General features: G+C 59.5%; 100 protein-coding genes, 2 tRNA genes and 2 pseudogenes (1 of these 104 only partly in view). 56 read left to right on the top strand and 48 right to left on the bottom strand.

Annotation, left to right across the window (positions count from 1 at the left end; translation table 11 throughout):
* The first annotated feature begins 162 nt into the window (after positions 1–162).
* Positions 163–1164: an exonuclease domain-containing protein gene (locus ACIOWL_RS01990; RefSeq protein WP_400381029.1), complete on the top strand. Its 1002-nt coding sequence runs from the start codon at positions 163–165 to the stop codon at positions 1162–1164.
* Here the strand turns inward: ACIOWL_RS01990 and ACIOWL_RS01985 are convergent.
* On the bottom strand, positions 1161–1652 hold the full coding sequence (locus ACIOWL_RS01985; protein WP_400381026.1) for a hypothetical protein: 492 nt from the start codon (positions 1650–1652) through the stop codon (positions 1161–1163). The genes ACIOWL_RS01990 and ACIOWL_RS01985 overlap by 4 nt on opposite strands.
* A 57-nt stretch (positions 1653–1709) precedes the next feature.
* Positions 1710–2648 carry an ADP-ribosylglycohydrolase family protein gene (locus ACIOWL_RS01980; RefSeq protein WP_400381024.1) on the bottom strand — a complete coding sequence of 313 codons (939 nt, stop codon included), beginning with the start codon at positions 2646–2648 and terminating at the stop codon, positions 1710–1712.
* 52 nt (positions 2649–2700) lie between these two features.
* Here ACIOWL_RS01980 and ACIOWL_RS01975 point away from each other — a divergent pair, with 52 nt between their 5' ends.
* The 3 genes from ACIOWL_RS01975 (at position 2701) to ACIOWL_RS01965 (ending at position 8315) form a co-directional block, all read left to right on the top strand.
* Positions 2701–3864 carry an exonuclease SbcCD subunit D gene (locus ACIOWL_RS01975; RefSeq protein WP_400381022.1) on the top strand — a complete coding sequence of 388 codons (1164 nt, stop codon included), beginning with the start codon at positions 2701–2703 and terminating at the stop codon, positions 3862–3864.
* On the top strand, positions 3865–6927 hold the full coding sequence (locus ACIOWL_RS01970) for an AAA family ATPase (protein WP_400381020.1): 3063 nt from the start codon (positions 3865–3867) through the stop codon (positions 6925–6927).
* A 158-nt stretch (positions 6928–7085) separates the two neighbouring features.
* Positions 7086–8315 (top strand): MFS transporter, encoded by a 1230-nt coding sequence (locus ACIOWL_RS01965; RefSeq protein WP_400381017.1) that lies wholly within the window; start codon positions 7086–7088, stop codon positions 8313–8315.
* A gap of 78 nt (positions 8316–8393) precedes the next feature.
* On the opposite strand, the gene ACIOWL_RS01960 is transcribed toward ACIOWL_RS01965, so the two are convergent.
* Positions 8394–9089 (bottom strand): IclR family transcriptional regulator, encoded by a 696-nt coding sequence (locus tag ACIOWL_RS01960; protein ID WP_400381014.1) that lies wholly within the window; start codon positions 9087–9089, stop codon positions 8394–8396.
* A 278-nt stretch (positions 9090–9367) separates the two neighbouring features.
* On the opposite strand from ACIOWL_RS01960, the gene ACIOWL_RS01955 reads away from it, so the two are divergent.
* Positions 9368–10723: an MFS transporter gene (locus ACIOWL_RS01955; protein ID WP_400381011.1), complete on the top strand. Its 1356-nt coding sequence runs from the start codon at positions 9368–9370 to the stop codon at positions 10721–10723.
* Between the two features lie 95 nt (positions 10724–10818).
* Here the strand turns inward: ACIOWL_RS01955 and ACIOWL_RS01950 are convergent, their stop codons facing one another.
* Together ACIOWL_RS01950 and ACIOWL_RS01945 are read right to left on the bottom strand one after the other, a co-directional pair.
* On the bottom strand, positions 10819–11832 hold the full coding sequence (locus ACIOWL_RS01950) for a LacI family DNA-binding transcriptional regulator (protein WP_400381009.1): 1014 nt from the start codon (positions 11830–11832) through the stop codon (positions 10819–10821).
* Positions 11833–11944: 112 nt separating this feature from the next.
* Positions 11945–13624, bottom strand: coding sequence for a glycoside hydrolase family 13 protein (locus ACIOWL_RS01945; RefSeq protein WP_400381006.1), 1680 nt, complete (start codon positions 13622–13624; stop codon positions 11945–11947).
* Between the two features lie 269 nt (positions 13625–13893).
* On the opposite strand from ACIOWL_RS01945, the gene ACIOWL_RS01940 reads away from it, so the two are divergent.
* From ACIOWL_RS01940 to ACIOWL_RS01910, 7 genes are all read left to right on the top strand, one after another.
* Positions 13894–15156, top strand: a complete 1263-nt coding sequence (locus tag ACIOWL_RS01940; protein ID WP_400381004.1) for an extracellular solute-binding protein — start codon at positions 13894–13896, stop codon at positions 15154–15156.
* Positions 15157–15299: 143 nt separating this feature from the next.
* Positions 15300–16895 (top strand): ABC transporter permease subunit, encoded by a 1596-nt coding sequence (locus ACIOWL_RS01935; protein ID WP_400381001.1) that lies wholly within the window; start codon positions 15300–15302, stop codon positions 16893–16895.
* On the top strand, positions 16895–17788 hold the full coding sequence (locus ACIOWL_RS01930; protein WP_400380998.1) for a sugar ABC transporter permease: 894 nt from the start codon (positions 16895–16897) through the stop codon (positions 17786–17788). Before ACIOWL_RS01935 ends, ACIOWL_RS01930 begins: the two co-directional genes overlap by 1 nt.
* Before the next feature lie 76 nt (positions 17789–17864).
* Complete coding sequence (locus tag ACIOWL_RS01925) at positions 17865–18854, top strand: HAAS signaling domain-containing protein (RefSeq protein ID WP_400380996.1); 990 nt, start codon at positions 17865–17867, stop codon at positions 18852–18854.
* 50 nt (positions 18855–18904) lie between these two features.
* Positions 18905–19648 carry a TetR/AcrR family transcriptional regulator gene (locus ACIOWL_RS01920; RefSeq protein ID WP_400380993.1) on the top strand — a complete coding sequence of 248 codons (744 nt, stop codon included), beginning with the start codon at positions 18905–18907 and terminating at the stop codon, positions 19646–19648.
* Between the two features lie 137 nt (positions 19649–19785).
* On the top strand, positions 19786–21270 hold the full coding sequence (locus ACIOWL_RS01915; RefSeq protein WP_400380990.1) for an MFS transporter: 1485 nt from the start codon (positions 19786–19788) through the stop codon (positions 21268–21270).
* Positions 21271–21335: 65 nt separating this feature from the next.
* Positions 21336–21704 carry an META domain-containing protein gene (locus ACIOWL_RS01910; protein WP_400380987.1) on the top strand — a complete coding sequence of 123 codons (369 nt, stop codon included), beginning with the start codon at positions 21336–21338 and terminating at the stop codon, positions 21702–21704.
* Positions 21705–21736: 32 nt separating this feature from the next.
* Here ACIOWL_RS01910 and ACIOWL_RS01905 read toward each other — a convergent pair whose 3' ends face one another.
* Both ACIOWL_RS01905 and ACIOWL_RS01900 read right to left on the bottom strand, forming a co-directional pair.
* On the bottom strand, positions 21737–22834 hold the full coding sequence (locus tag ACIOWL_RS01905) for a fatty acid desaturase family protein (RefSeq protein WP_400380984.1): 1098 nt from the start codon (positions 22832–22834) through the stop codon (positions 21737–21739).
* Positions 22835–22957: 123 nt separating this feature from the next.
* A complete protein-coding gene (locus ACIOWL_RS01900; RefSeq protein ID WP_400380982.1) occupies positions 22958–24598 on the bottom strand; it encodes an ABC-F family ATP-binding cassette domain-containing protein in 1641 nt (546 codons plus the stop codon).
* 325 nt (positions 24599–24923) lie between these two features.
* Between ACIOWL_RS01900 and ACIOWL_RS01895 the strand changes: the two genes are divergently transcribed.
* From ACIOWL_RS01895 to ACIOWL_RS01885, 3 genes are all read left to right on the top strand, one after another.
* Positions 24924–26162 carry a CaiB/BaiF CoA transferase family protein gene (locus ACIOWL_RS01895; RefSeq protein WP_400380979.1) on the top strand — a complete coding sequence of 413 codons (1239 nt, stop codon included), beginning with the start codon at positions 24924–24926 and terminating at the stop codon, positions 26160–26162.
* Positions 26159–27037, top strand: a complete 879-nt coding sequence (locus ACIOWL_RS01890) for a hydroxymethylglutaryl-CoA lyase (protein ID WP_400380976.1) — start codon at positions 26159–26161, stop codon at positions 27035–27037. The genes ACIOWL_RS01895 and ACIOWL_RS01890 overlap by 4 nt, the downstream gene beginning before the upstream one ends.
* 92 nt (positions 27038–27129) lie before the next feature.
* A complete protein-coding gene (locus ACIOWL_RS01885) occupies positions 27130–28539 on the top strand; it encodes a 2-hydroxycarboxylate transporter family protein (protein ID WP_400380974.1) in 1410 nt (469 codons plus the stop codon).
* Positions 28540–28634: 95 nt separating this feature from the next.
* Here ACIOWL_RS01885 and ACIOWL_RS01880 read toward each other — a convergent pair whose 3' ends face one another.
* The gene (locus tag ACIOWL_RS01880; protein WP_400380971.1) at positions 28635–29279 is read right to left on the bottom strand and encodes an IclR family transcriptional regulator; all 645 of its coding nucleotides are present in this window, start codon (positions 29277–29279) and stop codon (positions 28635–28637) included.
* A gap of 215 nt (positions 29280–29494) precedes the next feature.
* On the opposite strand from ACIOWL_RS01880, the gene ACIOWL_RS01875 reads away from it, so the two are divergent.
* Both ACIOWL_RS01875 and ACIOWL_RS01870 read left to right on the top strand, forming a co-directional pair.
* Complete coding sequence (locus tag ACIOWL_RS01875) at positions 29495–30583, top strand: isocitrate/isopropylmalate dehydrogenase family protein (protein ID WP_400380969.1); 1089 nt, start codon at positions 29495–29497, stop codon at positions 30581–30583.
* Positions 30584–30595: 12 nt separating this feature from the next.
* Positions 30596–31588, top strand: a complete 993-nt coding sequence (locus ACIOWL_RS01870; protein ID WP_400380966.1) for an NAD(P)-dependent oxidoreductase — start codon at positions 30596–30598, stop codon at positions 31586–31588.
* Positions 31589–31913: 325 nt separating this feature from the next.
* Here ACIOWL_RS01870 and ACIOWL_RS01865 read toward each other — a convergent pair whose 3' ends face one another.
* Positions 31914–32810 carry a LysR family transcriptional regulator gene (locus tag ACIOWL_RS01865; protein ID WP_400380963.1) on the bottom strand — a complete coding sequence of 299 codons (897 nt, stop codon included), beginning with the start codon at positions 32808–32810 and terminating at the stop codon, positions 31914–31916.
* Between the two features lie 127 nt (positions 32811–32937).
* Here ACIOWL_RS01865 and ACIOWL_RS01860 point away from each other — a divergent pair, with 127 nt between their 5' ends.
* Positions 32938–34359 (top strand): M20 family metallopeptidase, encoded by a 1422-nt coding sequence (locus tag ACIOWL_RS01860; RefSeq protein ID WP_400380961.1) that lies wholly within the window; start codon positions 32938–32940, stop codon positions 34357–34359.
* Positions 34356–35675: an MFS transporter gene (locus ACIOWL_RS01855; RefSeq protein WP_400380958.1), complete on the top strand. Its 1320-nt coding sequence runs from the start codon at positions 34356–34358 to the stop codon at positions 35673–35675. Before ACIOWL_RS01860 ends, ACIOWL_RS01855 begins: the two co-directional genes overlap by 4 nt.
* A 120-nt stretch (positions 35676–35795) precedes the next feature.
* Here ACIOWL_RS01855 and ACIOWL_RS01850 read toward each other — a convergent pair whose 3' ends face one another.
* Positions 35796–36266: an HD domain-containing protein gene (locus ACIOWL_RS01850; RefSeq protein ID WP_400380956.1), complete on the bottom strand. Its 471-nt coding sequence runs from the start codon at positions 36264–36266 to the stop codon at positions 35796–35798.
* A gap of 110 nt (positions 36267–36376) precedes the next feature.
* Here ACIOWL_RS01850 and ACIOWL_RS01845 point away from each other — a divergent pair, with 110 nt between their 5' ends.
* Positions 36377–36670: an META domain-containing protein gene (locus tag ACIOWL_RS01845; RefSeq protein WP_400380954.1), complete on the top strand. Its 294-nt coding sequence runs from the start codon at positions 36377–36379 to the stop codon at positions 36668–36670.
* Between the two features lie 111 nt (positions 36671–36781).
* On the opposite strand, the gene hpaD is transcribed toward ACIOWL_RS01845, so the two are convergent.
* The 4 genes from hpaD to ACIOWL_RS01825 all read right to left on the bottom strand — a co-directional run bounded on the left by hpaD (position 36782) and on the right by ACIOWL_RS01825 (position 41649).
* Positions 36782–37879, bottom strand: coding sequence for a 3,4-dihydroxyphenylacetate 2,3-dioxygenase (gene hpaD / locus ACIOWL_RS01840; RefSeq protein WP_400380952.1), 1098 nt, complete (start codon positions 37877–37879; stop codon positions 36782–36784).
* Positions 37880–37912: 33 nt separating this feature from the next.
* Positions 37913–39418: a 5-carboxymethyl-2-hydroxymuconate semialdehyde dehydrogenase gene (gene hpaE / locus ACIOWL_RS01835; protein WP_400380949.1), complete on the bottom strand. Its 1506-nt coding sequence runs from the start codon at positions 39416–39418 to the stop codon at positions 37913–37915.
* 69 nt (positions 39419–39487) lie between these two features.
* Positions 39488–40159 carry a GntR family transcriptional regulator gene (locus ACIOWL_RS01830; RefSeq protein ID WP_400380946.1) on the bottom strand — a complete coding sequence of 224 codons (672 nt, stop codon included), beginning with the start codon at positions 40157–40159 and terminating at the stop codon, positions 39488–39490.
* Complete coding sequence (locus ACIOWL_RS01825; protein ID WP_400380943.1) at positions 40147–41649, bottom strand: fumarylacetoacetate hydrolase family protein; 1503 nt, start codon at positions 41647–41649, stop codon at positions 40147–40149. The genes ACIOWL_RS01830 and ACIOWL_RS01825 overlap by 13 nt, the downstream gene beginning before the upstream one ends.
* A gap of 557 nt (positions 41650–42206) precedes the next feature.
* Here ACIOWL_RS01825 and ACIOWL_RS01820 point away from each other — a divergent pair.
* The 3 genes from ACIOWL_RS01820 to ACIOWL_RS01810 all read left to right on the top strand — a co-directional run bounded on the left by ACIOWL_RS01820 (position 42207) and on the right by ACIOWL_RS01810 (position 44062).
* Positions 42207–42443: a hypothetical protein gene (locus ACIOWL_RS01820; protein WP_400380940.1), complete on the top strand. Its 237-nt coding sequence runs from the start codon at positions 42207–42209 to the stop codon at positions 42441–42443.
* The gene (locus ACIOWL_RS01815) at positions 42433–42618 is read left to right on the top strand and encodes a hypothetical protein (RefSeq protein WP_400380937.1); all 186 of its coding nucleotides are present in this window, start codon (positions 42433–42435) and stop codon (positions 42616–42618) included. The genes ACIOWL_RS01820 and ACIOWL_RS01815 overlap by 11 nt, the downstream gene beginning before the upstream one ends.
* A 631-nt stretch (positions 42619–43249) precedes the next feature.
* Complete coding sequence (locus ACIOWL_RS01810; RefSeq protein WP_400380934.1) at positions 43250–44062, top strand: alpha/beta fold hydrolase; 813 nt, start codon at positions 43250–43252, stop codon at positions 44060–44062.
* Between the two features lie 173 nt (positions 44063–44235).
* Here the strand turns inward: ACIOWL_RS01810 and ACIOWL_RS01805 are convergent, their stop codons facing one another.
* Complete coding sequence (locus tag ACIOWL_RS01805) at positions 44236–44940, bottom strand: TetR/AcrR family transcriptional regulator (RefSeq protein ID WP_400380931.1); 705 nt, start codon at positions 44938–44940, stop codon at positions 44236–44238.
* Between the two features lie 99 nt (positions 44941–45039).
* Here ACIOWL_RS01805 and ACIOWL_RS01800 point away from each other — a divergent pair, with 99 nt between their 5' ends.
* Together ACIOWL_RS01800 and ACIOWL_RS01795 are read left to right on the top strand one after the other, a co-directional pair.
* Positions 45040–46254, top strand: a complete 1215-nt coding sequence (locus ACIOWL_RS01800) for a glycosyltransferase (protein ID WP_400380928.1) — start codon at positions 45040–45042, stop codon at positions 46252–46254.
* Between the two features lie 385 nt (positions 46255–46639).
* Positions 46640–47137, top strand: coding sequence for a GNAT family N-acetyltransferase (locus ACIOWL_RS01795; protein ID WP_400380926.1), 498 nt, complete (start codon positions 46640–46642; stop codon positions 47135–47137).
* Positions 47138–47449: 312 nt separating this feature from the next.
* Here the strand turns inward: ACIOWL_RS01795 and ACIOWL_RS01790 are convergent, their stop codons facing one another.
* Both ACIOWL_RS01790 and ACIOWL_RS01785 read right to left on the bottom strand, forming a co-directional pair.
* Entirely contained in the window at positions 47450–49231 is a 1782-nt protein-coding gene (locus tag ACIOWL_RS01790) for an ABC transporter ATP-binding protein (RefSeq protein WP_400380923.1), read from the bottom strand.
* Positions 49228–50976 (bottom strand): ABC transporter transmembrane domain-containing protein, encoded by a 1749-nt coding sequence (locus ACIOWL_RS01785; protein ID WP_400380921.1) that lies wholly within the window; start codon positions 50974–50976, stop codon positions 49228–49230. Before ACIOWL_RS01785 ends, ACIOWL_RS01790 begins: the two co-directional genes overlap by 4 nt.
* 134 nt (positions 50977–51110) lie before the next feature.
* Between ACIOWL_RS01785 and ACIOWL_RS01780 the strand changes: the two genes are divergently transcribed.
* From ACIOWL_RS01780 to ACIOWL_RS01760, 5 genes are all read left to right on the top strand, one after another.
* Entirely contained in the window at positions 51111–52100 is a 990-nt protein-coding gene (locus tag ACIOWL_RS01780) for an ABC transporter substrate-binding protein (RefSeq protein WP_400380918.1), read from the top strand.
* Between the two features lie 148 nt (positions 52101–52248).
* A complete protein-coding gene (locus ACIOWL_RS01775; protein WP_400380916.1) occupies positions 52249–53124 on the top strand; it encodes a siderophore-interacting protein in 876 nt (291 codons plus the stop codon).
* Between the two features lie 5 nt (positions 53125–53129).
* Positions 53130–54248: a FecCD family ABC transporter permease gene (locus ACIOWL_RS01770; RefSeq protein ID WP_400380913.1), complete on the top strand. Its 1119-nt coding sequence runs from the start codon at positions 53130–53132 to the stop codon at positions 54246–54248.
* Positions 54245–55345 carry a FecCD family ABC transporter permease gene (locus ACIOWL_RS01765; RefSeq protein ID WP_400380911.1) on the top strand — a complete coding sequence of 367 codons (1101 nt, stop codon included), beginning with the start codon at positions 54245–54247 and terminating at the stop codon, positions 55343–55345. The genes ACIOWL_RS01770 and ACIOWL_RS01765 overlap by 4 nt, the downstream gene beginning before the upstream one ends.
* Positions 55342–56244, top strand: coding sequence for an ABC transporter ATP-binding protein (locus tag ACIOWL_RS01760; protein ID WP_400380908.1), 903 nt, complete (start codon positions 55342–55344; stop codon positions 56242–56244). The genes ACIOWL_RS01765 and ACIOWL_RS01760 overlap by 4 nt, the downstream gene beginning before the upstream one ends.
* 340 nt (positions 56245–56584) lie before the next feature.
* Here the strand turns inward: ACIOWL_RS01760 and ACIOWL_RS01755 are convergent, their stop codons facing one another.
* The 3 genes from ACIOWL_RS01755 to ACIOWL_RS01745 form a co-directional block, all read right to left on the bottom strand.
* A complete protein-coding gene (locus tag ACIOWL_RS01755) occupies positions 56585–56941 on the bottom strand; it encodes a hypothetical protein (RefSeq protein WP_400380906.1) in 357 nt (118 codons plus the stop codon).
* Between the two features lie 145 nt (positions 56942–57086).
* The gene (locus ACIOWL_RS01750) at positions 57087–57773 is read right to left on the bottom strand and encodes a response regulator (RefSeq protein ID WP_400380903.1); all 687 of its coding nucleotides are present in this window, start codon (positions 57771–57773) and stop codon (positions 57087–57089) included.
* Positions 57770–59194, bottom strand: a complete 1425-nt coding sequence (locus ACIOWL_RS01745) for a sensor histidine kinase (protein WP_400380900.1) — start codon at positions 59192–59194, stop codon at positions 57770–57772. Before ACIOWL_RS01745 ends, ACIOWL_RS01750 begins: the two co-directional genes overlap by 4 nt.
* A 111-nt stretch (positions 59195–59305) precedes the next feature.
* Between ACIOWL_RS01745 and ACIOWL_RS01740 the strand changes: the two genes are divergently transcribed.
* Both ACIOWL_RS01740 and ACIOWL_RS01735 read left to right on the top strand, forming a co-directional pair.
* Positions 59306–60283 carry an ATP-binding cassette domain-containing protein gene (locus tag ACIOWL_RS01740; protein ID WP_400380898.1) on the top strand — a complete coding sequence of 326 codons (978 nt, stop codon included), beginning with the start codon at positions 59306–59308 and terminating at the stop codon, positions 60281–60283.
* Positions 60280–61065, top strand: a complete 786-nt coding sequence (locus ACIOWL_RS01735) for a hypothetical protein (RefSeq protein ID WP_400380895.1) — start codon at positions 60280–60282, stop codon at positions 61063–61065. The genes ACIOWL_RS01740 and ACIOWL_RS01735 overlap by 4 nt, the downstream gene beginning before the upstream one ends.
* A 308-nt stretch (positions 61066–61373) precedes the next feature.
* Here ACIOWL_RS01735 and ACIOWL_RS01730 read toward each other — a convergent pair whose 3' ends face one another.
* From ACIOWL_RS01730 to ACIOWL_RS01695, 8 genes and pseudogenes are all read right to left on the bottom strand, one after another.
* A complete protein-coding gene (locus tag ACIOWL_RS01730) occupies positions 61374–61817 on the bottom strand; it encodes a transcriptional regulator (RefSeq protein ID WP_400381545.1) in 444 nt (147 codons plus the stop codon).
* 6 nt (positions 61818–61823) lie between these two features.
* A pseudogene (locus ACIOWL_RS01725) lies at positions 61824–61970 on the bottom strand (helix-turn-helix transcriptional regulator); the annotation flags it as partial.
* 250 nt (positions 61971–62220) lie between these two features.
* On the bottom strand, positions 62221–63573 hold the full coding sequence (locus ACIOWL_RS01720) for an LLM class flavin-dependent oxidoreductase (RefSeq protein WP_400380892.1): 1353 nt from the start codon (positions 63571–63573) through the stop codon (positions 62221–62223).
* A 7-nt stretch (positions 63574–63580) separates the two neighbouring features.
* Positions 63581–64693: a flavin reductase gene (locus ACIOWL_RS01715; protein ID WP_400380890.1), complete on the bottom strand. Its 1113-nt coding sequence runs from the start codon at positions 64691–64693 to the stop codon at positions 63581–63583.
* Positions 64690–65610, bottom strand: coding sequence for an ABC transporter substrate-binding protein (locus ACIOWL_RS01710; protein WP_400380888.1), 921 nt, complete (start codon positions 65608–65610; stop codon positions 64690–64692). Before ACIOWL_RS01710 ends, ACIOWL_RS01715 begins: the two co-directional genes overlap by 4 nt.
* Positions 65611–65627: 17 nt before the next feature.
* On the bottom strand, positions 65628–66326 hold the full coding sequence (locus ACIOWL_RS01705; RefSeq protein WP_400380886.1) for an ABC transporter permease: 699 nt from the start codon (positions 66324–66326) through the stop codon (positions 65628–65630).
* On the bottom strand, positions 66326–66967 hold the full coding sequence (locus tag ACIOWL_RS01700) for an ABC transporter permease (RefSeq protein ID WP_400380883.1): 642 nt from the start codon (positions 66965–66967) through the stop codon (positions 66326–66328). Before ACIOWL_RS01700 ends, ACIOWL_RS01705 begins: the two co-directional genes overlap by 1 nt.
* Complete coding sequence (locus ACIOWL_RS01695) at positions 66954–68078, bottom strand: ABC transporter ATP-binding protein (RefSeq protein ID WP_400380880.1); 1125 nt, start codon at positions 68076–68078, stop codon at positions 66954–66956. Before ACIOWL_RS01695 ends, ACIOWL_RS01700 begins: the two co-directional genes overlap by 14 nt.
* A 145-nt stretch (positions 68079–68223) precedes the next feature.
* Between ACIOWL_RS01695 and ACIOWL_RS01690 the strand changes: the two genes are divergently transcribed.
* Positions 68224–68991: an IclR family transcriptional regulator gene (locus ACIOWL_RS01690; protein ID WP_400380877.1), complete on the top strand. Its 768-nt coding sequence runs from the start codon at positions 68224–68226 to the stop codon at positions 68989–68991.
* A 389-nt stretch (positions 68992–69380) separates the two neighbouring features.
* On the opposite strand, the gene ilvD is transcribed toward ACIOWL_RS01690, so the two are convergent.
* Positions 69381–71303, bottom strand: coding sequence for a dihydroxy-acid dehydratase (gene ilvD, locus ACIOWL_RS01685; protein WP_400380874.1), 1923 nt, complete (start codon positions 71301–71303; stop codon positions 69381–69383).
* A gap of 84 nt (positions 71304–71387) precedes the next feature.
* Here ilvD and ACIOWL_RS01680 point away from each other — a divergent pair, with 84 nt between their 5' ends.
* Positions 71388–72167 (top strand): helix-turn-helix transcriptional regulator, encoded by a 780-nt coding sequence (locus ACIOWL_RS01680; RefSeq protein WP_400380873.1) that lies wholly within the window; start codon positions 71388–71390, stop codon positions 72165–72167.
* A gap of 22 nt (positions 72168–72189) precedes the next feature.
* Here ACIOWL_RS01680 and ACIOWL_RS01675 read toward each other — a convergent pair whose 3' ends face one another.
* Together ACIOWL_RS01675 and ACIOWL_RS01670 are read right to left on the bottom strand one after the other, a co-directional pair.
* Positions 72190–72447, bottom strand: coding sequence for a hypothetical protein (locus tag ACIOWL_RS01675; protein WP_400380870.1), 258 nt, complete (start codon positions 72445–72447; stop codon positions 72190–72192).
* A gap of 478 nt (positions 72448–72925) precedes the next feature.
* Positions 72926–73855, bottom strand: a complete 930-nt coding sequence (locus tag ACIOWL_RS01670) for a LysR family transcriptional regulator (RefSeq protein ID WP_400380867.1) — start codon at positions 73853–73855, stop codon at positions 72926–72928.
* A gap of 106 nt (positions 73856–73961) precedes the next feature.
* Between ACIOWL_RS01670 and ACIOWL_RS01665 the strand changes: the two genes are divergently transcribed.
* The 3 genes from ACIOWL_RS01665 (at position 73962) to ACIOWL_RS01655 (ending at position 77988) form a co-directional block, all read left to right on the top strand.
* Positions 73962–74897: an NAD(P)-dependent oxidoreductase gene (locus ACIOWL_RS01665; protein WP_400380864.1), complete on the top strand. Its 936-nt coding sequence runs from the start codon at positions 73962–73964 to the stop codon at positions 74895–74897.
* A gap of 34 nt (positions 74898–74931) precedes the next feature.
* Entirely contained in the window at positions 74932–76407 is a 1476-nt protein-coding gene (locus ACIOWL_RS01660) for an aldehyde dehydrogenase family protein (protein WP_400380861.1), read from the top strand.
* A gap of 165 nt (positions 76408–76572) precedes the next feature.
* Positions 76573–77988: an MFS transporter gene (locus ACIOWL_RS01655; protein ID WP_400380858.1), complete on the top strand. Its 1416-nt coding sequence runs from the start codon at positions 76573–76575 to the stop codon at positions 77986–77988.
* Positions 77989–78179: 191 nt separating this feature from the next.
* Here the strand turns inward: ACIOWL_RS01655 and map are convergent, their stop codons facing one another.
* Positions 78180–78950 (bottom strand): type I methionyl aminopeptidase, encoded by a 771-nt coding sequence (map, locus tag ACIOWL_RS01650; RefSeq protein WP_400380855.1) that lies wholly within the window; start codon positions 78948–78950, stop codon positions 78180–78182.
* 71 nt (positions 78951–79021) lie between these two features.
* Between map and ACIOWL_RS01645 the strand changes: the two genes are divergently transcribed.
* Positions 79022–79312 (top strand): helix-turn-helix domain-containing protein, encoded by a 291-nt coding sequence (locus ACIOWL_RS01645; protein ID WP_400380852.1) that lies wholly within the window; start codon positions 79022–79024, stop codon positions 79310–79312.
* Between the two features lie 454 nt (positions 79313–79766).
* On the opposite strand, the gene ACIOWL_RS01640 is transcribed toward ACIOWL_RS01645, so the two are convergent.
* Positions 79767–80471, bottom strand: a complete 705-nt coding sequence (locus tag ACIOWL_RS01640) for an alpha/beta fold hydrolase (protein ID WP_400380849.1) — start codon at positions 80469–80471, stop codon at positions 79767–79769.
* Between the two features lie 832 nt (positions 80472–81303).
* On the bottom strand, positions 81304–81777 hold the full coding sequence (locus tag ACIOWL_RS01635; RefSeq protein ID WP_400380846.1) for a hypothetical protein: 474 nt from the start codon (positions 81775–81777) through the stop codon (positions 81304–81306).
* Between the two features lie 719 nt (positions 81778–82496).
* Here ACIOWL_RS01635 and ACIOWL_RS01630 point away from each other — a divergent pair.
* Both ACIOWL_RS01630 and ACIOWL_RS01625 read left to right on the top strand, forming a co-directional pair.
* Entirely contained in the window at positions 82497–82715 is a 219-nt protein-coding gene (locus ACIOWL_RS01630) for a hypothetical protein (protein WP_400380844.1), read from the top strand.
* Positions 82716–82718: 3 nt separating this feature from the next.
* Positions 82719–83660 carry an IS110 family transposase gene (locus ACIOWL_RS01625; RefSeq protein ID WP_400380841.1) on the top strand — a complete coding sequence of 314 codons (942 nt, stop codon included), beginning with the start codon at positions 82719–82721 and terminating at the stop codon, positions 83658–83660.
* Between the two features lie 378 nt (positions 83661–84038).
* On the opposite strand, the gene ACIOWL_RS01620 is transcribed toward ACIOWL_RS01625, so the two are convergent.
* Positions 84039–84290, bottom strand: a complete 252-nt coding sequence (locus tag ACIOWL_RS01620; RefSeq protein ID WP_400380838.1) for a hypothetical protein — start codon at positions 84288–84290, stop codon at positions 84039–84041.
* 178 nt (positions 84291–84468) lie between these two features.
* Here ACIOWL_RS01620 and ACIOWL_RS01615 point away from each other — a divergent pair, with 178 nt between their 5' ends.
* Together ACIOWL_RS01615 and ACIOWL_RS01610 are read left to right on the top strand one after the other, a co-directional pair.
* Positions 84469–84672 carry a hypothetical protein gene (locus tag ACIOWL_RS01615; protein ID WP_400380836.1) on the top strand — a complete coding sequence of 68 codons (204 nt, stop codon included), beginning with the start codon at positions 84469–84471 and terminating at the stop codon, positions 84670–84672.
* A gap of 494 nt (positions 84673–85166) precedes the next feature.
* Positions 85167–86045 (top strand): hypothetical protein, encoded by an 879-nt coding sequence (locus ACIOWL_RS01610; RefSeq protein ID WP_400380834.1) that lies wholly within the window; start codon positions 85167–85169, stop codon positions 86043–86045.
* Positions 86046–86093: 48 nt separating this feature from the next.
* Here the strand turns inward: ACIOWL_RS01610 and ACIOWL_RS01605 are convergent.
* Together ACIOWL_RS01605 and ACIOWL_RS01600 are read right to left on the bottom strand one after the other, a co-directional pair.
* A pseudogene (locus tag ACIOWL_RS01605) lies at positions 86094–86934 on the bottom strand (IS630 family transposase); the annotation flags it as partial.
* A gap of 262 nt (positions 86935–87196) precedes the next feature.
* On the bottom strand, positions 87197–88201 hold the full coding sequence (locus ACIOWL_RS01600; protein ID WP_400380831.1) for an HNH endonuclease: 1005 nt from the start codon (positions 88199–88201) through the stop codon (positions 87197–87199).
* A gap of 309 nt (positions 88202–88510) precedes the next feature.
* Between ACIOWL_RS01600 and ACIOWL_RS01595 the strand changes: the two genes are divergently transcribed.
* The 5 genes from ACIOWL_RS01595 to ACIOWL_RS01575 all read left to right on the top strand — a co-directional run bounded on the left by ACIOWL_RS01595 (position 88511) and on the right by ACIOWL_RS01575 (position 94413).
* Positions 88511–89314 carry an NUDIX hydrolase gene (locus ACIOWL_RS01595; protein ID WP_400380828.1) on the top strand — a complete coding sequence of 268 codons (804 nt, stop codon included), beginning with the start codon at positions 88511–88513 and terminating at the stop codon, positions 89312–89314.
* Between the two features lie 77 nt (positions 89315–89391).
* Positions 89392–90687 carry a quinolinate synthase NadA gene (gene nadA / locus ACIOWL_RS01590; protein ID WP_400380825.1) on the top strand — a complete coding sequence of 432 codons (1296 nt, stop codon included), beginning with the start codon at positions 89392–89394 and terminating at the stop codon, positions 90685–90687.
* A complete protein-coding gene (gene nadB, locus ACIOWL_RS01585) occupies positions 90684–92372 on the top strand; it encodes an L-aspartate oxidase (protein WP_400380823.1) in 1689 nt (562 codons plus the stop codon). Before nadA ends, nadB begins: the two co-directional genes overlap by 4 nt.
* Complete coding sequence (gene nadC / locus ACIOWL_RS01580; protein WP_400380820.1) at positions 92369–93274, top strand: carboxylating nicotinate-nucleotide diphosphorylase; 906 nt, start codon at positions 92369–92371, stop codon at positions 93272–93274. The genes nadB and nadC overlap by 4 nt, the downstream gene beginning before the upstream one ends.
* On the top strand, positions 93271–94413 hold the full coding sequence (locus ACIOWL_RS01575) for a cysteine desulfurase family protein (RefSeq protein ID WP_400380817.1): 1143 nt from the start codon (positions 93271–93273) through the stop codon (positions 94411–94413). Before nadC ends, ACIOWL_RS01575 begins: the two co-directional genes overlap by 4 nt.
* Here the strand turns inward: ACIOWL_RS01575 and ACIOWL_RS01570 are convergent.
* Positions 94410–94997, bottom strand: a complete 588-nt coding sequence (locus ACIOWL_RS01570) for a TetR/AcrR family transcriptional regulator (RefSeq protein ID WP_400380814.1) — start codon at positions 94995–94997, stop codon at positions 94410–94412. The genes ACIOWL_RS01575 and ACIOWL_RS01570 overlap by 4 nt on opposite strands.
* Positions 94984–96513, bottom strand: a complete 1530-nt coding sequence (locus tag ACIOWL_RS01565; RefSeq protein ID WP_400380811.1) for an MFS transporter — start codon at positions 96511–96513, stop codon at positions 94984–94986. Before ACIOWL_RS01565 ends, ACIOWL_RS01570 begins: the two co-directional genes overlap by 14 nt.
* Positions 96514–96724: 211 nt before the next feature.
* Between ACIOWL_RS01565 and ACIOWL_RS01560 the strand changes: the two genes are divergently transcribed.
* Positions 96725–97084: a hypothetical protein gene (locus ACIOWL_RS01560; RefSeq protein ID WP_400380809.1), complete on the top strand. Its 360-nt coding sequence runs from the start codon at positions 96725–96727 to the stop codon at positions 97082–97084.
* An 86-nt stretch (positions 97085–97170) separates the two neighbouring features.
* The gene (locus ACIOWL_RS01555; protein WP_400380807.1) at positions 97171–98370 is read left to right on the top strand and encodes a DUF726 domain-containing protein; all 1200 of its coding nucleotides are present in this window, start codon (positions 97171–97173) and stop codon (positions 98368–98370) included.
* A gap of 90 nt (positions 98371–98460) precedes the next feature.
* On the opposite strand, the gene ACIOWL_RS01550 is transcribed toward ACIOWL_RS01555, so the two are convergent.
* Positions 98461–99663, bottom strand: coding sequence for a D-alanyl-D-alanine carboxypeptidase family protein (locus ACIOWL_RS01550; RefSeq protein WP_400380805.1), 1203 nt, complete (start codon positions 99661–99663; stop codon positions 98461–98463).
* A 208-nt stretch (positions 99664–99871) separates the two neighbouring features.
* On the opposite strand from ACIOWL_RS01550, the gene ACIOWL_RS01545 reads away from it, so the two are divergent.
* Together ACIOWL_RS01545 and ACIOWL_RS01540 are read left to right on the top strand one after the other, a co-directional pair.
* Entirely contained in the window at positions 99872–100381 is a 510-nt protein-coding gene (locus ACIOWL_RS01545) for a GNAT family N-acetyltransferase (protein WP_400380802.1), read from the top strand.
* Between the two features lie 110 nt (positions 100382–100491).
* Complete coding sequence (locus tag ACIOWL_RS01540; RefSeq protein ID WP_400380799.1) at positions 100492–100968, top strand: SRPBCC domain-containing protein; 477 nt, start codon at positions 100492–100494, stop codon at positions 100966–100968.
* A 293-nt stretch (positions 100969–101261) separates the two neighbouring features.
* Here the strand turns inward: ACIOWL_RS01540 and ACIOWL_RS01535 are convergent, their stop codons facing one another.
* Positions 101262–101720 carry a MarR family winged helix-turn-helix transcriptional regulator gene (locus tag ACIOWL_RS01535; RefSeq protein ID WP_400380797.1) on the bottom strand — a complete coding sequence of 153 codons (459 nt, stop codon included), beginning with the start codon at positions 101718–101720 and terminating at the stop codon, positions 101262–101264.
* Positions 101704–102837, bottom strand: coding sequence for an LLM class flavin-dependent oxidoreductase (locus tag ACIOWL_RS01530; RefSeq protein ID WP_400380795.1), 1134 nt, complete (start codon positions 102835–102837; stop codon positions 101704–101706). Before ACIOWL_RS01530 ends, ACIOWL_RS01535 begins: the two co-directional genes overlap by 17 nt.
* A 379-nt stretch (positions 102838–103216) precedes the next feature.
* On the opposite strand from ACIOWL_RS01530, the gene ACIOWL_RS01525 reads away from it, so the two are divergent.
* On the top strand, positions 103217–103972 hold the full coding sequence (locus tag ACIOWL_RS01525; protein ID WP_400380792.1) for a TVP38/TMEM64 family protein: 756 nt from the start codon (positions 103217–103219) through the stop codon (positions 103970–103972).
* Between the two features lie 313 nt (positions 103973–104285).
* Here the strand turns inward: ACIOWL_RS01525 and ACIOWL_RS01520 are convergent, their stop codons facing one another.
* The 4 genes from ACIOWL_RS01520 to ACIOWL_RS01505 form a co-directional block, all read right to left on the bottom strand.
* Entirely contained in the window at positions 104286–107726 is a 3441-nt protein-coding gene (locus tag ACIOWL_RS01520) for an efflux RND transporter permease subunit (RefSeq protein WP_400380790.1), read from the bottom strand.
* Positions 107727–107977: 251 nt separating this feature from the next.
* Positions 107978–109483, bottom strand: coding sequence for a malate:quinone oxidoreductase (locus ACIOWL_RS01515; RefSeq protein WP_400380787.1), 1506 nt, complete (start codon positions 109481–109483; stop codon positions 107978–107980).
* An 87-nt stretch (positions 109484–109570) separates the two neighbouring features.
* Positions 109571–111427, bottom strand: a complete 1857-nt coding sequence (locus ACIOWL_RS01510) for an ABC transporter substrate-binding protein (RefSeq protein ID WP_400380784.1) — start codon at positions 111425–111427, stop codon at positions 109571–109573.
* Positions 111428–111602: 175 nt separating this feature from the next.
* Positions 111603–112535, bottom strand: coding sequence for a 2-hydroxyacid dehydrogenase (locus ACIOWL_RS01505; RefSeq protein WP_400380782.1), 933 nt, complete (start codon positions 112533–112535; stop codon positions 111603–111605).
* 173 nt (positions 112536–112708) lie between these two features.
* Here ACIOWL_RS01505 and ACIOWL_RS01500 point away from each other — a divergent pair.
* A tRNA-Lys gene (locus ACIOWL_RS01500) sits at positions 112709–112781 on the top strand.
* Between the two features lie 48 nt (positions 112782–112829).
* A tRNA-Lys gene (locus ACIOWL_RS01495) sits at positions 112830–112902 on the top strand.
* 100 nt (positions 112903–113002) lie between these two features.
* Here ACIOWL_RS01495 and ACIOWL_RS01490 read toward each other — a convergent pair.
* Positions 113003–113419: a riboflavin kinase gene (locus ACIOWL_RS01490; RefSeq protein WP_400380779.1), complete on the bottom strand. Its 417-nt coding sequence runs from the start codon at positions 113417–113419 to the stop codon at positions 113003–113005.
* A 447-nt stretch (positions 113420–113866) separates the two neighbouring features.
* Here ACIOWL_RS01490 and ACIOWL_RS01485 point away from each other — a divergent pair, with 447 nt between their 5' ends.
* The gene (locus tag ACIOWL_RS01485; RefSeq protein ID WP_400380776.1) at positions 113867–114109 is read left to right on the top strand and encodes a hypothetical protein; all 243 of its coding nucleotides are present in this window, start codon (positions 113867–113869) and stop codon (positions 114107–114109) included.
* Between the two features lie 88 nt (positions 114110–114197).
* On the top strand, positions 114198–114962 hold the full coding sequence (locus ACIOWL_RS01480) for an HNH endonuclease family protein (RefSeq protein ID WP_400380775.1): 765 nt from the start codon (positions 114198–114200) through the stop codon (positions 114960–114962).
* 348 nt (positions 114963–115310) lie between these two features.
* Here the strand turns inward: ACIOWL_RS01480 and ACIOWL_RS01475 are convergent, their stop codons facing one another.
* On the bottom strand, positions 115311–115343 hold the final stretch of the coding sequence (locus tag ACIOWL_RS01475; protein ID WP_400380772.1) for a PucR family transcriptional regulator. The gene runs 1371 nt beyond the window's last position; the window shows 33 of its 1404 coding nt (coding positions 1372–1404); its start codon lies off the right edge, out of view — the gene reads right to left on this strand; it ends in the stop codon at positions 115311–115313.

The raw sequence follows: 115343 nt of genomic DNA, 5'->3' as shown, positions 1-115343 counted from the left end.
GTTACCAGAGCGCACTGGTCAGCTCTTGAATCAACCTCGGGGCATAGCGACTGGTGCTCGCGTTCCTACCCCTGCGGCCATAGGGGGATAGGTTCGGCTTTCGCCGGTGTGCAGAGGTGTTCTGCGCAACCGGCAACGGCAAAGCAGAGTACACTGTTTGGCGTGGCATTGGACTTCACAGCAGTAGATTTTGAGACAGCAAACGGATTTATCGGCTCGGCCTGTTCGGTCGGCCTGGTCAAGGTACGCTCCGGGCGAATTGTTGAGACCGAGCAGTGGCTGATGAAGCCCCCGGCCGGGTTTGACCATTTCGACCCGCGTAACGTCTCCATCCATCACATCACCCCGGACATGGTGCAGGATGCCCCGCGGGTGGATGAGAAGCTTGCCGACCTGCTGGAATTCATCGGCTCAGATGTGATGATTGCCCACAACTCCGCTTTTGATTCCGGGGTGATCCGGGCGGCTTCCGAGGCCAGTGAACTGTTTGTGCCGCAGATCGCTCACCTGTGCACCGTCAAGCTTTCTCGCAAAGCCTATGACCTGCCCAGCTACTCGCTGCCATTCGTCGCCGAGGAAGCCGGGCACCCCATCGAAAATCACCACGAGGCGCTCGCCGACTCCGTGGCCTGTGCCTGGGCCATGATCGATATCGCCCAGCGCAGCGGTTCTACCTCCGTGTTGCAGACCGCTGATCACTACCGGGTGGGAATGGGGCTGACCCAGGAATGGAAACCTGGTGACGAGCTGTCGCGGGCCACACGTGACGCGCAAGGCTGGCTCGCTTCCGGTAATCCATTGCCGCCGCAGGACGCATTCAACAGCTGGCCGCAGGAGGGACTGAACCCTGTACCGAATCTGGACTCCGATCCCAGCCATCCGCTGTACGGGCAAGTGATTGTGTTTACCGGCAATCTGAGCCTGCCACGCCCGCAGGCCAAGGAGATGGCCGCCCAATACGGTGCCCAATCAGCGTCTCGAGTCACCCGTGCCACCACCGCCCTGGTGATAGGCGACGGGTTCGTCCCGCAAGACCTGGCCACCGGGCGCCTGACGAACAAGGCCAAACATGTGTTGCGCCTGCGTGAAAAGGGGCAACGGGTTTCAATCATTTCAGAAGGAGAATTCCTGCAAATGGTTGGCGGATTCGGGCTGTCCGCCTAGTAAATTAATTCTTCTCGAACATGGCTGGGGTCATCGTCAGCGCGTGTTGAAGCTGATAGGTTGGCAGCAACGTATCCCTTTGACGAATCGTCGTGCATGATTGATTTTTTATCCCAACCACCGGCGTCTCTGATTCTGTTGCTGGCCGGATTGCTGTTCGTTGCGTGTTTGCTGATCTGGTTAACTCGACGAGCCCGGATGGCCCGGTGCGGGGTTTGCATCGGCGCGGCAGCGGTGTTGTTCAGCGCCGCCGCCGTGGTGGCTTTACTGCTCCCGCTCTCCTTCCAAGGCGCCGCGTGCGGCATCTCCGCTGGAGCGTTTGGTCTCAATTCGCCGGGAGGCGAGTGCGGGAACGTCCTGAAATCCGTTTTTGACACTGCCCTCTGGTTGGCAATGGCCGGGGCCGCGGCCGCATTTCTCAGTTTTGCCCCGGGGCTGCGCACCGCGCCATCGACCACCACCAGTAGATAACCCAGCGGCAGAACCACAAAAATCAGGCGCTACGCACCCCGGTGCGTAGCGCCTGATTCGGTGGATTGAGCGGGTTAGACGAGTAGTGCCATCCAGCGGTCGTGCAGTTCGGAGATGATGTCATCCAGCGCGCTGGCCGGACGCTCGCCCACCGCATCCGAGCCGTGGATGGCGGTCAGCAGCGCCACCGCGTAGGCATCAACCTCCGGATCGCGGATCACCTCGACCTCGGCGGCGGCCGGAGCCGCGACAATATCCGATTCCTCTGAAGTTTCTTCCTCGTTGTCTTCTGCGAAGTACGCATCGTAGGCGGCCGTTGGAGACAATCCGATGCCTGCGGCGATCCGCGAGACGATCTCACGCAAGGCATCGGCCGCGACGCCCTCTAGGGGTTCAAGAAGCTCGGGCCATTCGCTGGCTGATTCTTCTCCGAGTTCCATGGCAGAACGGATGATTTTCGCCGCGGCAATACACGTTTCGGCGGCCTGCTTGTCATGCGTGAGGAAAGCGGCCGAGCGGGCCAACGTTGCGGTGGTGCTCACCGGAACCCGGCCCAGCAGGGCGGCGATCGCGGCGCGCGGAAGCACACCGGTTGAATCCGCGCCAACACCGGTCGGACGCCCGGCCTGTCCCATATCCACGGAGTTCAGCCCGGACAGGTTAAGCGGGTCGCCCTGATGGATGGTTTCGAAGATTTCCACTCGGGTGAATTCCTCGTCGATCCAGCGGTTCAGCGGCTGAGGGGAATTCTCCGGGAAGGATCCGGTCAGCTTGTTGTAGCTGCGCAGTGCTGCGAGCCACATGCAGGCCGCTTCGTCGCTGGCGACACCGTCATTGGCCCATTCAAGGGCTTCAAGAAGTCCGTCCGCCAGATAGAGCGGGAGGATCTCGGTGGCCCCGGGATCAATGTCGTCGCGGGCGTGGGTTGCGCCGTCGGCCAGGCCGAGCAGGATGGCGAACACCTTGTCTGAGTAGTTCTCTGGCAGGAGTGCAATTTCACCGGTTTCATTCACATCTCCAAGTCTAATGTCCTTTGTGTCGGTGTGATTGCATAAGGTGGTCACTATGCGATTGCTTCACACCTCAGACTGGCATTTGGGCCGCACCTTCCACGGTGCTTCGCTGCTGGAATCTCAACGCACGGTGCTTCAAGAAATCATCGATATCACCCGTGAGCAGGAAATCGACGCAGTGCTGATCGCCGGGGACATCTACGACAGGGCCTTGCCCCACGTGGATGCGGTGAAGCTGTGCAACTGGGCGTTGCGCGAGCTGGCTGCGACGCGTGCTCGAATCATCATGACCAGCGGCAACCACGACTCGGCCTCCCGGCTGAACTTCGGTGCGGACCTGCTTGATGCGGCAGGGGTTCATATTTTCGCGGACCTTGAACGGATGCTGCAGCCGGCGGTGCTCGAAGGGCCGGATCACCAGGTGCTCATCTACGGCATCCCGTATCTGGAACCGCGGATGGTGATGGACCAGCTAGGTGTTGAGAAGGCTAGCCATCAGGCGGTGGTAGAAGCGGCCATCAATCGTATCGACGAGCATCTGGAGCAGCGGCGTGCCGAAGGAACAGCGGTGGTTTCGGTGGCCATGGCCCATCTGTTTGCCGCCGGGGGAGTCGGCAGCGACTCGGAACGCGAGCTAAGCACTGGCAACCTCGACGTGGTTCCCGTGGAGCTTTTTGAGCACTTTGACTACGCGGCCCTGGGCCATCTTCATGGCCGCCAGCAGGTTCGTGAGAACGTGCGCTACTCGGGCTCGCCGCTGGCATATTCATTCTCCGAGGTGAAGCAGACCAAGGGTGTGTGGATCCTTGAGACCACCGCACAGGGGGTGGTCAACATCGATGAGGTGCGACTGAGCGTACCCAAACGATTGGTGATCTTGCGTGGTGAACTGCAGCAATTGCTGGATGACCCCGAGCTTGAATACGCGGTTGACGCGTGGTGCCAGGTGACACTGACCGACCCGGAACGCCCGGCCGAGGCAATGCAGTCGATCCGGGCACGTTTCCCTGACACCGTGGTCCTGAACTTTGATCCGCAAGGTGCCCAGGCCAAGGAAAAACCCCAGAGTTACGCAGAACGGCTAGCGAAGGCAACCAGCACCGAAGAGGTCGTGGGGGACTTCATCGAACATGTGCGTGAACGCGCAGCCGATGAAGCCGAACGGACGGTGCTTCTGTCGGTCATCCAACGAACGCGAGAGGCCCAGGTGCTCTAAATGAGAATCCATAAACTGCAGATCCAGGCCTTTGGCCCCTTTGCACAGAGCGAAGCCATTAATTTCGATGAACTGGCCGATGCCGGATTGTTTTTGCTCGACGGTCCCACGGGCGCCGGAAAATCTAGCATCTTGGACGCCATTTGTTATGCGCTGTATGGTTCACTGCCCGGAAACCGTGCCGGCAGCCGCCAGATTCGTTCGGACCATGCGGCACCCGGGCTTGAACCGCAGGTGATTTGCGAACTGACCATTGGCAACCGGCGTTTCGAGGTGACGCGTTCCCCGGCCTGGATGAGACCAAGCAAACGCGGCAAAAATCAGCTCACCGAGCAAAAAGCGGCGAGCCTGCTCCGTGAATTCACCGGTGGCACCTGGGAACAACTATCTACCCGTAATGACGAAGTGGGGCAGGTACTGGGCGGGCTGCTAGGCCTGGACCGCGACCAGTTCACCAAGGTGGTGATGCTGCCCCAGGGTGGATTCGCCGACTTCCTGCGGGCTAAGGCCAAAGATCGTGAGGAGCTGCTGGCGAATCTTTTCGATACCAGCGACTACGCCGCGATTGAAGAGGAATTCTCTACCCGGCTGGCCGAGGAACGCCGTAAGAGCGAAGCCTTGGAGTCCTCGCTGGCGGCCAGCGAAAACGCCATTCGCTCCGAAGCCACCGGTTTCTTGGCCGCCCACGAGATTCCCGGAGATGAAGCCGCGGATACTGAGGATCCGCAGACCGAGCCCGTAGACGTTGCGAACGAATTCGAGTCCTATCAGCAACGAATTGCCCGTACTCATCGTGCGCTCGCAGACACCGCGGGGCAGTTGCGCACCGCACTGAAAACTGCCCGCGAGCATTCACAAGGACTAGGCGAGCAGGTCCGGGTGTTCGCCCGCCTGCAGGAGCTGGAGCAGTTGAAGGACAGCTACACCCAGCAGCATCCGGCCGCGGTGAGTGCCGGTCAAAAGCTGGAACACGATTCCAAGGCCATTGCGGTTAAGGCATACAAGGTGCAGGCAGACGAGGCGGTGCAAAAGCAACGCACCACCTCGGCGGCCTGGCAGAAGAGCCAGATAGAACTTGCCAAGGACTGGGATTTCGCTGGGTCGGCCGATGCTGAGACCCAAGAGAAACTCGCCGAGCTGGTTCGGCAGAAACAATCCGAGTTGACCCTGGCCAAAGACGCGGCGGCTGACGAAGCCGGTCGCGAGGCACTGGTGGCCAAACACGAGGGGCTGAAGTCCCAGAGCACAGTTCAGCAAAAGGCCAAAGACACCGCCGAGCAGCTGGTGGCGAAGCTGCGCGCCGAACGCGGTGAGCTCGAACTTGAGGAACTGGATCAGGAAGCGGTTGCCCAGCTCGTCCAGCAACTTCGTGAATCAACCCAGGCTCTTGGTGTCCAGTTGGAGCACGCAAGAACCCGCGACAAACTGGAAAAAACCGTGGCCGCTGCCGAATCAGCGTTTGCCGCGCAGAGCCTGGAAGTTGCTGATGCCCAGAAGGCGCTCGTTGATTTGCAACGGGAGCAGCTAGGGCAAAGCGCCCTGCGCCTGGCCGCAGCGCTGAAAGACGGGGAGGGGTGCTTGGTCTGCGGTGCCACCGAGCATCCGCATCCTGCGCAGGCCGATGCCGGGGCCCAGCTGGTTGATGATGAGCAGATCCAGCAACTCGATGACGTCGTGGCGGCCCAGCGTGCCAAGTTGGCCACCGCCACCACCAAACGAGACGTGGCGGTCACCAAATTCACCGCCGCAAGCGAGGCCGCTGCAGGGCAGACTGTTGCGGAATTGACCGAGCAACTGGCGACCGAAACGACGCAGCTGGAAACCGCGACACAGGAACAAACCCGGATCGCGGCAGTGATCAAAAAAATTGATCAGCTGCGCACCCGGATTGAAACCGAAACCGGCCGTGCTTCCCAAGCCGCCCTGGAACACACCGCGGCGCTTAAAGCGGCCGAGGCACTAGCCGAGAAAATTGCGGATCTGGACGCCAAACTTGATCGCGTCCGTCAAGGAGAAGGAAACCTGGAGCAGCTGGTCGCGAGGTTGCAACGCGCAGTCGCCGACTACAACCGCGGATACAACGCGCTGTACCGATATCGCGAAGCTGATGCCGCGGCGTTGAAGGCCGAAAATACCTGGCACAAGGAACGAAAGGCCGCCGGTTTCCCTGATCCCCTCGCCCACCAGGCCGCGCTGTTGCCGGACGCCGAACGCGCCGAGCTGCGTGATCTGGTCACCGCGGATGCCGATCGGGCCAGCGCGATCTCCACCTTGAAGGCTTCCGCAGACTACCTGCGCGCCGTCGAACTCAACACCGAAGGCATCAAGCCGCCAACCGAAGAGGATCTTGAACTGGCGGCCGCGGCCGTGACCCAGGCGGATGCCGGCTACGAGCAGGCACGTGAGCTTGAAGTTTTGGCCCACGGTACGGCATCCCGCCATGCCCAGTCGGTGCAGGACTTGCAGGCGTTGCGTGCCGATTCCGGGCCGGTGATCGAAGCCTACCGCCGATTGCGTGGGCTGGCAGAAGTCATTCGCGGCGGGGGAGAGAACCTCTACAAGATGACGCTGAGTACCTATGTGTTGGCCGCGCGGTTGGAAGAGGTAGCCATTGCCGCCTCCCAGCGACTTGATGTGATGTCCGGCGGCCGCTATTCACTGCACCACGATGACTCCAAGCAAGGAAATTCGAAGTCCGGGCTCGGGCTGCGGGTGTTGGATGCCTGGACCGGCAAACACCGTGAAACTCAAACCTTGTCTGGGGGAGAGACCTTTATGGCTTCCCTCGCGTTGGCCTTGGGGTTGGCGGATGTCATTTCACATCATTCCGGCGCCGTGGACATGCAGACCTTGTTCGTGGATGAAGGATTTGGCTCGTTGGATGCCGAGACCTTGGAACAGGTGATGAGCGCCTTGGAAAACCTCCGGGCAGGGGGACGGACCATCGGTTTGGTCTCCCATGTGGCGGAGATGAAACAACGCATCACCAATCGGGTCACGGTGGTGAAAACACAGCACGGTTCGCGCATCGAGCGCGAGATGCAGGCGCTGGTCTCCATCTGAAACTGGACATGAGCGCTGGGGCTAGCTATGTTGTTGGTAGTGCCAATCGGCATATTTGGGCAGATTGTGCGTCGGGGGGTGTGGGACGACGCACGCTTCGTCATGGAGTTGTGTTGTCTCAACATATCTTGTCGTACGAAAAAGCTGAGGATTCGGCTATGAAATCCGGGTATTCAGCCCTGATCCCCATGGTGGGACTGCCCTATATTCCGCTTTCGTTCCTGGCTCGCCTGCCGCTGGCAATGCTGACCATTGGGTCGATGACCTTGGTCACCGCCCAGACCGGTTCCTATGGACTGGGTGGCCTGGCCGCCGCCATGGTCGGGCTGGGTTCCGCCGTTGGCGGCCCGAGCATCGGTTATCTGGCCGATCGTCGCGGACAGCGCCCGATCCTGCTGACCGCTGCGGTGCTGCACACCATCTTGCTGATTAGCTTCACACTTTTCGCCAGCTCCTCATCCGAGCTGTCGGTGGGGATCCTTGTCGCCCTGTGTTTGCTCACCGGTGCCACCGGTCCGCAGGTTGGGCCGATGTCGAGGGTGCGCTGGATCGCCCTGTCGCGTACGGGAAAACAGAAACCCAAAACCCTGACCGCTGCACTGAGCCTGGAGTCCATGCTTGATGAGCTGGGTTTTGTGTTCGGTCCGGTCGCGGTGGGCCTGCTGGCCTCGCTGATTTCTCCGGTGCTTCCCCTGTACCTGGCCGCTGCCCTGACCGTGGTTCTCGTTCCGTTGTTTGCGCTGCATCGAACTGCCCGGGTGTTGCAGGCCGGGGCAAACAGCCACAACACGGACAAGGTGAAGATCGGCTCGGCCCAGCTGGCAGCAATCGCTTCGCTGGTATTGAGCATGATCGCCCTAGGTACCGTTTTTGGCTCCACCGCGGCCGGCACGCTGGCCTTTGCCGGTGCACAAGGCGATTCGAATCAGGGTGGCCTGCTTTACGGGGCGATGGGTGTTTCCAGCGCCATTGCCGCCATTTCGGTTGCGGCGTGGCCGCAAGGTTTCAGCCAGATCGCACGGTGGATCACCTGTGGCGCGGCGCTGAGCATTCTCAGTTTTGCCTTGCACCTGGCTGATTCAACCCCCTGGATGCTTGTGGCGTTGTTTGTTGCTGGTATTGCCGTGGGCCCGGTCATTGTCACGGTGATGACGCTCGGTGGTGAGGTCGCCCCGCCGCAACGGCTGTCAACCGTGATGACGATGCTTTCGGCGGGCATCGTGGTCGGCACCGCGATTGGCAATGGCTTGGCTGGCCTGCTTGCCGATTCGATGGGATATCTCGGTGCCTTCTGGGTGGCGACCGGCGGAGCGTTGGTGATCCTGCTCTCCGGGATCCTGATGAAGGTATTGGCCACCCGTTCAGCGGCACTCAAACGTATCCGTTAGGCCACGCAAGTAATCAAACTAGCAAACCCGCCCTCATTTCCGGGGGCGGTTTTGTTGTCGAACTGGCGGCAGGGTTGGCTACTTATCCAACGCGTCGGCGATGTTCAGCGCCGCTTCCTTGAGCGCGCGAATGATGCTCTCCCGTTCGGTGACGGTGCTCGTCGCGTAGACCACGGCCAGGGAAGCCGGGGTAATGTGCGGACTGGGGATGGGCACCGCGATGGAGGTGACCCCCTGGATCACCTCGTTCTCGCTGGTGGCGTAGCCGTTGATGCGTGCTTCGCGCGCCTGCGGCCGATAGTCGATCTCGGTATCCAACCCCTGCCATTGTTCCTTGGTGTACATCGACTGAATCGCGATGCCGGCGGCTCCGACATCCATCCCGTGCACGGAACCCGGTCGGTGGACGATGGCGCTGTGCGAATGCAGCGGTTCAACGGATTGCAGCGTGGTGCACAAATCGTGTTCCCAGACGGCAAGGAAAGCGGTCATGGACAGTGTGTTGGCCAGGGTTGTCAGCTCCGGCGCGGCCGAGGCCTGGAGATCTCGCTGCACCGAGCGGGCCAGTACGGCAAGTCCAGAGGCCGGGCGGATCAGGCCGGCCTCATCCCGACTGAGCAGGCGATGGCTTTCAAGGGTGCGAATAATCCGGTAGGCGATGGAGCGGTGCACCTCGAGTTCCGCGGCGACTTCGGCGATAGACAGGTGAGTTGGCGAGGCGGCGACGATTTCAAGTACTCGAATGCCTCGGGAAAGTGTCTGCGAAGTTGGCATGGCGTTAGTCATTCTGGCGCGAGGCGGACCAGAAATGAAACCGGGCACCGAAGGTCTGAGTGAATGGGGAAACTGGTCCTCGTGTTCACTATTAGAACAGATTGCCTTCGGTGGATGCTAATTGCAGATCTAACTAGGCACTTTGATGGTGACGCGGGACTCGGTGCAAGGAAACTGAGATCACCCTATGTTGTGAGGTGATTCACTCTCGTTTATAGTGTTGTCTATGTAACTGTCCGAACGGTCGGTAACTTAATTCGCATCAAGGGATCATCACTATGTCTCAAACCGTTTCTCGCACCCAAGAGGAGCGCCGCGTCCTTGCCGGCACCCTGGTGGGCACCACGATCGAGTGGTACGACTTCTTCATTTTTGCCCAACTGACAGCAACGCTGCTGACTCCGTTGTTCCTCGCTCCGCTGGGTGAATCCAACCCGGGCCTGGCTCAGATTCTGTCCTTCGCCATGATCGGGATTTCCTTCTTCTTCCGCCCGTTGGGTGCGATTGTTGCCGGTCACCTGGGCGACCGTTATGGTCGCAAGCGCATTCTGGTGCTGACCTTGATCTTGATGGGTGCGGCCACCGCACTGATCGGTGTGCTGCCAACCTATGCGGCGGTGGGTATTGCGGCGCCAATCATGCTGGTTGCCTTGCGTATCATCCAGGGTTTCTCGGCCGGCGGCGAATGGGGAGGTGCTGCCCTGATGGCCGTCGAGCACGCTCCGGACTCGCGCCGTGGCTACTTCGGCGCGTTCCCGCAGATCGGTGTGCCGATCGGCATGATCCTGGCTACCGGCCTGCTGTACATCCTGCGGGTTTCGATGACCCCGGAGCAGTTCCAAGAATGGGGCTGGCGTATTCCGTTCCTGCTCTCGGTCTTGCTGATTGTTGTCGGCTACATGATCCGTCGTGCGGTCGAGGAGTCGCCAATCTTCAAGCAGATGGCGCTGCGCAAGGCCTCGGAGCACACCCCGCTGAAGGAGCTCATGCAGAGCAACTTCAAGCAGGTAATCCAGGCCGCCCTGATCTTCATCTCCAACAATGCCGCTGGCTACCTGGTGATTGCGTTTTTCATCTCCTACACCACCGCGGTACTCAAGATGCCGGTGGCCCCGGTCCTGCTGGCCACCACCATTGGTTCCTTCGGTTGGCTGATCTTCACCTTGGTCGGCGGTTGGCTCTCTGACATCATCGGGCGTAAAAACACCTTTGTGATTGGTTACGCGCTGGTATTTGTGTGGATGATTCCAATGTTCATGCTGGTCGACACCGGCAACATCTTCCTTTACGGCCTGGCGGTGTTCGTGCTGACCATCGGTTTGGGTCTGTCCTACGGTCCGCAGTCGGCCATGTACGCCGAGATGTTCCCGGCGCACATTCGTTACTCGGGCATCTCGATTGGCTATGCACTGGGTGCAATCCTCGGTGGCGCTTTCGCCGCAACCGTGGCGCAGATCCTGCTTGAATCAACCGGCAACTCGATCTCGATTGCTATCTACATCATGGTGCTGACCGTGATCTCCGTAGCTGCCGTGTTCTGGGTCGGTGAGACCCGTGGGCGCAGCCTGCACATGGAGGAGGTAGAGGCCGACATGGCCGCCGAAGCTTCAGACGTGGAGCACAAGCACCAGTAATTCTCTGGTGAACCGCCCGTTGCGGGTGGTGAAAGCAATGGCCAGGAGGTCCGCTGAAAAGCGGGCCACCTGGCCATTGGCATCAGCGGAAGTGACTAGGTTGCAGTCGGGGGCCGGCTGGTTGAGCTGCGCACAATCAGCTGGTGATCCAGGGTGTGGGCCCGCGCCGGTGCTTCTTTGCGGATGGCGCGCAATAACATGGCGACGGCTAGCTCGCCTTGCTCGTGCGGGGCCTGGCGGATAGTGGTCAACCCGAAGAGCTGGGCGAGTTCGTGATCGTCCACCCCAACTACCGAAAGATCCGTGGGCAGATTCAGCCCGAGGTCTCGGGCGGCCAGGATGGCTCCGATAGCCATCTCATCGCTGGCCGCCAAGATCGCGGTGGGCCTGGTCGCGGGATTTCCCAGCAGTTGCTTGGCCACCGTGTAGCCCTGGGCCATGGTGAAGTCCGCGCCGACACAGAGGCTTTCATCCGGGGTGATTCCCGCGGCGGTTAGCGCCCGCTCATAGCCGGTGCGCCGGCGGCTGGGGATGCGGAAGTCCACATCGGTTTCCAGCGAACCGCCGATAAAACCCACCCGGGTATGCCCCAGGGACAGCAGGTGCGAGGTCCCCAGGGCAGAGACCGCTTCGTCGTCCACCTGCAGGGTCGGCACACCCGGAAGGGGGCCGCCCACACCCACCAGGGGTTTGTCCAAGGCATGCAGAGCCACCAGCTCGGTCTCGCTGAGTTCCACGTTCACCGCAATCACCGCGTCGACGCGTTGACGCTGCAGGAAATCGGAGAAGATCTGATGGCGCTGCGTGGTGTCCTTGGTCAGCTGGTAGAGCGTGGTGTCGTAGCCCTCGCGCATCAGCGCGGTGCAGATTCCTTCCAGCACACTGGCGTAAAACCAATGGTTGATGACCGGAACGAGCACCCCGATATTCCGGGTGCGCCCGGAGGCCAGCCCTGAGGCGCTGGAAGAAACCACATAACCCAGCTCGTTGGCGGCGCGTTGGACCGCGGCCAGCGCGCTGGCTGACACATTTCCCCGCCCGGACAGCGCGCGTGAAACGGTCGCCACGGAGACTCCCGCGGCTTGGGCTACGTCTTTGATGCCGGCCACGTATTTCCTTCCGTCGCAATGGTGAACATAACAGTAAATAGGGGCGTGACAGGGCGCGACGATTCACGTGAGAATCGTCGCGCCCTGTGCACCAGATTACCCGGTGTGGTGATTAGGAACCGAACCACAGGGTGGATTCCGCGGCGATCCGACGTCCCGAAGGCTGCGGACCGCTTGAGGCGATCGTAGCCAGGCCGGTGGTCTGCGTAGGAAGCTCACGTTCGGTCTCCGCGAAGTTGGAAACCACGACAACCTTGCCATTGCTGAAGGCCAGCACGTCCGGGTCGCCGGTTTCCAGCCAGGTGACGGATCCCTCGCCCAGCTGATGGGTGCTGCGCAAACGCAGCAGCGTGCTGTAGAGGTTCAGCGTGGAGTTTGCATCGGCGCGCTGCACGTCGCGTGCGTACTGGCCCCAGCCCTGCGGTTGGGGCAACCAGCTTTCTCCGGTGGGGGAGAATCCGCTGGCCGGGGCGCCGGCCTCCCACGGAATGGGCACCCGGCAGCCGTCGCGGCCGTACCGTTCGCCATTGGTGCGGAACCAAGTGGGATCCTGGCGCGCGTCATCTGGCAGGTCGATGGCTTCGGGCAGGCCGAGCTCTTCGCCCTGGTAGAGATAGGCACCACCGGGCAGTGCCAGCATGAGGGCGGTAGCGGAGCGGGCGCGGCGCAACCCCACCACAGGGTCCGGCAGATTCGGGGTCAGCGGGCCAAGACCCTCACCCTGCGGGTTGTCCTCGGTCAGCGCGAGGCGCGTGGCATGGCGCACCACATCATGGTTGGACAGCACCCAGGTGCTGGGGGCGCCCACGGCGGAGAATTCTTTCAGCGATTCATCGATCGTGGCGCGGATCTGGGCTGCATCGTAATCACAGGACAGATAGGGGAAGTTGAATGCCTGGTGCATTTCATCCGGGCGTACCCACTTGGCCATCAGGGACAGCGGGCTGACCCAGGCTTCGGCGCACAGCACCCGATCACCCTCGTACTCGTCCAAGACAGTGCGCCAGTCGCGGTAGATTTCGTGCACACCATCCTGGCCCCACCACGGGGCAAGGTCTTCGGTGCCACCCATGGACGCGGCGGTTGGATCCACCACGTAGTCCGGCAACCCGTCGGTTTTGATCAAGCCGTGGGCCACGTCAACCCGGAATCCGTCGGTGCCGCGGTCCAACCAGAAACGCAGCACGTTGCGGAACATTTCCCGAACCTGCTCATTGTGCCAGTTGAAATCGGGTTGTGTGGAGTCGAAAATGTGCAGGTAGTACTGGCCCGGCGTACCATCCTCGTTGGTGGTTTGAGTCCACATGGGACCGCCGAAAACCGACTCCCAGTTATTCGGAAGTCCTTCATCCGGGGCATCATAGAACATGAACCGATCACGTTCTTCGGAGCCGGGTGCCGCGGCAAGAGCCTGCTGGAACCACGGGTGCTGATCCGAACAATGGTTTGGAACCAGATCCACAATCACCCGCAAGCCCAGTTCATGGGCTCGGGCTACCATGGCGTCGTAGTCTTCCAGGGTGCCGAACAGCGGATCTACATCGCAGTAGTCCGAGACGTCGTAGCCGGCATCTTTTTGCGGCGACGTGAAGAAGGGGGATAACCAGATGGCGTCGACCCCAAGGTCTGCCAGTGACTGCAAACGTGCGGTGATGCCGGGCAGATCTCCCATGCCGTCACCGTTCGCGTCGGCGAAGGAACGTGGATAAATCTGGTAGATCACCGAGGAACGCCACCATTGTGCTTTTTCCTCGGTCGCAGTGGTCTCTGCAAAGGAGCGGATTTGAGTCATGACGGTAACCCTAAACGAATTTCCCCCGTATGTAAACGCTTACAGTTCTAGCGATTCTCCGTGTGGGCGTTTTGGGACCGAGTGAAGGTTCTGCATTGACTCAAGACTGATTTATCGGAAGTTCTTGTCAATTTCCATGATCTGTGCCACTCTGGAAACGCTTACATTCGAGTTGTCACTTGCTCCTCGAACGAATCGACCGGGCCACACCGCGGGCAATCGCAGCCAATCCGGTCCCTTGGACAAAGTTGTCATGAAAGGACACCTCTATGATGGTGAACAAGCGCTCCCTGCTTTTGGGCGGGGCGGTGACCGCAATTGCGGCGCTATCCCTGACCGCCTGCGGAGGTTCGAATACTTCGACTCCGCAGCCTTCGGAAACCACTGCGCAGTCATCGCCAGCGGCCGCCGAGGCCGGATCGTTGACCGTTTGGGTCGATGCAAACCGTGAACCAGTGCTGAAGGAAGCCGCCGCCGACTTCCAAGCGAAGTCCGGGGTCAAGGTTGATCTGGTGATCAAGGATTTCTCCAAGATCCAGGAAGACTTCCTCAAGCAGGTACCCACGGGCAAGGGGCCGGATATCACCATTGGCGCCCATGATTGGTTGGGCAACTTTGTCAACAACGGTGTAGTCCAGCCGGTAGAACTCGGCGACAAGAGCGCTGACTTCCAGGACGTTGCAGTCAACGCAATGAGCTACGAGGGTAATACCTACGGGGTTCCCTACGCCACCGAAAACCTTGCGTTTCTGCGCAACGCCGACCTGGTCGACAAGGCTCCTGCCACCTTTGACGAGATGATCGACGAGGGTGAGAAGGCCGGTACCGAATTCCCCTTCCTGGTCCAGGTCACCGAGGTTGGCGACCCGTTCCACGCATACCCGTTCCAGACCTCCTTCGGGGCCCCGGTCTTCGGCACCGATGAAGACGGCGCCTATGATGCCAGCGACCTGCAGATCGGCAATGAGGGCGGCCTAGAATTCGCTCAGTGGCTCGCCGACCAGGGTGAGGCTGGAACCCTGAAAACCTCCGTGGACGCGGACATCGCCAAGGAAAAGTTCATTTCCGGTGACTCGCCGTTCCTGCTGACCGGTCCGTGGAACGTTGATGCGGTCCAGGACGCGAACATCGACCTGGCCATCGACCCGATCCCAAGCGCCGGTGGCGAAGAAGCTCAGCCGTTTGTGGCCGTCCAAGGCTTTTTTGTGTCCTCAAAGACCGAGAATTTGCTGGCCGCTACCGAGTTCCTGACAAACTACATTGGTACGGCTGAAGTCCAGACCGAACTGTACGAGGTAGGCAAGCGTCCGCCAGCGAACAAGGAAGCCTTCGAAGCAGCCAAATCAGATGAGACCATCTCCGCCTTCGGCGCCGTCGCGGAAAACGGTGTGCCAATGCCGAACATTCCTGAAATGGCAGCCGTGTGGGAATTCTGGGGTGTGGCCGAAGCTGAGATCATTTCAGGTAAGGCCGACCCAGCCAAGCGCTGGACGCAGATGACCGAAGATATCGAAAAGGCCATCTCCAAGTAAGACCGCTGGCTGCCACGCAGCCTGAATCAATCCGGTGGCACCTGAGGGGCAGTGACCAACTGCCCCAGGTGCCACCCGAAACCACCGCCGGGCGCGAAAAGCACAAGTACCTCGCCGACCTCCGACCCAGGAATTAGCCACAGATGTCATTGACCCACCAGAAGCCGCCACACAGCGGCGAGACGGAACAGCCGTCAACGCTGTCGCCGACAGCGAAGCGACTAGCCGCAGCATCCTCTACCTCAACCGGCATGATGCTGGCCAAGATCGGGCTGATTGGCCTCGTGGATGCCACCGCAATTTTTGCGTTGTTCACCGCGATCGGCCGCGAAGCGTGGGTTATTGCCGCGGTGATCGCTGTGATCACCTTGGCTATCAACGTCGTGTATTTCAAACGCGGCTGGCTCCCGGCCAAGTACCTGTTGCCCGGCACCATCTTTTTGCTGATTTTCCAGGTGTTTGTGATCGGTTACACCGGTTATATTGCCTTCACCAACTATGGCTCGGGACACAACTCGGACAAGGACGACGCCGTGATGGCCTTGCTGCAGTCCAACCAGAGCCGCGTCCCGGATTCGCCGGGATTCCCGATCACGGTGTTGGACGACGGGAGTGAACTCTCGCTGTTGGTCGAACGTGATGGGGTGCAACTGGCCGGAACCGCCGAGCAACCATTGGCCCCGGTCACGGCCGAAGAAATTGCCGGTTTCACCGAGCTGAGTTTTGCCGATCTTCTTGGCCGCCAGCAGGAAGTCACCTCATTGGCGGTGCCGATGAGCGAGGACCCAGCCCAGGGATCGCTGCGCACCTCCGATGGGCGCACCGCCTACCAGTACACCTCCAACCTGGTGTACGACGAAGCAGCGGGAACCATGACCGACTCCACCACCAAAGTGGTCTACAGCGATACCGGCGTTGGTGCATTCACGGCCCCGGACGGCACCCAGCTGATGCCCGGATGGTCCATCAACGTCGGTTTTGACAACTTCGTCAAGGCATTTAGCGATTCCTCGATTCGTAGCGCCTTGGGCTCGGTCACCCTGTGGACCTTTGCCTTCGCCTTGCTTTCCGTGGCTTCCACGTTTTTCTTGGGACTGTTCCTGGCTCTGGTGTTCAACGACCTTCGAATGAAGGGCCGCAAAATCTACCGGGTCATCTCCATCCTTCCCTACGCTTTCCCGGCGTTTTTGGGTGGCCTTGTGTGGGCCGGCATGCTGAACAAGGACTTCGGTTTCGTCAACCAGGTGCTCTTCGGCGGGGCGCAGATCCCGTGGCTGACCGATCCCTGGCTGGCCAAGTTCTCCGTGCTGTGGGTAAATCTCTGGCTCGGTTTCCCCTACATGTTTTTGGTATGCACCGGTGCGCTCCAGTCAATTCCAGACGAACTGGCTGAGGCCGCGAAAATTGACGGGGCCAAACCTTTCCAGATTTTCCGCCTGATCAAGCTTCCCTTGCTGCTGGTGTCCGTCGCTCCGCTGCTGATCAGCTCGTTTGCCTTCAACTTCAACAACTTCAACGTGATCTACATGCTCACCGAAGGCGGACCGCGCCTTGAAGGCACCGGCCTGAACGTGGGATCAACGGACATTTTGATTTCGATGGTTTACAAGGTGGCCTTCGTTGGGTCGCAGCGCGACTACGGTTTGGCCAGCGCATTCTCCATCATCATTTTTGTACTGGTCTCCATCATCGCGGTGATCAGCTTCAAGCAGACCAAGGCTCTGGAGGAGCTGAACTAATGACGACGCAAACTCCCATCCAGCAGCCGGTAGCCCGCCGCAGTTTTGGCAAGTGGTTCGCCACCACCGGCTGGCGCCACCTGATTGGTGTGGCCCTGTGCATCTACGCGGCATTCCCGCTGCTCTACGTGCTTTCAGCCTCGCTGAATCCCAACGGAACACTGCTTTCATCCAACGGCCTGTTTACCCAGCTTGGGCTCCAGAGCTACATCGATTTGTTCCAGAATGAACAGCGGCCCTTCGCTGCCTGGTTCGGCAACACCTTGTTTATCGGGCTCACCACGGCCGCCGCTTCGGTGTTCCTGGGCGCGCTGGCCGCCTATAGCTTTTCGCGAATGCGTTTTGCCGGCAGGCGTTTTGGACTGGTGAGCTTGCTCGTGGTCCAAATTTTCCCTCAGTTGCTGGCCGTCGTGGCGATATTTATCCTGCTGACCTCGTTGGGCGATGTGTACCCGGCGCTGGGAATTGACAACCAGATTGCCCTGATCATGGTGTACCTTGGTGGTGCCCTCGGGGTGAACACCTACCTTATGTACGGATTCTTTAACACCATTCCGGTGGAAATCGATGAAGCTGCCAAGATCGACGGGGCCGGTCATGCACGGATTTTCTTCACCATGATCCTCCGGCTGGTCGCACCAATCCTGGCTGTGGTGGGATTGTTGTCCTTCATTTCGAGCACCTCGGACTTCGTGATTGCCTCGGTAGTCCTGGTGTCCCCGGAAAACCAGACCCTGGCGGTGGGTCTGTACTCCTACGTTTCCGAAGAATTCACCTCCAACTGGTCTGTTTTCGCCGCGGGTGCCGTTTTGGCTGCCTTGCCGGTCATGGCATTGTTCCTCTTTTTGCAGAAATACATTGTGGGCGGGCTTACCGCTGGCGCCGGAAAATAATCAGCCCACGAGTAATCAGGTCCGCCTGCCTGCCTGTCTGCCAGAATCCTTCCGCACGGACACGTAAGCTGGAAAGATGCAACCTCATCGGCCTCGGGCGGCGCGCAACTATCTTGAACAGCTTCGTCGGGAACTGAGTTTTCTCTCCGACGCAGAGCGCTCCGAGATCATTGCGCATACCGCGGAACAGATTGCCGGGCTGCCCGGCAAGGGGCGACGAAAATCTGAACTGCTCAAAAGCCTGGGTGAACCGGCGGCACTTGCCGCCGGTTTTACCCGTACCGAGCCTACGGAGCTCAAAGTCAACAGCGGGCGACAGTTCCTGTCTCGCATTTTGGCATGGCCAATCTTTGCATTATCGGTACTAACCGCAGGATTGCTGGTGATCGGTTCGCAAGCGGTGGTACTCGTTGAGCCAGTGAGTTTCGGTTACGTCGAAGGATCGATCTTCGGGATGTGGGCCGAACTGGAACTGCACATGGGATCCGCGGTGATGCTGCTGGTGTTTATCCCGGTGCTTTTCAGCCTGTTGCCCCTGATCACCCATGGCACATTCGGGCTGGTACTTCAGGTCATCGGGGCAGTGGCCACCACCATTGCCTGTGTGCTGGGTCTGATCAGTTTGGGGGCGTTCCTCATCCCATTGGTATTGCTGCTGTGGGCGCAGGTGTTCACCCCGCTGCTGATGATGCGCGGCTCCATGGCCAGCCCCGGGCCCACCTGGCTGATCTGCGCGGCCGTGGTCTTGCTGTGCGCCATTGGCTACACCACCTACCGCGGTGTCCACAATTTCAGCGGAAATGTGTGGCTGATCCTGATCCCCGCGTTGGTGTTGGCTGTTTTCGCGTTATTGCTGCCGCTGCGTCGCCGCTGGGCGCATATCTCGCTCATCGTTGCTGGCCTGGCGGTGATGGTGGCGGGTTACGTGGCCGCCTTGCCTTCAACATTTGCCACGCCACTGATCTGGCCATGGCTTGCCGGCACGGTGTCATTCGCTATCGGACATCTGGCATTGGCCGCCGGGATGTGGCATAAACGGGCCCAGAACCTGTTGGCGCTCCTCTAGTCCTCTCCGTCCCCGCCTTCCCCCTATACCCTTTGTGAAAGTCTGGCTGCATGAACGAGATTGAACTTCCCGAGCAGAATACCTCCATCAAGCGCGGACGTGGGCGCCCACGCAAGGATGAATCGCAGTTGCCGCTCACTCGGGATTCAATTGCCGTTGAAGCACTGAAAATTATTGGCTCCGAGGGGTTCGCGGCACTGAGCATGAGCCGTTTGGCCGCCGCTTTTGGTGCCACGCCTCGGGCGCTGTACAACTACGTGAATGACCGGCAAGAGGTGATGAACTTAGCCGTCGCCAAGTTCTTGGAGAGCACCCCGATGCTGCGGTTTGACGTGGGGAACTGGCAGGAGACCGTTCGGGTGTTCTATCAGGCCAGTCGTGCCCTCTACCGGGAATATCCGTGGATTGCGGTGGTGCCGGTGACCGAACGAGTGGTGGTGGACGGCGGGCCGCGGTATGTGGAGATGATGGAACGGCTGCTGCAGTTCTATACAGATCTGGGACTTAGTCTGCCCCAGGCGTTGTCCTTGGTGCGGGCATTCATCCGGGAAATCAAGGCCTTCGCCTTGCAGGACGACTACTACAAAGACCGTGTGCCCGACGGGCAGATTCCCGTTATTTCACAACTCGTGCCCGAATACTGGTTGGATGAGGCTGCGGCGCAGAACTCACCGCTGGTGCGACAGACCTTGGATTTCCCGATCCAAGGAAATGACGCGCTTTTCGAAGAGTTGCTTGAAATGCGGATTTTCACCATTCAAGCGATGCTCGACGAGCTGCCAGAAGCAGACTGACAAGTGCAAAGTTTGGTCATAAGAAGACTTTAGGGAATATCTTCACGGTACCCAACGCTGTACTCTGAGTGCGCCCCGAACCATGATTTTCGTGTGGCGCTGATATTGCCTTAGTTGGAAGCTCTTCGAAAGTTGCCATGCCTGCCACCGAGCACCCCCAGAATTCGTCCGTCGCCGCACCCCAGGCCCAAACGCCTTCCAGGGGTTCGAAACCAGAGGTGCTAACACCGGGCGGACGATGGAAACTGCTCGGAGTGCTGCTCGCGGTCATGTTCATGTCGCTGGTTTCGGTCAGCATCGTCAACGTGGTGTTGCCTTCCATCGAATCGACGCTGCATGCCACGGAGGCAGATATGCAGTGGGTCCTAGCTGGCTACGCCCTGACCTTCGGGGTGGTGCTGGTGGCCGCCGGACGTGCCGGAGACCTCCTGGGCCGTGGCATCATGTTTATTGCCGGCGTGGTGATTTTTACGCTTGCCTCGGTACTGGCTGGGCTGGCTGGCGACCCGCTGATGCTGAACATCGCCCGATTTATCATGGGTATCGGCTCCGGGCTGCTCAATCCTCAGGTGATGGGCCTCATTCAGCAGCATTTCACCGGTGCCGAACGAGGCCGCGCCTACGGACTGCTCGGGACCGTGATTGGGTTCTCAGTGGCCATTGGCCCGGTTATGGGCGGCGCGTTGATCAACTGGTTGGGAGCCGATGCAGGCTGGCGGGCGACCTTCTTGGTCAATGTGCCCATTGGTGTCATTGCGATGATCTTGGCCATCATGTGGTTGCCCCGTCCGCTGTCCACCAAACCGAAAGACAAGGTAGACCTTGACCCGGTGGGTGGGGTCCTGCTTGCGGCGGCGATTTTTGCCTTCCTTTTACCCTTTGTCCAAGGACGGGAAAACCCCTGGTTATGGGTGCTGCTCCCGCTGGCCCTGCTCTGCTTTGGTCTCTGGGCCGGCTGGGAAAAACGTTATAAAGCCCGCGGCTCATCCCCAATGGTTGAGTTGGCTTTGTTCAAGGTCCGCAGTTTCACCAACGGTACGGTCATTGCAGGCCTGTACTTCATGGGTGTTTCCAGCGTATGGGTGCTGGTAGCCGTGTACACGCAGCAGGCCCTCGGGTTCAGTGCGCTCGAAGCGGGGCTGATCGCCTTGCCCGCGGCCTTGCTCTCCGCCGTCAGTTCCAACATTGCCGGTCGCTACGTGATGACTGCCGGCCGCGGGTTGGTCATCGGTGGCATCCTCAGCGCGTTGTTCGGGCTGATCGCGACGGTGTTTGTGGTGGAACTGCAATCTCGCGGTCTGGTGAGCATCTGGTGGATGTTGTTGTCCTTGGCGTTTATCGGCGCGGCCCAAGGCTTTATTATTTCTCCTAATCAGGCGTTGACCTTGATGGAAGTTCCGGTTGAGAATTCTGGTTCCGCCGGCGGGTTGATGCAAACCTCCCAGCGTGTTGGCACGGCGGTGGGTATCGCGGTGATTACCGCGGTCTTTTATGGGATGAACCATGTTTTCGGTTATGCACTAGCGCTCATCCTGGCTTTGACCGCAACGGGAATCTTGGTGCTGGCAACGTTGTGGGTCGCCGTCGCTGACTGGCGGTACAGTCGTCGGCTCGGCCAATGACCCAGTACGGCGGATCCTGGCGATTGCGCTGGTCAGAGCGCTGAGGGTGGCCTAGTCTGGAAGACATGAAACGATCTGCAGGATGGATGGCAGCTAGCGTGTTGGCACTGTGCCTCACCGCGTGTGGATCCAGCGATAGCCCGGCAGCCTCGCCGCCGGAAGGTGTCTGGGGCACCGAATCCGAAGGGCAGCCTTGGATTGATCTGGGGACCGATGGATCATTGAGCGGCAGCGATGGCTGCAATAATCTCATTGGCCAGTGGACTGAAGCGAACGGGGTGGTGGACTTCGGGGCGATGGGAAGCACCCAGATGTTTTGCGAAGGGGTGGATTCTTGGTTGAGCGCCGCTGCGACCGCCACCATTTCGGGGGACAAAATGACCTTCACCGATGCCAGAGGAGACCAGATCGGTGTGCTGACCCGGAGCAAATAATCCGGGGCAGCACCACCGTACTTCGAGTTGCCCTAGTTGGTTCGGTATCCGGAAATCATCGGGCATTCAAAGGGGTCGCGGGCCGAGAGTCCGACCTTGTTCAGATAGGTGATGACCTGAGCATAGGATTCGCGCACGCTGGCCACGGTGTAGGGAATGTGATGCTCGGTGCAATAGTCCCGGACAATATTCGACACCCCTGCCAGGTTGGCGCGGGGCATGGAGGGGAACAGGTGGTGCTCCACCTGATAATTCAGGCCGCCGTAGACATGGGAGAGCACCCGGTTGCCGAAGCTGGATCGGGCCATGACATTGCGTCCGGTCAGTACCTGGCGAGAAAAGAAATCGATCCGGGCATCCTCGGGCACCATGGGCATGCCCTTGTGGTTCGGGGCGAAGGAAGCACCCATGTAAATACCGAAAACCGCCAGTTGCACTCCGAGGAAGGCGAATGCCATCCCTACCGGCAGGACAAAAAATACCGCGCCCAGGTAGAGGGCCAGCCGGACAAAAATCGAGACAAGTTCGCGGCGACGATGTTTCACCCGCTGGCCGACAAAGAGGTACTTGATTGACTGTGCGTGGAGGTTGAGGCCTTCCAGCGTCAGCAGCGGGAAAAAGAGATATCCCTGTCGTTGGGTGATCCATTTAAGCAGTCCGCGCTGGCGTTTGGCATCGGCCGGCTGGAAGGAAATGGTGTCCCATTCGATGTCTGGGTCCTTGCCGATGGTGTTCGGTGTGGCATGGTGTTTGCTGTGTTTGTTCATCCACCACTGGTAGCTGATGCCCACCACAAAGTTGGCCAAAAACCGGCCTAGTTTGTCATTGGTTTTGCCCGAGGCAAGAATCTGGCGGTGAGCGGCTTCATGGGCCAAAAATGCGAACTGCGTCAGCAGCAGACCCAGGGCTCCAGCCATGAGAAGCTGAAACCAGCTTTCGCCCAACAGCACCACACCGGTGACCGTTCCCGCGAGCAGCAGCGTCAGGACGATGCTGATGCCCAGGTAGTGACCGGGTCGACGCCGGATCAGGCCGGCCTCGCTGACCAGTTTCTTAACGTGGAAGAAGCTTTTGGGGTCACCGGGGCGCACCGAGGGTGCAGGCGATGACAAAACGGGAGTGCTACTCAAGTCGTATCCTTGGCTATGGCAGCTGGCGACGTTTCAGTCGAAAAGAACTGAAAGTCTCGGCTCCTCTGCGCTCAACTGTACGGCAGGTTGCTGGTAGTTCTCCGGTTGATGACCTCAGGGAACCTAGTAGCCTGCGGTAAGTTGCCCCTCGTGCAGCTCCCAGCGGGCGTCAAGGCGTACGTTGTCAATCATCCGCCGGTCGTGGGTCACCAGCAGCAGCGCGCCCTGATAGGACTCAAGTGCCTCTTCAAGTTGTTCGATGGCTGGCAGATCGAGATGGTTGGTGGGTTCATCAAGTACCAAAAGGTTCACCCCGCGCGCCTGGAGCAGCGCCATGGAGGCACGGGTGCGCTCGCCGGGGGAGAGCTTGGCCACCGGTGAAGCGCTTTGCTCCGCCTTCAACCCGAATTTGGCTAGCAAGGTGCGCGCCTCGGCCGAGGAATATTCCGGGAGCGCAGCTTCGAAGGCTTCACCCAATGGTGCGTCTGCGGGCAGCTGGCTGCGCGCCTGATCAATTTCTCCGACCATCACCGAGGTGCCTCGTGTCGCGGTGCCGGCATCCGGGCTGATCCGACCGAGGAGCAGCTTCAGCAGCGTGGATTTGCCAGCACCGTTTGGACCGGTAATCCCAATACGATCCCCGGCATTCACTTGTACGCTGGCCGGTCCGAACCGAAAGCCTCCCAGGTCTAGTTCAGCCTGATTCAGGGTGCACAGCACCGAGGAACCGCGGGGAGCTTCGGCAATGGAAAATTGCAGCACCCATTCCTTGCGGGGTTCGATGACCTCATCCATCCGGGCAATCCGCGATTCCATCTGACGGACCTTGGCGGCCTGTTTTTCAGAGGATTCGCTATTGGCCCGGCGCCGCACCTTGTCATTGTCCGGTGCTTTGCGCATGGCATTGCGGACACCCTGTGATGACCATTCTCGTTGGGTCCGGGCCCGAGCAACCAGATCAGCTTTCTTCCCGGCGTACTCGTCATAGGCGTCACGTGCATGTTTGCGGTTAATTGCGCGTTCTTCCAAATAGGAATCGTAGCCGCCTTCATAGACGGCGACCTGTTGCTGGGCCAGGTCCAATTCGATGATGCCGGTGGTGCACCGGGCCAGAAACTCTCGATCGTGCGAGACCATCACCACCGGGGCGCGAAGCTGCCCGATAAATTGCTCCAAGCGTTCCAGCCCTGCCAGATCCAGATCATTGGTCGGTTCGTCCAGGAGCACCACATCAAAGCGAGAGAGCAGCAGCGCCGCCAGGGCAACGCGCGCCATCTGTCCTCCGGAGAGCGAGGCCGTGGGGGTATCCAGCGAAAGGGTGAAACCCAACTCGGCCAGTGTCTGGGGGATTCGATCGTCCAAGTCCATGGCGCCGGAGGCCATCCAATGATCAAAAGCAGCCGAGTATGCGTCATCGGCGCCGGGCTTGGATTCGGCAAGGTCCTGGGCCGTTGACTCCATGACGATACTGGCCTGGGCGCACCCGGTGCGTCGAGCTAAATAGGCTGAGATGTCTTCACCCTGAAGCCGTTCGTGCTCCTGGGGAAGCCAGCCGACAAATGCGCCATCCGGGGCGGTGGATACCGAGCCGCCTTGGGGCGAGTCCACCCCGGCCAAGAGGCGCAGCAGTGTACTTTTGCCCGCGCCGTTCACCCCGACCACGCCATACACATCACCGGGAGCGGCGGTGAAATTCAGGTGTGAAAAAAGAGTCCGGTGGGCGTGGCCGCCGGTGAGGTCGGTGGCGACGAGTGTTGCAGTCATACAAACAAGTTTAGGTGTGCGGCGTACCGCGAAGAGACCTGCCCCCAGCGCAACGCACAGTGCCTTGATCTTCGCTCCAAGGCCTGCGCCTGCAGATGTGGATTGGCAGGCTCGGGGATACACGCCGCCTGCTCGCTGGGAAAGCCTGGGGAAGCACAGCAGGCAGCAGGTGTTTGGCCTCGGGCGGGGAATTCGCAAAAATTTCAGTGCCACCTCTTGATGTGCCTTGGATCACTTGCTACAGTCTTACCGCTCAAAGGGAATCAATTCCCACTGGGTAGGAATTTTAGTGTTGGTCAGCATGATACGAAAAGGGGTCGCCTCCATGGTCAATGAACTGAACATCGGCGAGAACAATCTCCCACTGGCGGGAATCCGAGTCCTGGAACTGGGCAATTTTGTCGCCGCTCCATTCGCGGCCCGGATTTTTGGGGACTTTGGCGCGGAGGTGATCAAGATTGAGCGCCCGGGTATCGGTGATGAGCTGCGTGATTGGCGTAAATCTCGAGGGAAAACCTCAATGCTCTTTCGAACGATCGGACGAAACAAGAAATCTGTTGAACTCGACCTGCGCACCGAACTGGGTGCCCAAGCGATCAGGAATATCATCCAAAGCACCGACGTGCTCATTGAGAACTTCCGGCCGGGAACCTTGGAAAAGTGGGGGCTTGGACCCCAGGACCTCACAGCGCTCAACCCCGAGCTCGTGATCGTCCGCATCTCGGGCTACGGACAAAGCGGGCCCTACAAGGATCGCGCAGGGTTCGGCAGCTCGGCAGAATCTTTCGCGGGTCTTCGATATGTGACCGGCGAACCGGATCGGCCGGCCGGGCGGGCCGCGGCTTCCATGGGAGACACCGTGGCAGGTCTCTACGGAGTCATTGGTGCCTTAATGCTGATGTTCAACAAGGCGCGCGGCGGCAAGAATCAAGAGCAGAACGTTGTGGATATTGCCCTCTATGAGGGGGTGTTCTCATTGCTGGAATCGTTGGTCCCGGATTACGACGCCTATGGGTTGGTGCGAAAACGGACCGGTGGACGACTTCCCGGGGTGGTTCCCACGGGTTCCTACATCTGCCAAGACGACTTGGAAGTTGTGATCGGTGGAAATTCCAACTCGGTATTTACCCGACTGATGAGTGCCATTGGGCGTGAAGATCTGGCCGGCGACGAATCGTTGCTCACCACATCCGGCCGTGGCGCCCGGGAGGAAGAACTCAACGGAGTGATTGAATCCTTCACCCGCTCCATGCCGTTGGTTCAGGTACTGGACGCACTCGATGCAGCCGGCGTTCCCGCGGCCCCGGTATACGACGCGCCATCTATTGCCCAGGACGAACACTATATTGCCCGCGGAATGATTCAGACCCATGAGGTTGTTGTCGAGAATGAACCCGAGCTGATTCGTTTTCCCGGGGTTGTTCCGAAGATTCCGGGGCATCAGGGGGAGGTCAAGTGGATTGGCCCGGATCTGGGTGCACACACCGTTGAAGTCCTGAGCAACCTCGCAGGGTTCACCGGCGAGCAAATTGACCAGCTGCTCACTCTGGGCGTGAAGTCATGAAAATCGAGATTACCGACGTCTTTCTGCGTGATGGATTGCAGGATGAACCGGTCGTTGTGGCTACCCCTGACAAGCTGAAGATTGCGCAGGCCAGCGCCGCGGCGGGGATCCAACGCCTGGAGATCGCGTCGTTCGTCAACCCCAAGCGTGTGCCGCAAATGGCAGACGCCGCAGCGGTGGTCGAGGGCACCTCGTCGCTGGCCGGTGTGCGGCGTACGGCGCTGGCGCTCAACGGCCAAGGGATCTCACGGGCGGTCGCCGCCGGAGTGCCAGAAGTCCAGATAGTCGCATCGGCAAGCCAGGCGCACAGCAACGCCAATGCCGGGTCAACAATCCAGAACATCTTGGCCTCGCTTGCAACCGACGTTGCCCGTCATCCTGACACGCAATTCATGGCCGGGATTTCCACTGCCTTTACGTGCCCGTTCGAAGGGGAAATTGCCCGCGAACAATTGCTGCTTTTGGTCAGATCCTTCAAAGCCATTGGTATTCGGGACATCGGGCTGGCCGACACCCTTGGGACGACGTCGCCTGAGCGGGTGATGAACAGTGTCGCATTCATCCAAGACGCGGAACCCGAACTGACCTATTACCTTCACCTGCACAATGCCCAAGGCCAAGCACTGGATACCGTCAAACTGGCCATCGAAGCCGGCATCACACGATTCGACGCGGCCTTGGGCGGACTGGGTGGGTGCCCGTTTGCTCCGGGCGCCGCTGGAAACCTGTCAACCGGCGACCTGGTTGAGTTTTTGCACCGTGAAGGTCACGAAACCGGTATCGATCCGGAGGCTCTATCCCAGGCGACCTCGATGGCGCTGGACGTCGTGAACAGCTCGCCAGCCATCCAGACCAATGCACTACCCATTCACTAAGCACGAAGACCTATATTCGTAAGAGGTCCTATAAGTGCTGTCCGGCAAAGACGCCGATAGCAGCATGGGGCACCAAACATCGGGAGAATACGATGTCGAAATCAAGTCAAGCAGTTCAGCTGCCGGACAATGCCAGCGATGACGGGCGCGAGACCCTTGACCGGCTCACCCAAAAAGCGCATCTGCCCAAGGGGGCGCACCATTCCACGCCACGGCACCTGAGTATTGCGGGGATGCCCATCTGGCTCTTTGCGATCATGGCGGCCGTGGTGCTCCTGGCAGCCCTGACCGGCAACTTGCCCAGCGGCATGTTGCCCGGATTCGCTGTCTCAATGCTGTTGGGCGGTTTACTCATCTGGTTGGGCAACCTTTTCCCGATCGTACGAGACTTCGGTCTGCCGACCGTTCTGTGCACCTTCGTGCCGGCCGTGCTGATCTTCTATGGCGTCATGCCCGAGGCGATTATCACGGTGGTCACCGATTTCATCACCACCCACGGATTCCTTGATTTCTTTGTCGCGGCAGTCATCGCCGGCTCGATTCTCGGCGCGCCCCGAGCCTTGTTGCTCAAAGCGGGACCACGTTTTGCGGTCCCTTTGATTTCCTGCATCGTGATCACCTTCGGAGTTATCGGTTTGATCGGCGCCGTCGCGGGATTCGGATTTTGGAACTCCATGTTGACGGTGGCCGCACCGATCATGGCCGGAGGCCTGGGACTTGGCGCGGTGCCCATGAGCGAAATGTACGGCGCCCAAACGGGACAAGACTCCTCGGCTTTCATGGGGGATCTGATGTCGGCGGTGGTTGTGGCGAACATTTTTTGTATTCTTTTTGCCGGAATCCTTAACGGTATGGGCAAACGCAAGCAGCTATTTGTGGGTTTCAGCGGCAATGGTGACCTGATGCGAGTCAAGGCACGCGGCAAGGAACTGGCTAATCCGCCCAAGCGAACAGTTGCCAGTTTTATGACCCTCGGCAAGGGGCTGGCCTTGACGGCTGTCCTTTATGTATTAGGTGAGCTGCTGGGTGCCTACCTTGAATTCCTGCATCCTTACGCCTGGATGATCATCGCCGTGGCAGCGCTAAAAATCTTCGGGCTGCTTCCACAAGACTTGGAGGAAGCCACCACCGACTGGGGTGAATTGATCACCTCTGTAATGGTGCCGGCCTTGCTGGTGGGCGTGAGCATTTCCTACATCAGTATCGATGAAGTCCTGGTCTCGCTAGGCAACCCAATGTTTATCGTCTTGGTGGTGATTACCGTGATGGTCGCTGGATTGAGCTCAGGAGCCGTTGGCTGGCTTATGAAATTCAATTTCGTGGAGGCCGCCATTACACCGGGGCTAGTGATGGCTGATACCGGCGGATCGGGTGACGTCTCGGTGCTCAGCGCCTCTGAGCGCATGCATCTGATGCCCTTTGCCGCACTGACCAACCGAATCGGCGGAGCCTTTGTCTTGTTTTTGACAACGTTGCTGGTGCCCTTGATGTCTGTGTCATAGTTCGTTGAACTGAACCAAAGCAAGCGGTTGGCCTCACGAAGTGAATTCGTGAGGCCAACCGCTTGGTTGTGTTAAAACTGGCGTGTCGTGGGAGGCTAGCGCTGGTCTGAAAAGGCGGCGGAAATCTGAGCAGCGGTATTTGCCACCAGCTGACCATGATCAGCTCCGGGGGATACCTCACATCGCGAAAGCGGCATCGCCAGGCAGATCGCCGCGACGATATGGTCCTTCTGCGTGATCGGTGCGCTGACAGATCCTAGCCCTGGGGTGCGAAGCCCCACCGATTCCACCCATCCAGTCGATTCGATGGCCGCTATGGCGTCGGGGTCGAATGCCAGAAGCCGTCCGCTGGATCCTTGGGGCAAGGTGAGTGTCGCACCGACGGGAAGTGTTGCCTTGAGCTCATGCCGCGAGTCCACAGAGGCAACGCAGACCCGCGAGTCGCCCCTACGGATCCACAATTGCGAGGTTTCGCCGGTCGTATCGCGTAATTCAGTGAGGTAGCTCAGGCCAATGATTTCTAACCGGCTGCGCACAAAACGCCGGCCTAGGCTGTAATTTCCCGAGCTTTCGCGCCGAAGGAAGTCGTAGTCCACCAAGCTCAGCGCCAGCCGGTGGGCCGTTGAGGTGGACAACCCGGTTCGCCGTGCCAGTTCGCTGGCTGTTGCATCGCCAAATTCTAGGGCGTCGAGTATCAGGCTGATGCGTTCAAGCTGACGATTCGAGCTGGTTTCAGACATGTTGTGGAGCCTTTGACTTGAGGAAGCCCCTTGATGATGTCAAGAGGCTATTGCCACCGAAGGATAATCATTTCCTACTGTATGGGATTGTTTGCGAAAAAGCTAAGGCGGAAAAGTGCACTCAGGGGTGGTGCTAGCCGCGTGGCACTGGTAACCTATTCCCACTAAATAGCAAGCAATTCCCATTGAGTGGGATAATGAGAAGGTGGGAAAACATGACGCAGTATGAAATTGCCGTGATTCCAGGCGATGGCATCGGCCCTGAGGTTATCGAATCCGCGCTCGCCGTTTTGCGGTCGAGTCAGCGCCATTTCGAGTTTGATTTGAAGTTCACAAGTTACGATTTTTCGGCCGAGCTCTATCGCCGCACGGGACGCAAGATTACCGCCGCTGACATGGATGAAATTGGCACGCGTGATGCCGTGCTGTTCGGGGCCATGGGCCTGCCCGATGTCCGCGACGAAGAGGGTCTTGAGCTCGGAGCCCAAGTGGAAATGCGAGCGCACTACAAGTTGTTTGCCAGTCTTCGGCCGGTTCGGCTTTTTGCCGGTGTCCCCAATGCGGTCCGCGCTGAGCAGATTGACATGCTCGTGATCCGCGAAACCTCCGAGGGGATGTTTGCCGGCCTTCATGACCATCATGAACCCAGCGATGATCAAGCCACTGACCGGATGACAATCACCCGGGCAACGTGCCAGACACTGTTCCGCGAGGCCTTTGCGCAGGCGCGCGCACGGCGCCAGCGTGGCACCGTTGGCCGCGTCACCCTGTTGCATAAGTCGAACGCGCTGCGCAGCAATGTGTTGATGGAGAAGGTGTTTGATGAAATTGCCGCCGAGAACTTAGACATTGAAAGCTCGAAGTACTACATCGATGCAGGCAGCATGTACATGATCACCGACCCGGGGCGTTTTGACGTGATCGTGAGTGAAAACATCTTTGGCGACATCACCTCGGAAATCGCCGCCGGTCTGGTGGGCGGACTTGGGGTTGCACCATCCGCCGACGTGAGCTCGACCCACGGGGTGTTCCAGCCGTCCCACGGCAGCGCGCCGGACATCGCCGGGACGGGAACGGCAAATCCCGTCGCCATGATCCTTTCGGCATCCATGATGCTTGCCTGGTTGGGTGACAAACGAGGGGACCAAACGCTTAATGACGCGGCGCAAAGTATCAACGACGCGGTGCAGCAAGTACTCGCCACGGGCCCGCGGCCCAAGGACTTAGGCGGCGAAGCGACGACCGCAGAAATGACCAACGCTGTGCTCGAAGCACTGCAAGCAAACCTCGCATCCCACGTATAAAGGAGAAGAATCATGAGCTGGAAAGTACTGTTTATCAACCCATTGAAGGACTACATCGAGGGACTGAAGTCTTCGACACCTGATGGTTATGAGCTCGTGGTGTTGCCGGCCGGAACCGGTGTAGATGAGCAGATCGCGCAGGCCGCGGATGCCGATTTTATTGTGTCGGGTATCGAAATTCCTGAAGCGGTATTCCGGGCGGCAACCCGCGCGAAGTTTATCCAATACATGAGTTCGGGGTATGGGCAATTGTCCCTGGAAGTGCTCAATGACTTGGGTATTCCGGTAGCGCAAATGAAAACTCATTCGATCTCCGTGGCGGAGCACGCTGTCACCCTGATACTGTCTCTGCTGCGCCGGATCCCTGCTGCTACGGTGCAACTTCGCGAAGGAAAATGGCGACAGGACCTGGACGAGGGGTCCTATGCGGAGTTGTATGGAAAAACCGTGGGAATCGTTGGATTGGGGAACATCGGTCGCTGGGTGGGCAAAATAGTTCACCATGGGTTCGGGGCCAACGTGATCTACTACGACCACAACCAAATACCGCTGACCATCTCAGAACTGATCTCGGCGCGGGAAGTCTCCCTGGAAGATCTGATGCGCGAATCTGACGTGGTGTGTGTCAACATGCCATTGAACCAGGGGACCAACAGGCTCATTGGAACAGAAGAACTTGCCATGATGAAGGACTCCGCAGTGCTGGTCAATGTCGGCCGCGGAGAGGTGATAGATGAAACGGCGCTGATTCAGGCCTTGCAACGCGGACAAATCGCCGGAGCTGGATTGGACGTCTTCGCCAATGAACCACTGGATCTGAACAGTGAACTGCTGACGATGGACTCGGTGATCTGCACACCTCATATGGCCGGCGTCGGCTGGGAGAACGTTCAGCGGCGCATTGCGACCGTGTGGTCCAACATCGATGCGGTGGTGCGCGGCGAGGTCCCGGTTGGAGTTGTCACCGAAGTTAAACGGCCACCTGTTATCCAGGCCGTCAACTAATTCGTACCCCGGCGTTTCGAAACGACCCGTCGAAACGAGGGGGCCGTGGGAATCCTCGGCTTTGAGCTGGAACGATTTGTTGCCCACCGCTCAATCCTTCGCCCGCCAATCGGTGAGTGAGCCCAGGGGGTTGGGTAATTCGAAATCCGCGAGGGCAGTGGAAGCGGGGCGGCGACCTCGATGGACGTTGGCCGGTGGCGGCTTCCTGGCTAATCTAAAACCTGAGTTCGGCCGCATCCTTTTTCTGCAGGGTGCGGCCGAACTTGTTGTATTTTCTGGGCGGCCGCGGCCGGCCAAGTTTTTCTCAGATCCAGCCAGGCAATATTCAGTACTCCTTCATGACCTCAATGACTTGCTGGATAAACGCGGTGACCAAGGCCGGTTGGCGGCGCCGTGGCATGGTGAGGATTTGAGCTGTTCGTTCGGCAAGTACCGGGTTGTCGATTGGGATGAAATCCAAATCGTGGCTGATCCCGTATCGGCGGGCAAAACGACTCAAGAGGGTGACTCCCGCACCTGACCGAGCGTATTCAAGGACCGGATTGATGTGATTGCTGATCAACGCGATGCGCGGGGAGAGCCCGGCGGTGGCTGTAGCAATATCAAAAAGCTCTCGTTGCGTGATTCCCTTGTCAGGCATGGACAGGGGGAATTGGCAGAGTTCATCCAGCGACAGTTTTGGTGAACCTGCCAGTGGGTGATCGGTGCTCACCACTGCGTAAGCCGGTGCCGGGCAGGCGTACTCGACCACAGCATCGCGTTGAGGTCCTAGCGCGAAAACCGTAGCGAGGTCGGCATTGCCCTCTATCACCTGAAGTGCTGCCTCGTTGGAGGGTAAAACGCGCAGGCGAATCGAGATTTCGGGGTGAATCTTGCTGAATTCGGCAATCGCTCGCGGGGTGAGCGAGAGCGCCAGCCCTTCGGAGCTGACCACCTCGATGACCCGTGAGGTGCGCGCTGAAATCCCGTTCAACTCCTGCATCAATTGCTCACCGTCGGCTTGCGCGCGACGTGTATGGGCCAGCAAGAGAACCCCTTCGTCGGTCAGCTCCATTCCGCGTGCATGGCGGCGAAAGATCGGTGCGCCAATTTGCCGTTCTAACTGACTGATCTGCCGACTGATCGCAGAGGGCGACACATGTTGTGATTCGGCGGCTTCGGTGATCGATCCGGTGGTGGCTACTTCATGGAAATAGCGCAGCCCCGTCGGCAGCGTCTGCATTCTGAGAATCCCTGTCTTGTTGAAGGTTTGCTTTTAACTCAAACCTGATGATCGAAACGGCACTGGTCTTGGATCTCCCAGTCTTCTACTGTGATCTACGATACATGAACTGAAAACGGGAGTAATCGTGGAACTGAGGCAGGAATTACTGAGAAATGCGGAGAGATTCGTCAACTCCGGCGCGCTATTCACGGAACTATCGCAGCTGGTAGGGGTCGAAACCGTGAGCGGAAGCCCCGCGCACAGGTTTGCTATTGATGCATATCTTGATGGGAATCTACGGGCAAGATTCGACGGAATGGGCTTTAGCGTCTGTGCAGATCTTAATTGGCGAGGCACTGGCAATTCGTTTCTGAGAGCGACGCGGATTGAAGATCCCAGCTACACCACCGTGCTTTGCTACGGCCACGCGGATGTCGTGGACGGGCAGGCGGATCAATGGGCCGCCGGGCGTGACCCCTTTGTCCTGCGGGCTGAGGGGGACCGGTGGTATGGACGCGGCGCGGCCGATAATAAGGGACAGCATCTGGTGAACCTGACAGCGCTGGAATTGCTCCTGGCGCAGCGCGGGTCCCTGGGATTCAACGTCATCTTCCTTTTTGAATCCGGTGAAGAAATCGGCTCACCGCAGTTGCACGAATATGCCGCCGCCCATCGGCAGGAGCTTGCCGCGGACGTCTTTATCGCATCAGACGGCCCGCGGCAGGCGGCCACGCTGCCCACCATATTTCTCGGTGCCCGAGGAGGAGCGAGCTTTGAGCTGAGTGTGCCGTTGCGTTCGGGCGGCTACCACTCGGGCAACTGGGGAGGAATCCTGCGCAACCCAGCCACCACGCTGGCCGGCGCCATCTCAGAGCTCGTTGACGGCCACGGGCGGATTCGGCTGCCCGAGTTATTGCCAGATGAATTGCCGTCCTCCGTGCGGCAGGTGCTGCGTTCGGTCGCCGTGGGCCAAGGAGCCCAAGACCCGGATCTCGACGCAAAGTGGGCGGACCCGAATCTGAGTGCCGCCGAACGTTTGTACGGGTGGAACACCTTAGAAGTGCTGGCCATGAACTCGGCTGATGTGAATGTCCCGGTGAACGCCATTCCGGGTCAGGCCCGCGCGGTGCTGCAGCTGCGCTACGTGGTTGGAACCGATATTCAAAAGATGGAGTCAGCCATCCGCAAGGCCCTGGATCACGCCGGGTATCACATGGTTCAACTCACCATGGGTCAGAGCTTCGAGGCGAGCCGCATCGAGCCGGACAATCCTTGGGTCGGCTGGGTGAGCAGATCCTTGCAGGAAAGCACGGGGCAGCAACCGGTGATCCTGCCGAATATCGGTGGCTCGCTCCCGAACGCGGTATTCGAATCCACGTTGGATTTGCCGACCCTGTGGATACCGCATTCCTATCCGGGATGCCAACAACACGGCCCCAACGAACACGCACTGGAATCGGTGCTTCGTGAAGGCCTGAAGATGATGTGCGGCCTGTTCCACGACCTGGGGACGCGCCAAGATATGCCACGCGCTGCGACGCTGGCCAGTAAGAAAGCATGGGTATGAGCATGGAACAGCAACAACCGGCTACCGTCGTGGCCCAGGAATCGAAACGGCCTCAGTCCGCGGTGCGGGGCATCGCGGCCGCCACGATCGGCAATGCCCTTGAGTGGTACGACATGTCGATTTATGCCCTACTGGCCATCTACATCGGCCACAATTTTTTCCCTTCCGACAATCCTGCGGTGGAAGTCATTCAAGCATTTGCGGTCTTCGGGATTTCCTACCTGATCCGCCCGCTGGGCGGCCTGGTGCTGGGCTCCTACGCCGACCGCAAGGGCCTGAAGAAGGGCTTGATGCTGACCATCCGACTGATGGTTTTGGGAACGGCCATCATCTCCTTGATGCCAAGTTATGAATCGATTGGCCTGCTGGCTCCGCTGGGACTGATCGTCGGGCGCCTGATCCAGGGATTCTCTGCCGGCGGTGAATTCGGCGCGGCAACCTCGTATTTGCTGGCCCAGGATAAGGGGCGCAAGGGTTTTCTGGGTAGTTTCCAGTTCGCCAGCCAAGGTCTTGGGTCGCTCATGGCGGCCATCACCGTGGTGATCCTGACCAGCATCTTCACCACCGAACAAATGAACGACTGGGCCTGGCGAATCCCATTTTTCATCGGGTTGCTGGTTGGTCCGGCCGGCTGGTTGATCCGACGCCACGTTGACGAAGCGCCATTGCCCCAGATCCCGGAGGACAACGCTACGGGTTCTAGCGAGAAAGCCCACGCACCGGTGAAAGAGATTTTCCGCTCGCACAAGGTCTCGGTCCTCCTGGCCGGAGGCGCATTGGCCATCTCCACGGCCCTGAACTTTGTGCTGCAGTACATGCCGACCTTTGGCATCAAGCAACTGGGAATGAGCCCCTCGATCTCCTTCGCTTCCTTGATCATCACCGGTGTGATCCTGACCTTCGCTACTCCGGTGGTGGGGCTCTTGTCTGATCGCTACGGGCGCATGCGCATCATGATTCCGGCGGCTATCGCCATCGCGTTGCTGACCATTCCGCTGTTCCTCTGGCTGATTGCGGGCAAAACATTTTTGGTGCTGGCGATGGTCATGACGATTTTGGGATTGTTGAAAGCACTGTACTTCGGGGCCCTGCCCTCCGTGATGGCTGATGTATTCAGCGACTCCAGCCGTGCGACGGGACTGTCCTTCAGCTACAACGCATCGGTGGCGGTTTTCGGCGGTTTCACCCCGATGATCTGCGCGTTCCTCATCGAGATGACCGGGCAAGCGATCGCCCCGGCCTACTACCTGGCAATTCTGGCCGTCGTGAGCATCACGGCCCTTGGCTCGGCCTTCCGCTTCCGTTCGGTGCGGTAGCCGGTCTGCAGGCAGGTGCGCCCTGGGATGTCCACCCATCTGGTGGACAGTCCGGGGCGCACCTGCCTGTCCATTTGCATGTTGAGGTTGGTGCCCAATTCGTCGGTTGTGCCGCGGCCGCTAGCTATCGAGCCCCAACAGCTTCCGGGTGCGCGCGTATTTGGCCGCCAGACGTTCACGGGTCTGGCGGGATAACTTGCTGGTCCGTGCCGGGTCGGTATTATCAGCCAAATCTGCCCGCTTCACCAACAGTGCGAGCGGGTTTTCCTTCACCGCCAGGCAGTACTCTTCCAAGCTCTGTCCCGGGCGTTTGCTCAGGAGCTGGACCGCCGACAACACCTGGTGGGGAATGCCCCTGGCGGCAAGTTCGTCGCCGGTGATGTCGCAGTCTTCAATGACGTCGTGCAGCCACGCGGCGGCGGCCGCATTCTCATCCCCGCCAAACCGACGGGCATGGCCGGCCACCCGCGCAGGATGCCCGATGTAGGCTTCACCGAGTTTGTCGACCTGCCCGCGGTGGGCCTCGGTGGCGATGCGGCGAGCCAGGGCTTCGAGCTCCGATTCCTGATGGGGGTTCATGTTCTCTTCCATGGCGCTCCTTGTGACGACCGATGCCTGTTCCTGGGACTCACGCTACCAAGCCGCACCGACTTTTCGCAGTGCGCCCAGCCCGAAGCGCTGGAGGCAGTAGTCTCGGTGTCATGGATCAAATACCGTATGGGCAGTGGGGAACCGACAAACCCGGCGAACCGTCATTGGCATTGTGGGAGGACGGCCGCGTCAGCGGCAGCGACGGATGCAACCGCCTCATGGGAACCTGGCACCGGGAGGGCGAGCGGATAGTTTTCGGGCCGTTGGCCAGCACCATGATGTATTGCCAGGGGGTGGACACCTGGTTGTTGCAGGCAGCCAGCGCGCGCGAGGAGCCTGGGCAGCTGGTGATCAGCAACGCCGACGGTGTGCAGATCGGCAGGCTCGATCCGCAGCACCGCTGATTCCCAGGCCACCTGCGAGGCGCCCAACCAACACAAAAAACTGCGGTCCGCCGGGTAGGCGAACCGCAGTTTGACGCAGTAGCCAGGGAAGGGCTACGTGTAGGCGAAGGATTAGAGCTGGTTGCCCAGCTTGAAGCCCTTCGAGGCCTGGCCGTGGTACGAACCATCTTCGTCGCCGGCGCGGGTGAAGGAGAAGCCGTCGGCGCCAATGGTCACCTCAAGCTCCGAGTCGTCGGTGCGTTCGATGACTTCCTGGACGTTGCCGTCCAGGTCCAACACCTTGGACGCTTCGGTGTACCACGAAGGCACAACCGGGTTGCCCCACCAGTCGCGGCGCTGGTTGTCGTGCACGTTCCAGGTGATGGTGGGGTTGTCGGGGTCCCCGGTGTAGTAGTCCTGGGTGTAGATCTCGATACGGTGGTCATCCGGATCCAGGATGTACAGGTAGAACGCGTTGGACACACCGTGGCGGCCCGGGCCGCGCTCGATGCGATCCGAGATGCGCAGGGCGCCCATCTTGTCGCAGATCTGGATGATGTTGTGCTTCTCATGGGTTGAGAAGGCCACATGGTGCAGGCGAGGTCCGTTGCCACCGGTCAGCGCGGTGTCGTGGACGGTGCCCTTGCGGTGCATCCAGGCTGCATAGGTGGTGCCTTCGTCGTCCTGGATGTCCTCGGTGACCCGGAAACCCAGGTCTTCGAGGTACTTGCGGCCACGCGGAACATCCGGGGTGACCTGGTTGAAGTGGTCCAGGCGGACCAGCTCGCCAGCGGAGTACAGGTCGTAGCGCATATGCAGGCGCTCGACGTGGGTGGTCTCGAAGAAGAACTCGTACGGGAAACCCAGTGGATCCTCCACACGCACGGCGTCGCCGATGCCCTTCACGAAGCCTTCGGAGCGACGCTCGGTGCGGCAACCCAGTTCCTTGTAGTAGGCCTCGGCCTTGTCGACCTCTTCGGCCGAACGGACACGGAATGCCATGGCCTTCAACGCGGCCACCGGACCCTTGGTCAGCACCAGGTTGTGGTGGATGAACTCCTCGAATGAACGCAGGTAGATCTGGTTCTCGTCTTCGTAGGAGACGTGCAGGCCCAGTACGTCCACGTAGAAGTTGCGCGACTTGGCCAGGTCGGTGACCACCAGTTCGGCGTAGGCGCAGCGCAGGATATCCGGTGCTGGTGCGACTGGCTTAGGGATTTCGTTGCTCATTGTGTTGCTCCTTTGCAAGCAGAAAATTAGTGGTTAGGCGCCGAACTTCGGGGTGTGGACATCGCCCAGGGTGATGTGCACTGCCTGCTGGTCGGTGTAGAAATCGATCGAACGGTAACCGCCCTCATGGCCCAGGCCCGAAGCCTTCACGCCGCCGAACGGGCTGCGCAGGTCGCGCACGTTGTGCGAGTTCAGCCACACCATGCCGGCCTCCACCGACTGAGCGAAGTTGTGCGCACGCTTCAGATCGTTGGTCCATACGTAGGCGGCCAGACCGTAGCGGGTGTTGTTCGCCAGCTCAAGGGCTTCCTCATCGGTATCGAACGGGGTGATGGCGACCACCGGGCCGAAGATCTCTTCCTGGAAGATGCGGGCGTCCGGTGCCACGTCCGCGAATACGGTCGGGGCGACGTAGGAGCCGTTTTCCTGGCCTTCGGGCAGGTTCTCCGGGCGTCCGCCGCCGGCCAGCAGGCGGCCTTCGGACTTGCCGATTTCCACGTAGCTCATGACCTTGTCGTAGTGCTCCGGGTGGACCAGCGCGCCGACCTGGGTGGTTGGATCGTGCGGATCGCCGACCTTGATGTTCTTGGCGCGGGCCGCGTAAGCCTCGATGAACTTGTTGTAGATGCCGCGCTGGACCAGGATGCGGCTGCCGGCGGTGCAGCGCTCGCCGTTCAGCGAGAACACGCCGAACAGGGTGGAGTCGATGGCCGCGTCGAAGTCCGCGTCGTCGAACACGATGGCCGGGGACTTGCCGCCCAGCTCCATGGACATGCCCTTGAGGTTCTCGGCGCAGTTGCGGAAGATCAGCTGGCCGGTGGAGGATTCGCCGGTGAAGGAGATCAGCGGGACGTCCGGGTGCTTGACCAGTGCGTCGCCGGCGTCCTCGCCCATGCCGTTGACCAGGTTGAAGACGCCCTTTGGCAGGCCGGCTTCCTCAAAGATGGTGGCCCACAGGGAGGCGGAGAGCGGGGTGAATTCGGCTGGCTTGAGCACCACGGTGCAACCCGAGGCGATCGAGGGGGCCAGCTTCCAGGATTCGAGCATGAACGGGGTGTTCCAGGGGGTGATCAGCCCGGCTACGCCGATCGGCTTGCGGTTCACGTAGTTCAGCTGGGTGCCTGGAACCTTCAGCGCGGTGTCGTGCTGGGCGACAATCAGGTCTGCGAAGAAACGGAAGTTCTCCGCGGCGCGCTGAGCCTGGCCCTTGGCCTGGGTGATCGGCAGGCCGGTGTCAAAGGTTTCCATCTCTGCCAGGCGGTCCTGCTGCGCCACCACTGCGTCGGCGATCTTGTACAGCACGTTGGCGCGCTCGCGTGCTTTCATTTTTGGCCATGGGCCGTTTTTGAATGCCTCGGTGGCGGCGGCGACCGCTTTGTCGATGTCGGCTTTCTGGCCGGCGGCGGCGGTGGTGTACGCGGTGTTGGTTACCGGATCCAAGACCTCGAAGGTCTCACCGCCGATCGAATCAACAAATTCACCGTTGATGTAATGCTGGATTTTGGTGGGCAGATTCTCTGGGACGAAGTGCTTGCTCATCGGCGGGCATTTCCTTTCGTACATAACCGGGTGTATCCGGCTGGTTTGGTGAAATTTTTTGGAGGTAGATCAGATCGCGCTGGGAGGCATTCCCGCGGCCTGCAGGTAGGCGTTGAGGGTGTTGGCGCGGTGATCGCGGCAGGCTGCCTCGATCTGTTGCGCGGTTGCATGGTTCCCAATGAGTTCCAGCAACGCCTCGTGTTCTTCAACCGACGCGCGGGCCCGGTTGGGGATGTGGGTGAAGGAACTGGCGCGCATGGCGGCCAGGCGACGCCAGCCGCGCTGCACCAGGTCCAGGATGTGCGGATTGGGGCACTGTCCGTAGAGCAGCTGGTGGAATTCGGTGTTCATCCGGGTGAAAGCCACCGGGTCGAAATCCTCCAAGCACTGGCGCATCTTCTCATTCAGGCTCCGCGCCTCGGCCAGCCAGGTGGCATCCATGGTGTCTGCCGCCAACGCGGTGGCCGCCGGTTCGATGATCATCAGGGTCTGCATGGTGTGCAGGTAGAGGGTCGAATCCACGTGGGCCACGGTGGCCCCGACATTGCGGGTGAAGTGGACCAGGCCTTCGGCTTCCAGTCGGCGGATGGCCTCGCGCACCGGAACCACCGAGCAGCCCAGCTCATCGGCGATGGTGCCAAGCACCAGCCGGTAGCCGGGGGAGTAGGCGCCGTTGACGATGCGTTCGGAAACCAGCGCGTAGGCGGCCTCCGACTTGGAGGTGCTCGTTAGAGTTCCCATGAGTCAAGCTCCGGGCTGCCGGCGTCTTTCCAGGCGTTGTACTTCAGTTTCCATTCGGCGTTCATGGGGAACAATCCCTGGATGCCGTGCCCGCGCTTGACCATTTCGAAGATGAATTCGTCATTGGATTCGGTCACGGTTGCCTCGGCGGCGACCTGTTCAACGAGCGCCGGCGGGATGACCACGATGCCGTCGGAATCCGCCACGATCACGTCGCCAGGCTGCACCGAGACACCGCCGCAGGCAACGGTGAGGTCCTTGTCCCAGGCCACGTGTTTGCGCCCGAGCACCGCCGGGTGGGCACCGTTGTAAAAGACCGGAATGTCCAGGTTGGAGACGGCATCCAGATCACGCACGCCGCCGTCGGAGATGATGGCCGCGGCACCCAGTTGCTGGCTGCGCAGGGCGAGGATATCTCCCAGGGTGGCCGAACCGGTTTCCCCGCGGGCTTCCATCACCAGGATTTCGCCGTCCTTGAGTGAATCGATCGACTGCTTTTGGGTGTTGTATCCGCCGCCGTGCGCCTTGAACAGGTCCTCGCGATTGGGGATGTAGCGCAGGGTGCGGGCGGTGCCGATCACTCGCTGCATGCCCTTGGTGGCACCGGGGACTTCGATGTTCACGTTGTTCAAACCGAGTTTACGCAGGGTCGCAGAGATGGTTGCGGTGGCGACATTGGCCAGCTGTTCACGCACGGTATCGGTGAGCACGTCCTTGCCGGTCAGCTGCGGGGCAAGTCCGGCCGACTGGCGGTCACCGTACGCGTCTTCCTTGTCCTTCTCGTTGACCTTCGGCTGGTTGCCGAAGTCGCCAAAGGTGGTGGTTCCTTCCACCGCGGTGGTTTTCAGTTTGCCGGTGGATGCGCCGGTGAGCAGGTCGGTGACTTCAACTTCAACAACATCGCCCGGGAAAAAGACGGTGGAACCGGCCGGGGTGCCGGTGAGGATGATATCCCCTGGCTGCAGGGTCATCTGCTGGGAAAGGTCGGCGATGATCTGCGCGAAGGAGAACAGCAATTCAGAGGTGTCCGCGTCCTGGGCGATGGTTCCGTTGACCCAGGTCTGTACTCGTAGCTTGGCAGGATCCAGCGCGGCGGCATCAAGCTGGTTGGGGCCCAGCGGGGTGTAGCCGTCGCCGGACTTGGAGCGGATGTTGGAGCCCTTGTCCGCGTACTTCATGTCGTGGACACCCAGGTCATTAGAGGCGGTGACGGAACCGACATAGCTCCATGCATCCTGGACCGAGACCCGGCGTGCCGCGGTGCCGATGATCAGCGCGATCTCGCCCTCGAAAGCCAGCAGTTCGGTGCCGGCCGGACGCTCCACGGTGCCATCGGTGGCCGCTAGCGAGCTGGAGGCCTTCATGAAGTAGCTGGGGAACTGGGGAGTACGCCCACGCTGCGCGGCACGAGAGGAATAGCTCAGGTGAACGGCCAAAACCTTGCCTGCCTGACGGAAGGTTTCATCGGTTACTGGAGTCAGATTGCTCATCGGAGGATTGCCCGCTTTCCTGGAACGTCTTCTTCGTACATCAAATCGTATACGATCAGTGTGCTCTCTATCTCAATAGGTGTCAAGCGCGGTTCTGAAATTTCCGTAGATTTGATCGTCAAAGGGCTGGAAATCCACAGATTTCTGCGGTTTTTTGGCAACCTGAGTATTTTGAAAGTGGGAACCGCCCCGTGGAATCCGGGTGTGTTCCAGCGGCGCGGATCGGATATCAGATGCGCCTTGAACTGCTCGGGCTGTTGTGGATGGGAGGTGTGCCTGGGGCGCGAATCGAGGTGAACTCGTCAGCGATAGGAAGAGCGCGGGGTTGGAGAGCGCTGGAAGTTACTGAATCTCGGTGGCTGAGTGCAAGATCGTTGGCCTTTGTAAAATCTCTGGAATTCCGCTCACTCGCGACGCTGGGCAGCGGGTCGAGTTTGCAGCTGGAAAATGCGCGTGGGGATACCCTGTCGCGCAGCGCTCGGGAAAGCGTCGAGCTTGACTGACTCGATGATGAAAGAGCCAGCGCAACCACCGCCGCTTCAGTAGCAAGAGCACCCGTGGCGGATGAGAATGCGAGAAAGCAGATGGAAATGGCTATCAATATGTCTGTAAGTGACTCTAGTGCCAAACATATGGTTGGACTTAATCTGCTCGACGACCGGGTTGGAAAGCATGCGGGCAGCCTGGGCGATCTAATCTTCAGCGTGGTTGTGCAAACCTCCGGGGTGAAGGTGGACGGTGCCGAAGCGAATGAAGATAATGAAGGGGAAGCGGGTGGTGAGAATGAAATCTGAAAAATCGAGCATCCTCGACAAGCGGATTGAAGCCGGTGATGCTGAGCCGATTAGCAACCTTGAGCGGCAGCTGGCTCGACGCATCATGCGCAAGTACGAGGAGAAACATGGCACCAAGAGGGCTCGAGAGCTAGCTGAAAACGCGACTCGCAACCGAGCAGAGCTCACTAAATAGAACCACAACGGGGTCTTTGAGAAATTGGCCAAACTTGAGCGCATGTCGGAAGCCCGGTTAAAGCACCAGATATTGAATCGCGAGCAAATGCCCGCAGACAAAAAAGAGACCCGTCAGGTGCGCTCTGACGGCCTGCCGACGGTCAGACATGTGCGGCGCTTGATCTGATCTGTATGAAGTCTTGACGAATCGCTTCACAAGCGCCGAAGTGGAAGCCTCATGTCGCCGCGGGCCGGTAGGCCACCTGAAGTTTCTTTCCAGAAAATTGTCCCGACACTGGCGACTTCTCGTTTTTGGCTCGATTCAACAATGATTTCCCTCGCCTCGGCGCCATTGCCTGGAGAGGTTGCGGGTGGACTGCCGGGCTGGTCGGCCTATGCTAGCTGGCTTCTGGAGTAGTGGCTGTGTGTCGTTTTTCTTGGGATTCGCTTGCTTGGGCGGCTTCACTGCCTTTGTGTTTACTTTTGGTTTTGCATTGCTCCTAGGGCATGTCTATCGCCTTGTAACGCAGGTTCGGTGAGCCCGAAGTTGCTGTTGGCCGGTGGAGCGCCATGTTGATTGCACTGGCCGGACGTTGCCTTGGGCTGGAAAATCTCTGTCCGGGCTCAGAATTTGTTATGGTTTGCTCATCATGTCGAACTTTGTTTTGCCGGTGCAGATCGACCGGGGTAGCGGTACGGTGATCGTGCTGCTTCACGGTCTGGGTAACAACCACTCCAGTTGGGAGTTCGTGTTGGAGCACTTGGACTATAGCCGTTGCCGGGTAATCGCCGTCGATCTGCTTGGATTCGGCGACGCGCCGAAACCTTCCGTCGAGTATTCATTGGAAGATCACTCCGAAGCTGTTGCCGTAACCCTTCAGCAGCAGGGGATTGAAAAAGCGGTCATTGCCGGACATTCAATGGGCAGCACCATTGCCTTGGATTTGGCTACCCGTCATCCTGAACTAGTTGAGCGGTTGGTTCTCTTTGGGGCTCCGTTGTATCGTGCTAAACCACGGGCCGGCCGATTACGCGATCTTTTGCGTACCGAAGGGCTGTACTTTTCGCTGTTCGAACTAGTTCAGCGTTCCCCGCAGGCAGTTCAGGCAGGTGGGGAACTGGCCGAGGAGTATGTGCCTTTCGTGAAGGGTATGGAGATCACCGAAGAGACGTGGCCTGCCTATCGGCAAAGCTTGCAGCATTCCATCATGCAGTATGAAAGCTTCCGTCAAGCGCGGGCTCTGAAGATTCCGGCACTTTTTGTGAACGGGATATTCGACTTCTTTATTATTCGCAGGAACATCAGTCGTCTACGTTTTTTGAACCGGGAATTTGTTCGAGTTAAGCGTACGCGTGGTCCGCATGAACTCACTCCTGCCCAGGGTAAGGTCGCGGCGAAAATTATCACCAGGATCGCCCTCAGGCAAGGTTCATCCAAGCAACCCAGGCAGAGAGCATCGTAATCCTTGCGTGAAGCGATGCTTGTTGGGGCAAGAATCCTGCCGTTCCCCGTTCGACATCATTGCGCTGGTGCCTGCAGCGAACTGACGAAAATGTTTCACTCGTAAACCGTCACCCTGGCGGAGCCGTATAGCGCAGGGTCGGTTTGGTGCCCCGCTTCGAAACACGTTCCTCCTTACGGCTGGGCATGTACTCCGGCACCGTTGAGGTACGTGATGATGACTCGTCGAAATGATTCGGCGTTGCTTTCCTCGGGGCCCAGGTTTTTGAGAACTGCTAACATTTCCGGGTATTTTCCAGAGTGGGCTTCGTCAACAAGGTATCGCAGACGTTCTTCGGCATGCGGCAGGGGTTGCCCTGAAGGTGTTTGAGTGGCCAGTTCATTTTGAACGAAGGCCGAGGTGATGGCTGTCAGCATGGCGACGGTTTGCAACTTCGATGAACCGGAGGATTTCAGGGGTTTCAGAGCACCTAGGGCGAAGTTGAGATAAGCCAGTGCATTCGGGCCCATTGAAGGATTGGTCAACAGGAGCGGTGCAAGCCACCGGTGGCGGTGCATGATGCGGCGTGCTTGCAAGGCGAGATCTAAGAGTTGTTCGTGCGCCGAAGCCTGGGACGTTTCGAGAACGTATTCACCGCTCACCGAGTCAATCATGAGCTCGACAAGTTCTTCCCGAGATTTCAGGTAGCGGTAGAGGGATGCCGCGCCCGAACCGATTTCCGTTGCGACGCGACGGATGGATACCGCGTTCAGTCCTTCGGTATCCGCGATGTGTAGGGCCGCGGCGACGATTGATTCCCGGGAATACTCGGGTTTGGGACCGACCGATGAGCGGGTTGAGGTCTTCCACGTATCCCTGGGGTCCGGAGAGTTCATCATTGCTCCAACGTTCTGTGTTCTACATCGGGTTGAGACACCACCAATTCCACTATATCTTTAATTGCGAACAGTGATCGCAATTAGAAGTGGGAGACAGTGATGCGTGTACTCATGGTGGCTCCGGGAACCCGTGGCGACGTGGCACCGATGGCAGGGCTGGGAAGCCAGCTAACACGTGCGGGTTTTGACGTGTCGATTGCCGCCAACTCGACCTACGAAACGCTGGTGACGGATGCTGGGTGCGGATTCCGCCTCCTGCCCGGAGACATGGGGAACCTGGTGACTCCCGCGCCGGCGGGCCAGAAAGCCAGCGTGTCGGTGCTGCGCCAGTATATGCGCGACCTTGGTGACTACATGCAACAGGCCGCCGAAGGGACACTCGCGGCGGCCCAAAACGGCGTGGATGTGATCCTCGCGAACTCCGTTTCGCCTTATGCCTTCGATGTAGCTGAAGCCTTCAACGTGCCCGCCATTGGCGCCTACCTGCAACCCATGGAACCCAGCACCGATTATGCGCCGATGGCTCTGGGGATGACACGTAATTTCGGTCCGTTCGTGAATAAACTCTTGGGAACGGCCTTCGCTCGCGCTAAAGCGCCGTATGACGCGCCCAGCGCAGTATTGCGTCGCGAACTTGGGCTTCCGAAGAAATCTCGATCCGCTGCCGAACGCCAGCGCCGCAAAGTCCGGGAAACGATCCTCCATGGGTTCAGTTCCGCGGTGGTTCCACGCCCCCACGACTGGCATCCGGGACTTATAACAGCCGGCTATTGGTGGCCGATGATCCAGCCGGAATGGACGCCATCGGCAGAGCTGACCGATTTCATTGCCGATGGTCCGGCACCGGTTTTTATCGGATTCGGCAGTAGCGACGCCCTGGACGTTGATTTTATGATCGACACCGCGCGCAAGGCCGGAGTTCGAGCGATTCTGCAAGGAGTTGAGGGCGTGAACGAGGCAAATGCACTCAGCATCGGCGCCGTTCCGCACTCCTGGCTCTTCCCCCAGATGGCCGCGGTAGTTCATCATGCAGGCGCCGGGACCGCAGCGGCCGGTCTGCGCGCCGGCGTCCCAACCGTCAGTGTGCCAATCTTTACCGACCAACCGTTTTGGGCCCGAAGGATTACCGAGCTCGGCGCTGGTCCGGCGGCAATTCCCTACAATTCTCTGAGTGTCGAGAAGTTGAGCGAATCAATTGGCCAGGCCATCTCAAATCCCGAATATCGCACCAAGGCCCAAACCGTTTCCCTCAAGCTCGCCGACGAGGACAGCACTCAACCGGTCATCGAGGCATTGCGCGCTCACGCGAAGTAATCAAGGGTCCGGCGAACTCTGCTGCACAGAAGCAACCCGACTGAATGGTTGGAATCCGCAATCAACTGACACAAAAAACTGATCAAAACCAACGACGGGCCAGATGCCTGCAGTGGCTCCACACGTAGTGTCCGCGACGAGCGCCAAGAAAGGTGATCATTGTGCTCGTTCTGCTAAAGTTCCGCGCACACAAGTTCCATGTACCCAGGGCCGGAGAAGCACGCACTCTCACCGAGCCAATCACCCACAACAACTGCATGCAGAAGCTTGCTCGGAACCGGGAAAGGGGGCACCGATCTGGTGCGCAAGGCCGAGAACCGGGCTTGGGACATCACTGATCAACTCTCGACGTCTGGCCGGGAATCTTTGTGGCAAACTATTTTAGGTGAATTGCCCTAACGATGAGTTGAGCCTGGTGCTAGACCGCGAAGCAGGCGCTGTCGCTGAGGCCGCCCTGATTTGGGCTCGCGCAACAGCGGTACGCGACCAGCGGCCAGTGCCGAGTACCGGCGAAGAAAAAGTCCTCGGCATTCAACGCCGATTAGACGTTGATGGGGCTGAACTGCTGATAGCCCGGTATGAAGATTCCGCTGTCGGGTTCACACTGTTCGCGCCGCAAGGAAATGGTCTAGAAATTTTCTACCTTGCATCGGACCCAGACGCGTGGGGCCGCCAGATAGCCAGTGGCCTGCTTGCTGCTGTCGAAGACCCTGCGGTGAGCCAAGGTTTGCAAGTCTTGGAACTGTGGGTCCTCAACGACAATGATCGTGCCATAGGCTTTTATGAACGGTCGGGATTCAACGCAACCGGACGGGTGAAACATGACCCCGCGTTGGGCCAGAGCGAATTGCGGATGGTGAAAAGATTGGGCGGCCGGCACTAGATCTGCTCGTGGTGTTCTATCGAAAATCTCGGCCTGGTGTCTGGGCGCGAGACAAAAACCCGTTGGAATTGCGGATTCAGGGTGTTCGCTGTTCGAATGCATTCAAACACAGAGCAATCTCGCCGGCGTCGGCAGGGGAGCCCGACGAAACTCCTGGAATGCGGCCCACGTTGTTTTCGCTTCCCGGGCACACCCCGGCGTCGGCATACCCCGGCGAAGGGTGAAAAGTCCTTTGGGGACAAAAATCCCCGTGTTACCCGCCCAACAGGACTGGGGCAACACGGGGACGTTCGGGTATTCGCCAGGTAGGACTTATCCCTCCCACGCATTCCACAGCTGGGCGTAACGGCCACCGGCTGCCAGCAGGTCCTCGTGGGTTCCGTCTTCGATAATCTGACCGTGTTCCATCACGATGATGCGGTCGGCCAAGCGAGCCTGGGAGAGCCGGTGGGCGATCACCAAGGCGGTGCGCCCGGATGTCAGCGCCGCGGCCGCGGTATCCAGCACCCGCGAGTTGCTGGAGCCGGACTCCGCGGTGGCCTCATCCATCACCACTATGCGCGGGTTCAGGACCGCGATGCGGACTAGTGCCAGGTGCTGCTGTTCGTGGGCGGTCAGCTGGTGCCCGTCGGAGCCGAGCTGGGTGTCCAGTCCTTCCGGCAGGGCATTGATCCACCCGGCATGGCAGGTATCGATGGCCTGCTGCAGCTGGGCTTCGGTGCACTGGGCGGTGGAACCCAAAACCAGGTTCTCCCGGACCGTGCCCGCGAAAACGTGGGTCTCCTGGGAGATCAGCGCGATGTTTTGACGAAGTGCGGTCGTGTCCATTGCCGCCAGGGTGGTTCCATCCAGGGTGGCGGTTCCGGTGCTTGGCTCAATGATGCCGGAGAGGATCCTCGCGGCCGTGGATTTCCCGGCGCCGGTGGAGCCGACCAGGGCGACGCATTGGCCGTCGGGCAGGTGCAGATCCAGGTCGCAGAGCACCTGGGGTCCGGTCTCGAAGCGGTGGTTGACCCCGCTGAGCATCAGGCCCGCGGCGGGTGCGGAGACCGGGGGAATCGCGTCCCCGGCCAGCGGGGTGCGGCGGGTGGCCAGCAGCACTCCGGTCACCCGGCACAGCGCGATCCCAGCTTCCTGGACCATGTCGAACAACGTGACGACCTCGGAGATCGGGTCGAACAGCCGGTGGTAGAGCAGGGCCGCGGTGGTCACCGCGCCAACCGTCGCGGCATCGGCCTGAACCAGGAAGAATCCGGCGGTCAGCAGGGCGGCCATGGTGATGAATTCGGCCCGATTGTTACGCGCGAAGTACCGGGTCAGCATGCGGAACACCCGGTCTGCGACGTTGCGCGAATCGTTGCTGGCGTGTTCCAGCGCATCGATCTGGGTTTGCGCCCACCCCTGGGAATGCAGCATGGCGCGGCCATGAAACGCATTGAGGAAGGTGTTGGTGCGCCGGGCCAGGATCTCACGCTCCTCGCGGTACAGCGGCGCACTGCGCGGCAGGTACCAGCGCAGCGAGAGCACATACATCGGGATGGCGATCAGCCCGGTTAACCCCAGCACCCAGTGCAGGGTGAACAGGCCCGGGACCGAGAGCACCAGCAGGGTTCCCGCAGACAAGAAGGCTGGAAGCAGCCAGGCCACAGCCTGGGAGATCAACCGCGAGTCATCCGAGACGCGGGAGACCAGCTCGCCGTCGCCGGCGCGCTCAAGGATGCCTGACTCCAGGTTCAGGGCGTGATCCACCGCGTCCTCACGCAAGGTGGCCACGGTCGGCTCGGCAATCCGCGCGTAGAGCACCCGGGCGTACCAGGTCAGCAGCGCCCCGCCGAGCAGGGACGCGGCGATGGCCGCCAAGCACCAGGCCACCGTGGAGCCGGGGTCATCGGTGCTCAACGCGTCAACCAGGATACCGATGGCGAAGGGGGAGACCATGGCCGCGGCGGAGGCGGCCAGGGTGATCAGCGAGGCCCAGACCATCAGCACCCGGTGCGGGCGCAGGGTGCGTCCCAACACCCGCCACGCGGTCGCGGCGCTGGCGGTCGGAAGCGCGGGGGCGGCTGGTTCGGTCTGGGAGGCAGGGGCGCTCATCGGCTGACCACCTTCTCATAGGTTGTGTTGGCGGACAGTTCGCGGTGGGTGGAACGGGTGATGGTTCCATCGGCGGCCAGGAAAAGCACCTCATCCGCGGCGTGCAACAAGGTGGGGGAGGTGCTGAGCACCAGCAGGGTGCCGGCCCCGGCGCCGGTGGCGGCTGCATGGGCGCGCAGCTCCAGCAGTCCTTGGGCGATGTTCGCCTCGGTGACCGAGTCCACCGCGCTGGTGGGATCTTGCAGCACCCTGACCAGCGGGCCGCCGGCCAGTGCGCGCGCCAGCGCGATACGTTGGCGCTGCCCGCCGGAAAGGTTGAACCCGCGGCCCTGGACCTGGTGTTCCAAGCCGTCGGGCAAATTGCCCAGCAGCTCGTCCACGCCGCTGGCGCGCAGCAGCAGTTCGAGGGTTTGCGGATCGGGCAGCTGGCCGTCGCCCACGATGTTTTCCTTCACGCTGCCTTCAATCAGGTGCGCCTGGTGCGGAGCCATGCGCAGCAGGTTTGGCAGGTAGGTCGGGTCGATCTGGGCCGCGTCGGTGCCGTCAAGCAGCAGCCGGGCGCGTTGCGCGGTGGCCGAATCCGCGTCGGCGGCCCCGGTCGGCCCATCTTCCATCCCGCTGCTGAGCAGCGTGGTCAACCGGTTGCGCAGCTGATCCTCGGCGCAGACCAGGACGGTGAAACGTCCGGCGGCCAAGGACAGCGGGCGTTCGCGCAGCCCGGGAATATCCAGGGCCACGGTGGCCTCGCGCTGCGGGGCCGGGCGCTGCTCGCCGGGCTGCTCCCCGCCGTCGGCGAGCAATGCGGCCACCCGGTCCGCGGCGGCGATTGACCGGGTGCGGGCTTCCACCGTGGAGACCAGGGTGCCCAGCGGGGTGGACAAGAACTGGGCCACACCCAAGACACCGAGCAGCGAGCCGATGCTCATGGCGCCTGCTGCCACCTGCCAGGCTCCCAGGCCGGCGGCTGCCAGCAGCACCAGCCCGGAGACCAGCACCTGGGCGCCCTCGATCCGGCCGGTGGCCGACGCGGAGACGATCCCGGCCGCGGAGGCGCGCTGGCTGGCCTGGCGGTAGCGTTCGGAGGCCTGATCCTGCCCGCCGATGCCGCGCAGCACCTGCACCCCGGCCATCAGGTCCGCGGCGGCCGCGCCGGAGGCGGCGATATCCGACTGCAGCCGGTCGCTGGCCCGGCTCAGCCTCGGGGTGAGCCAGCGCAGGGCGAGCATGCCCAGCGGGGTGATGACCAATACCGCCACACCCACCCAGAGGTTTGCCCAGAGCAGGTAGCCGGCGCAGACCAGCAGGCCCACCAGTGCGCTGAAGCCAAGCGAGGCCTGGCGGATGATGGCCGCTGTCACGGTGGTGTCCACGGAGGTGATGGTAGCGATTTCGCCTGGCATCCGGGCGGTGCTGGGCCGGTACCCGGGGGCCATGACGTGCTCGGCGATCCGCGTGCGCATCAGGTGCACCTGGCGGTTCATGCCGGAGTTGCCCAGCCGGGCGCCAAAACGGTAGCCAAAGGACAACATGGCGAAACAGACACCCAAGGCCGTGAGCCACGCCACCAGCAAGGGCAGCGAGTGCCCGGCGATGGCGTTGTCAATAGTGGCGCCGACTAGCGCGGGGACGAGTGCCTCGCCCGCCGTCCAGCAGGAAAGGAGGGCGACCGCGGCAATGATGCGACCGCGTTCGGCGCGTAACATATCGCGCAACAGCGTGGGCCCGGTGGGGCTAAGTGAGGACATGAATCCCATAATATGTTATTAATTATCTTCGTAACTTACGTAGGTTAGCCTACGCTCAGCGCTGATCGGGGCGCGCACCCCAGGGAGCCAGCTCCCACGCACCCGAACGGCCTATAGTTTTAAGGATCACCCGCATGACCCGCAGTTTCACTCGCACCTTGTTGGCCCCGGCAGCGTTGCTGGCCGCCACCGCTTTGGCCCTGACCGGTTGCGGCCAGTCCTCCGCCGAGCCTGCCGCCTCCTCCGCCCCGGAGGTCGCCGATACCCCGCTGAAGACCGTGGACCCGGCGGGCCACGAGGTGTCGCTGGATCACCAGCCCACCGCGGCGCTTGGTTTCTACACCACCGACGTCGACATCCTGACCACCCTCCGTGTGCCGCTGGCCAAGGAGCAGCCGATTCGTGGCGATTCTGGTTTCACCACCTTCCCTGACTACTTCGACCAGGACGCCTTGGCAGGGGTCACCCCGTTCGCCAACTACCCGGAGTTCAACTACGAGCGTGTTTTGGGTGCCGCACCGGACTTCATCCTCAGCGGCCTGGGCTACGACGCTGAAATCCATGAGAAGCTCGCGGCGATTGCCCCGACCTACACTACCAATGCTTTCGACGGCGAGACCTGGCAGTCGCACTTCGAGCAGACCGCCAAGGATCTGGGCCGCCAGGCGCAGTATGACACGTGGCTGCAGGAATACCAGCAGGCCGGTACCGAGGCCAAGGCCGCGATTGACGAGGCCGGGAACGGCGATCTGACCGTCGCCACCCTGGGCTACTGGGATGGCAAGGTCAACGTCGACTGCTACGCCTACCTTGAGTGCGGTGTGTTTGACACCATCGGTTTGAAGACCACCGATCTGAGCCGTGAAAAGGGCCTGACCTTGACCTTGGAAGAGCTGGATAAGCTCAAGGACGTCGATGTCGTGTGGATGTCCACCGGGGTGGGCGAGGATGCCAAGGCCGAACTGGATAAGTCGATCGCCGCCATGGCCAAGTCCCCGTACTGGAAGGATCTGCCGTTTGTGAAGAATGAGAAGATCTACACCTACAACATGGAAATGGCCTACGGCTCGCCATCGGGCGCCGAAGCATTCCTGGCGCAGGTCCGCAGCGACCTCGCAGGCTAACCAGCCACAGCCACCGGCCGGGCCGGGACCCGCAATACGGTCCCGGCCCGGCCGGCGTTGCCCACCGGAGCGCCTGAGCGCACCGACAGATTCTCTCCCGCGTTCGCACTCCTTCACCGCGTACGCTCCCCAGATTCAGGACTGGTCCATGGAAATTTTTGAAGCCACCGTGCAATCCACCCACCTTCTATCACCTACGCTCAAGCGCCTGCGTTTCACGCTTGAGGGTTTTACCAGCACCGGGGTGGGTGACGAATATGTGCGCCTGTTTTTCCCGCATACCGAAGATCGTGGCCTCTTGTGCCTGCCGGTAGCGGACGGGGATACCTGGCGCACCCCCGAGGGTCAGCCCGACGCTCCGATGCGCACCTACACCATCCGCGACGCCGGCGAGGGCTGGATCGATATTGATTTTGTGGTCCATGACGGCGGCATCGCCGCCGCCTGGGCGCTGGCCGCCGAGCCAGGGGACCGGATTGGCCTGAATTCACCCACCGGACTGTACGACTGCCCATCAGGCACCACCTCACAGGTGCTGATCTGCGATTTGACCGGGCTGCCGGCCGCGGTGCGCCTGGTGGAACTGACCGGCGAGACGGTGCGCACCGAACTGGTCGTGGAGATCCCGGACGAGGCCTCGCGCCTGGACCTGTCGCAGCTGCCGAACCTGAATGTGCAGTGGATCGTGGCCGGCAACGGTATTGCTCCCAGCGTGCTGCCCAAGGTTGCGCGCAAAGCCGTTGAATCGGTGGCCGAGGGTGAAGACCGCCCGTACGTCTGGGTGGCCGGGCAGTCCGCCGCGCTGCGCGAGATCCGCAAGATGCTCCACCGCGAACTGCGCTGGCCGAATACCCAGTACAAGGTCATCGGCTACTGGGTTGAGCAAGCAGAGAAGTGGCGTGCCCGCTGGGATGCGCTGGATGCCGAGACCAAGGCCACCCTCGACGCGCTGTGGGACAGCTACGAGGATCAGGACGAGGCGTTGATCGCCTACGAGTCCGAACTTGCACGCCTGGGGCTCTGAGCGCAGTGACCACCACACCACACGGCGGCGCCGTCCAGGCGCCGCCCGCTGCGCCGCCAGATAGCCCTGCTTCCGCCGGAACCGAACCCGGTGCCGTTCGCACCGGGAGGGTGCTGGTCGGATCCACCGGAGCCAAACTTGCCTGGCTGGTCGGATTGATAGTGCTTCTGGGATTCACGGTGCTGTGCTCCCTGGCCTTCGGCAGCCGCCACATCGATCTGTCCGTCGCCTGGCAGACCATCGTGAACCCATCCTTCAACACCGATGAGGCCCAGGTGATCCGCCAGCTGCGGGTTCCGCGCACGGTCTTGGGTGTGTTGGCCGGGATCGCGTTGGGGGTAGCCGGCGCGCTGATCCAGGCGCTGACCCGCAACCCGCTGGCGGACCCCGGCATCCTGGGAGTGAACGCCGGGGCACAGTTCGCCCTGGTGATGGCAAGTTTTGTGTTCGGTTCGCTCAGCGTGCTCAGCTCCATCTGGTGGGCTCTGGGTGGTGCGCTGGTCGCAACCCTTGCCGTGTACGGGTTGTCCCTGTCCAAGGGCGGGCGCAGCGCAGACCCGGCCACCTTGGTGCTGGCGGGTGTCGCGTTTGGCGCGGTGCTCTCCGGCATCACCACGGCGCTGGTGCTGTTGCGCCCCCAGATCTTTGACATGATGCGTGTCTACACCGCAGGAAATCTCAACGGCCACGAGTTGCCGACGGTGCTGTTGATTGTCCCGTTTGTCGCCGTGGGACTGGTGGTTTCGCTATGCTGCGCCGGGTCCCTGAACGCCATTGCCTTGGGTGATGCCCCGGCCAAGGCGCTGGGTGTGCGGATTGCCCCGGTGCGCATCGCGGTGATCGCGGCGGTCACCCTGCTGTGCGGCGCGGCGACCGCGCTGGCCGGCCCGATTGGATTCGTCGGCCTGATGATTCCACACGTGGTGCGCTGGCTGTTCGGAGTGCAACAGGGCTGGATCCTGATTTTTACCACCGTGCTGGCCCCGGTATTGCTGCTTGGCTCAGACATCCTGGGCCGGGTGATCCTGCCGAATGCCGAGGTTTCCGCGGGCATCGTCACCGCCTTTGTGGGTGCACCGGTGCTGCTGATTTTGGCCCGTCGAAAGAAGGCGAGCACCCTATGAGTATCAACATCGAGACGACATCTGCGGCATCGGCCCCAGCTCAAGCGCCACAGCCGGTTCGGGTGCCTACCGGCCGGCGGGAAATCCGGGTTGGTTTCGGCGCCTGGCGCTGGCGGATGGACCGCACCTCGCTGCTGGTGGGTTCGGCCCTGGCCGTGATTGCACTGCTGATAGGTATTATTTCCTTGGCGCTGGGGGATATCCGGGTGCCGATGGACCAGTTGATCCCGGCTTTGCTGGGTAACTCGGAGCGCCGTTATGAAGTGGTGGTGCGCGACTGGAGGCTGACCCGTGTCATCCTGGCCCTGGTTTTCGGTTTCGCCCTGGGAATTTCCGGCGCGCTGTTCCAGTCGTTGACCCGCAACCCCCTGGGCAGCCCGGATGTGATTGGTTTCAGTTCCGGAGCCTACACCGTGGCGTTGGCCCTGATGCTGTTCACCACCGCCAGTGCCGCCCAGATTGCCTTGGGGTCCATTGCCGGCGGCCTGGTGGCCGCGGCCCTGGTTTTCGTGATCGCAAGCCGTGATGGAACCACCGGATTCCGCCTGATCGTGGTGGGTATTGGTGTCGGAGCCATGTTGGCCGCGGCGAACACGTTTATGCTGTTGGCCGCCCAACGCCAGGTGGCCATGTCCGCTGCGGTGTGGGGTTCGGGTTCGCTGAACTCGGTCAGCAACACCGTGCTGGGCCCCTCGCTGGTGGGGATCGGAATTTTCGCGGTCGCCGCGGTGCTGCTGCAACGCCACGCGCGGATCTTGGAATGCGGAGATCCGCTGGCGATCTCACTGGGCGTGAATGCCAAGTGGGTGCGCGCGGGAATGGTGGTGGTTGGTGTTGGCCTGGTGGCCGTGACCACCGCAGCGGCCGGGCCGATTGCCTTTGTGGCGCTGGTTGCTCCGCAGATTGCCGCCCGGCTCACCCGCCGGGCCGAGCTGGATCTGCTGCCGGCTGGATGCCTAGGGGCGTTGCTGCTGGTGCTGGCTGATACCGTAGCTCGCGTAGCTTTCATGCCGATCCAGCTGCCGGTCGGCATTGTGACCGTCTGCTTGGGTGGGGTGTATTTGATTTGGTTGTTGGTAAGGGAGAGCCGCGCATGAGCGCACTGGAGACGGAACACACGCAACAGGCTGCCCAGGCGCAAAGCCCTGGCGCGGCGGCACGCACACCCGTGCCGAAACCCGCACCCCGGCTAGAGGTGCGTGGGGTGCAGCTGGGTTATGACCACAAACCGGTCATCCAGTCCCTGGATGCCTCGTTTGAACCGGGTAAATTTACCGCGATCATCGGTCCGAACGGCTGTGGCAAGTCCACGCTGCTCAGTGCGCTCGCGAGGTTGCTTAAGCCTTCGGCAGGTCAGGTATTGCTCGGTGGTAAACCCATCGACTCCTTCAAGCCCAAGGCCTACGCGCGCGAAGTTTCACTGCTGAGCCAGCAGGCCATCGCACCCTCGGGGATCACCGTAGCCCAGCTGGTGTCCCGCGGGCGTTTCCCGCATCAGGGATTGCTGGCTCAACACAGCGACCAGGACGAGGCCGCGGTCCACGCCGCGTTGACCGCCACCGGCACCCTGGAACTCGCCACCCGCAGGCTGGCGGATCTTTCCGGCGGCCAGCGCCAGCGGGTCTGGGTGGCTACGACCTTGGCGCAGCAGGCACCGATCCTGCTGCTGGATGAACCGACCACCTATCTGGACGTGGCCCACCAGGTGGATCTGCTGGACCTGTTCGCCCGGCAACGGGATACCGGGAAAACCGTGGTCGCGGTGCTGCACGACATCAATCAGGCGGTGCGTTATGCCGACACGGTGATCATGATGCGTGACGGCAAGGTGCTGGCTTCGGGCGCCCCGGAAGATGTCATCACGGCGCAAAGCCTCGGGGATGCCTTCGGGGTGCACTGCGAGATCCATCCTGATCCGGTGACCGGCGGACCGATGATGGTCACCGTGCCGGGCGGGATGCGCCCAGCTCCGGGAACCGAAGCGGGCATCCAGTAATTGTTTTCAGCATAGAACCTCAGATCAGCGCTTCGTGCCGATCCCGGCAGCATAGTTGGGTCCGGTCCGGAAATGCTTTGTGAAAAAAGTTTGGTGATTTCGCGTCATGAAACGAGTGCATCGGGCTCTTAACCGGTGTCGAACAAATTTGTTGGCGCAGTGGCAGCGGCTTTCCTGGGGGGAGTGCCGAGGCTTGCGGGTGTGCTGGGGGCACAAGTTTCGAATTTGACTGACTTTTCAACAATTGCTGGGGGGCACGTTGAAGAATGATAACGGCCTGGATTCTGGGGGATCCGGGCCTTTGTCATGCTCCGGAGGATGGACGGTGGCGCAGAAGCATTCAGCTATCGGTGCGCAGCGGATCGCATGACAAATCACCTTGGGATGCCTCAATGATATTGCGTAACTCTTCGAGGGTGATCTGGGTGGCGCCGGCGGCGCCGACAGCACTTTCATACAGGCTGTAGCCGATCTTTGTGGCTTCCCAACCGCCAAGCACCCTCAGGATTTCTGCGGCCTCGGCATCATACCAAGAATTGGTGAACATGCCGATCTCCAACACCGGGGAACCCAATGCGATTCGTGTCTTCAGCTCAGCGTAGCCAGCACCGGAGAAACGTCGCAATCCGGCGAGGATGTCTAGCGGCGCAAGGTCCGCGGTAAGGAAAATCTGCAGTTTTGGGAAGTCATCACTCATGCAGGCCTTCTTTCGATCACTTGTCGGGCAAACGGTACGGGGCGAACGTGCGAACGTGGCGCAGGAACCGATCTGGGGTGGATCCCGCGGACAGCCAGCACTGACATTCTAGAGAACGTACCCCACCTGGCACGCTCATCCGATATCACGGGTCCGCTGCTTGTTCGGTGACAATTCCCGCTTGGTAAGCCAACAACGCGGCCTGAACCCGGTTGGAGACCTGCAACTTAAGCAGGATGGAGGTCATGTGCCCCTTGACGGTGGCCGGGGTGAGGACCAGCCGGTGAGCGATGTCGGTGTTTGAAAAACCTGCGCCGACCAATGCCAAAACGTCGATTTCCCGAGGAGTCAAAGATTCCAAACGCTGGTTCGCCCGATGCCCGGTGTCTAGGTCCAGACCCCGGAGCCGGTCCACCACCCGGCGGGCGATGCGCGGAGAGAGGGCCGCGGCTCCTTGGGCAACGGCATGCACCGCGGCAATGAGTTCTCCCGGTGGGCTGCTCTTGAGCAGGAATCCGCTGGCCCCGGATGACATGGCGCGGTCAATGTACTCTTCCTCGCCGAAAGTGGTTAGGATCAGCACCCGGCTGTCCGGGTCCCGGCTGATCAGTTGTTCTAAAGCGCTCAGTCCGTCGAGCTGAGGCATTCTAATATCAAGCAGGACAACGTCTGGGGCCAGTTGCTCGGCCAGCTGGATTGCGCGCAGTCCGTTTTCCGCCTCTCCCACGACCTGCAGTGCAGGATCGCTGGAAAGAATTGTTCGCAAACCTGCGCGGATGAGCGCATCGTCATCGGCTAAGACCAGCCGGATTGTGCGATTCGGGGGATTCACGAATTTGAGCCTCCGGGGTACAGGTGGTCCATCGAGACCAGCAGATTGTCGCTGAAACACAGGCGGAACATTTCACTGTTCAGGTCCAAGGGGTCTGTTCGTGCGGCGTAGTACCGGCAACTGGACCCGGCCGGCGCCTGGCTTTCATTGATGATGGGTAATGCCTGATCCAAACCATTGGCTGTAACAAGCTGATCCACTTGCGTGCGATCCATTCCCAGTTCCAGCCGCTGGTAGTCGGCCGGGGCCAGGCCGGTGGCCCGATAGGTTGCCAGCTGCAGGCAATACAGGCCCAGACACAAAACCATGGCGATCGCCGCAGGAACGGCGATGGCCAACCAGCGTCGCGGGCGGGTTAGCACAGGCCTGGGCAGGGTCGGAAGCGGATGCCGGACTGCCTTCTCGGGCAGGGTGGCCCGGAGGGTGAAGAGCTGGTGGTGGTTGCCGAAACTCAGTGTTCCACCCTGGGATTCGAAAAGCTGGGTGAGTGATGCGAGCCCGCTGGCTTCAGGCCGCGGGGCGGGGGATGGATCGGGGCTCGGGTTGCTGATCTCGACGGCGAGTTTTCCTGTTTCTGACAGGAACGACACACTTACCGGCTGGCCGGGAGCGTACTTCGCGGCGTTGGTCAGGGCCTCGCGTACCAGCTTGTGCAACAGGTGTGCCCCGCGGGTGCCCGGGGTCAGCGAATCCGGCGGCGCACCGAGAACCTTGACCTGCAGGCCCCGGCCCTGGGCCTGGCTGATAACGTGCCGGTAGTCAACGGGAGTCGGGGAATCATGCGTCGGGTCCAGCGGTGCGGCGCCGCCCGGCTCCCGCAGCACCGTGAGGATACGGTGGAGGTTCTCTATTGCGCGGTCTGCCTGATCTCGCAGTTTCTCTGCCTGGGCCGCCGTCGGGGAACCCGGTTCAGTCCCGACCTGAAGGGCGGAGGCTTGCAGGGCGAGCAGGGCCAGGTCGTGTCCCAGCTGGTCATGCATCTGCGCCGCAATGCGCGAGCGTTCACGCAGCCCGGCCTGGATCATCAGATGTTCTTGTTCCTGGGCACGGTAGAGCACCTGCGCGCGCCGAAAACATCCCAGAAACCACGGTAACAACACCAACAGCACACTGGCGGTGAGCAAGGTCAAGAAGAATCCCAACAGGCTGGGACGCTCAGTCAGCAACAGGATGACTCCGCCTAGCACGGTAGCCAACACCAAGGTCGCCACGGCGGTCGGTGCCGAGCCCAGCTTCCGCCCAGCCAGATAACACAGCACCACGGCCGCCGGGGCGCAAACTACCCAGGGGCCGGTGGAAGCCACCGGCACGGCCAGGGCACAAATGCCAATTGCAAGCAGCCATCCGGCATCACCCCAACTCATCGTGGGTGTGCCGGCCGACAGCACGTCGCCGTGGGCCTGAGCTGGTGTTGACATCATGCTTCCAGCCTAGTGACCGGGCAGGTCTGACACCACCGACCAAAGTAGGGGGTACTGATGCCCAAGGTCCCGACCACAGTGGGTGGCAACAAACCCCGCCGAATTTCTACTGTGGAAACCAATAAACCCTTACAGGCACCACAGAGCATCTCCAAGGCAGGAACCATGATCACGCTGGACGAACTGAGCAAAAGCTATTCAGGCAAAACCGCGGTGGACCGGTTCTCCGCGCAAATACGGCCCGGTGCAGTCACCGGTTTTTTGGGGCCGAACGGTGCGGGTAAAAGCACCACCATGCGCCTGATCCTCGGGCTGGATCGGCCCGATTCCGGTGAAGCGTTCATCAACGGGAAAGCCTACCGGCACCTGGTAGAACCGCTGCGGCATGTCGGGGCGCACATCACCGCGAACGCCGGATTCCCCGGGCAAACCCCACGCTCATTTTTGAAGGTGCTGGCCCGCAGCAACCGGCTCCCAGCACAGCGGGTAGAGCAGGTGCTCGAACAGGCTGGGCTGCAACAAGTTGCCACGCAGAGGATCCGCGGTTTCTCCCTGGGGATGCGCCAGCGGCTGGGAATTGCCGCGGCCCTGCTCGGGCAGCCGCCGGTCCTGGTGCTGGATGAGCCAATGAACGGGTTGGACGCCGAAGGAATCCGTTGGATTCGCGGGCTGATGCGCCAGCACGCCCAAGACGACGGAACCGTGCTGGTCTCAAGCCACCTGCTCAGCGAGGTCCAACAGGTCGCCGATGAGCTTTTGGTCATTGGGCGCGGCCGGCTGATCACCCAGGCCTCCACCGAAGAGTTGCTGCGGGGGCAGGAAGGTCCCCGGATCGCCGTGCGCTCACCGCAGGCGCCGCTTCTAGCCCAAATCCTGCGCGCACAGGGCGCGGCCGCGACCGAGCGTGGAGACGGGCTGCTGGAAATCACCGGGATGAGCTTGGCCCAGGTGGGCGCCGTTGCCTATCGATCCAATATCGAGGTGCATGAATTGAGCGCAGCGACCGGATCGCTCGAAACCGTTTATACCGAGCTCACCGCCCAGGCCGTGGAATACGCCACGGCCAACCGAAAGGAGAACAGCAAATGAGCACCATTACGCTGAACCAGCGGCAGACGGTGCGCACATTGCGCGCCGCCATGCATTCCGAAGCCACCAAATTCTGTTCCCTGAGGCCCCTGGTGTGGTTGTTCCTGGCCGGGATAGCGGTCAGTATGGTGCTCGCGTGGCTCCTTGGAGCCAGCGCCAAGGCCAGCGGAGAGAACGGTTATGACACAGCCATGGCGGCGCCCCTGATGGTGTTCGCAACCCTCCAATTCGGGCAGCTGTTTTTCGCCGCCGCCGCGGTGCTTCACCTGACCGGAGAGTATTCGGCGGATCAGATCTCACGCACCCTTCAGGCGGTGCCGCGCAGAGGCCTGTTGCTGGCAGCCAAACTAGTGGTGGTCGCCGTGATGGGATTTGCAGGCGGAGTTCTGTCGGTAGTGCTCGGGACCATTCCGGCGGCGCTCGCCGCCGGCGACTACGGAGTGTTCACCGGCGCCCAACTGGCCTCGGCAACCCTTGGCGCTGGAGTGTATCTGGCATTGCTGGCGGTGATGTCTCAAGGACTGGGTATGGTGTGTCGAAACAGCACCGGTGGCATTGTGGCCATGCTGATGTTGGTGATCGGACTGCCGCAGGTGTTGCAGCTCATCCGGATCCAGTGGGTGCAGGATGTGGTGGCCTACCTGCCCACCAATGCCGCCACGTTGATGGCCACGGGGGCCACCGAACCCTATGGCACAGGTGTGGCGCTGGCCGTGCTGGTTGGTTGGGCCGTGGTGCTTGGCGGCGCCGGGGCGCTGCGGATGGTGCGCAGCGACGCGTGAGGCCAAGTACGAATTCAGGCGGTCACAAGGACGGACGAACCGGCCTGCCCAAAGATTGGACTGCCGATGAAGCCTACGAGAATAGATGTGGCAGGCCATCGAGGCATAGCGCGTGGTACCGAGTGTCGTGGTTGCCGACGAAGTAGTACGGAATTCGAAAGCGGTGGTGAAGCGCTGAAGCGGATCTCGCAACAACGTGAAACGAGCTAAGCCACAGCTACCCGAGCAGTGGGTTATTGAGATTTGAGCCGACGGGCAGCAGTATGTCTGCTCCGCCAACGCCTGTTTTCGGTGTAGCCCGTCCGTACTCATACTGTGGCCAAACTACGTTCGCGCATCCACACATTTAATCTTTTGAGCTCCGCGGGAGTCTCAGCCCGGATTAGCGCCTTCATCCGTTTCCCCACAGGGTAAATCTTGTCTGAAAGGAACACCGGTTGAGCAGACGGGCTAACATTGAGCGCCCATGATGGGGTAACCGACTGAGTTTTCGCCGCGACCCACCGTGTCAGGGCAGCTAGAGCCACTATGTACTGCTTGTCACCTAGTTCCGGAGCTTTGCGCAGTAATGGTTGACCAGCCTCTAGCGATTCAGCCGCGTACTCACTCACCAGCCGTAAAGCATACTCGTAGTCTTCAGTGGCCAAGGTTTGCTGGAAGGCGCGGGCAATGTCATCGCTACGATCAGGGATCTGCTTGGTTGCCGGTTCCTCGAACCCTGGTTCTTGCAGTACTTTCAGCGTGAGTGCCAAGGAAGCGGACTCCTTGCCGGCTTCGAGCTCCACCAAAAACTTCCGCGATACCCCTACAGCGCGCGCCACCTCAGCTTGGGTCAATTCGAGCCGTTGACGCTGCTTTCTGATTCTCAGACCCGGAGCTGATGCGGTGAACGGAGGTAGTTCCATAGATCCATTATGTGACCGTACAGTGACATCGTCATTGATTGTCGTTTGGAAGATCTGCCAAGACGCTCATCACGATTTTTCGTGCTTGCCTTGTCGCCATGAATCCGGGCGATCTTTCGCCCTAACTTCCTTGGGCAAGCTGCGTTGAACGCTGATGCCGTTCGCCGTGTTAATGAGCCACGTCTGATCCAGCCATCTTGCGCTCTTGCGCGCTAGATGACTGGAGCAGACAGTAGCTTCAAATGTTGCCTTAAACAGTCTCGATCTTCACGAGATCAGGCCTGTTCAGCCCAAGATGCTCCCGGAATGTGGCACCAGTGTATTCCGTGCGGAAAACTCCTCGATCCTGCAGGAGCGGGATTACTTTGTCCTTGAATACTTCGAACCCTGCGGGCAAATGCGTCGGCGACAGGATGTATCCGTCGACGGCGCCAGCGAGGAACCACTCGGTTAGCTCATCTGCCACGGTTTCGGCAGTTCCAACAACGATGCGGTGTCCATAGCTGCCAACAACTCGCAGGTAGAGTTCCCGGAGGGTCAGGTTCTCAGATCGTGCAGTGTCGATGATGAGCTGTCGGCGACTTTTGTAGTTGTCCGTGTCCGGGATGTCGTCAGGAAGCGGCCCATCCAGTGGCAAACCGGTGACATCGTAGTCCAGTAGTTGGGATAAACGCGTCAAGCCTACCTCCGGATGGATCAGCTCCTGCATCTCCTCATAGAGTTCTTGCGCATGTTCCGGGCTGTCCCCGATGATTGGCTGCACACCGGCAATGATGCGGACGCTGTCCTCCGCACGACCGGCAGCAACTGTTTTTGCACGAAGCGTCTTGCTGAAGGCAAGGGCCCCCGCAAGAGTCGGCTGCGCAGTGAAAGCTATATCGGTGCACTTCGCGGCGAGATTTAGCCCAGCCTCAGAGGAACCGGCTTGTACTTGGACTGGATGGCCTTGCGGTGTCCGCCGGACATTCAGCGGTCCCCTCACGGAGAAGTGCTTGCCTTCATGGTTGAGGGTATTCATCTTGCTTGGGTCAAAGTAGCGTCCGCTGGCCTTATCTAGAAGGAACGCGTCATCATCCCAGCTATCCCACAGTCCTGAAACAACTTCTTGGAACTCTTCGGCACGTTCGTAACGGTCAACACTGCCCATGTGCGAAGATTCGCTGAAATTTTTTGCTTCGGCCGGAACGTAGGACGTAACCAGATTCCATCCGACTCGACCGTTGCTGAGATTATCTAACGAAGCGAACTTTCGAGCGATATGGTACGGCTCGTTGTAGGTTGTCGTTTGTGTTGCAACCAGTCCGATTCGTTTGGTCGTCACCGCCAGAGCCGCCAATAAAGTCAACGGTTCAAATCGATAAATAACCGGATCTCGACTCAGAATTTTGGGGTCGGCATCTGGCGCGCAGAGTTCGTCGGCAAGGAACACAAAATCTAGATGGGCTTCTTCTGCGGACTTGGCAACGGCTAGTACCTCATCAAAGGATTCGCCTGCATTGCTCATTGCTTCCGGATGCCGCCATCCGGCGATATGGGAACTCGCTGGTGAAAGCAAGAGTCCGAGTGCCATTTGGCCTTGATGCTGTTGATTTTCAGTAGTCATTTTCCCTCTAATTCTGAGTTGTGCTGTTGGAAAGGATTCGGTGAACTGCGGATTTGAGGTCTTCGACGATCTGCTGAGCCAGTGCGGTTCCTGCCTGAATATCCAAACCGTACAAAGACAGCACCAGCGGCACGCCGCTGCCTGGAGAAGGTAGCGGGATCGCCAACGAGTGAAGAGTCCCTTCGGACGGTTCGTCCAGGCTTTCGACGCCGGGGTCCATCAAGAATTGAATATCTTTCAAGTGGCTCGCGTTGGTACCTTCTTCGAGAACGGAAACGGAGTAACCACGTTCTCGGATTTTCTCCAACATGGTGCGAAGGGAATGGCGTTCGTCGTCTGATTGCGCTGTGTGGAGCCAGTTTTCCATGTCTGTTTCCGGTGAGAAGGCCATGCAAGTCCGCCCGAAGGGAGCCTTGATGGTGACTCGTCTGCCAATGGCACTTGGCATCCACGGCACGCGGCTGCTCCCAGCGCTGGCCAGCAGGACAAAAGAGTCTGAGTCTTTCCCACCCACGAGACATCCGCAGTTGTATTTTTCGGCCAAAGTCTCCATTTCGGCCCGTGCCTGGTCAACGGTAGTCAGCTGTTGATGGAGTGAATCGTCGAACATGGCCATTGAATGAGGAGTGAATTTCCCAAATCCTCCTTGGAAAAAAAGTAGCGGCAGCTCATTTCCTCGAATGTCCATGCTCTGAACGGCGCCTAAGACGATGTGGTGGTCTCCAGCATCGATAACCTCCTTAGTTGTGCACTCGATCCACGCGATGGCATCGTGAGCAATCGGGTTTCCCTGAGCAGTTTTTTCCCATTCAACCGATTCAAACTTAGTTGCGGTTTTCCCTCCGAACGCTCGAACTACACTTTCTTGATTTGCACCGAGAACACTGATTGCGAACTTTCCGGCCTGCTGAATTTTGGGCCATGTAGTTGACGACTTGGCGGGCATGAATGAGACCAGCGGCGGATCCAGCGATACGGACGCGAATGTGCCGACGATCATTCCGACAGGGTTTTCCTCTGCGTCAAGGGATGAAACGAGCGCGACACCTGTGGGGTAGCGTCCCATGGTCTTGCGATAGTGCTGGGGATCAATTGCATTGGTGACAGCCTGATTGCTCATGAGAGGCCTTTCTGAGTGATCCATTCGTTGGCAACTTCGGCCGCGTCGCGATGGTCAAGGACATATTGTTTGTTCAGTAGGGTCAGTTCTTCGGTGCTGAGACTTTCGCTAATCTTCCCGAGTGCATCTTGTGCAGCCTCTGGAACTTCGTTGGCGCAAATCAAAGGAGTCACGTTGTTGACCCCGATCGTGTTTTTGGGGTCCTGCAGGACAACAAAACCTTCGGTTTCAATTTGTGGTGTTGTGGAGAAAAGCAAGGCGGCATCAATATCCCCTTTGCCCAATGCGGCCAAGGTGATGGGCCCCGAATAGTCCAGGTTCTTGTACTCTCTAAAACTCACGCCGTAGTCCTCCGCCAGCCCTTGGTATCCGTCAGAACGTGTTTTCCATTCGGTGGGACCGCCGAATGTCATTTCCTCGGCATGAGCGGCCAGATCCTCGATTTTTGTTAGACCAAACTCTTGGGCGATCGCGCTGGTGACCGCCACAGAATTGTTGTTCTGTGCTTCAGAAGACTTTAAGATTTGCAGTGAGTCGGGAAGCTGCTGTTGAAGTGCGGAATTAACTTCCTCGGTGCCCGATGCCGACACGTCAGGTGCAATGAATGCGAGCAGCGCTTGGTTGTATTCCGGAACAACGTCGAGAGTGCAGTTTTCCACTTGCGAATAGAGCACTTCGCGAGCTCCAATGTTGAGTTTTCGCTCGACCGCGAATCCCTGGTTCTCTAGTGTTTTGGCATAGATTTCGCCGAGGAGTATGTTTTCGCTGAAGTTGGCGGAGCCGACCACAATGGTTGGTTTTCCTGAGTCTTCAGCAGTTGGAGCTGACGCGTACGGGTCACTTGCCCCACAAGCAGTTAGTGTTCCCGCCGTAATGAGGGGCACCGTGGCAAGGAAAGCGAGGTATCGAGTTTTCATAGTCGAGTCGATTCTTGTTAGGAGTTTGAGAATGCGAGGTTTCCGAGAACACGTCGTTGTGTTATCCCGGGAGATGTCACCAATGCGGCCAGCGCGATAAAAACAACTTCGATTCCTATCGCTACGATGGCGATGATGATTGAGCCTCCAGCCACTTGGCCGAAGTCCCGGCGTCCCATGCCGTCAAAGATGAATCGGCCTAGCCCTCCCAGGCCCACGTATGCGGCGATGGTTGCGGCCGAAACTACTTGGATAGCAGCAAGCCGAATTCCCAGAAGAACAAGGGGGAGTGCAACTGGAAGTTCGACTTTCCAAAGGATCGAACGGCTAGTCATTCCGACACCTTTGGCTGCATCGACGATGGTGTGGTCGACCGCCCTGACACCTTCGAACGCATTGACCAACATAGGAGGTACCGCCAGGACAACCAAGGCGATAAGTGGCGGTAAGATGCCGATACCGGAGGCGATCACCACAAGGGTCAGCAATCCGAGGGTAGGCAACGCGCGGATAGAATTTGCTGTGGTGAGAACGAATATTTCACCCTTTCGCAGGTGACCGAAATACAGTCCTAGAGGAATGGCGATGACCGCTGCGACAGCTAACGCCAGAAAACTGTAGAGCAGGTGCTCGGCTAGGCGTATGGGGATCGATTCAGGACCAGACCACGTTGTTGCCTGGCTGAACCACTGAATCACCAGTTCCACAATGCTCATCAGTTACTCCTTTGTGTAGACCAGGGGGTGAGGATTCGTTGGATTGCCACCAGGACGAGGTCCGAGATAGCCGCCAGGACCAGCGTCAAAACGATGCCGACAATAATTGGTGTTACAAAAAAACGCTGAGTTCCATCTACAAATAGATCTCCGAGCGAAGAAAGCCCTATGACGGAAACGACAGAGACCATCCCAATATTGGCAACTGTCGCAACGCGCAGCCCGCCGAGTATAAGGGGTGTGGCGATGGGTAGTTCAACGGCGAACAGTCGGTGCATTGGCCCGTAACCCATGGCTTTTGCAGCTTGCCGCACCGAATCATCGGTAGACCTAATACCGTCCGCCACATTTCGCACCAGTAGTGACACCGCGTAAATCGATAAAGGGACTAGGGCAGTTAGCCTGCTGAGACCGGTCAACGGAAGCATGAAGACAAACAGCGCAAGGGACGGGATCGCGAAAAATGCTGAGCTGCCGATGAGTACGATCGGATTGAGCCATGCCCAGCGAACACACGCCACTCCAAGCGGAATTGCGATAGCAAGTCCAATGAGCAAAGGGACGAAGGACAACAGGAGATGTTCTTGGGTTAACTCGACGATGACTGAGAAGTTTCTTTCGATCCAGCTAAAGTCCAACACGCGCCACACCCCGTCTTGCATTGATGGCCAACTCGATATTCTCGAATGACGCTAATCCCAGCACAGTGCCCGTTGATGTTGTAGCAACGGCCAATCCTGCCGGTGACAGCAGCGCTGAATCCATGGCAACCCGCATCGAATCTGAACCCGGAACAAACGACCTGCGACATGGGCTTAGGTCGGAGCGGTCAATTGTATGTGGCGGAAGCCATCCCTCAGGCTCACCAGTGGGTGCAGTCAATAGGCGCCAAGAGTCAATTGGCCCTTGTATCGGATCGCGGACGAGAAATTGGGTATCCGTGAGGATGTCGGTGGTATCCATGGTGGACAGCCATTTGATGCCACTGTCGCCCGTAAAATCGCGAACGAACACGTTGGACGGTTCCAGTAGCAGTTCCTTGGGAGTTCCGGCTTGGGCAATGGCCCCGCCTCGTTGGAAGACGACAATTCTGTCGGCGAGTCGTACTGCTTCGTCCATGTCGTGGGTGACAAAAACGATCGTTTTCCCCAGTTCGCTCTGCAACCTCAGTAGCTCATTTTGCAGATCGGTGCGCACGACTGGATCTACTGCCGAGAACGGCTCGTCCATTAACAACACGGGCGGATCCGCTGCTAGAGCTCTTGCTACTCCTACCCGTTGCTGCTGTCCGCCAGATAGCTGGTAGGGGTATTTCTTGGCAAGGCTTACATCAAGACCTACCCGTTCCAGCAGACCCACGGCCTCTTCGCGAGCGGTTCGCTTCGACTGCCCTAACAACACCGGGACTGTGGCGATGTTGTCGAGAATATTGCGGTGGGGGAACAGCCCTGCATTCTGAATTACGTATCCGATTCCACGCCGAAGCTGGGACTCCTCCATCTTGGTGACGTCTTTGTCACCGATCAAGATCGTGCCGCTAGTCGGATTGATCATCCGGTTGATCATGCGCAGTGTCGTGGTCTTCCCGCATCCGGAAGGGCCAACGAAAACAGTGATTTTTCCGGCTTCACATTCGAGGTTCAGGTTCTCGACGCCAAGGGTGCCATCGGCATAGCGCTTAGACACATTTTCGAAAAGTACTCGTTGAGATTCGCCCGTTGGTTTAGTCGCGGGTGTGGTGGTTCTGTTCACTGATCATCCTTAACTCATCTAGTGATACAAGTCTCAATAAATGAGTATGACCGTATAGCGGTCATTAAACAACCGTTAAGCGGTCACTATTTTTACTTTGTCGCATATACTGTTGTCACCACCCCTTTACTGGCAAGAGGTCACCATGGAATTGACAGAGGCGAACCCCCTAACCGCTGCCGCTGGACGGAACGAATCGCTCCACAGGGCGTTTCAGATCTTGAGATTGCTCTCCAAAAACGACAGCGGAGCGTCGGTCGCGGCATTGTCCGCGGAGTCGGGGCTGCCGAGGACGACGGTTTCCCGGTTACTGGCGTCTTTGTTCGACGTTGGTGCAGTCGCGCGCCCGGGAACTGACCGTTTATGGGTATTAGGACCGGCAATCTCTGAGTTATCTGGTTCGGTGCAACATGATGTTGCACTTCAAATAGTTGGGCTCAGTGTTCTCGAGAGCTTTACGGCTGAATTCGATGAGACGTGCATGATGGCCGTTCCAGTTGCCGAAAGTATGGCCACGGTTACTGAAGAGGTGAAAGGCACGCACCTGTTGGGGATTTCTGGCACCTGGAAAGGGCAGACGGTCAGCAGTCTTGATTCAGGATTTGTGCGGATGCTGCTTGCCGAACTTCCTTCACAGAAGACAAAAACAATCCTTGACAAGCAGTTTGACGGTTCTGCACAAGAGCTTAGAGAGCTCACGGAATCCATCGATGGAATTCGACTTAACGATTACTCCGTCGTTGTTGACACTCTGGAGGCAGGGCTTTCGGGAATCGGCGTCCCTGTGCGAAAATCTGGCAGGCTCGTTGCGATGCTCGCGACATATCTTCCTACCAGCAGGTTTACCGAAGATTTTAGAATTGGCGCGCTATCGGCGTTGAGGCAAGGTGCAGAAACTATCGCCAGTAGGTAATTCGCTCACGCCATGGAGTCTGTCGAGCGAACGGGTGCACGTGGATTGTGGTGTGCCTAAGCCAGGTAGTCGGTGGGCAAATTCCGGAATTGACCACGTTAGAGGTTGTTCGAATCCGAGCAGTTCGTCCGACACGTTACCGGGTCGACGTAGCGAGGTCTGCTGCGGGACCTCGTGGTGGCTGCACGCGGGGTGTCCACGCCCGCCGCGGGTTTTGCTGTTTGTGCCGAAACGTTCTCGTGTCTGCACGCCTATGAGTAGGGTTTGAGCCTATTTCCGCTCGGGGCGGTGTCGGACCTCAGATGCACCGGGACCTTGGAAACCCAAAGAGCCCGGGTTTCGTGTGATGACACGAAACCCGGGCTCTAGAGCTGGGCAGGGGTTACCGGCTAGGCGTTGGACCCTGCACGCAATGCGGCGGCCGCACGTTCGTCGGCCTCACGCAGCGCTCGCTCCACACGATCCACGTCGCGCACCGCGCCCTTGTCCGCGGACAAGGCCATGGCTGCATAGGCGCGCAGCGCAGGGGAGACCACTCGCTCGCGGGTGGCTGGACGGTAGCCGGTGGTGTCCAGCAGGCGTTCGCGACGCTCGGCCAGCACCTCATCGGAAACGTTCAGGGTCAGCTCACGGGTTGGGATGTCGATGGAGATGGTGTCTCCGTCTTCAACCAGCGCGATGATTCCACCGGAGGCGGCCTCTGGGGAGATGTGGCCAATCGACAGACCCGAGGTGCCGCCGGAGAAGCGGCCATCGGTGATCAGCGCGCATTCCTTGCCCAGGCCGCGGCCCTTGAGGAAGGAGGTGGGGTAGAGCATTTCCTGCATGCCCGGGCCGCCCTTGGGACCCTCGTAGCGGATCACCACGACGTCGCCGGCTTTCACCTGCTTATTCAGGATCTTCTCTACGGCTTCGTCTTGCGATTCGCATACCACGGCCGGACCGGTGAAGGTCCAGATGGATGGATCCACACCAGCGGTCTTCACCACGGCGCCATCAAGGGCGATGTTCCCGCGCAACACGGCTAGGCCGCCGTCCTTGGAGTAGGCATGTTCTACCGAGCGGATGCAGCCGCCGGCTGAGTCGGTGTCCAGGTCTTCCCACTGGGCGGACTGGGAGAAAGCGGTTGAGGAGCGTACCCCGGCCGGGGCGGCATGCCACAGCGCAAAGGATTCCTCGGTGGCCTTGCCGCCGCGGATATCCCAGGCATCAAGCCATTCGCCCATGGTTTTGGAGTGCACGGTGTGCACGGTTTCATCCAGCTGCCCGCCGCGGCGCAGTTCACCGAGGATGGCAGGGATGCCGCCGGCGCGGTGGACATCTTCCATGTAGTAGATCTTGCCTGCGCCGGCGGCGTTCGGGGCCACCTTGGCCAGGCAGGGAACCCGGCGGGAGACCGCGTCGATTTCGTCCAGTCCGAAGTCCACGCCGGCCTCGCGGGCGGCGGCCAACAGGTGCAAAATGGTGTTGGTGGAGCCGCCCATGGCGATATCCAGGGCCATGGCGTTGCCGAAGGCCTGCACGGTGGCGATGTTGCGCGGCAGCACCGAATCATCGCTCTCGCCGTAGTAGCGGTTGGAGATTTCCACCACCAGCTTGCCGGCGTTCTCGTAGAGGTCCTTGCGGGCGGTGTGGGTGGCCAGGGTCGAGCCATTGCCCGGCAGCGAGAGGCCCATGGCCTCGGTGAGGCAGTTCATCGAGTTGGCGGTGAACATCCCGGAGCACGAACCGCAGGTCGGGCAGGCCGACTCTTCAATACGCAGCAGGTCGGCGTCGGAGACGTTTTCATTAACTGCCTCGGAGATGGCGTCCACCAAATCCAGGGTGCGCACGGTGCCGTCCACCAAGGTGGCGCGCCCGGATTCCATGGGGCCGCCGGAGACGAACACGGTAGGGATGTTCAGGCGCAGAGCGGCCATGAGCATGCCCGGAGTGATCTTGTCGCAGTTGGAGATGCAGATCAGGGCGTCGGCACAGTGGGCGTTGACCATGTACTCAACGGAGTCGGCAATCAAATCGCGGCTTGGCAGCGAGTAGAGCATGCCGCCGTGGCCCATGGCGATGCCGTCGTCAACGGCGATGGTGTTGAACTCGCGGGGGATACCGCCGGCGGCGGTGATGGCGTCCGAGACGATGCGGCCCACCGGCTGCAGGTGGGTGTGTCCCGGGACGAATTCGGTGAAGCTGTTCGCAACGGCGATGATGGGTTTGCGGCCCAGATCAGCGCCATTAACACCCGCAGCGCGGAACAGTGCGCGGGCGCCGGCCATATTGCGGCCGTGGGTAACGGTATGTGAACGAAGTGTGGTCATTGAACTATCAGATCATAGGTTTTGCAGATCACCCAGACGGTGTCAATACTAGTAGTACTACTACCAGACAAAGATTGGGCGGTCATGAACGCATCTGTGCGCCGCAGGGAAGAGCTTGCCGGGTTCCTCAAGGACCGCCGGGCGCGTGCCGAACGTGCGGTTCACGGCCTGCCGGAGGTGGGTCGCAGCCGGGTCCGCGGGCTTCGCCGTGAGGAAGTTGCCACGCTGGCCGGAGTCAGTGTCACCTGGTACACCTGGTTGGAACAGGCGCGGGATATCAACCCGTCACGCCAGGTCCTGGATTCGTTGGCAAGGCTGTACCGGCTGACCCCGGTGGAGACCAGCTACTTGTTATCCCTCGGCGGGCACCGCGAGGTGGTGCCGGTGGCTTCCGAAGGAATGACCCCGGCGCTGCAACGATTGTTGGACGCCGTGGATTTTCCTGCGTTCCTGCTCGCGGCGGACTGGACAATCATCGGTTGGAATCAGGCCTATACACAGCTGTATCCGCGAATTACGTCGGTAGCCGAAGTGGATCGAAACCTGTTGTGGTTGGTATTCACCGATGAGGCACTGCGAGACATGCTGCCCGACTGGGCGGAGCAGAGCCGGGGATTCGTGGGGAGCTTTCGCGCCGAAACCCGTGGCTGGCTCAGCCCCTCGGGGGAGAGCGGAATCGTGGCACGGGTTTCCGAAGCCTCGGCGGAATTTGCGGCGATCTGGCAAGAGCGTGACGTTGCCGGATTCGGTACCCGTGAGCGGCTGTTTAAGCATCCGACCCTGGGGTTGACCCGCTACGAGCAGCACAACCTGGTCCCCGCCGAAGCTCCGGATCTGACCCTGCTGTTTTATGCGCCATTGTAGACTCCCGCTTCGGCAGAGCGCGTTATTCGCCCGGGATCTGGTATTTGATCAGAGCTTTCATGTTCGGGCTCAAGGTGATTGTCGGGGAGAAGGCCACGGCGTTCTTCGCATGCTGCCGGGCGGCGAACATTGCCAGGTAGGTGAGGACCTTTGAATGCACGTTGCCGGCGGAATCAACGATGACGTATTCGTTTCTTCCCCGTTGTTCGACGTGCAAATCTTCCGCTGGTGCATCGTTGGGCGTTGAATCTTCAGCCCACTTGGATCTTTGTCTGGCCATGATCTCCACCATCTTCGTGATGCCTTGCGGTCAATTCTAGCCTCAACCTGAGCTGCACGAAGGCCATCAATGATGCCATTGCGAATGGCCTGGTGTGTGCCGGTGGTGAAACGATTGCCGGGAGTCGGAGAATCGTCGGGCCGCGCACTCTCGCCTGAAATCTCCTCAGAGATAAGCCGCGACAACGCGGCGAGCATGACGGATGCGCTATGGAACGCTGTAGCTAATTCGAGTACGCGGGGAACTCCATGCCTGTAGTACTGGCAGGAATGATCCCCTGAAAACCACCACTTGCACCCCGTGAATTACTTGAACCAGAAGGGCTGGGGATAAGTGCTTTGCTGAAAGATTCATGGGCTGAGGGTCAGCGGCGAGTACGGATTAGAACTCTCGTGTATGGCTTTCGGCGACGTAGGAATTTGCTCCCGGTCCACGGCAACGTTTTCGAAGGATCAGCGGGTGGGTGTTGGAGCGTCAGCTACGATGCGTCCTTCGGAGTGGTTGCCTCCAAGAGCAGGTCACGGGCGTACTTAATAACCGTTCTTGTCGCTAGGCTGAGGTGAGTGTTCGTTCGATACACAATCGCGAATTCTTCATACAGTCGAGGCTCAAGCTCCACTGCAAAAAGCTTGTTATCCATTTTTGGTGCGACCCGGCGCACCACCCCACGCGCGGCGATTGTGTCGGCATGCCCCTGAGCGGCAATTTCGATAGCCGTTTCAACATTTTCCACTTCAGCATGCGGCTGCAGTGAAAGGTTTGCCGCTTGCACTGTTCGCTTGAGCTGCTGGCGGGTGAAATCCTTGTCTCCCCACGTGACTTCGGATAGCACAAGTCGCGCCGCGGCAATCACTGCGGGGGTGGCTGGTTTTTTCGCGCGTTGTGGATCTGAACTGACATACACCAGTTCGTCCCTTGCCACGGGTTCAATACGCAGGCGGTCTTCATTGTGAATGGGCAGGGCAACGAGTCCGGCTTCAAGGTTGCCCGCGCGAATGTCTTCGATCACCTCACTGGAATTCTGGCCGACGAGCGCAATGCGCACACCAGGCAGTTTTTGTAGCGTCCGGCAGACAAGCTCACCGGACAGATACAGGTGCGCTGCACCAAACAGGCCGAATCGGACGGTTCCGGTCTCGGCCTTGTTGAGCGAGGACACGGCATGGTCCCCGGCCGTTACCGCTTCCAGAACTGAGTGTGCATAGGGGGAAAAAGTTTTCGCCGCTTCTGTTGGCGCAACACCTCGGCCAAGCCGGCGAAAAAGCTGAGCGCCAAGGTGTCGCTCCAAGAGTCGAATTTGTTCCGACAGGGAAGGCTGGGAAAGCCCTAGCTCCTGTGAAGCCTTCGTGAACGACCCGCATTCCATGGTCGTGACGAAGCAACGTATCTGATGCAGGCTAAGAGACATAGGATAATCCTATAAGACAGATAGAAAAGATAGTATTCCTCAATTTCTCTTGCAACCCTAAAGTTTGTTGTGAAGCACATCACAACAAACTTGGAGGTTGTTTTCCATGAACACTATTGGATTCATCGGTCTTGGAAACATGGGGGCACCGATGTGCCACCGCTTGATCGAGGCAGGGTACGAGGTGCGGGTTTTCGACATGAATCCCGCCAAGGTGGACGAAGCAGTCGCCGCCGGAGCAACCGCGGCCAGTTCGGCCGCAGACTGCGCCGCAAACGTCGAATTCCTGCTGACTTCCCTGCCGAGGCCCGATCATGTCCAGGCGGTGATGCGCGAAGCGGGAGTATTGGCGGCCATGCGGCCAGGCAGCGTGTGGGTGGATCTCACTACGAACCGCAAGGAGCTGGTTGCAGAACTTTCGGCCGAAGCGCCCACGGGGGTAGGGGTCGTCGATTCGCCGGTCACCGGAGCAGTGGATGGCGCACGCAATGGACGATTGACGTTGTTCATGGGTGGCGACGATGAGCTCACGGACCGGGTTGAACCAATACTTGAAAACCTGGGAATCGTTATTCGGTGCGGTGGGCTTGGCACCGGAAACGTGGTGAAGCTTGTGACCAATCAATTGTGGTTTGTTGCGTCGTCGGCGATTGGTGAAGGTTTTGCCCTCGGCATGAGTCATGGGGTCAAACTCGAAGTCCTCTTCTCTGCCATCCGCCAGTCGGTGGGTGATTCCTTTGTGGCGCAGCATGATGCCCCCTCGATCTTTGCTGGCCACTACGATCCATCATTCACCTTGGATCTGTGCAACAAGGACCTGGGGTTGATCCGTGAGCTGCAAAAGGACGTCGGCACGGACCTTCCAATGACCGATGCAGCTCGCGCGACGTTCGAGCGCGCGGCCAATCGCTATGGAAGTCACGAACCGGAGTTGTATGTCGCCAAATATCTCGAGGATGAATCGGGCCTATCGTTCCGGCTTGATGGTGATTGGGTGCCGCCGTGGGAAGTCACCGACCAGTCCGACGTGACGATTCGATAGATCAATCAAAGCTTTTCTTTTTGAAGGAAGACACATGTCAAATACTCTCTACATCGATGGACGATGGGAATCCGCGCAATTAGGTGAGACCAAGGAGATACGTTGCCCAGCAGACGGAACCGTTGTCGGTACGGTTGCCACCGGTGGTGTTCAAGATGTCGATGTCGCCATTGACGCCGCAAAAAACGCATTTTCCTCTCGCGTGTGGTCTGATGCTTCGGGTGAAGACCGCGGAGAATTCCTCGACCGGGTTGCACGCACCTTAGAGGACCGGCTGGACGAGTTTGCGAAAGCCGAAGCATTAGATACCGGGAAACGGTTCGTCGAAGCACAGATCGATATTAAAGACGTTGTCGCATGCTTTAAGTATTTCGCTCGCTCTGCCCGGGGAGACGCTGGACGAGTTATCGATGCCGGAGATCCCCGGGTGCTCTCACGAGTCGTCTACGAGCCGGTTGGTGTGTGCGCACTGATTACTCCCTGGAACTTCCCGCTACTGCAGGCGGCCTGGAAGGTAGCGCCATGCCTGGCGGCCGGTAACTCACTGATCCTCAAACCAGCCGAAATCACGCCGCATACCGCGATCCTGCTTTTCGATGTTTTTGACCAGCTTGGGCTACCCGAAGGTGTTGCCAACTTGGTGCTCGGTGCAGGCTCTACAGTCGGGGCTCGGATGTCTGAGCATCCCGATGTAGATCTGGTGTCCTTTACCGGCGGGCTGCCGACGGGGCAGCGTATCGCCGCCGCGGCGGCGAAAACGGTGAAGAAGCTGGCACTTGAACTTGGCGGAAAAAATCCGAACGTCATTTTTGCCGATGCCGACCGCGAAGCGGCACTGGATAACGCCTTGAACGCCGGCTTCATGGATTCTGGCCAGGTGTGCTCGGCAGGTACCCGCTTGATTATTGAGGAATCGATTGCCGAGGAGTTCGTCAACGAGCTCGTCGAGCGTGCGCAGCAAATCCGTATGGGCGGTCCCTTCGACCCGGCCGCTGAAACTGGTCCGCTGGTCTCCGCGGAACACCGAGACAGCGTGAGCGAATATGTGCGTCGAGGTCTGGCTGAAGGCGCCAGGCTGCGTTGCGGTGGTGGCTGGGGCAGGGAGGAGCATTCATCGGGGTTCTTTTTTGAGCCGACGATTCTTGACCAGTGCCAGCGCGGGATGAGCGTGGTGACCGACGAATCATTTGGCCCGGTGATCACCGTTGAAACGTTTGGTACCGAACAGGAGGCCTTGGACATCGCCAATGACACCGATTTCGGTTTGGCCGGGGCGGTTTGGACCAGCGACCAGGGTAAAGCGCATCGTATGTCGCGTCTGCTGCGCCATGGAACCATCTGGATCAACGACTATCATCCGTACCTTCCGCAAGCAGAATGGGGCGGGTTCAAACGGTCGGGCATCGGTCGAGAACTAGGCCATTCGGGCCTCGACGAATACCGCGAAGCCAAACACATCTATCAGAACACCGAACCAACTGTCACAGGATGGTTCTCGAAATCTTCGTAGCAATCATGCTGGATCTCTTGATTTCCTGAACGGCGGCGGCGATACACATATCGCCGCCGTATCCACATCATTCAGCGCATGAAACCTTCAGCCAGGGACACGAACTTAGCGGTCCAGATACTTCGGCTTCCATCGTTTCACGCGAATCTAGAAACGGAAACGTCGATGAAAGATCTTCACAACGCGGGTGCTTCCAATCGTTTGGCAACGAAGCCGCAGGACACCACACCGCAATTCAAACGCCGCTTTATGAGGCGACTGGTCGCTGTCCTGATTGGAGGGATGTTCCTTGACGGCTATATTCTTGGCATTCTTGGCCCAGCGACATCACTGATCAGCGATGACTTGATGATCAACGAAATTTGGCTTGGGCTCATTGCCGCAGCTCCGCTCTTCGGAATCTTCATTGGTGCACCGCTCGCGGGGTGGGCTACCGATAAATTCGGGCGAAAACCAATGTTCATCATCGACATGGGATTATTCGTTGTTGCCTCGGCGGCGCAGTTTTTCGTGACCACCGGCGAATCTGCGGCCCTTCAATTGGTCATCATTCGTTTGCTGATGGGCTTGGCCATCGGAGGCGAGTATTCCATCGGTTGGCCACTGCTCTCAGAATTCTCCCCGCCGAAATTGCGCGGTCGACTACTCGGGGTGACCATGGTCGCGTGGTACATCGGATTCATGTTCGCATTTATCGTGGGCACAATCCTGCATGATCTGGGAGCGTCGTGGAAAGTGATCATGGGATCAAGCACGTTGCTCGCCCTGATACTTTTCCTTGCGCGGTTTGGGCTGCCGGAGTCGCCCAGCTGGCTGATCACGAAAGGCCGCGACGCCGAAGCTGAGAAGATCATGCAACGATATGTGGAATCGCCAGAGATGGTTGAGAGCATCACCGCAGAAATTGACCTTAGAAAAATCCAGGAAGCCGAGGCGCGGAAGGTGAACTCCGTAGTGCCTCAAGGCTCATTCCGCATGCTGTTTTCCAACAAATACTGGAGAGCGACCCTCTTCACCTCAGGCTTCTGGTTCTGCGCAGTGACCCCCTATTTCGCCATCGCCACGTTTGCTGACGAAGTCCTGAAACAGTACGGCCTAGCAGGGGGATGGGCCGGTGGCGTGGGATTGTCGGCCCTGGCCACAGCGGGTGTGATTACCTCGGTATTACTTATCGATAAATTAGGGCGCCGGTTCCTCACGGTGCCCGGACAATGGATCTGCGCTGTGCTGCTGCTGATTGTCGGGCTCTGGAGCGGAGCACCCACCGGTGTTGTCCTCGCGCTGTTCCTGGCGTTCTCGTTTATCAACGCAAGCTACAGCATGCTGGTGCAGGTCTATCCATCAGAGCTGTTTCCCAGTGAAATCCGTGGTTTGGGGATGGGGTTCGCCGCCTCGATTAGCCGCATTGGTGCGGCATTGGGAACATTCGCGCTTCCCTGGGCAATCATCCATATTGGGATGGGGCCAAGCATGATTGTGGCGGCGCTGATCGCTTTTGCCGGCGCGCTTCTTTCGCAGTGGCTCGCACCAGAAACCAAAGGCAAGTCCCTTGCCGAGACGGCCGCGTCGTATTCTCACTGACCTGCTGCAGGTTCCGGTGAGGTGGCTCGAATCCTAATTTCCCGGCACCTAAAGAAGCCACACGAAGCCAGTGAACGAGGACATCTCACATCCTGCTGAAGTGGCCGGTTGGAATCCATCCAACCGGCCACTATCCATGAATCTTATTGTTGTCGCACCAATCAATGTCCTGCTCACGGTCAAGCGAATTGTTAGTTCGCCAGGGTGAGGATTTCTGGACCGTTCTCGGTGATGAGCACTGTGTGTTCGGTGTGCGCGGTACGGCAGCCGGTGGAACTGCGTAAGGTCCAACCGTCCGGATCCGACTTAAGGACATTTGTATCTTCCATAACCCATGGTTCCAAGGCCAGCATCAGGCCGGGCTGCAGGGTGTAACCTCGGCCGGGACGCCCATCATTGGAGACATGCGGGTCTTGATGCATCGTTGAGCCGATGCCATGTCCACCGTACTCAAGGTTCACCTTGTAGCCCGAACCATGAAGCACCTGGCCGATGGCGTTTGAGATGTCGCCGATCTTTGCCCCTGGCTGGGCCGCTTCGATACCCGCGGCCAAAGCGCGTTCGGTGGCGTCAATGAGCGCTAAGCTCGCCGCATCCCCCTGGCCACCAACAACAAAACTGATCGCCGCGTCCGCGGCGATTCCGTCCTTGATGATGGCAAGGTCGAGGCTGAGCAAATCGCCTGCAGCAACCTTCTGATTGCGCGGAAGTCCGTGAAGAACTGCATCGTTGACGCCGGTGCAGATGTAATGACCGAACGGTCCGTTGCCGAACGCTGGTGCATAATCCACATAGCAGGAGGTCGCCCCGGCTTCTTCGATCATTTCTTTGCTCCAGGCATCGATCTCCAACAAATTGGTTCCCGGTACCACCTTGTTTTTGAGGGTGGCCAGAATGGTGCCCACCAAGGCGCCGGTTACTCGGGCGCGGGCCGCGTCCGCCGAATTCAGGATCTCAATCATGGGTCACGTTGCCTTCCAACATGTTCAACTGGGGATACCGGTAATACTATACCGGTACTATAATTGGAGTTATGGTCAGATTGCCACTAAGTCAGCAGGAAATCGCACGCGGAGAACAACTGGGTGCCTTGTTGCGGGCTGCACGTGGCTCCCGCACCATGTTGGAAGTTGCCCTGGAAGCAGGCATTTCTCCCGAAACGCTGCGCAAGATTGAATCAGGACGGGTGGCGACACCATCCTTTGCCACCATCGCGCTGCTGTCCCGTGTTCTGGGCCTGTCCATGGATGCTCTCTGGGAGCAGGTTGCTGAATCGGACAGCCAGCGAACCATCAATCAAGTAAAGGACCGATTGAGCGCTTAGAGCCACCAATTCGGCTTGGCAGGATGGCGGTAGGCACGATTTCTTATGCCTCAGAGCAGGTTTTGAATCCTTAGCCGCGAAACCACAGTCTGTTCTTGAAATGTGACTATGAAGTCAGGGATCCCTAGACTTCGCGTAGCGTAGCAGTGAGCCATTCCTGTAAGTCCTTCAGGGAATACTCGGAGGCCGGCCTAGCCACCAACTCTATTAACTTATTGCTCGCCTCCACGGTTTCCATTCCCTGATATAGGCCCGTGATGCTAGCGTCGCGATTCGACGTTATGCGGACGCTGGCAGCGTTTTCGGCCGTAGGTATCGCGGATTCAGTGACGATGAGTGATGTTTCAGACGTTCTCTGCTTTCTCGGCATTGACGTCTCCATCTCCTTTGAATGCTGCACAGTGAATTTGCAACGAGAAGTGGCCGCTTCAAGGGCTATGAATATACCTTGAGCCTAAGCCGTGAGAAATTCAATAGCCTTGTCTTTGAACTCACGGCTTGTCACCGCGTTCGAGTGATTGCGACCGGCCAGCCAGAGAACCTCATTGCGGGTTCCTGCGTCCTTCAATAGGCGGCGTAATTGGGGCATGGTGGTGGCCAGCTCATCTCGATCGCCGGCGACCAGTAGGGTCGGAGTGGTGGGGACCTTGGCCTCGGGCATGAACGGTTCGGTTTTGATTCCCTCAATGAGCTTAAACAGGGCTTCGGGGTCGTTCGAAGGTTCCGAGGCAACGATCTGCATAATTGAACCGGTGAGATCATCATTGATTTCGGTTCCATTGGCCAAGAGCTGGCGAGCCTGATCGATGTCAAAACCTGCGAGCATGTCATTGGCGCCCGGTCCACCCATGACAAGATGATCCACTAGATCAGGATTCCAGGCGGCAAATTCCCATGCCAACCGTGAGCCCAGGGAGTAGCCCAACACGTCCACGGGACCCTCATCGAGATCAATAACGATGGCTGCCAGTGCCTGTCGGATCTGGCTCGGTGCCCAGCTGCCCTCGTTGCGGTTTGGATCGGAGCCATGGCCGGGCAGGTCAACGAGTAACACGTTGCGTCCATGGTCCACGAAATAGTTAGTCCACCGAGCGCGCTCCCAATTCAGTTCGCCGGATGAGGCGAAGCCGTGGATCAGCAGCACTGATGGCCCACTCACCTCAGAGTTTGTGCGAACGATACGTAAGTTCAGATCCAAAGTCATGATCATGATCTTAGGCCAAGACGTGGCCAGCTGCCGTGCAATTCTGAGCACGCTACATGATCGTGGAGGATGGTCGGGGCAGGCTGGAGGATCGTAGACGATTTGCTGAGCAACCGAGCCTGCGAGGCTGAATCGTTTTTAGCCTGACATGAGGCGTAAAAGGTGGTTATATGGATGTTTTTCGAGGCAGAACCTATGGGGAACTCGTCGAATCAAAGTCAGTTTCAGGTTGTGTCGGATGATTCGTGGCCGGGCGCGCCCAAGGTCCAAGGATTCCAGTGCACCTCGGGCAACGTAGCAGCCCTGAGGTTAACTCGGATTCGGCAAGGAGGGGATCCCGATTTTCGGTGAGCGCAACCTCCTACTCCATGGACCGCAACCTGTTTTCGGCCATCCTCGCAGAAGCCTGAATCGTCTTCTCATGGGTCGGATGGAACCACTACAAGGATGAGGGCAACTGGTGGAAGGGCCGCGGCAAGAAGATGGGCCGCGCCATCAAGGGGCTGTTTGAGAGCACGGCGCCCAGCTCGCTGGCCGGCGGCGCCGCCTAGGCGCCACTGAACGTGCGGTGCTGGATACGGGTGGCACCCGGAAGTAGGAGCACACGAGCACCCCCAAGAAGCAGGCCACCTGGAATTTCCAATCACTTGTTTCCCAAGCGCCGCTGGTAGCGGACCTCAAGTACGTGTGGTTACCCCTCGTGTGGATACAAACTTTAATTCCCGCTCGTTATGGGAAGGAAGAGGGGGACCTGATCGCCGTGTTTGGGACGTGGGTTTGGGCTGCATTAGGTCCGAGGTGCCCATCCGACGGGCTGGCCAAGCGGCTGACTGATGTCGCCCGAGAGCTCGGCTGCAAGAGTCGGGTCAGCCCAGACTTCTGCGGTGTTCCGCCATTCCTCAATGAGGTCAGCGAACGCCGTGTAACGGCCTATGGAGGCGCAGGCCTGCAACGTCTTAGCAGACTCGACGACGAACTGCTCTCGGTCACGCTCGGGCAGGAGCACTGTCCAAGGCAGCGTGGTGACCAGCAGAGACGAGAACCGCTCGACCATGGCCTCGTCGCGCACGAATGTCGCCAGAACGGCAGCGAGGTAATTGGTTGCTTCCGCCTTGGCACAAACTCGCTGCTCGGATTCCAGAACCCAGGCGGGCCGGCCGGCGCGCTGTTCAAGAATGATCACCGAGTCGGTCTGCTCGGCGGAAGTCAAGTGCTGGTTGTAGTGCTGGATGAACCGGCTCATCGGCAAGGTCTTCGTCACGACACCTATTTTACGCAACTACTTACGTATTAGAATGGTGGATGAGGTCACTCCGTAAGTCCGGATTTCGTGCGCATTCCGCGACCGGATGCGCCGCTGACATGCTGATTTCCCGGCCCTGGGACCTCAAATGTGCTCTATTGGCTAGAACTGCTAGGGATCGTCTTGGTGTACGTGGTGACCAGCATGTTGCTTTTGGTCATCTGGGTGTCAATGCGTCGATGGCGTAGACGCGAGTAAGGGGCCGGCGATTGCCGACCCCTTAGCTAGTGTTCTGAGTTAATTATTGATTGGGTATCAACCACTGCCTCGTTAACCCTCGCTTTACGTGTCATCTTGCCCAACAGGTAATCAGCAGTCTTCGTCCACTTGAACAGTTTCGCGTTCTGGTTAGCCAACCAGGGCTTCGCTCCGCCGAGGAAACCGAGAATTAGCGCACTCCGAGGGCCAGCCGACCTACTCTCTACTCCCTTGGTTCCTAGCGTGCAGGAGCGCATCCTGATGGTGTTGGCGGGACTTGTCATGCCGGTTTTTCTATGGTGTTTTGAGCCCGAAAGTTAGCCTGACGTGTGGGTCTTCACGAGAACCGTGGAATGTTGCTGTGAGCACGAGTACTAGAATTCAATGCTTTTACTCCTTGACCCATCTTGGACCGCCAACACCCCAAAATCAGCCGCAGATCAGCGGTGGAGAAGGAAGAAGGTGAAACGATTATAGATGTGGTGCATCAACGCGCCGCTGGAATGGACATCTCCAAACGAGACGCCAAGGTCGCCGTGCGCAAGCCAGGCAAACGTCAAGGAACCTACACGACCACGGTTCTCACGTCCGGCGCGACCACCAAGCAAGTCCTCGCGCTGATCGAGTATCTGAAGGATGAACAGGTCACCACGGTGGTGATGGAATCAACCAGCGACTATTGGAAACCTTTCTACTAACTGATGGAGGGCCAACTGCCGGTGATGCTGATCAACGCGAAACAAGCCAGGAACATGCCGGGACGGAAAACTGACGTGAACGACGCGACCTGGCTGGCGCAGCTGGCCGCACATAATTTGCTGATTGGTTCGTTCATCCCGCCCGAACCGATCAGACAGTTGCGGGACCTGACCCGCAACCGTTCCTCGTTGGTGCATGACCGCACCAAGGTCTATCAGCGGATGGAAAAATTCTTGGAGTCCTCCGGGAACAAAATTTCTGCGGTGGTTTCCTCATTAACCGGTGTTTCGGCCAGGAACATGCTCGATGCCCCGGTGGACGGGCATCTTGATCCTCAGCTGCTCGCCAACATGGCTCAGGGCCGGTTGCGGCAGAAGATCCCGGATCTCATCGACGCGCTGGAGGGCAGGTTCACCACGCGTCACGAATTCATGATGCGTTTGTTCTTGAAGCAGGCTGACGGCCTGGATGTGATGATCAGAGAACTCGATGAGCAGATCGAGGACGCGATGACCCCTTTTTGTGAAGCAGCCTCGTCGATCTCCACAATCCAGGGGCTTTCGGATACGTCTACTGAGGTGGTCATTGCCGAGATCGGAGTGGATATGAGCGTCTTGCCCGACGCGGCGCATCTGGCCCCGTGGGCGGGTGTCTGCCCGGGGCCGAACGAATCGGCAGGACGCAGCCAATCCTCGCATACCCGGGGAGGTAATTCGTATTTGAAGGCCGCGTTGAGCACGGCGGCGTTGAACGCGACCCGGCAGAAGAACACGTTTTTGGCCGCACGGTTTAGACGGTTGTATCCGTGCCGTGGTGGCAGTCGGGCGTTGGTGGCCATTGAGCATACGATCCTCGCAGCGATTTGGCGCATGTTGTCCTACGGTGAGGTGTATAGGGAGCTGGGGCCTGATTATTACCAGACGCGTAATCAGTCCATGGCTTAGGTCAATGCCGTGACGGGGCGCAATATTAGGTACTACATCATAGGAAACGATGGTGAGTTTGCCTGGTCTGGCCGTTTGCCGACAGGAACCCCCTACATGATTAAGGGTGCTGAGTTCGAACTGACTATGACTGCCAAGCATCAGACGTACCCACTGACTGACCTTGCGATTACTCTTTACACATCCTCCAATGGCACGAACTGGACTGAAGCACCCTACGTGAACGATTTTGGTGATCCAAACAACAAATCAATCTTCTACATTGCGACAGAACTGCGTGGTCTTGAGATCGTGTGCCGAGTAGGGCGAGTTGGTACGGCTGTTCCGGCTACATCCGGCTACTGGGTACCGTCGCCTTTCGCCGACAGGGTACTCCGATTACGGCTTGCTGGTCCTGCCGGCGGTCCGATGAACGCCACCACGGATCAGGCCAATAACTTCACGCTGCATTTCCGTGTTGTTCAGCAGCCGTGCTTCCACGTCCCTAGGGGTGAAGATTCCATGGACCTGCTGCGGTGCGTGGGGCTGGCCCTGGCCCGCGATGCAGCAGTTCGTGGGAACAAGGCTTCGGGACTGCCTCAACGGGGCGCGGGAATATGGGGTGTTCGACCATTGCGGTTGGGTTCCCATGGCTAGATGACTGCGTTGTTGTCAGCGACGCGAATCGGGTTTGCTGGGGATTCAACGAGGCAGTATGGAAATTCCATGTCCTGTGTAGTGCAGCAGATACCTGGGCGGTGTCACATAGGCCGCGCCGCATTCGATGCTTACGTGTGTGCTGTCGCAGGGCAGGAGGCACAGGGTGTCAATGGCATTCTTGCAGTTCCGTGAGGGCGGAATAGCGTTACCATCTCGCCGGAAGAGAAGTACCTTCAACCTCTATTCGGCAATCGTGCCTTTCGTCTCGAAATGGAGTTTGCACCTGTCTGCCGAGCAAGGCACGTGGCTGGCGTTCCATGCCCAGGCGCTTACTACGGATGAATGCACGCTGAGCATTGTGAAGGTTGCATAGTGAGTGTCCGGGAGATCCTACCTAGCGGAGAGCCTATCGCTGCTCTGATTGACAACATGGCTACGGCTGCTTAAATAAAGTCGGCGCAGCGCAGAGGATCGACAAGTATCGTAATGAATCGAATCTACTCCGCGGCGACGTGGGATATCACGACGCATGGTCCCATCGTGATCCAGGTCCTCTTTACTCCGTCGGACATGACGTTTGGTGGAGCGTTTGCATACAAATTGTATGGTCGAATGTTCGACGGTGACGTCAACCAGGACATCGACCCAATTCTGATTACTCGAAAGAGGACGGTGAACGGCGTCTACCGATGGATAATCGGGTACCCGCTAAACCGGTCTGTGCAAATGAAGTTCTATGTTTTTTCGCAAGGTGAAGGAACTATGTCAGTCTCAACCTTGTAACTGTTTCGAAAATTCCTTGCCATCATCCTGATTTACCTATAGAAATGGATCAACTCGCAAATTTTGTGGATATGGGGATGCTCAATGAATCGCGCGACTCATTTACCTGCGCTCAGTCTGTTTTTCGCTTCATGCATTCTGCTGGCTGCCTGCGGAGGGGAGGGGAAAGCTGAACCGGAACCTTTGCCGACCTCCTCTGAAGCTCTGACCGACAGCAGTACTCCAACTTCCAGTGAGCTAGGTGAACTTGGTCCAATTCCACTACCTAGCGACCTCGAAACACCGAGTAACACGCTCTACTTCACCGATGGTATTGATGATAATACAATCAAGCACGAGAAAATGAATGTCGACTACGAGGCATTTGCAAACTGGGATTCAATGGACATTAATGAGAAACTTATCGTTGGTGACGAGTTCTTTGCTGCGAACGGTGTCGAGGGAGTAGCCGGCATCAATCAAGACGGTGAAGAGATGATGGAATGGTTTTACTCGCGATATGTTGCTGTCAAAAAACTCGCTCTCGATACAAGCGCAGAGCGAAACGAAGAGATTGCTATCATGCTCGCTGATACCTTAGCAATGCCTAACAATGACACAATGCACGGCATTGGAGGGTATAAAGAGGAGTTTGGCACATTAGCCTATAGCAGTGACGAAATGAAGGTGGGTAGCCTTAATATATACGAATATACTGACGGCATGGACACATTCAATGATCCCTACAATGGGAAATTAGTTGGTAAAGTCGTACATTATGATGTCAGCTATGATTACGGAGATGATAATAAATATTCCATAGAGTTCCAGGAGCAGTTTGCCTATCGTGAAGCAATCAACGCCCAAGGTTCCTTGCAGAGCTATTGGTTCTCCGTTTCAAGGCAGAGATATTCATCGGAAGCTCCATTCAACTACGGAAGCAAACCACCAATCACTCTAAACGAACCTAAAGACACAAACTAATCCATTGCATATATGGCTCTCTTTTTTCAAAAGCGGAGAACCTAACCCTCAAATCTTGTACTCAAAAACCCACGAACCAATATGAGCTTCAAACGCGGCCACCGTCGACTCAAAATCATCACGCTGAACATTACTGATCGCGTTCTTGGCATCATTCCGCACATGCTCAATCGGGTTATGATCAGGGGCGTAGGGCGAAAAATTGATTAGATGCACATCTTGCAGCGTCTGCCCTGCTGCGAGTTCAGCACGAATCAGCTTGTTCTTGTGCTATGAGGTGTTATCCCACACAATTACCAGTTTTTCCCGGATGCAACCCAACCAACGTCTGCACCGCTCCCAAGATCGTTTCGCTGTTCTGCCAATCCAACCGCAACGTCGTGCACTGGCCGGTGCTCTGGTAGAGGAATCTGATAAGCGACTGGGAGGCCTTCAGCCGGTCGACTTTCACCACGGTTTTCGTGTTCTCGTACCAGGCTCGCCGAATCACCGCTTACTGATCGATACGCACCTCATCGGCAGCAAACACCATGGTGTAAGGGTCAGGCAACGGTCCGACCAGTTCGTCCCGGGTTTCCTTGCTCTGCCGGTTAATGACCTTGGTATCGGCTCGCCTCCGATCAAAGCCCTCCGGTTTATAAAACGTTAGGCCTGCCATGCGTAAGAGGAACTGGTAGGACGTGGCTGAGGCATACTCATCATTGAAGGTGGTGGAGGGCCAAGACGCTAGCTTTGGAACATCCTAGTACTGGGCGGGGAGGTACTCACCACCTGGCGGCTGGGATAAAACCTGAGTCACCGTCTGACCAGCCGAGCAACACCGAGCGCGCATTGATGACGCTGTGGCTGCACATCGGCCGCTTCGAGATTCTGAACCTGTCAACTGGGAGCGCGAGGCGCTGGGCGATGCCGTGGACAAAGTGAACCAGCGCGACTTCCGGGAGGATTCCGAGCCTATGTGACGCTGCTGGCACGAGGATACCCCGTTGGTGTGGGACCCAAAATGCGCCAGAGGGCAGCCAAGTGCTCCCCATGAGACGAGCGTTTGGGCTACCTGAAACACGGAATCCCCCGGCACCGGCCGAGGGGATTCCGTATCTATTCGCGCCGGTCCAAGCCCGACACCCACTAGGTCAGCGTATCCGCATGCGCTATGCGACCACCTTTGCACCCTTCTTACGGTTGCAACGCCAGCAGAGCGTCTGGAGGTTGTCGTGCGTGCTGAGCCCACCCTTGGACACCGGCACGATGTGGTCAACTTCGAGCAATAGGTGGGGCTCGGCGGCCACCGAAATACCGCACTCGGGGTTTTGGCAAGTGTAGTTGTCGCGGTCCTTGATTTCGGTTCGCAGTCGCACGGTCATCAGCGCGCGCTGACCGGCCGCTGACTTTGCCCAGCGGATCTTCTCGACGAGCGTCGCTGACAGTGCCTCGAGGGTGGGGGAATCGAGTTCAATGCTTGTCGACTGACTGCTGTTGCCTCCTGCTGAGGTGTACTGGAACTTATAGCTCGCATACGGCACAGTGATTGGTGACAGGTGGACACCGATCTGGTTCCAGAACGCCTCGGCGTAGCGCTTGAGGATGAAGGCGGGCGGATTAATCCTCGCGGTGATTGCCGCCTCGCGTTCCTTCACGTTGGCTACGGCTTCCTCCAACCGCGAGATGTCCTCGACTACACGCTGGACGTCGGCCAGGGTCGCCTGGTCAGCCTTGATCGAGAAGTACTTCATGAGGTACTTGATCGGGTCGACGCTGGCATTGCGGACGACCTGAAGGGATGCGTTGTGCACGTGCGGCTCATATTCGGCCACGTTGCGGTCGCGCCGGTTGTTCCAGGCCGAGGTGTTCTCGAATTTCGCCAAGTGTGCGTAGTTACCAGTGGAGGAGACACCCAGCTCGAACGAGCCCTGAGAACGGATCTCGGCCACGTAGTTCACGACCTCATTGTGTTCGGCCACCACACCGGCAACCTCGGCCCGTAGCGCCTGGAATTCTTCCGAATTGAAATAGCGATCTTTTCTGATCTTCCAGATGATTGGACTGGAGATCAGAACAAGTACGAGCGTGAATAAGGTGACGGCCCCATTATCCGTAATTCGCCCAAGGGTGAGTGGCAACAAGATGAGCAGAGTGATGTAGAGCGGTTTGGGCATGGTCCTTCTTCTCGAGTAGCTGTGATTACAATCATTCCATTGAACTTGATTCAAGCTTAAAGGAAAAACCCGGAATGTTTCGACGGATCCCAAGGAACCCGCACAGAGCGACAGTTGAGGGAATTGATTCTAGTCAGGTGCCAAAATAACTGACCTGAGCAATGTGGAATAAGCGGTGCCAGCCCGGTGGGTTGGCACCGCTTGCTTGTTATGGGTGTAGTATCGCGAAGTAGTTAATGTCAGAATGACTCTAACCAAATCTTCGGCGGTGCCCGGCACCCCGAGAGTAGCAACGAAAGAACGTGGATCATGTCATCGGTACCTGAATGGGCAAATGTCGAGGAACGGCGCAACCTGCCGCCGACCCTCGCGGTGTCCACCGTGATCCTCGGGATCCGTGAAGGCAGCGAAGGCGGCCCGGACAAACTGTGTTTGCCACTGGTTCGCCGCATCCGCCAGCCCCACGCGGGTCTTTGGGCGCTACCCGGCGGGCCGGTCGGGGCGCGTGAATCCTTGGGGCAGGCGGCCGGACGCACACTGGCAGAAACAACCGGACTGCGGCCAACCTATCTGGAACAGCTTTATACCTTCGGGGATATCGACCGGTCGCCAACCCACCGCTTGGTGACCATCGCCTACTTCGCCCTCTTGCATTCCGAGCAGGTCGGCACCGCGGTTCAAGACGAGAACGTCGCCTGGTTCGACGTGGATGACCCGCAGGTCGCCCAGCTGGCCTTCGACCATCGCAAAATCGTCGACTATGCGCTGTGGCGGCTGCGCAACAAAACCGAGTACGGGCAGATTGCCCACCGCTTGCTCGGCGACCGCTTTACCCTGGCGGCCCTGCGCGGGGTGTATGAAGCGATCCTCGGGCGCCGGCTGGATCCAGCGAACTTCAGACGCACGCTGAACTCCACCGCGAGCATCGAGGCGACCGACGAGTACCTAGCCGGGGGTAAACACCGCCCGCCGCGGCTCTACCGCTACGTCGGGCACGGTCCGGATCCGCTGCAGGTCGACCCGCTGCAGGTCGACCCGCTGCAGGTCGACCCGCTGCTGGTCAGCCCGCCGCGGCTGAACCTGGTGCACGCCGAGCCTGCAGCGGGCGAATAACACCCCTCGGCCGTCGCGGCCCGAAACCACAAACCTCTAAAACCCACACACCAACCCCAGCTCGAAAGGGGAACACCATGAGCACCCAACTTTCCGAGGCAACCAACGCCACGAAGACAGGATCGGTCGCGCAGACCATCGCGCGGCTGAACCTGCTGGCCACCGAGTCCACCTGTTCACAGGACCTGGCCGCCAGCCCGTGGGATACCCCGGGTGGATACGGCCCGGGCGCCTCGCAGGATGATCAGATTCCTGCCGGTTACCCCGCCCAGGCATCCATCCCGCAGGCCTACCTGACAGCCAGCGACGAAGACCTCGACGCACGCATCATCGCGGCCAAAAAAACGCTGGGGGACCGGGCGGTGATCCTCGGCCACTTCTACCAGCGCGACGAGGTGGTGAAGTACGCGGACTTTGTGGGCGACTCGTTCCAGCTGGCCAACGCGGCGCTGACCCGCGACGCGGCCGAAGCGATCGTGTTCTGCGGGGTGCACTTCATGGCTGAGACCGCGGACATCCTCTCGCGCGAGGACCAGGCTGTCATCTTGCCGAACCTCGCCGCGGGTTGCTCCATGGCGGATATGGCCGACGGCCCCAGCGTCCAGCGCTGCTGGGATGAGCTGATGGAGCTGTACAAGGACGAGGAAGACGACGGCCGGATGCCGGTCATTCCGGTAACCTACATGAACTGCTCCGCTGAGCTGAAGGCATTTGTGGGGCGCAACGGCGGACTGGTGTGCACCAGCTCCAACGCCGCCACGGTGCTCGAATGGGCTTTCGAACGCGGCCGCCGGGTGCTGTTTTTCCCCGATCAGCACCTGGGACGCAACACCGCCAAGGCCATGGGTGTGCCCCTGGAGCAGATGCCCATGTGGACCCCGCGCAAGGAACTGGGCGGAAACACCGAAACCACCCTGCAGGAAGCGAAGGTCATCTTGTGGCACGGTTTCTGCTCGGTGCACAAACGATTCACCCCGGCGCAAATTGCCAAGGCACGCCAGGAATTCCCCGGTGTCCGGGTCATTGTGCACCCCGAATGCCCCATGGAGGTGGTGGACGCCGCGGATGAAGCGGGCAGCACCGACTACATCCGCCGCGCGATTGCCGATGCGAGTGAACCAACCACCTTCGCCATCGGCACCGAAATCAACATGGTCAACCGGCTGGCCGCCGAGTACCCGCAGCACACCATCTTCTGCCTGGACCCGATGATCTGCCCGTGCTCCACGATGTACCGGATCCACCCGGGCTACCTGGCGTGGGTCTTGGAAGAGCTGGTGGCCGGCCGGGTGGTCAACCGCATCACCGTGCCAACCGAACAGCAGGGGGACGCGAAGATCGCCCTTGAGCGGATGCTGGCCGCACGTCCATGACTACCGGCCGCCAAACCCCGCACGGTGGTGAACACCGGCTGGTGATTGTTGGATCCGGCGTGGCCGGGTTGTGTGCCGCCCTGCAGGCGGCGGCCGCCGGGGCGCACCCGGTTTTGCTGACCAAGGACGCGCTGGGGGATTCGAACAGCGAACTTGCCCAGGGCGGGTTGAGCGCGGTCACCGTGCAATCCATCGCCGCCGGGGATTCGGTGCAGGCCCACGTGGCGGATACCCTGGCCGCCGGCGCCGGGCACTGCGGGCCGGCGGCCGTGGAGATGATGTGCGCATCCGCCGCCGAACTGGTGCAGATGCTTGAATCGCACGCGGTGGACTTCGACCGCACCGAGCATGGCGGGTACCAGCTGGGCCTGGAGGCCGCGCACAGCGCGCATCGAATCCTGCATATCAACGGGGACGCCACCGGGGCCGGGCTCATCACCGCGCTGCGCGCCGCGGTGCGTGCCCTGCAAGCCCAGGGCAAGCTGCAGGTCCTTGAGCACACGCTGGCCACCGGGCTGCTGCTCGAGGACCAGCGGGTGGCGGGGGTCAGCTGCCTTTCGGCTGCCGGACGCACGCGGCTGCGCACCGGTGCGGTGCTGTTGGCCACCGGCGGGCTGGGACAGCTGTATGCCGCCACGACCAACCCCGCGGGGGCAACTGCCGACGGGATCGGGCTGGCCGCCCGGGCCGGCGCGGTGATCGCGGATGCCGAATTCATCCAGTTCCACCCCACCTTGGTGGACCCCCAGCTGTACCCGCAGGCCGGAATGGTCTCCGAGGCGGTGCGCGGCGAAGGCGCGGTGCTGACCACCGAGGACGGCGCGCGTTTTATGCTCGCGGTGCACCCGGATGCCGAACTGGCACCCCGGGATGTGGTGGCACGCGGCATCCACGAACAACTGGTGGCCGGGCACCGGGTGTACCTGGACGCGCGCGGGGTGGAACAGGAGCGCGGGGCAGGTTTCCTTGCCCGGCGTTTCCCCACGATCACCGCACGCCTGGCCGCCTCCGGGCTGGACCTGGCAAAGGACCCGATCCCGGTGGTTCCGGCCCAGCATTACGCCATGGGCGGCATCCACACGGATACCGCCGGACGCAGCACGGTGCCCGGACTCTACGCCGCCGGGGAATGCGCCAACACCACGGTGCACGGGGCCAACCGGCTGGCCAGCAACTCGCTGCTGGAGGCCATGGTGTTCGCGCGTGCCGCGGTTCAAGCCATGATGGAAGACCACCCCCGCGCCTGCGCCTCAGACACCGGGCTGCAGGTGTCCGAACTTCCGCCGGCAGACCCGCAAGCGCCGCTGGAACTGGCCGGCCTGCAGGCCGCGGCCAGCGCCCGGTTGGGAGTTCACCGCACCGGTGGAGGCTTGGGCGAACTGGCCGGGCTGCTCTCCCGCAGCGCCCCGGTCGCCGAAACGGCGCGCGCCCAACACGAGCTGGAGAACCTGTGGATCACCGCCCGGGCCGCCTGTGCCGGGGCACTCACCCGCACCGGAAGCCTGGGGGCGCATCACCGGGTTGACGCGCAGCCTGGCAACCCGTCACCAGCTGGCACCGCACCTAATGCCGGCATTCGTTACGGCTGGGTGCTTGGCGCCACCGAGCGTGCTGAATTCGGCCGCGAAACCCTGGACACCACCGATCTGAAAACCGCAGAAGTGAGCAAGGAACTGAACGCGTGAACACCACACTCAACACCGCAACAACCACCGCCGCGGCGGCAACCCAGGTCCGCCCGGTCCCGGTGGCCGCCATCGACCGAATCCTGGACCTCGCGTTTGCGGAAGACAACCCCCGCGGGGATCTGACCGCGGATACCATTGTGCCGCTCGGCGCCCGGGCCTCGGCCCAAGTGCGCGCCCGGCAGGCAGGCGTGCTCTCCGGCGGGCAGGTTTTCGCCCGCGCCATGAAATTCATCGACCCGCAGATCCACGTGGTCCAACTGGTCAAGGAAGGCCAGGGATTCACCGCCGGGGAGGTCTTGCTGACCGTTGACGGGCCGGCTGCCTCGGTGCTCACCGCCGAACGGGTGGGCCTGAACCTGCTGCAGCGGATGAGCGCCATCGCCACAGCCACCGCGGCGCTGGTGCAGCTGGTGGCGCACACCACGGCGCGTATTGCCGATACCCGCAAAACCACTCCGGGGCTGCGGGTGCTGGAACGTTACGCGGTGCGTTGCGGAGGAGGGGTGAACCACCGGGACAACCTCTCCGAGGCATTTATGGCCAAGGACAACCACCTGGCACTGTTTCCCAACGGTCCCGAGCTCACCGCCGCGCTCACCGCGGTGCGCGCCTCCCTGGGGCACACCACCGCCATGGAAGTGGAAGTTGATTCAATCGAGCAGATCCCTGCCGTGCTGGCGGCCGGGGTGGATGTCATCATGCTGGATAACTTCACCGCCGCGCAGATCCCTGCGGCCATCACGCTGATTGCCGGACGGGCCATCGTCGAGGCCAGCGGCAACATCAGCCCGGATACCGTCACCGCCATTGCCGAGGCCGGCGTGGACATCATCTCCTCCGGTGCCATTACCCACTCGGTGCAGGCCATTGACCTGGGCCTCGATATAGTAGTCGCATGATCTACATGGACGCCGCATCCACCGCTCCGCCCCGCCAGGACGTGCTGGATATGGTGACGCCGTTGCTCACCCGCGACTTCGGCAACCCCTCCTCGCACCATGAGGCCGGGCATCAGGCCCGCCGTGCCGCCAACTGGGCGCGGTCCCAGGTGGCCGGAGCGCTGCAGGTGGCGGCCGAGGAAGTTTATTTCACTTCCGGCGGCACCGAAGGGGCCAACACCGCGGTGATCGGCGGGGCCCTGGCCAATCCGCGGGGCAGGGTAGTGGTCAGCAGCGCCATCGAACACCCAGCGGTGCTTGAAGCCTGCCGGTACCTGGTGGAATTCCACGGATTCACCCATCGCCTGATCCCGGTCAGCGACCAGGGTCTGGTGGACCTCGAGCAGGCCGCCAAGCTGATTGATGACAAGGTCGCCGTGGTGTCGGTGATGAGTGTGAACAACGAAGTCGGCACGATTCAGCCGGTAATCCAGCTAGCAGAGCTGGCCCACCGGGCCGGGGCGCTGATGCACACCGACGCGGTGCAAGCCGCCGGCTGGCTGGACCTCGCACCGCTGGCGGCCGCAGTGGACGCCTTGAGCATCTCCGGGCACAAGATCGGTGCGCTGAAAGGCAGCGGAATGCTGTACCTCAGCTCCCGGCACCGTTTTGTGCCGTTGCTGCACGGCGGGGGCCAGCAGGACGGGATGCGTTCGGGCACCGAAAATCCGGCGGCCGCGGTGGGCCTGGCCGTAGCATTAAAGGCGTGCGCCCAGCAGCGCCTTGAAGGTCTCGGGGAAGGCTACGGGAGGTATCTGATAGACCGCATCGTATCGACGCTGGAGGCCGAATACCCCGGAAGTGTCAAACTCACCGGCCACGAAACCGAGCGGATCGGCGGGATCGTCTCCTTTGTGTTCCCCAAAACAGCAGGGGAGACCGTCCTGATTGAACTTGAACGCAAGGGGGTGCTGTGTTCCTCGGGTTCGGCCTGCGCGGCCGGCTCCACCGACCCGTCGCCGGTGCTCACCGCCATGGGGTACGAGCCGGAGCTCGCCCACACGGCGGTTCGCTTGTCCTTCGGCCGCGGGATCAAGGAAAACGAAGTCAGCCAGGTCGCCGCGGCCACCATTGCCACCCTGTCCCGGCTCTTGGATTAACCGATTTCGCTCAGCTCCAAGAGCCGGCGCCGGGCCAGTTCCAGTTCCCGGGGGTTCAGGTACGGGGAGCCAATCGATGCCGCCAACCCCTCGGCCGCAAAACGCACCGCCAGCGAGGTCCCCTCAGCTATGCCGTCGTTGGCAAAAACTTCGCGCCACGAGGTTGCATCTTGCTCGAAGATATTGTGCTGCGATTGCTCGCTGCCGAAGAGCTGCATGAGGTAGGAGGAGGAGAAAAGCTGTCGCATCAGCTCGCTGTCCGCGGTGAGCGCCCTGACGTAGCCGCGCAACAATTTGCCGGGCCGGTTTTCCGACAGGTCCACATGTGAATGGACTTCATCCCAGAAGCGCTGGGCGCCCTCGGCCAGCGTCGCCTGTTCCAGCTCGTGGCGGCTGGGGAAGTGGTGGGTCAACGCTCCCTTGGACACCCCGGCACGGGAGGCAATCTCCGCCAGGCTGACCCCGGCGCCCTGGGCTGCAAAAAGTTCGATAGCCGAATCGAGCAGCGCTCGCCGGGTGCGTTCCTTGTCCCGGGTGGCCAGCCGTTCGGCTTCGTGGCCGGTAGCGGATTTAGTGTTCGACATGGGTATCAGCCTTGGTCGATGGGGTGGAAGGGATCAGGCGCCAGGCAATCACTGCGGAGAGCACCAGCAGCACCGCGGCGATATAGGCGGTGACCTGCATCCCGTGGGTGAACGCGTGTTGCGCCAGGCTCAGCAGGTCGGTGTCGCCCGGTTCCAGCGCGTTGACGGCACTGGCCAGGGACTCATTCATGGCCTCGGAAACCGTCGGGTCGGTTCCCGCCGGGACCACCAGGCTTGAGCGGTACAGGGCGGTCTGCAACGAACCGAGCACCCCGATACCCAGGGCGATACCCAACTCATAGGCGGTTTCGGAGATGGACGAGGCCGCGCCGGCGCGTGCCGGGGGAGCCGCGGAGACCACTGCATCGGTGGAGAGTGTCATGGCCAGGCCGGTGCCCAGGCCAATGATGGCCAAGGAAATCCCGAGCCAGATGTAGCTCTCCAGGCCTTCGCTCAGTCCCAGCGCGGCCAGGCCCACGGCGCCGATCAACAGGCCTGCGGCGATGGCTCGGCCAAGCCCCAGCCGGGAGAGCGCCGCTCCAACCAGCAGCACCACCAGCATCGAGGCGATGGTGGCTGGCATTTCGGCCATACCCGCCCAGAACGGTGAAAAACCGCGGACCAGCTGAAGGTACTGCGAGAAGAAAAACAAGAGCCCGAAAAACGCGAAGATGGACAGCGCGTTGGAGGCCACCGCCCCGCTGAAGGCGGGAATCTTGAACAATGAAATATCCACCAACGGGGTGGTGAGCTGTCGCTGCCGGCGGATGAACACAAACCCTGCCAGCAGGCCAATCACCAGCGCTGCGAGCACCGTGGCGTCCAACCCGTCGCTGATGACGTGTTTGATGGCGTAAACCACCGGGATGATGGTCAGCACGGAGAGCAGCGAACTGACCAGGTCGATCCGTCCGGCGTCGGGGTTTTTGGATTCTGGCAGCAGTTTGGCGCCGAGGATCACAATCAGTGCAATGACCGGCACATTGATCAGGAAGACCGAACCCCACCAGAAGTGCTCCAGCAACGCCCCGCCGACCAGCGGGCCCACGGCGCCGCCGGCCATGGCCCCGGCTGACCAAATGGCAATCGCGCGGGAACGGTCAATCGGGTGGTGGAACACGTTGCGGATGATTGACAGGGTCGAAGGCATGATGGTTGCGCCGGCAATACCCAGCAGTGCGCGGGCCGCAATCAGCACCTCGGCGTTGGGAGCGAAGGCGGCGATGGCCGAAGCGGCACCGAACGCGATGCTGCCGATCATCAGCAGTCTCTTGCGGCCGATGCGGTCGGCGACGTTGCCCATGGTGACCAAGAACCCGGCCAGCACAAAGGAGTAGATGTCTCCGATCCATAGGATCTGGGTGGCACTGGGGGCAATGTCTGCGGTTAATGCCGGAACCGCCATGTAGAGCACGGTGCCGTCGATGGCCAAGAGTGTCACGGAGAGGATCAGCACCACCAGTGCCGACCATTCTTTGCGTCCGGCGCGCGGTTCTGCGGAGAAGTTTGAGGTCACGAAAAAATACTAACAAACTATTTGGTTCGTTATGAAGTACGTTTGGTTTTTTGTTGATGAGAGGGCGTCTGGCATAACGACAACCGGACTTAGCGTGAATATTGGGTCGAGAATCCCATACTCGCTGTTGGCTGACTCTTCACGTCCAGTTCAGTTGTAATGATTGAAATTCTGACGGTGACGGCCAAAACCACATGTGATGATTTAAACCATGAAGAATCCTGAGATTGTTGCCCGTGCTCTAGACGGAGATCGGCTCTTGTGCGTTCTCTCCACCGCATCGGGTCAGCAGCTAACGCTGCAGGGGACAAACAACGACGTTGACCCCGCTATCGATGACAGCAAGCTATCCAGTAACGTCGCACTGGTGCGTAATGCGTGGGCCTTTGCCGTCTCCAAGTATGAGTCGATCAGCCTTGAAGACGCGACAGAGCAGAAGCAGGCAGCTAAACGTTCGGATAACTTCAAAAAACTGCCCAGTGGATCGCTGAACTTGCCGACAACGTATCCGAGGAAATCAGGCAAGGGTGGTGCTCTGCCTGTTTCGGCCACCACAACCACCTCAAGGTGAACCGCTCCTTTGGGCAATTCCCCGTATATCTCTGTAAGTCATGCGGTTCACCAACAACCCCGTGCGCTGGATTCGGGTGCAAAAACATGGCGGTACGCAACCACGGTATCGGCAGCCTTCAACGTTACTGCGCCGAGCACCTGCACGAAATCACCGGTTTCGAAAAGGCGGACCGGAAGATGGAAGCCTTGAATGACTACGAAGAATTTCTGGCCTACGACAAGCAGAATCTTGCCAGGACCGCCAAAATGGTGGGTCTGGCTGGCGCAGGGGTCGCACTAGTCACCCCGCTGGCGTTCCTTGCCGCTTCCGCCGTCGGTGGGGCCGTCGGAGTGCTCGTTGGCGGATATTCGGGCGCCGCTGCAACGAGTTGGGGCCTGGCTGCCTTGGGTGGCGGCTCCCTGGCTGCCGGAGGGTTGGGAATGGCCGGAGGAACGGCGGTGGTCACCGGGGTTGGTGCGGCCGTCGGGGGAGTCCTCGGCGCTACCGTGACCAACGCCTACGTGCGCGAAGACAAATCCTTCCATATTGAAATGCTTCGCGGAGGAAGCGGGACACCGGTTGTCGTCTGTAACGGATTCCTGAGCCAATCAGGCAAAGGGTGGGGCGAATGGAAAGAGCTGGTGACCGATCGCTATCCAGATTCTCCCGTTTATCGAGTTCATTGGGGCGCGAAGGAACTGAAGAACCTGGCGGTGCTTGGTGGCAAAGCTGCGGCCAACCCGGTGGGAGCCGCAGCGGTGAAGCAGGTAGCACTGAAGGCGGCGAAGACCGCCGGTAAAAAACTTGGCCCCATTGCTCCGGCCTTGCTCGCCGCTGACCTGGCGAAAAACCCATGGCACGTAGCCAAAAACCGCGCGGAGAAAACCGGGGCAATTCTGGCTGACCTCCTGGCGCGAACCGAGGAAGAATCCTATGTGTTGATCGGCCATAGCCTGGGTGCACGGGCAATGGTTGTTGCCGCCCAGACGCTAAGCACCAAACCGCGCGGCCCGCGGATCGAAGCGATGCATTTGCTTGGCGCAGCGATCGGTGCCACGAGCGATTGGCGAGAACTGACCGATGCGGTAGATGACAAGATCTACAACTACCATTCGTCCAGAGACAACGTTCTGAAGATCATCTATTTTGCGGCAGAAGGCGGGCAAACCGCGGCCGGACTGGCTGGGTTTCGACCAGCGTCGAGCAAGTTCCTCAACGTTGATGTATCGGAGAGTGTTGCAACCCATCATGACTACCACGCGAGTGTGAAACTGAACGAAACCGCAGACAGCCAGACGCCCTAGGCTTTCGATCCAAGAATCCAGGGTCCAAAGTCCGCGGCTTATCCTCATCCTGGGGTAGGCCGCGGGATCCTAGGCTTTCGTGCCACCTGGCTACCGCAAATATTTGCCAGAAACCCATCCGGATTTGCCACCGTACTTCACGGGATACCAACCGCTTTTGACGGCTCCGGTAACAACAACTTTTTTGCCTTTCGGGATGGTCAAAAGGACCTTCTGACTGGTGCTCGCACCGGCCCGCAGGTTGAGATTCGCCGTGGTCGTTTTGGTTTTCGCCTTAGAAGTAGAACTGTTTTGCGGTGTGGATTTCTTCGTTGAGATGTTGCTCAGATAGGTGCCCGAGACCCATCCTGTTTTGGAGCCGTAGGTGACCTGGTACCAGCCGGATTTTACCGATCCGGTGAGCTTGACAGTTTTACCCTTGGGGATGGTTTGGATGATCTTTTTACCGGTGCCGATGCCGGAGCGTTGGTTCAGGTTGACCGTGGTTTTCGCTGTCCCTTTCCCGACTTTGTTGGTTTTCGAGGTGGAACCACTTCCAGTGAGACCGTAATAGGCCTCGAACGATCGTGCACCCGAGTTGCGATAGTCCTTGGCCAGGGACGATCCGACATATCGAAAGTGCCATGGTTCATAGGCGTAACCGGTCGCGGATTCTTGCCCCTTGGGGTATCGCAAGATGAATCCATACTTATATCCGTTTGTGGCTACCCATTTCCCGACCGGAGTCTTCTCGAAACAGCTTTGAAGTCCGCAGGCACCATTGCTGTTGCCGACATCAATTGCAAGGCCGGTCTGATGCTCACTAGTCCCGGGCACGGCAGAGATCCGCGATGCGTAGGTCTTTCCGTAGAGTTTGGTATAGCGGTTGAACAGTTCGGATTGGCGGGCATAGGACCGGTAGCCACTGACCGCTGCGATCTTGACGCCGCTTTTCTTAGCGTCTTTCACCATCTTGGAGTAAGCCTTGGCCGCCTCTGGCTGAAGTCTGACATTTGTTCCGGACACCGCGACGGTTTTTGGCACGAACTTCTTGGGACTGAGCGGGTAGTTTTTGTTGACGAATACCGAAATGCTTTGTGGATCTCGGTTGATTTTGCGTTGGGCGGCCGGAATCGCCGTTTGATTCAACATGTCGGGGGAGTGCACCAAGACGCTGGCCCTTGAATCCGAAGAACTAGTTGTGGCCGGTGCCATCACTGACGCTTGCGCGGCGCCGAAGGGCAATGATGCGGCAATAAGCGCGGCAGTAATCAGAGACGGTATTGCTGACCTAGATTTACCATGAATCAACATAATAGGACTCCTGCGACAGTCGGAGTATGACGTGCCACCCATTGCACCACTTGAGCCGGGCAACAATCAACCACTTTTTTCTGGGATCGTGGCCCTCGCTGCCCGCTGTTACGGCGCTAGGCCATCAAAGGTCAGACGACGGCGAAGAACTGGGCTCAAGTGACCATTGAATTGTCCCAACCCTGCCTGATTTGGTAGTTTTGCCATCATGCAGATCCGTCCAGAATCTTATGATGACCGGGCCGCGGTCTACGCGGTGACACATGCCGCGTTTGCCGGGCTGGACCCGATGGTGGAACCAGAAGAAGTTGGTCTGCTCCAAAAACTGTTCGACTGCGATGCCTACGATTCGAGGTATTCGCTGGTGGCCTTGGACGGTAGCGCCGTGATTGGACACGTGATTGCCACCTGGGGGCAGGTTGAAGGCCGGCCACTGCTGGGTCTCGGGCCGATAGCCGTGGCACCCGAGTACCAGCACCGCGGGGTGGGATCGATCCTCATGCAACATATTCATGATCGGGCCGAGGAAGCGCATCTCAGCGGAATCGTGCTGCTTGGCTCGCCGGCTTACTACCATCGTTTCGGCTATGAGACCTCCTCCGAACGCGGGATTTATCCCAGTGATCCAGCGTGGGGTGAACACTTTATGGTTCGGGTTTTCGACGCTGCGTCACTTCCAACGGGGAACTACCGCTACGCTGAACCCTTCGGTTGCTGAACTTACCGTCGGATCAGTGAAGTTTTTGGCCGCTTCAGTTTTGACCGATAATTTGGGGTTTGAGCTGGTGACCTCTTGCCCGTAGGGCTCAGGAGGCGTACAAAAGGATCATGAGCGAGGACCAGCCCCTGCAAGAACTGTCTTTCAGCGTCAGTGGAATCATTGCCAAGGCCCGTACGCAGGTGTATGAGGCCGTAGCTGATCCCGAGCAGCTGTCGCATTACTTTACGACGGGCGGGGCCAAGGGCCGCTTGGAAGTGGGCTCCGAGGTGACGTGGGATTTCCACGACTTCCCCGGTGTCTTTGAAGTGCGTGTGATTGACGTTGAGGCTCCGAATTACCTTGTGGTGGGGTGGCAAGGTGCGAATACGTCAAGCGAAGATGGTTGGAATACCGTGCGGTTCGACTTTGAATCGCTGGAAGAGAGTACTCGCACCAAGGTGACAATCACCGAAACCGGATGGCAGGTTGACGCCGACGGCGCTAAAGCGGCGTTTGGCAATTGCGAAGGCTGGACCGGAATGCTTGCCGCGATGAAAGCCTGGCTGGAATACGGGATCAACTTGCGCGACGGTTTTTACAAGTAGCCTTGGTGATCCACTGCCCACCGCGAACCGCTGTTTGCCTGAGCGCGGAGCTGCGTTGGCCAGGCGATTTTTTGATGATCATTTGCGCGAGAACAATAACCAAACCTTGTTTGGGGTGTCCCCGGCAATGATCTGGGGCAGGAAGGAAACCGAAAATCTAGCTTCAAGCTTCCGGCCAGAAACGTGAGTAGTCAGTAGCGGCCGATGTTTCCGACCGGTCGCACGGACACAACCCGAACTCCGGGGTCTGGCACGGAAATTTCCTTGGCTGATCCCGGAGCAGCGGGTGGGCGTTATTGAATTGCGGCGCGCAGCTTGGTACTGAGCCGATTCAGTTCCAGGAACTCTTCTTCGCTCAGTGCCGTGCCCAAGAGGCCGTAGAGGTGTTTGACGTGCTCTCGGCCAATTTGCTGCTGGAGTTCCAACCCTTTGGCTGTCAGGGAGAGTTGGGTAGCGCGTTGATCCTCCGGATCTGGTTCACGAGTTACCAATCCCTGATCCTCCAGCCGGACAACCATTCGGCTCAGGCTTGGCTGAGAAATCAACAGGTGGCGATTCAGGTCCACCAGGCGGCTTTTGCCGCCGGGGCAGGTGCGCAGATTAAATAACACGTCGTATTCGCGCATCGACAGCTTGGAGAACTCCGGCAAGGCGGTGATCTGCCGCATGACCGCCACCTGCGCCCGGAAGAGTGCTTCCCAGGCGTCGGTGGCGACCTTCAATGATGCAGGGGTGCTACTGGTCCCGGTCACTGAGTACTGGCTCCTTTATGTTGGCAAGCTCGGCTTCCAGTTTAGCCTTGTGAGCTGTCACGCGTCCCTCATGTGTTGGTGCAGGTGTCAGGTCGGCTGGTGCACGAGATGCCATTTCTTTGCGCAACTCGGGAAGCACGTACTCGCCGAACATGTCCAACTGGTTCAGTACGGTCTTCAACGGCAGGCCCGCGTGATCCACCAGGAACAACTGACGCTGGTAGTCGCCGAAGTATTCCTGGAAGCTCAGGGTCTTCTCCAATACCTGCTGCGGCGAACCAACGGTCAACGGAGTTTGAGCGGTGAAGTCTTCCAGTGACGGACCGTGGCCGTAAACCGGAGCGTTATCGAAGTACGGGCGGAACTCCTTGACTGCCTGCTGGGAGTCCTTGGCCATGTAGAACTGGCCGCCGAGTCCAACGATTGCCTGGTCGGCACGTCCGTGGCCGTAGTGCTCGTAGCGTTCGCGGTAGAGGCCAATGAGCTGCTGGTAGTGCTCCTTTGGCCAGAAAATGTTGTTCGCGAAGAACCCATCACCGTAGTAGGCGGCAATTTCGGCAACCTGAGGGGTGCGGATGGAACCGTGCCACACGAAAGGTGCTACATCATCTAGTGGCCGCGGCGTTGAGGTGAAGTTCTGCAGCGGCGAGCGGAAACGTCCCTCCCAATCCACCACGTCTTCGTCCCACAGGCGGCGGAGCAGGTTGTAGTTTTCCACCGTCAGGTTCACCGAGTCTTGGATATTTTTGCCGAACCATGGGTACACCGGACCGGTATTGCCGCGACCCAGTACCAAGTCCACACGACCATTTGACAGGTGCTGGAGCATTGCGAAATCTTCAGCAATTTTTACCGGGTCGTTGGTGGTGATCAGCGTGGTAGCAGTTGAGAGGATGATTCGCTCGGTCTGTGCCGCGATGTAGGCCAGGGTGGTGGTCGGGGATGAGGAGAAGAACGGCCGGTTGTGGTGCTCTCCGATGGCGAATACATCCATGCCGATTTCTTCGACCTTCTTGGCGATCGCTACCTCGGCATCAATACGTTCTTTTTCGGTTGGGGTGTAACCGGTAGTTGGGTCGCGGGTGATGTCGCTGACTGAGAAAACTCCGAACTGCATTTCCACTCCTAGTTTGTTAAGGCTCACTGTGTCCTTGCCTCTAACTTACATGCATATGCATGTAAAAACAAGTTGAGGTGTCAATCATCTTATTGGGGTTCCAGGATCATCGTCGCTTGGAGAGACGTCACCGCCGGCCACGAGACAACGGATCCTTTAGAGAATGCTCGAATAATCTGAGTGAGAAACTTGAGCACTTTCTCAGCGATTCCACTGAGCGAAAGTTCAAGTGGCCGTTGGCCCGCAACAATCGTCAGCATGTTCACCATCAAATTGAAGATCGCCGATGGATTCTTGGTCGCTAGGGAAATACCCTTGAGCAATGCTCGGGATAGTCATGCTGGTGGGCTGGACTGTGGCCTCGCTATAGAATGTGCAGGTGGAAGACACCCAAGATCCAGAGTTCGCTCAGCGACCCGTGGGCCCGGAAGATGACGGCGCCCCCGCTGGGCAACTCGCGGCGGCACCAGCCGACGTAGTGACCCCTCGATGGGGAAACTATCTGCGCAATGGGCTCTTGATTATCGTATTTCTGTTGATGCTTTGGCTGGTGCTCAATGTGCACATGCCCTCGATCCAGCAGATACGTGAAAGCGTCGATGTAACCAGCTGGACCGCAATCCTCGGATTTATTGGACTGTATGCCTTGGTGGCAATCACACCCATTCCCGTGACCATTATGGCCATAGCGTTTGGGCTGCTTTTTGGTGTTTTTGAAGGCACCGCGTTCGCGCTGGTCGGGGTGATGCTCGGTAGCTGGGCGGCTTACTGGCTCGCTCGGCTTCTAGGTCAGGTCACCGTACGTCGACTCATGGGCCGGCATGCACCCACCGTTGAAGAAAAACTCGAATCCCGTGGTTTCCTTGCGGTCTACCTTTTACGTGTGATGCCAGGCGTCCCCTACTGGCCGGTTAACTATGGAAGCGGAGCCTTCGGGGTATCTCAACGGGTTTATCTGATCGCCAGTGCACTGTCTGTCATTCCCGGCCAACTCTCATTGGTTGCCATCGGTGCCTTTATTGCTGTTCCGTCATTTTTCCACGGGGCTGTTGTCGTCTGCGCCTGGATTGTGGTGGCCACCCTAACCATCTGGGCGTACCTGCGCTGGAGACGGCAGAGCAAGGCCGAATCGTAGCTGCAATCACCAGGCTAAAGGTTAATAACAAGAGTTCCCACGCGGGAAACCGAGCTATTCGTCATCACGTCGGACTTCCCTCAAACATGGTTATCTCACCCCCTGGCAACCGCGGAGGTTTTCCGTTCCCCATACTCCGAGTAGAACCGTCTTGGTCAGCGATATAGATACCTCGGCGCATCACGCTATCGCTGTTCTAGTACTTATCACCGTGTGGGAGCTTCTGAGTGCTCCCGGCATACAACGATGGGCCCCACAGTGGTTTCTGCAGCGTGGCTGCATACACCGTGGGGCCCACCGTATTAGTTAGCGCTTAGTCCTTATCCGACGCGTTTTCCTCGGGGTTGAGCATTTGCTCGAACTTTTTACGCTCCTTGCGTGAGATCGGCAATTGGCCGGTCGCCGGATTAACGATTCGCGAAGACTCGCTGGCCGCTTCTGCCGCCGACTTCGGAGCCGGCTTGGCATCCTGTTCAGGCGTGTTTTCCGAAGACTTGGCACCGGCGTCCCGACCCTTGGGTACATCGGACCGGGTCACCTTGCGTGGTTTTTGTTTCGGGTTTTTCGCTTCTGCCTTCGCCGAATCCTCCGCGGGGGCACTGGGCCGGCGGATCGCTGCGGTGGCACCGTCCATGGCCAGCGCCAGATCCTGCGCGTCGGTCTGCGCAACTCGCGAATGTCGACGCGAGGCGCGGCGGGCGGCACGCTTTTCCTTGCTGGATTCAACCAGCCGGTAGAGCACTGGTACCAGCACCAGGGTCAGCAGCGTGGAGGAAACCAGGCCGCCAATGACCACCACGGCCAGCGGCTGGGAAATGAAGCCCGACTGGCCGGTCAGGCCCAAGCCCATGGGTAGCAGTGCGAAGATGGTGGCCAACGCGGTCATCAGGATTGGGCGCAAACGCTGGCCGGCACCCTGCATAATTGCCTGCTCCAGCGGCATGGCCGCCCGCTCCGGGGTGTCTTGGCGATACTGGTTGATCAAGTCGATCAGCACAATCGCGTTGGTCACCACGATGCCGACCAGCATCAGCATACCGATCAGGGACGGCAGACCCAGCGGAATGCCGGAAACCAGCAACAGGCCAATCGCGCCGGTGGCGGCAAACGGGATGGAGACCAGCAGCACCAGCGGCTGGACCAATGATTTGAAGGTCGCCACCATGATCACGTAGACGATTGCCACGGCAGCCAAGAGCGCCAAGTACAGCTGGTTGAAGGACTCGGTCTGCTCGGTGGCCGCGCCGCCAATCTCTGCGGTCGCTCCCTGGGGCAGCGCAACGGTTGCCAGGGTTTCATTCACCGAGCGGGAGACCGTGCCCAGGTCGTCACCGGCGGGGGTGAGGGTGACCGTGGCGATGCGCTCACCGTTGGATGTGGTGACCTGCTGGACCACTTCGGTGCGTTCGACCGTGGCCAAGTCCTGCAATTCCACCATGCCGGTCGCGGTTGGAATCGGCAGGGTCTTCAACTCGTCCAGGGAGTTCAAGTCCATGCCTTCACCAATGAGCACCGACAGATCGGTGTATTCCAGGCGCAGGGTCCCGGCGGGCAGCGGAGAGATCTGCGAGGCGACGAGGCCGGAAAGTTGTGTCTCGGTGAATCCGGCCTCGGCGGCCTTGTCCGCGTCGATATCCACGGTCACCTGCTCGCGCATCGCGGAGAGGTTGTCGCTGATCTCCGAGACGTCAGGGGTGTCGTTCAGCGCCGCGCGCATGGTCTCGGTGGCCTCGGTCAGCAGGTCCTGATTCGGGGCCTTGATCTGAACGGTGACATCCGAAGACATCATGGCAGAAGACCCGGAGCCAACGCTGACCTCGGTACCCTCGGCAAGGTCCAATGACTCGACCTGCGTGCGTACGGTTTCGCCCAGGGCCTCCTGGTCGGCATCTGCGTCGGTGATGACCGTGAAGGTCGCGGTATCCGACCCGGAGGCAAACAATGCCGCCATGCCTGAACCGGTGCCGATGGTCATCTGCACATCGGTGACACCGTCGATATCTTGCAAGGCGGCGTCGATCTTCTCCGCCTCGTCAAGGGTGCGCGCCATGGAGGTGCCCGAAGGCATGCTCTGGGTGATGGACAGCGAGTTTTCCCCGGTGGAACCCAGCAAGTTGACCTTCAGCAACGGGGTCATGGCCACGGTTGCACCCAAGATGATCACCGAGGCGACCAGGGTGATGACCGGATGGCGCTGGGTGCTGCGCAGCGCCGGGGTGTAGACACGCTGCAGCCAGGACTTGTCCTCGGCCAGGTGCACGGTATGCGCCTTGCCGGTACCCGGGCGGTGCGGCAGGAACCAATACGCCAGCACCGGAACGATGGTCAGTGAGACCACCAGCGAGGCCAGCAGGGCGATGGTCATGGTCAGCGCGAACGGGCGGAACAGCTCGCCGGCCATGCCGCCGACCAGCGCCACCGGCAAAAACACCGCCACGGTAGTGAGCGTCGCGGCGGTGATGGCCCCCGCCACCTCGCGCACGGCAAGCAAAATTGCCTGGCTCTTGGACTCGCCGTGGGACAGGTGGCGTTTGATATTTTCAATGACCACAATCGAGTCATCCACCACACGGCCAATGGAGATGGTCAGTGCACCCAGGGTCAGCATGTTCAGGGTGTATCCGCCGGCGTACATGCCGATGAATGTCACCATCAAAGACAGCGGGATGGAGATTGCGGTGACCAAGGTCGAACGCAATGAGAACAGGAAGACTAGGATCACCAGTACCGCGAAGCCCAAGCCCAGCGCGCCCTCAAGGGCCAGGTGCTCGATCGATTCGGTGATGAACGGCGCCTGGTCGAAGATGTTGGTAATGACCGCACCGTTGCCCAGTTCGTCCTGCAGTTCACCGATCATGTCGTTCACTGCCGTGGAGATCGCCACGGTGTCCCCATCCGGGGTTTTGGTCACGGAAATGGACAACGAGTCTGCGCCGTTGGTCCGGGTGATGCTGGTGGCTTCATCGGCCTGGACCGACACCTTGGCAACATCCTTGAGCAATACCGGGCCGTTCTCAGAGACCAGCGGGATGTTTTTCACTGCATCCAGCGAGTCGGGGGCCGAACCGGCAATGACCGGCAACGTCAGCCCATCGGTGTCCAGGGTGCCCACGGGCGTCGCGGCCCCGGCGTTATCGATTCCCTCGGAGATGTCTGCGGTGCTCAAGCCGGCAGCGGCCAGTTTGGCCTGATCCGGGATGATCGAAATATGTTGTCCGGCTCCTCCGGAGACCGAGGCTTCGCGCACGCCGTCGATCTTCTGGATCTTGGGCAAAACAATGCGTGTGACATCGTCATTGAGTTCTTCCAGCGAAACATCGGAACCGACGGCGAGCTGGATTACCGGCAGATCGGCAATGGACCCGGCGATGGCGCTGGGCTCAACTCCCTCGGGCAGGGAAGGCTTCGCGTTGGAGATCGCGCGTTCCACCTGGGAGCGGGCGCGGTCCATATCGGTGCCGTATTCGAAGGTCAGCGAGATCTGCGCGAGACCCGAGGAGGACGTGGCGGTGGAGGTCTCCAGATTTTCCACCGCTTGCATGGCGGTTTCCAGCGGTGCGGCGACCTGTTCGTTCACCACCTCGGGGCTGGCGCCGCTTTGGGTGGCGATCACGGCTATCTGCGGGAACTCCATGGAGGGGATGAGCTCTTGTTTGAGCGAGCTCATGGAGTAGACGCCGAAAACGGCAATAAATATTGAGACCAGGGCGATCAACGCCCGGTTCTTTAATGACAAGATGGCCAAGCGCTGCATGTGGTGCGGTCCTAGCGGTGTCGAAGGATGTACATAGACTCAGCTTCAACTTTAGTTGGTTGAACCGGGACAACAGAAAAATCTGATGGTGATTGGAGCAAAGATCATCCGTTTGGCTGATACTTCAGCGCGACGTTGAGCCTCCAGGCGCGTTGTGCGGCCGCAAATACCTGTTGGATGACTACCAGGACCTGAAAGGTGCTCAAAACACAGAAGCGGCCCACCGATACCGGTGGACCGCCAAAAGTGTTTTAGCTGTTCAGTGCTTCGCTCAAGCCCAGGGACTTGTCGGTTGCCGCCTTGACCTCGGCGTAGAGCGCCGGGTTGTCATTGAGCTTCTGGCCGTAGGAAGGAACAATATCCTTCAGCTTCGACTCCCAGCTGGAGAACTGCTTCGGGAAGCAGCGCGAAAGCAGGCCGATCATGATCGGGGTCGCGGTCGACGCGCCAGGGGAGGCGCCCAGCAGGCCGGAGATCGTGCCGTCGGAGGAGGTGATGACCTCGGTGCCGAACTGCAGCACGCCGCCCTTCTTGGCATCCTTCTTGATCACCTGGACACGCTGTCCGGCGCTGATCAGTTCCCACTTGGAGCCGTCGGCCTCCGGGAAGTACTCGGTGAGCGAGAGATCCTTCTTGACGCGGGACTTGAGCACTTCCTTGATCAGGTAGGTGGTCAGGTCCATGTTGTCCTTGGCCACGGCAAGCATCGGGATGATGTTGTGCAGGCGCAGCGACAACGGCAGGTCAAGCTGTCCGGTGGACTTCAGGAAGTTCATGGAGAAGCCGGCGTAGGGACCGAACATCAGCGAACGTTTGCCGTCGACAAAACGGGTATCCAGGTGCGGTACCGACATTGGCGGGGCGCCCACGGAGGCCTGGCCATAAACCTTTGCATGGTGCTGGTCGATGATCGAATCATCGGTGCAACGCAGGAACTGACCGGAAACCGGGAAGCCGCCGAAGCCCTTGATTTCCTCGATGCCGGACTTCTGCAGCAGCGGCAAGGCACCGCCGCCGGCGCCGACGAAAACGAACTTGGCATTAACGGTTTTCACCGCGCCGGTGGCCTTGTCCTTGACGGTCAACTGCCAGCCTGCGCCCTCGCGCTTGATGGTTTTGACCTTATGGCCGAAGTTGATCGAGGCACCAGCCGAACCCAGCGAGTTGGTCAGGTCCGCGGTGAGGCGGCCAAAGTCAACGTCGGTTCCCGAGGTGACACGCGATGCTGCGACCTTCTGCGAACCGTTGCGGCCCTTGGCGACCAACGGGGTCCATTCGTTGATGGTGTCCAGGTCGTTGGTGATTTCGAGTTCGTCGAACAGGGTGTTCGGCTTCAGCGCCTCGTAGCGGGTCTGCAAGTATTTGGAGTGGTCCTCGCCGATCACAAACGACATGTGAGGCAACGCGTTGATGAAGCTGTTGTCGGCAACACGCTTGTTCTCAACGGCCCAGGAGTAAAACTGGCGGGAGATCTGGAACTGCTCGTTGATGCCAATGGCCTTGGACGGATCAACGGATCCGTCGGCGCTGGCGGCGGTGTAGTTCAGCTCGCACAGGGCCGAGTGGCCGGTGCCTGCATTGTTCCACGGGGAGGAAGACTCCAGCCCGGCCTTGTCCAGGTTTTCGAAAAGACCGATAGACCAGGTTGGCTCCAGCTGGTTGATCAGGGTGCCCAGCGTGGCACTCATGACGCCGGCTCCAATTAGTACTACGTCAAATGATTCGGTTGACGTTTCAGAAGGCACGAGGATCTCCATCGACAGTGATACTTTGCTCTAACCCAGAGTAGACCTATATACCCGCCGGTTAGAAATCCTTAACTGGCATGACGGGGCCAGCGGTGGCTAACTTGAGACCGCCGGCGAATTGCTCATTTGAATATCCGCGTAACACTCGTTGAGCATCGGGGAGGACGGATAGAAGCTGACGTTGGGGTTGAAAGCCAGTGCCGAAATGGGGAATACCAGCGGAAGCAGCGGCAGGTCGAAGTTCAGGGTTTGCAGAATTGACGCGTAGGCGGCGGTGCGGGCTTCACCCGGATCCAGCGAACGGGCTGCAAGAATTTGTGAGTCAAGTAACGCTGAACTGTAGCCGAACTCATGAGCCTTGTTGGACAGTATTCCCGAAAGGAAGTCATCTTCGCTGCGGTAACCACCCGAGTAGCCCAGCAGGTGCAGCCCGGTGAAATCATCAGAACGCACCGTGTCTACGTAGCCGTCGGTCCAGGCGATGGGGCGCGGGCGAACCCGAATGCCGACCTTGGCCAAATCTTCGCTCAGTTGAGCGAAAACACGTTCCGGTAATGGAAGGTAATTGCGTGAGACGCGTAACGGGTAGGCAAACTCGATCTCCTCGCCCGCGTATCCCACCTGCTCCAGAAGTTTTTGCGCGGCATTCTGGTCGTGGTTGTACCGGGCCTCGGGTTCGGGAACCGACAGCGCCGGCGGGAGGATGCTTGCCGCGGACTTGGTGCCCTGGATGAAAAGTTTGCTCGCTAGCTGACCGGTATCGACCGCATACGCGATGGCCTGGCGGAACTCGCGTTTGGCCAACCACTTGTTGCGGTGATCCATGCCCAGGTACAACACGGAGAACGGGTCTCGTTGAACCACCAGTTTGGCGCTGCGGACCAAGTCCCGCATGATGTCAACCGAAACCAGGTCGAAACCGTCGATTTCATCCGCACTCATGGCATTCTCACGGTTGTACGGCGAGGGAACAGAGGAGATTATTGCCACCTGGGGGTGATTTGTATTGGCGTCGAGGCGTCCCCGGTTCCAATAATCGTCGAAAATTTCCAAGCGGACGTTGTGATCCTTGTGGGAGACAAAACGGTACGGCCCGGTACCCATGGGTGTTTTCATGAGGGATTGCGCGGGGTTGGAGGCGGGACCGCCGGTCAACGCCGAGGGCGCGGCAATGGCCATTCCCGGCAATGACAGGGCATCGATGAGGGAGGGCAAGCGGCGACGCAGGGTTAGGGTCACCAGGTATTTGCTGGTCGCGGCGACCGAGCCGAAGTAGCTGGCACTGCCGGCGGTCGTTTTCCCGGTGAAGAGATCCTGCTCGAAAACCGGTGTGAGAGCCGCAAGCTGTTCCAGACGCTGCTGCTGGGCGGCCACATCACGTTCGGTCGCCTCTTGACCGTCGTCAAGGTTCAGCTGCAGGTCTTTTTCCGTGGGGAGGGTGGGGATGTTTTCCGTGTGGTGGAAAACATCGGTGAAGCCCTGGCTGGAATCATTTGATAATGCCGTAGGCAGGGTGGCCCAACGGTTGAAGTTGGCCACCACGGACTCGGCGTCCATCTCGGTGCCGTCGTGGAATTTCACTCCCTGACGCAGGGTGAAGGTGTAGGTCAGTCCGTCCTGGGACTGGGTCCACGATTCGGCCAGGCCCGCAATGGGGCTGCCGGTGTTCGCATCGATGGAAACCAGGGTTTCGTAAATTTGGCGTGAGACACGGAAGGATTCATTGTCCCCGGTGATCGCGGGATCTAGCCCGGAGGGGGGAGCTGGCGCGGCCAGCCGCAGGGTGCGCGGCACCTCGGTCGCTGACGGGGAGGCCGTGGGAGAGGCTGACGCGGCATTCCTGGGTGACGTGGTGCAAGCGGTGAGGGCCAAGGCTGTGCCCGCCAGGGTGCCAGTCAGCAATGCGCGTCGCGAGACGAGGTTCTGCGGCTTTTTGGGCACTTTGCGGCTCAACTTTCTTCGTGGCTCAAGTGATTCCCGAGGTGTGGTGTACCGACGTTGGGCCGGCACCCAAAAAGGTTGGGGCACACAGGGATATCTATCAAAGATAGCGCAAGGAACTGGTGGCACCCGGTGAACCTGCCGTGGATGCCACCAATGAGATCAAAACGTTAACTGCGTTGCGTGTTTAGGGAGTATGCACCAGATTCTCGGCGTCCTGCCCTTCGGACCAAGCCTGCAGCTGGCGTTTGAGCAGCTTGACCATGCGGGGGAAAAAGGCTTCGGTGTTGCCGCCGTTATGTGGGGTGATTAAAGCGTTGGGGCACGTCCATAGCGGGTGATCGGCTGGTAGCGGTTCTGGATCAAAAACATCCGAGGCAACATTGAGCCGGCCGCTGGTGACCTCGGCAACCAGCGCATCGGTGTCCACGACCGGTCCGCGGGCCACGTTGACGATGGTTGCCCCGTCCGGAAGTTTGGCCATGAGCTCGGCATCAACTAAATGGTGGGTTGTAGCCGTGAGCGGAACAATCAGTATCAGCACTTCGATCTGCTCGGCGTACTGGTTTAACTGCTTGATGCTGAAAATCTCTCCGTGCTCATCAACGCGGGCCGAAGAGCCAAAACGCAGCAGGTTGACCTCGAACGGATCCAACCGTTTACGGATTTCTTCGCCAATGCCTCCGACGCCAATGAGGCCCACGGTACGGTCGGCCAACCCCGGCCAACGCTGCGAATTCCAGCTCCCCTCAAGCTGATCTCGGACTGCACCCGGGAATCCGCGCAGCGAGGCGATGGCCAATCCCAAGGCGATTTCCGCTGTCGCGGCGGCGTGCACCCCGGCGGCGGTGTGGATTTTGGCTCGGTCGCCAATCAAATCAACAATTCCGTCATAGCCGGTGGTTTGCGTTTGTATCACCGAAACGTTGGGTGCCTTACGGATATTTGTCAGCACCGCCGAATCAGCCATGTACGGGAAGATCGTGATGTCGATATCTTCCAGTGGTGAATCCGGATCGGTTTCGAGGTCCCAAATGACGGGTTTCAGATTTGCGGGAAGTTCGCCCACTGCATCAAGTAGGTCTTGCGAGGGAAAGGAAACCGTACGTTGGGTAGTCATGAATTCACTCTACAAAGTCAGCCGGTGGGGTGGTAGTAACACCTAGTCATCTCCTGTAATGTAGCTCACCGCAGAAAAGTGGCTATCGAATTTGCGCGAAGCTCAAAAGCTGGTAGAGTTTTATCTCGTTGCGAAAGCGCGAAGCCCAAAAAGCTTCTAGAACATCGCAGCGGGCGCCTCTAGCTCAATTGGCAGAGCAAATGACTCTTAATCATTAGGTTCCGGGTTCAAGTCCCGGGGGGCGCACGAGCAATATGTTCGGCATGCCGGCTCATTGTTTGAATAAATTAATACGCGCCTCTAGCTCAATTGGCAGAGCAAATGACTCTTAATCATTAGGTTCCGGGTTCAAGTCCCGGGGGGCGCACAAAACAAGGTCAGGCTTCGGTCTGGCCTTTTCTGTTTAACGGAAAATCCTCCCGGGCGGCGGCGTGCGCCACCCCGGGAGGACTTCCTTGTTCCTGTGCTTAGATTGCAACCAGGCCGATCCAGGGAAGATTGACGAAACCATCTGTCGTTTGGGTGAGTTCGCGGGTTACTCGTACATCGTCCACGATTTTGGCGATCAGTTCCGGCGAGTTGGCGAACCTCTGCTGTCCGCGGATGAAGGTTGTCAGTTCGACGCTCATTTCCTTGTCGTAGAGGTCTCCGTGGAAATCGAGAATGTGAACCTCAACCAGGCGGTAGGCCATGTCAGGGTAATAGGTTGGGCGGCGTCCAATGGAGATGGTGGCTGCGCGGCGTACGCCATCGACGACGGCGTGACCAGCCCACACTCCATCCAAATTGTCCTTGCCGTTAATCGGAAGGTTGGCGGTGGGGAAGCCGATCAGGCGTCCACGAGCGTCACCGTGTTCTACTGTGCCGTTAAGAATTTCGATCATGCTTCAGCCCTCCATTGGTCCGTATCATCATGTTCATTGAATGAACACTATGATTAGCTAGTGATCATTATGGTAGTGAGTGCTAACTCACAGTGTCAAGTGCTTGAGGTAACTGTCTGAAAGATTCTGAAGTTGGCGCTGTCGTGAACGAGTGATCGATCGTATGGGCCTGGTCGTCGAGAGGCGGTGCTGCTCGGCTATGCCAACAAGTGGAACCGGTGCTTGAGTGGCAAAACAAATTCTGCTGACGGTGACATCGACAGCTTGTGCGCTATTACTCGATACCAGCGGGGGCAACGAGCGTCCTCGGAAATGATGCGCCGACTTGGAAGAAACGGACAATTGCCAATGCGTCAACTGACCTGTTCTTCAGATAACATCGTCAAGGATTGCCCCTTGCGCTTGCCTGGCGGCAATCTATGGCAACGACCCGCACGCATCTGAGGAATGAAGATCTTCCGCACATCCAAAGCCCTGTCCCTGTTGGCAATCGTGACCCTTGCGTTGAGTGGGTGCACCTCGGCGGCGGTTGGCGACCTAGCAGCCCCGGCTGACGCCACGGTCGTCGACTCGAGTTCTGAATCCGCACCGGCAGCGTCCGATCGGGTTGCAACACCGACCGTGGCACCGACACGCTACTGCCACACCGTCCGCCGGCCCGGAGGGGAGCAAGCAGCTCTCGCCGACTGAGGAAACGCGTGGTCCCAGCGCGAGCGGCAGTCACCAATCAACCAGCCAGGTTGGCGCCGCGCTTGAGGGGCCGAAGGCGTCCACGGTTTTGTCCCAGCTGGCAGTCAAGGGCAAGGCCCCGATGACCGGTTATGATCGCAACGACAAATTTGGCAACGGGTGGAAAGACCCGGATGGCAACAAATGTGATGCTCGCCAAGACATTCTCACACGCGATATGACAAACGTGGTGTACAAGGATTCACTTCAGTGCACTGTTGCCTCTGGCACTTTGAACGACCTGTATACCGGCAAGTCGATCAACTGGAAGGTGAAAGCCGGATCCGTTGATATCGACCATGCGGTGGCCTTGGGGAATGTCTGGATTTCAGGAGGTCAGCAACTCTCCCAAGATCAGCGTGTGGCTGTGGCGAACGACCCGCTGAACCTGATCGCTTCGGATGCTTCGGCAAACCGTGCCAAGGGGGATGAGAATGCCGCCGAGTGGCTCCCGCCGAACAAGGCTTTCCGATGCCAGTATGTGGCTACCCAGATCAGCGTGAAGCACAAATACGCGTTGTCGGTCACCGCTCCGGAGAAGGCCGCCATGGCCAAGGTGCTCGATACCTGCCCTGCGCAACTTGCCGCTGAGGTCACCCCGATCAAGCCAGCTGGTCAAAGTAAGGCCAAGACCGAAGCTCCTGCGGAAGAAAAGAAGGTTGATACGGCCGCCAAAGAACCTGCTGCCACCCAGCTGGTTCACCCGGGTGCGTTCTGTTCCGACGCTGGCGCCACGGGCACTGGAAAAAAGAATGGCAAGCCATATACCTGCAAGGCCTCTGACACCGAAGACCGGCTGCGCTGGAGGGCTTAGAAAGTTGGAGATCGGTGCATAATGGGCACGATTAAGTGTTTCTTTGGGTACCTGCTTATGCCTCTGATTCGGTGTCGCTTGTTTGGCTAACTAGTCCATGTATCCGATGGTGTGGCTCCACTGACCGGGTAGCGGACTCAGGTAGTCCAAATGTGATTGTCTGAGATTAAACGTCGCCACGGCTGGGATTGTTCGGCCCCCTAGGCGAACGATTGCCGACTCGCTGATGTCTATGTGTCATCCTGTGCAAGAGGTTCATCTTTCACCAGTTAACGATGAACTTAATCGCTGAAACTGCGCGGTTGCATGGGTCCTGCCACTAGGATGCCTGGGTGAATCCATCGATCATCAGAGTTTTGCCGTACCGCCACCGTCCATCAT

This window comes from Glutamicibacter sp. NPDC087344 (assembly GCF_044744225.1).
In the GTDB taxonomy this organism is placed as follows: domain Bacteria; phylum Actinomycetota; class Actinomycetes; order Actinomycetales; family Micrococcaceae; genus Glutamicibacter.
Note: the sequence above shows the minus strand (reverse complement) of the source record. Positions and strands in the feature narration are given on the sequence as shown.

Excerpts from the sequence above, each read along its gene's own strand:
- ACIOWL_RS01850 (WP_400380956.1), bottom strand. The coding sequence starts at position 36,266 with ATGGAAGAGAACATGAACCCCCATCAGGAATCGGAGCTCGAAGCCCTG.
- ACIOWL_RS01880 (WP_400380971.1), bottom strand. The coding sequence starts at position 29,279 with ATGTCTGAAACCAGCTCGAATCGTCAGCTTGAACGCATCAGCCTGATA.
- ACIOWL_RS01900 (WP_400380982.1), bottom strand. The coding sequence starts at position 24,598 with ATGACTGCAACACTCGTCGCCACCGACCTCACCGGCGGCCACGCCCAC.
- ACIOWL_RS01680 (WP_400380873.1), top strand. The coding sequence starts at position 71,388 with ATGAACGCATCTGTGCGCCGCAGGGAAGAGCTTGCCGGGTTCCTCAAG.
- ACIOWL_RS01625 (WP_400380841.1), top strand. The coding sequence starts at position 82,719 with ATGGAGGGCCAACTGCCGGTGATGCTGATCAACGCGAAACAAGCCAGG.
- hpaD (WP_400380952.1), bottom strand. The coding sequence starts at position 37,879 with ATGAGCAACGAAATCCCTAAGCCAGTCGCACCAGCACCGGATATCCTG.
- ACIOWL_RS01775 (WP_400380916.1), top strand. The coding sequence starts at position 52,249 with ATGGAAATTTTTGAAGCCACCGTGCAATCCACCCACCTTCTATCACCT.
- ACIOWL_RS01540 (WP_400380799.1), top strand. The coding sequence starts at position 100,492 with ATGAGCGAGGACCAGCCCCTGCAAGAACTGTCTTTCAGCGTCAGTGGA.
- ACIOWL_RS01745 (WP_400380900.1), bottom strand. The coding sequence starts at position 59,194 with ATGATGTCAACACCAGCTCAGGCCCACGGCGACGTGCTGTCGGCCGGC.
- nadB (WP_400380823.1), top strand. The coding sequence starts at position 90,684 with ATGACTACCGGCCGCCAAACCCCGCACGGTGGTGAACACCGGCTGGTG.
- ACIOWL_RS01780 (WP_400380918.1), top strand. The coding sequence starts at position 51,111 with ATGACCCGCAGTTTCACTCGCACCTTGTTGGCCCCGGCAGCGTTGCTG.
- ACIOWL_RS01800 (WP_400380928.1), top strand. The coding sequence starts at position 45,040 with ATGCGTGTACTCATGGTGGCTCCGGGAACCCGTGGCGACGTGGCACCG.
- ACIOWL_RS01560 (WP_400380809.1), top strand. The coding sequence starts at position 96,725 with ATGAAGAATCCTGAGATTGTTGCCCGTGCTCTAGACGGAGATCGGCTC.
- ACIOWL_RS01705 (WP_400380886.1), bottom strand. The coding sequence starts at position 66,326 with ATGAGCATTGTGGAACTGGTGATTCAGTGGTTCAGCCAGGCAACAACG.
- ACIOWL_RS01575 (WP_400380817.1), top strand. The coding sequence starts at position 93,271 with ATGATCTACATGGACGCCGCATCCACCGCTCCGCCCCGCCAGGACGTG.
- ACIOWL_RS01665 (WP_400380864.1), top strand. The coding sequence starts at position 73,962 with ATGAACACTATTGGATTCATCGGTCTTGGAAACATGGGGGCACCGATG.
- ACIOWL_RS01865 (WP_400380963.1), bottom strand. The coding sequence starts at position 32,810 with ATGCAGACGCTGCCGACGGGGCTGCGCTATTTCCATGAAGTAGCCACC.
- ACIOWL_RS01945 (WP_400381006.1), bottom strand. The coding sequence starts at position 13,624 with ATGACTCAAATCCGCTCCTTTGCAGAGACCACTGCGACCGAGGAAAAA.
- ACIOWL_RS01870 (WP_400380966.1), top strand. The coding sequence starts at position 30,596 with ATGAGCTGGAAAGTACTGTTTATCAACCCATTGAAGGACTACATCGAG.
- ACIOWL_RS01930 (WP_400380998.1), top strand. The coding sequence starts at position 16,895 with ATGACGACGCAAACTCCCATCCAGCAGCCGGTAGCCCGCCGCAGTTTT.
- ACIOWL_RS01490 (WP_400380779.1), bottom strand. The coding sequence starts at position 113,419 with ATGATCGAAATTCTTAACGGCACAGTAGAACACGGTGACGCTCGTGGA.
- nadA (WP_400380825.1), top strand. The coding sequence starts at position 89,392 with ATGAGCACCCAACTTTCCGAGGCAACCAACGCCACGAAGACAGGATCG.
- ACIOWL_RS01875 (WP_400380969.1), top strand. The coding sequence starts at position 29,495 with ATGACGCAGTATGAAATTGCCGTGATTCCAGGCGATGGCATCGGCCCT.
- ACIOWL_RS01570 (WP_400380814.1), bottom strand. The coding sequence starts at position 94,997 with ATGTCGAACACTAAATCCGCTACCGGCCACGAAGCCGAACGGCTGGCC.
- map (WP_400380855.1), bottom strand. The coding sequence starts at position 78,950 with ATGATTGAGATCCTGAATTCGGCGGACGCGGCCCGCGCCCGAGTAACC.
- ACIOWL_RS01555 (WP_400380807.1), top strand. The coding sequence starts at position 97,171 with ATGGCGGTACGCAACCACGGTATCGGCAGCCTTCAACGTTACTGCGCC.
- ACIOWL_RS01910 (WP_400380987.1), top strand. The coding sequence starts at position 21,336 with ATGAAACGATCTGCAGGATGGATGGCAGCTAGCGTGTTGGCACTGTGC.
- ACIOWL_RS01670 (WP_400380867.1), bottom strand. The coding sequence starts at position 73,855 with ATGTCTCTTAGCCTGCATCAGATACGTTGCTTCGTCACGACCATGGAA.
- ACIOWL_RS01845 (WP_400380954.1), top strand. The coding sequence starts at position 36,377 with ATGGATCAAATACCGTATGGGCAGTGGGGAACCGACAAACCCGGCGAA.
- ACIOWL_RS01885 (WP_400380974.1), top strand. The coding sequence starts at position 27,130 with ATGTCGAAATCAAGTCAAGCAGTTCAGCTGCCGGACAATGCCAGCGAT.
- ACIOWL_RS01940 (WP_400381004.1), top strand. The coding sequence starts at position 13,894 with ATGATGGTGAACAAGCGCTCCCTGCTTTTGGGCGGGGCGGTGACCGCA.
- ACIOWL_RS01765 (WP_400380911.1), top strand. The coding sequence starts at position 54,245 with ATGAGTATCAACATCGAGACGACATCTGCGGCATCGGCCCCAGCTCAA.
- ACIOWL_RS01830 (WP_400380946.1), bottom strand. The coding sequence starts at position 40,159 with ATGGGAACTCTAACGAGCACCTCCAAGTCGGAGGCCGCCTACGCGCTG.
- ACIOWL_RS01660 (WP_400380861.1), top strand. The coding sequence starts at position 74,932 with ATGTCAAATACTCTCTACATCGATGGACGATGGGAATCCGCGCAATTA.
- ACIOWL_RS01485 (WP_400380776.1), top strand. The coding sequence starts at position 113,867 with ATGAAGATCTTCCGCACATCCAAAGCCCTGTCCCTGTTGGCAATCGTG.
- ACIOWL_RS01920 (WP_400380993.1), top strand. The coding sequence starts at position 18,905 with ATGAACGAGATTGAACTTCCCGAGCAGAATACCTCCATCAAGCGCGGA.
- ACIOWL_RS01615 (WP_400380836.1), top strand. The coding sequence starts at position 84,469 with ATGGCATTCTTGCAGTTCCGTGAGGGCGGAATAGCGTTACCATCTCGC.
- ACIOWL_RS01505 (WP_400380782.1), bottom strand. The coding sequence starts at position 112,535 with ATGACTACCCAACGTACGGTTTCCTTTCCCTCGCAAGACCTACTTGAT.
- ACIOWL_RS01915 (WP_400380990.1), top strand. The coding sequence starts at position 19,786 with ATGCCTGCCACCGAGCACCCCCAGAATTCGTCCGTCGCCGCACCCCAG.
- ACIOWL_RS01715 (WP_400380890.1), bottom strand. The coding sequence starts at position 64,693 with ATGAGCAATCAGGCTGTCACCAATGCAATTGATCCCCAGCACTATCGC.
- ACIOWL_RS01735 (WP_400380895.1), top strand. The coding sequence starts at position 60,280 with ATGAGCACCATTACGCTGAACCAGCGGCAGACGGTGCGCACATTGCGC.
- ACIOWL_RS01600 (WP_400380831.1), bottom strand. The coding sequence starts at position 88,201 with ATGCCCAAACCGCTCTACATCACTCTGCTCATCTTGTTGCCACTCACC.
- ACIOWL_RS01515 (WP_400380787.1), bottom strand. The coding sequence starts at position 109,483 with ATGGAGATCCTCGTGCCTTCTGAAACGTCAACCGAATCATTTGACGTA.
- ACIOWL_RS01975 (WP_400381022.1), top strand. The coding sequence starts at position 2,701 with ATGCGATTGCTTCACACCTCAGACTGGCATTTGGGCCGCACCTTCCAC.
- ACIOWL_RS01530 (WP_400380795.1), bottom strand. The coding sequence starts at position 102,837 with ATGCAGTTCGGAGTTTTCTCAGTCAGCGACATCACCCGCGACCCAACT.
- ACIOWL_RS01785 (WP_400380921.1), bottom strand. The coding sequence starts at position 50,976 with ATGTCCTCACTTAGCCCCACCGGGCCCACGCTGTTGCGCGATATGTTA.
- ACIOWL_RS01610 (WP_400380834.1), top strand. The coding sequence starts at position 85,167 with ATGAATCGCGCGACTCATTTACCTGCGCTCAGTCTGTTTTTCGCTTCA.
- ACIOWL_RS01805 (WP_400380931.1), bottom strand. The coding sequence starts at position 44,940 with ATGATGAACTCTCCGGACCCCAGGGATACGTGGAAGACCTCAACCCGC.
- ACIOWL_RS01890 (WP_400380976.1), top strand. The coding sequence starts at position 26,159 with ATGAAAATCGAGATTACCGACGTCTTTCTGCGTGATGGATTGCAGGAT.
- ilvD (WP_400380874.1), bottom strand. The coding sequence starts at position 71,303 with ATGACCACACTTCGTTCACATACCGTTACCCACGGCCGCAATATGGCC.
- ACIOWL_RS01755 (WP_400380906.1), bottom strand. The coding sequence starts at position 56,941 with ATGAGTGATGACTTCCCAAAACTGCAGATTTTCCTTACCGCGGACCTT.
- ACIOWL_RS01955 (WP_400381011.1), top strand. The coding sequence starts at position 9,368 with ATGTCTCAAACCGTTTCTCGCACCCAAGAGGAGCGCCGCGTCCTTGCC.
- ACIOWL_RS01520 (WP_400380790.1), bottom strand. The coding sequence starts at position 107,726 with ATGCAGCGCTTGGCCATCTTGTCATTAAAGAACCGGGCGTTGATCGCC.
- ACIOWL_RS01960 (WP_400381014.1), bottom strand. The coding sequence starts at position 9,089 with ATGCCAACTTCGCAGACACTTTCCCGAGGCATTCGAGTACTTGAAATC.
- ACIOWL_RS01810 (WP_400380934.1), top strand. The coding sequence starts at position 43,250 with ATGTCGAACTTTGTTTTGCCGGTGCAGATCGACCGGGGTAGCGGTACG.
- ACIOWL_RS01595 (WP_400380828.1), top strand. The coding sequence starts at position 88,511 with ATGTCATCGGTACCTGAATGGGCAAATGTCGAGGAACGGCGCAACCTG.
- ACIOWL_RS01825 (WP_400380943.1), bottom strand. The coding sequence starts at position 41,649 with ATGAGCAATCTGACTCCAGTAACCGATGAAACCTTCCGTCAGGCAGGC.
- ACIOWL_RS01935 (WP_400381001.1), top strand. The coding sequence starts at position 15,300 with ATGTCATTGACCCACCAGAAGCCGCCACACAGCGGCGAGACGGAACAG.
- hpaE (WP_400380949.1), bottom strand. The coding sequence starts at position 39,418 with ATGAGCAAGCACTTCGTCCCAGAGAATCTGCCCACCAAAATCCAGCAT.
- ACIOWL_RS01690 (WP_400380877.1), top strand. The coding sequence starts at position 68,224 with ATGGAATTGACAGAGGCGAACCCCCTAACCGCTGCCGCTGGACGGAAC.
- ACIOWL_RS01645 (WP_400380852.1), top strand. The coding sequence starts at position 79,022 with ATGGTCAGATTGCCACTAAGTCAGCAGGAAATCGCACGCGGAGAACAA.
- ACIOWL_RS01855 (WP_400380958.1), top strand. The coding sequence starts at position 34,356 with ATGAGCATGGAACAGCAACAACCGGCTACCGTCGTGGCCCAGGAATCG.
- ACIOWL_RS01965 (WP_400381017.1), top strand. The coding sequence starts at position 7,086 with ATGAAATCCGGGTATTCAGCCCTGATCCCCATGGTGGGACTGCCCTAT.
- ACIOWL_RS01620 (WP_400380838.1), bottom strand. The coding sequence starts at position 84,290 with ATGGGAACCCAACCGCAATGGTCGAACACCCCATATTCCCGCGCCCCG.
- ACIOWL_RS01790 (WP_400380923.1), bottom strand. The coding sequence starts at position 49,231 with ATGAGCGCCCCTGCCTCCCAGACCGAACCAGCCGCCCCCGCGCTTCCG.
- ACIOWL_RS01545 (WP_400380802.1), top strand. The coding sequence starts at position 99,872 with ATGCAGATCCGTCCAGAATCTTATGATGACCGGGCCGCGGTCTACGCG.
- ACIOWL_RS01720 (WP_400380892.1), bottom strand. The coding sequence starts at position 63,573 with ATGACTACTGAAAATCAACAGCATCAAGGCCAAATGGCACTCGGACTC.
- ACIOWL_RS01675 (WP_400380870.1), bottom strand. The coding sequence starts at position 72,447 with ATGGCCAGACAAAGATCCAAGTGGGCTGAAGATTCAACGCCCAACGAT.
- ACIOWL_RS01655 (WP_400380858.1), top strand. The coding sequence starts at position 76,573 with ATGAAAGATCTTCACAACGCGGGTGCTTCCAATCGTTTGGCAACGAAG.
- ACIOWL_RS01550 (WP_400380805.1), bottom strand. The coding sequence starts at position 99,663 with ATGTTGATTCATGGTAAATCTAGGTCAGCAATACCGTCTCTGATTACT.
- ACIOWL_RS01925 (WP_400380996.1), top strand. The coding sequence starts at position 17,865 with ATGCAACCTCATCGGCCTCGGGCGGCGCGCAACTATCTTGAACAGCTT.
- ACIOWL_RS01895 (WP_400380979.1), top strand. The coding sequence starts at position 24,924 with ATGGTCAATGAACTGAACATCGGCGAGAACAATCTCCCACTGGCGGGA.
- ACIOWL_RS01710 (WP_400380888.1), bottom strand. The coding sequence starts at position 65,610 with ATGAAAACTCGATACCTCGCTTTCCTTGCCACGGTGCCCCTCATTACG.
- ACIOWL_RS01815 (WP_400380937.1), top strand. The coding sequence starts at position 42,433 with ATGAAATCTGAAAAATCGAGCATCCTCGACAAGCGGATTGAAGCCGGT.
- ACIOWL_RS01970 (WP_400381020.1), top strand. The coding sequence starts at position 3,865 with ATGAGAATCCATAAACTGCAGATCCAGGCCTTTGGCCCCTTTGCACAG.
- ACIOWL_RS01760 (WP_400380908.1), top strand. The coding sequence starts at position 55,342 with ATGAGCGCACTGGAGACGGAACACACGCAACAGGCTGCCCAGGCGCAA.